Origin of the sequence: Rothia nasimurium (assembly GCF_928391935.1) — a bacterium.
GTDB classification, from domain to species: Bacteria; Actinomycetota; Actinomycetes; order Actinomycetales; family Micrococcaceae; genus Rothia; species Rothia nasimurium_D.
In genome coordinates, this window is the sequence record NZ_CAKMTD010000001.1 from 171,197 (window position 1) to 285,925 (window position 114,729).

100 protein-coding genes, 9 tRNA genes and 1 other RNA gene (2 of these 110 only partly in view) are annotated in these 114,729 nt (G+C 60.3%); 28 read left to right on the forward strand and 82 right to left on the reverse strand.

Annotated elements, in window-relative coordinates:
- From clpX to L7A15_RS00850, 9 genes are all read right to left on the reverse strand, one after another.
- Window positions 1–265, reverse strand: the beginning of a protein-coding gene (gene clpX / locus L7A15_RS00810; RefSeq protein ID WP_237201344.1) for an ATP-dependent Clp protease ATP-binding subunit ClpX. The gene continues 1,022 nt to the left of window position 1, outside the view; 265 of the gene's 1,287 nt are visible here — the first part of the coding sequence; its start codon is at window positions 263–265; the stop codon falls past the left edge of the window.
- 205 nt (window positions 266–470) lie between these two features.
- A complete protein-coding gene (locus L7A15_RS00815) occupies window positions 471–1,148 on the reverse strand; it encodes an ATP-dependent Clp protease proteolytic subunit (RefSeq protein ID WP_237201345.1) in 678 nt (225 codons plus the stop codon).
- A 30-nt stretch (window positions 1,149–1,178) separates the two neighbouring features.
- Window positions 1,179–1,802, reverse strand: coding sequence for an ATP-dependent Clp protease proteolytic subunit (locus L7A15_RS00820; protein WP_272878647.1), 624 nt, complete (start codon window positions 1,800–1,802; stop codon window positions 1,179–1,181).
- 236 nt (window positions 1,803–2,038) lie between these two features.
- Window positions 2,039–2,794: an ABC transporter ATP-binding protein gene (locus L7A15_RS00825; protein WP_237187859.1), complete on the reverse strand. Its 756-nt coding sequence runs from the start codon at window positions 2,792–2,794 to the stop codon at window positions 2,039–2,041.
- Window positions 2,791–3,870 (reverse strand): iron chelate uptake ABC transporter family permease subunit, encoded by a 1,080-nt coding sequence (locus L7A15_RS00830; protein WP_237207887.1) that lies wholly within the window; start codon window positions 3,868–3,870, stop codon window positions 2,791–2,793. Before L7A15_RS00830 ends, L7A15_RS00825 begins: the two co-directional genes overlap by 4 nt.
- Complete coding sequence (locus L7A15_RS00835; protein WP_237187857.1) at window positions 3,863–4,837, reverse strand: ABC transporter permease; 975 nt, start codon at window positions 4,835–4,837, stop codon at window positions 3,863–3,865. The genes L7A15_RS00830 and L7A15_RS00835 overlap by 8 nt, the downstream gene beginning before the upstream one ends.
- A 140-nt stretch (window positions 4,838–4,977) precedes the next feature.
- A complete protein-coding gene (locus L7A15_RS00840) occupies window positions 4,978–6,003 on the reverse strand; it encodes a siderophore ABC transporter substrate-binding protein (RefSeq protein WP_237187856.1) in 1,026 nt (341 codons plus the stop codon).
- Window positions 6,004–6,291: 288 nt separating this feature from the next.
- Window positions 6,292–7,590 carry a trigger factor gene (gene tig / locus L7A15_RS00845; RefSeq protein ID WP_237187855.1) on the reverse strand — a complete coding sequence of 433 codons (1,299 nt, stop codon included), beginning with the start codon at window positions 7,588–7,590 and terminating at the stop codon, window positions 6,292–6,294.
- A gap of 112 nt (window positions 7,591–7,702) precedes the next feature.
- Window positions 7,703–7,777, reverse strand: a tRNA-Pro gene (locus L7A15_RS00850).
- A 156-nt stretch (window positions 7,778–7,933) separates the two neighbouring features.
- On the opposite strand from L7A15_RS00850, the gene L7A15_RS00855 reads away from it, so the two are divergent.
- Window positions 7,934–8,004 (forward strand) — tRNA-Gly (locus L7A15_RS00855).
- A 5-nt stretch (window positions 8,005–8,009) separates the two neighbouring features.
- Window positions 8,010–8,080: transfer RNA gene (locus L7A15_RS00860), tRNA-Gly, on the forward strand.
- A 439-nt stretch (window positions 8,081–8,519) separates the two neighbouring features.
- On the opposite strand, the gene L7A15_RS00865 is transcribed toward L7A15_RS00860, so the two are convergent.
- The gene (locus tag L7A15_RS00865; protein ID WP_237207888.1) at window positions 8,520–9,245 is read right to left on the reverse strand and encodes an HAD family hydrolase; all 726 of its coding nucleotides are present in this window, start codon (window positions 9,243–9,245) and stop codon (window positions 8,520–8,522) included.
- Between the two features lie 155 nt (window positions 9,246–9,400).
- Here L7A15_RS00865 and L7A15_RS00870 point away from each other — a divergent pair, with 155 nt between their 5' ends.
- Window positions 9,401–10,084: a hypothetical protein gene (locus tag L7A15_RS00870; protein ID WP_237207889.1), complete on the forward strand. Its 684-nt coding sequence runs from the start codon at window positions 9,401–9,403 to the stop codon at window positions 10,082–10,084.
- Window positions 10,085–10,156: 72 nt separating this feature from the next.
- On the opposite strand, the gene L7A15_RS00875 is transcribed toward L7A15_RS00870, so the two are convergent.
- Window positions 10,157–11,035, reverse strand: coding sequence for an Fpg/Nei family DNA glycosylase (locus L7A15_RS00875; RefSeq protein WP_237187852.1), 879 nt, complete (start codon window positions 11,033–11,035; stop codon window positions 10,157–10,159).
- Window positions 11,035–11,532: a ribose-5-phosphate isomerase gene (locus tag L7A15_RS00880; RefSeq protein ID WP_237187851.1), complete on the reverse strand. Its 498-nt coding sequence runs from the start codon at window positions 11,530–11,532 to the stop codon at window positions 11,035–11,037. The genes L7A15_RS00875 and L7A15_RS00880 overlap by 1 nt, the downstream gene beginning before the upstream one ends.
- Before the next feature lie 208 nt (window positions 11,533–11,740).
- Between L7A15_RS00880 and pepN the strand changes: the two genes are divergently transcribed.
- Together pepN and L7A15_RS00890 are read left to right on the forward strand one after the other, a co-directional pair.
- Entirely contained in the window at window positions 11,741–14,278 is a 2,538-nt protein-coding gene (pepN, locus tag L7A15_RS00885) for an aminopeptidase N (protein ID WP_237207890.1), read from the forward strand.
- 55 nt (window positions 14,279–14,333) lie between these two features.
- On the forward strand, window positions 14,334–14,795 hold the full coding sequence (locus tag L7A15_RS00890) for a globin (protein ID WP_237201352.1): 462 nt from the start codon (window positions 14,334–14,336) through the stop codon (window positions 14,793–14,795).
- Between the two features lie 85 nt (window positions 14,796–14,880).
- On the opposite strand, the gene L7A15_RS00895 is transcribed toward L7A15_RS00890, so the two are convergent.
- Window positions 14,881–15,567 (reverse strand): hypothetical protein, encoded by a 687-nt coding sequence (locus L7A15_RS00895; RefSeq protein WP_237201353.1) that lies wholly within the window; start codon window positions 15,565–15,567, stop codon window positions 14,881–14,883.
- Window positions 15,568–15,643: 76 nt separating this feature from the next.
- Here L7A15_RS00895 and L7A15_RS00900 point away from each other — a divergent pair, with 76 nt between their 5' ends.
- Window positions 15,644–16,540: an acyl-CoA thioesterase gene (locus L7A15_RS00900; RefSeq protein ID WP_237207891.1), complete on the forward strand. Its 897-nt coding sequence runs from the start codon at window positions 15,644–15,646 to the stop codon at window positions 16,538–16,540.
- Between the two features lie 368 nt (window positions 16,541–16,908).
- Here L7A15_RS00900 and ettA read toward each other — a convergent pair whose 3' ends face one another.
- Window positions 16,909–18,588 (reverse strand): energy-dependent translational throttle protein EttA, encoded by a 1,680-nt coding sequence (gene ettA, locus L7A15_RS00905; protein ID WP_237187845.1) that lies wholly within the window; start codon window positions 18,586–18,588, stop codon window positions 16,909–16,911.
- A gap of 141 nt (window positions 18,589–18,729) precedes the next feature.
- On the reverse strand, window positions 18,730–19,293 hold the full coding sequence (locus L7A15_RS00910; RefSeq protein WP_237207892.1) for a single-stranded DNA-binding protein: 564 nt from the start codon (window positions 19,291–19,293) through the stop codon (window positions 18,730–18,732).
- A gap of 337 nt (window positions 19,294–19,630) precedes the next feature.
- Here L7A15_RS00910 and L7A15_RS00915 point away from each other — a divergent pair, with 337 nt between their 5' ends.
- Complete coding sequence (locus tag L7A15_RS00915; protein ID WP_237187843.1) at window positions 19,631–20,200, forward strand: DNA-3-methyladenine glycosylase I; 570 nt, start codon at window positions 19,631–19,633, stop codon at window positions 20,198–20,200.
- Here L7A15_RS00915 and L7A15_RS00920 read toward each other — a convergent pair.
- From L7A15_RS00920 to mptB, 3 genes are all read right to left on the reverse strand, one after another.
- Window positions 20,179–21,111: a class A beta-lactamase-related serine hydrolase gene (locus tag L7A15_RS00920; RefSeq protein ID WP_237207893.1), complete on the reverse strand. Its 933-nt coding sequence runs from the start codon at window positions 21,109–21,111 to the stop codon at window positions 20,179–20,181. The two genes, L7A15_RS00915 and L7A15_RS00920, sit on opposite strands and share 22 nt — an antisense overlap.
- 204 nt (window positions 21,112–21,315) lie before the next feature.
- Window positions 21,316–21,388: transfer RNA gene (locus L7A15_RS00925), tRNA-Arg, on the reverse strand.
- Between the two features lie 107 nt (window positions 21,389–21,495).
- A complete protein-coding gene (mptB, locus tag L7A15_RS00930) occupies window positions 21,496–23,070 on the reverse strand; it encodes a polyprenol phosphomannose-dependent alpha 1,6 mannosyltransferase MptB (protein ID WP_237207894.1) in 1,575 nt (524 codons plus the stop codon).
- Between the two features lie 127 nt (window positions 23,071–23,197).
- Between mptB and orn the strand changes: the two genes are divergently transcribed.
- The 3 genes from orn to def all read left to right on the forward strand — a co-directional run bounded on the left by orn (window position 23,198) and on the right by def (window position 24,763).
- On the forward strand, window positions 23,198–23,824 hold the full coding sequence (orn, locus tag L7A15_RS00935) for an oligoribonuclease (RefSeq protein ID WP_237187839.1): 627 nt from the start codon (window positions 23,198–23,200) through the stop codon (window positions 23,822–23,824).
- A 217-nt stretch (window positions 23,825–24,041) separates the two neighbouring features.
- Window positions 24,042–24,114: transfer RNA gene (locus L7A15_RS00940), tRNA-His, on the forward strand.
- 70 nt (window positions 24,115–24,184) lie between these two features.
- A complete protein-coding gene (gene def / locus L7A15_RS00945) occupies window positions 24,185–24,763 on the forward strand; it encodes a peptide deformylase (protein WP_237187837.1) in 579 nt (192 codons plus the stop codon).
- A 320-nt stretch (window positions 24,764–25,083) separates the two neighbouring features.
- Here the strand turns inward: def and rnpB are convergent.
- Window positions 25,084–25,441: RNase P RNA component class A (gene rnpB / locus L7A15_RS00950), an RNA gene on the reverse strand.
- A gap of 32 nt (window positions 25,442–25,473) precedes the next feature.
- On the opposite strand from rnpB, the gene L7A15_RS00955 reads away from it, so the two are divergent.
- Window positions 25,474–26,241 (forward strand): YaaA family protein, encoded by a 768-nt coding sequence (locus L7A15_RS00955; RefSeq protein WP_237187835.1) that lies wholly within the window; start codon window positions 25,474–25,476, stop codon window positions 26,239–26,241.
- A 5-nt stretch (window positions 26,242–26,246) separates the two neighbouring features.
- On the opposite strand, the gene L7A15_RS00960 is transcribed toward L7A15_RS00955, so the two are convergent.
- Entirely contained in the window at window positions 26,247–27,143 is an 897-nt protein-coding gene (locus L7A15_RS00960) for a Nif3-like dinuclear metal center hexameric protein (RefSeq protein WP_237187833.1), read from the reverse strand.
- Window positions 27,144–27,206: 63 nt separating this feature from the next.
- Between L7A15_RS00960 and msrA the strand changes: the two genes are divergently transcribed.
- The 3 genes from msrA to epsC all read left to right on the forward strand — a co-directional run bounded on the left by msrA (window position 27,207) and on the right by epsC (window position 29,484).
- On the forward strand, window positions 27,207–27,731 hold the full coding sequence (msrA, locus tag L7A15_RS00965) for a peptide-methionine (S)-S-oxide reductase MsrA (protein WP_237187831.1): 525 nt from the start codon (window positions 27,207–27,209) through the stop codon (window positions 27,729–27,731).
- 68 nt (window positions 27,732–27,799) lie between these two features.
- Entirely contained in the window at window positions 27,800–28,735 is a 936-nt protein-coding gene (gene cysK / locus L7A15_RS00970; protein WP_237187829.1) for a cysteine synthase A, read from the forward strand.
- Between the two features lie 164 nt (window positions 28,736–28,899).
- A complete protein-coding gene (gene epsC, locus L7A15_RS00975) occupies window positions 28,900–29,484 on the forward strand; it encodes a serine O-acetyltransferase EpsC (RefSeq protein ID WP_237187828.1) in 585 nt (194 codons plus the stop codon).
- A 74-nt stretch (window positions 29,485–29,558) separates the two neighbouring features.
- Here the strand turns inward: epsC and gndA are convergent, their stop codons facing one another.
- From gndA to L7A15_RS00995, 4 genes are all read right to left on the reverse strand, one after another.
- Window positions 29,559–31,037: an NADP-dependent phosphogluconate dehydrogenase gene (gndA, locus tag L7A15_RS00980; protein ID WP_237187827.1), complete on the reverse strand. Its 1,479-nt coding sequence runs from the start codon at window positions 31,035–31,037 to the stop codon at window positions 29,559–29,561.
- A gap of 99 nt (window positions 31,038–31,136) precedes the next feature.
- Window positions 31,137–31,319, reverse strand: a complete 183-nt coding sequence (locus L7A15_RS00985) for a hypothetical protein (protein WP_237187826.1) — start codon at window positions 31,317–31,319, stop codon at window positions 31,137–31,139.
- Window positions 31,320–31,459: 140 nt separating this feature from the next.
- Window positions 31,460–31,532: transfer RNA gene (locus L7A15_RS00990), tRNA-Val, on the reverse strand.
- A 243-nt stretch (window positions 31,533–31,775) separates the two neighbouring features.
- On the reverse strand, window positions 31,776–32,150 hold the full coding sequence (locus tag L7A15_RS00995) for a DUF3052 domain-containing protein (RefSeq protein WP_237187912.1): 375 nt from the start codon (window positions 32,148–32,150) through the stop codon (window positions 31,776–31,778).
- Between the two features lie 432 nt (window positions 32,151–32,582).
- Here L7A15_RS00995 and aceE point away from each other — a divergent pair, with 432 nt between their 5' ends.
- The 5 genes from aceE (at window position 32,583) to fabF (ending at window position 39,298) form a co-directional block, all read left to right on the forward strand.
- Window positions 32,583–35,294: a pyruvate dehydrogenase (acetyl-transferring), homodimeric type gene (gene aceE / locus L7A15_RS01000; protein WP_237187825.1), complete on the forward strand. Its 2,712-nt coding sequence runs from the start codon at window positions 32,583–32,585 to the stop codon at window positions 35,292–35,294.
- A gap of 219 nt (window positions 35,295–35,513) precedes the next feature.
- On the forward strand, window positions 35,514–36,413 hold the full coding sequence (locus L7A15_RS01005; RefSeq protein ID WP_237187824.1) for an ACP S-malonyltransferase: 900 nt from the start codon (window positions 35,514–35,516) through the stop codon (window positions 36,411–36,413).
- Between the two features lie 31 nt (window positions 36,414–36,444).
- On the forward strand, window positions 36,445–37,470 hold the full coding sequence (locus L7A15_RS01010) for a beta-ketoacyl-ACP synthase III (protein WP_237207895.1): 1,026 nt from the start codon (window positions 36,445–36,447) through the stop codon (window positions 37,468–37,470).
- Window positions 37,471–37,700: 230 nt separating this feature from the next.
- Window positions 37,701–37,940 (forward strand): acyl carrier protein, encoded by a 240-nt coding sequence (locus L7A15_RS01015; RefSeq protein WP_083091228.1) that lies wholly within the window; start codon window positions 37,701–37,703, stop codon window positions 37,938–37,940.
- Between the two features lie 86 nt (window positions 37,941–38,026).
- Window positions 38,027–39,298 (forward strand): beta-ketoacyl-ACP synthase II, encoded by a 1,272-nt coding sequence (gene fabF, locus L7A15_RS01020; RefSeq protein ID WP_237188153.1) that lies wholly within the window; start codon window positions 38,027–38,029, stop codon window positions 39,296–39,298.
- A gap of 56 nt (window positions 39,299–39,354) precedes the next feature.
- Here the strand turns inward: fabF and L7A15_RS01025 are convergent, their stop codons facing one another.
- From L7A15_RS01025 to ftsY, 30 genes are all read right to left on the reverse strand, one after another.
- The gene (locus L7A15_RS01025; RefSeq protein ID WP_237191672.1) at window positions 39,355–39,876 is read right to left on the reverse strand and encodes a DUF3145 family protein; all 522 of its coding nucleotides are present in this window, start codon (window positions 39,874–39,876) and stop codon (window positions 39,355–39,357) included.
- A 52-nt stretch (window positions 39,877–39,928) separates the two neighbouring features.
- Window positions 39,929–40,936 (reverse strand): tyrosine recombinase XerC, encoded by a 1,008-nt coding sequence (locus L7A15_RS01030; protein ID WP_272878652.1) that lies wholly within the window; start codon window positions 40,934–40,936, stop codon window positions 39,929–39,931.
- Between the two features lie 89 nt (window positions 40,937–41,025).
- The gene (gene dprA / locus L7A15_RS01035; RefSeq protein WP_237207896.1) at window positions 41,026–42,267 is read right to left on the reverse strand and encodes a DNA-processing protein DprA; all 1,242 of its coding nucleotides are present in this window, start codon (window positions 42,265–42,267) and stop codon (window positions 41,026–41,028) included.
- Window positions 42,264–43,814 (reverse strand): YifB family Mg chelatase-like AAA ATPase, encoded by a 1,551-nt coding sequence (locus L7A15_RS01040; RefSeq protein ID WP_237207897.1) that lies wholly within the window; start codon window positions 43,812–43,814, stop codon window positions 42,264–42,266. Before L7A15_RS01040 ends, dprA begins: the two co-directional genes overlap by 4 nt.
- Window positions 43,815–43,816: 2 nt before the next feature.
- Window positions 43,817–44,239 carry a YraN family protein gene (locus L7A15_RS01045; RefSeq protein ID WP_336603506.1) on the reverse strand — a complete coding sequence of 141 codons (423 nt, stop codon included), beginning with the start codon at window positions 44,237–44,239 and terminating at the stop codon, window positions 43,817–43,819.
- Window positions 44,240–44,489: 250 nt separating this feature from the next.
- Entirely contained in the window at window positions 44,490–44,828 is a 339-nt protein-coding gene (locus L7A15_RS01050; RefSeq protein WP_237188147.1) for a DUF2469 family protein, read from the reverse strand.
- On the reverse strand, window positions 44,821–45,600 hold the full coding sequence (locus L7A15_RS01055) for a ribonuclease HII (RefSeq protein ID WP_272878651.1): 780 nt from the start codon (window positions 45,598–45,600) through the stop codon (window positions 44,821–44,823). The genes L7A15_RS01050 and L7A15_RS01055 overlap by 8 nt, the downstream gene beginning before the upstream one ends.
- Window positions 45,600–46,331: a signal peptidase I gene (gene lepB, locus L7A15_RS01060; protein ID WP_237207898.1), complete on the reverse strand. Its 732-nt coding sequence runs from the start codon at window positions 46,329–46,331 to the stop codon at window positions 45,600–45,602. The genes L7A15_RS01055 and lepB (L7A15_RS01060) overlap by 1 nt, the downstream gene beginning before the upstream one ends.
- 83 nt (window positions 46,332–46,414) lie before the next feature.
- On the reverse strand, window positions 46,415–47,059 hold the full coding sequence (gene lepB / locus L7A15_RS01065; RefSeq protein ID WP_237201376.1) for a signal peptidase I: 645 nt from the start codon (window positions 47,057–47,059) through the stop codon (window positions 46,415–46,417).
- 23 nt (window positions 47,060–47,082) lie between these two features.
- The gene (gene rplS, locus L7A15_RS01070) at window positions 47,083–47,430 is read right to left on the reverse strand and encodes a 50S ribosomal protein L19 (protein WP_237207899.1); all 348 of its coding nucleotides are present in this window, start codon (window positions 47,428–47,430) and stop codon (window positions 47,083–47,085) included.
- Window positions 47,431–47,724: 294 nt separating this feature from the next.
- A complete protein-coding gene (trmD, locus tag L7A15_RS01075; protein WP_237207900.1) occupies window positions 47,725–48,540 on the reverse strand; it encodes a tRNA (guanosine(37)-N1)-methyltransferase TrmD in 816 nt (271 codons plus the stop codon).
- A 5-nt stretch (window positions 48,541–48,545) separates the two neighbouring features.
- The gene (rimM, locus tag L7A15_RS01080) at window positions 48,546–49,160 is read right to left on the reverse strand and encodes a ribosome maturation factor RimM (RefSeq protein WP_237212250.1); all 615 of its coding nucleotides are present in this window, start codon (window positions 49,158–49,160) and stop codon (window positions 48,546–48,548) included.
- 129 nt (window positions 49,161–49,289) lie between these two features.
- On the reverse strand, window positions 49,290–49,532 hold the full coding sequence (locus tag L7A15_RS01085; RefSeq protein ID WP_237188141.1) for an RNA-binding protein: 243 nt from the start codon (window positions 49,530–49,532) through the stop codon (window positions 49,290–49,292).
- Between the two features lie 2 nt (window positions 49,533–49,534).
- Window positions 49,535–49,972: a 30S ribosomal protein S16 gene (gene rpsP / locus L7A15_RS01090; RefSeq protein ID WP_237207902.1), complete on the reverse strand. Its 438-nt coding sequence runs from the start codon at window positions 49,970–49,972 to the stop codon at window positions 49,535–49,537.
- Between the two features lie 206 nt (window positions 49,973–50,178).
- Window positions 50,179–51,360: an ABC transporter permease gene (locus L7A15_RS01095; RefSeq protein ID WP_237188138.1), complete on the reverse strand. Its 1,182-nt coding sequence runs from the start codon at window positions 51,358–51,360 to the stop codon at window positions 50,179–50,181.
- Entirely contained in the window at window positions 51,357–52,274 is a 918-nt protein-coding gene (locus tag L7A15_RS01100) for an ABC transporter ATP-binding protein (protein ID WP_237188137.1), read from the reverse strand. The genes L7A15_RS01095 and L7A15_RS01100 overlap by 4 nt, the downstream gene beginning before the upstream one ends.
- 124 nt (window positions 52,275–52,398) lie before the next feature.
- The gene (locus L7A15_RS01105) at window positions 52,399–53,118 is read right to left on the reverse strand and encodes a response regulator transcription factor (protein WP_237188136.1); all 720 of its coding nucleotides are present in this window, start codon (window positions 53,116–53,118) and stop codon (window positions 52,399–52,401) included.
- Window positions 53,108–54,502 carry a sensor histidine kinase gene (locus L7A15_RS01110; protein ID WP_237188135.1) on the reverse strand — a complete coding sequence of 465 codons (1,395 nt, stop codon included), beginning with the start codon at window positions 54,500–54,502 and terminating at the stop codon, window positions 53,108–53,110. The genes L7A15_RS01105 and L7A15_RS01110 overlap by 11 nt, the downstream gene beginning before the upstream one ends.
- A 79-nt stretch (window positions 54,503–54,581) precedes the next feature.
- Complete coding sequence (locus tag L7A15_RS01115) at window positions 54,582–56,534, reverse strand: hypothetical protein (protein WP_237207903.1); 1,953 nt, start codon at window positions 56,532–56,534, stop codon at window positions 54,582–54,584.
- 35 nt (window positions 56,535–56,569) lie between these two features.
- Window positions 56,570–57,058 (reverse strand): NUDIX domain-containing protein, encoded by a 489-nt coding sequence (locus tag L7A15_RS01120; protein WP_237188133.1) that lies wholly within the window; start codon window positions 57,056–57,058, stop codon window positions 56,570–56,572.
- A gap of 169 nt (window positions 57,059–57,227) precedes the next feature.
- Window positions 57,228–58,802 carry a signal recognition particle protein gene (gene ffh / locus L7A15_RS01125; protein ID WP_237188132.1) on the reverse strand — a complete coding sequence of 525 codons (1,575 nt, stop codon included), beginning with the start codon at window positions 58,800–58,802 and terminating at the stop codon, window positions 57,228–57,230.
- 265 nt (window positions 58,803–59,067) lie between these two features.
- Window positions 59,068–60,786 carry an ABC transporter family substrate-binding protein gene (locus L7A15_RS01130; protein ID WP_237207904.1) on the reverse strand — a complete coding sequence of 573 codons (1,719 nt, stop codon included), beginning with the start codon at window positions 60,784–60,786 and terminating at the stop codon, window positions 59,068–59,070.
- A gap of 326 nt (window positions 60,787–61,112) precedes the next feature.
- Window positions 61,113–62,828: an ABC transporter family substrate-binding protein gene (locus L7A15_RS01135; protein WP_237207905.1), complete on the reverse strand. Its 1,716-nt coding sequence runs from the start codon at window positions 62,826–62,828 to the stop codon at window positions 61,113–61,115.
- Window positions 62,829–62,868: 40 nt separating this feature from the next.
- The gene (locus tag L7A15_RS01140) at window positions 62,869–64,968 is read right to left on the reverse strand and encodes an ABC transporter ATP-binding protein (protein ID WP_237207906.1); all 2,100 of its coding nucleotides are present in this window, start codon (window positions 64,966–64,968) and stop codon (window positions 62,869–62,871) included.
- Complete coding sequence (locus L7A15_RS01145; protein WP_237188128.1) at window positions 64,969–65,943, reverse strand: ABC transporter permease; 975 nt, start codon at window positions 65,941–65,943, stop codon at window positions 64,969–64,971. It lies immediately after the preceding gene.
- A complete protein-coding gene (locus L7A15_RS01150) occupies window positions 65,940–66,926 on the reverse strand; it encodes an ABC transporter permease (RefSeq protein ID WP_237188127.1) in 987 nt (328 codons plus the stop codon). The genes L7A15_RS01145 and L7A15_RS01150 overlap by 4 nt, the downstream gene beginning before the upstream one ends.
- 423 nt (window positions 66,927–67,349) lie before the next feature.
- Window positions 67,350–68,177 (reverse strand): exodeoxyribonuclease III, encoded by an 828-nt coding sequence (locus L7A15_RS01155; protein ID WP_237207907.1) that lies wholly within the window; start codon window positions 68,175–68,177, stop codon window positions 67,350–67,352.
- Window positions 68,178–68,312: 135 nt separating this feature from the next.
- Window positions 68,313–68,651, reverse strand: coding sequence for a P-II family nitrogen regulator (locus L7A15_RS01160; RefSeq protein ID WP_237201217.1), 339 nt, complete (start codon window positions 68,649–68,651; stop codon window positions 68,313–68,315).
- Between the two features lie 18 nt (window positions 68,652–68,669).
- The gene (locus tag L7A15_RS01165; RefSeq protein ID WP_237201216.1) at window positions 68,670–69,926 is read right to left on the reverse strand and encodes an ammonium transporter; all 1,257 of its coding nucleotides are present in this window, start codon (window positions 69,924–69,926) and stop codon (window positions 68,670–68,672) included.
- A gap of 382 nt (window positions 69,927–70,308) precedes the next feature.
- A complete protein-coding gene (gene ftsY / locus L7A15_RS01170) occupies window positions 70,309–71,412 on the reverse strand; it encodes a signal recognition particle-docking protein FtsY (RefSeq protein ID WP_237188123.1) in 1,104 nt (367 codons plus the stop codon).
- A 206-nt stretch (window positions 71,413–71,618) separates the two neighbouring features.
- Between ftsY and L7A15_RS01175 the strand changes: the two genes are divergently transcribed.
- Entirely contained in the window at window positions 71,619–72,998 is a 1,380-nt protein-coding gene (locus tag L7A15_RS01175; protein WP_237201214.1) for an MFS transporter, read from the forward strand.
- 80 nt (window positions 72,999–73,078) lie between these two features.
- Here L7A15_RS01175 and smc read toward each other — a convergent pair whose 3' ends face one another.
- Window positions 73,079–76,558, reverse strand: a complete 3,480-nt coding sequence (gene smc / locus L7A15_RS01180) for a chromosome segregation protein SMC (protein WP_237207908.1) — start codon at window positions 76,556–76,558, stop codon at window positions 73,079–73,081.
- A gap of 195 nt (window positions 76,559–76,753) precedes the next feature.
- Between smc and L7A15_RS01185 the strand changes: the two genes are divergently transcribed.
- Genes L7A15_RS01185 through L7A15_RS01195 form a run of 3 tightly spaced genes read left to right on the forward strand, consistent with a single transcriptional unit; the run spans window position 76,754 to window position 81,604 of the window.
- The gene (locus tag L7A15_RS01185; protein ID WP_237188120.1) at window positions 76,754–77,785 is read left to right on the forward strand and encodes a 3-oxoacyl-ACP synthase III; all 1,032 of its coding nucleotides are present in this window, start codon (window positions 76,754–76,756) and stop codon (window positions 77,783–77,785) included.
- 43 nt (window positions 77,786–77,828) lie between these two features.
- On the forward strand, window positions 77,829–80,546 hold the full coding sequence (locus L7A15_RS01190; protein WP_237207909.1) for an alpha/beta fold hydrolase: 2,718 nt from the start codon (window positions 77,829–77,831) through the stop codon (window positions 80,544–80,546).
- The gene (locus L7A15_RS01195) at window positions 80,540–81,604 is read left to right on the forward strand and encodes an NAD-dependent epimerase/dehydratase family protein (RefSeq protein ID WP_237207910.1); all 1,065 of its coding nucleotides are present in this window, start codon (window positions 80,540–80,542) and stop codon (window positions 81,602–81,604) included. The genes L7A15_RS01190 and L7A15_RS01195 overlap by 7 nt, the downstream gene beginning before the upstream one ends.
- Window positions 81,605–81,770: 166 nt before the next feature.
- Here the strand turns inward: L7A15_RS01195 and mutM are convergent, their stop codons facing one another.
- The 5 genes from mutM to coaD form a co-directional block, all read right to left on the reverse strand.
- Window positions 81,771–82,724: a bifunctional DNA-formamidopyrimidine glycosylase/DNA-(apurinic or apyrimidinic site) lyase gene (gene mutM / locus L7A15_RS01200; protein WP_237207911.1), complete on the reverse strand. Its 954-nt coding sequence runs from the start codon at window positions 82,722–82,724 to the stop codon at window positions 81,771–81,773.
- 85 nt (window positions 82,725–82,809) lie between these two features.
- Window positions 82,810–83,496: a ribonuclease III gene (rnc, locus tag L7A15_RS01205; RefSeq protein WP_237188116.1), complete on the reverse strand. Its 687-nt coding sequence runs from the start codon at window positions 83,494–83,496 to the stop codon at window positions 82,810–82,812.
- 11 nt (window positions 83,497–83,507) lie between these two features.
- Window positions 83,508–83,711 (reverse strand): 50S ribosomal protein L32, encoded by a 204-nt coding sequence (gene rpmF / locus L7A15_RS01210; RefSeq protein WP_135011069.1) that lies wholly within the window; start codon window positions 83,709–83,711, stop codon window positions 83,508–83,510.
- 33 nt (window positions 83,712–83,744) lie between these two features.
- Window positions 83,745–84,227, reverse strand: coding sequence for a YceD family protein (locus tag L7A15_RS01215; RefSeq protein ID WP_237188115.1), 483 nt, complete (start codon window positions 84,225–84,227; stop codon window positions 83,745–83,747).
- Between the two features lie 175 nt (window positions 84,228–84,402).
- Window positions 84,403–84,879 (reverse strand): pantetheine-phosphate adenylyltransferase, encoded by a 477-nt coding sequence (gene coaD / locus L7A15_RS01220; RefSeq protein ID WP_237207912.1) that lies wholly within the window; start codon window positions 84,877–84,879, stop codon window positions 84,403–84,405.
- A 148-nt stretch (window positions 84,880–85,027) separates the two neighbouring features.
- Here coaD and L7A15_RS01225 point away from each other — a divergent pair, with 148 nt between their 5' ends.
- On the forward strand, window positions 85,028–86,230 hold the full coding sequence (locus tag L7A15_RS01225) for an aminotransferase class I/II-fold pyridoxal phosphate-dependent enzyme (RefSeq protein WP_237207913.1): 1,203 nt from the start codon (window positions 85,028–85,030) through the stop codon (window positions 86,228–86,230).
- Between the two features lie 6 nt (window positions 86,231–86,236).
- Here the strand turns inward: L7A15_RS01225 and L7A15_RS01230 are convergent, their stop codons facing one another.
- Both L7A15_RS01230 and rsmD read right to left on the reverse strand, forming a co-directional pair.
- Window positions 86,237–86,854, reverse strand: a complete 618-nt coding sequence (locus L7A15_RS01230) for an LURP-one-related/scramblase family protein (protein ID WP_237207914.1) — start codon at window positions 86,852–86,854, stop codon at window positions 86,237–86,239.
- Between the two features lie 81 nt (window positions 86,855–86,935).
- The gene (rsmD, locus tag L7A15_RS01235) at window positions 86,936–87,496 is read right to left on the reverse strand and encodes a 16S rRNA (guanine(966)-N(2))-methyltransferase RsmD (RefSeq protein ID WP_237207915.1); all 561 of its coding nucleotides are present in this window, start codon (window positions 87,494–87,496) and stop codon (window positions 86,936–86,938) included.
- 305 nt (window positions 87,497–87,801) lie between these two features.
- Between rsmD and L7A15_RS01240 the strand changes: the two genes are divergently transcribed.
- Window positions 87,802–88,707 (forward strand): hypothetical protein, encoded by a 906-nt coding sequence (locus L7A15_RS01240; RefSeq protein ID WP_237207916.1) that lies wholly within the window; start codon window positions 87,802–87,804, stop codon window positions 88,705–88,707.
- 90 nt (window positions 88,708–88,797) lie between these two features.
- On the opposite strand, the gene L7A15_RS01245 is transcribed toward L7A15_RS01240, so the two are convergent.
- From L7A15_RS01245 to L7A15_RS01270, 4 genes are read right to left on the reverse strand one after another with little or no spacing between them, the layout of a single operon-like run.
- A complete protein-coding gene (locus L7A15_RS01245) occupies window positions 88,798–91,404 on the reverse strand; it encodes an ATP-dependent DNA helicase RecG (protein WP_336603507.1) in 2,607 nt (868 codons plus the stop codon).
- Window position 91,405: 1 nt separating this feature from the next.
- Window positions 91,406–92,377 (reverse strand): DAK2 domain-containing protein, encoded by a 972-nt coding sequence (locus L7A15_RS10650; RefSeq protein ID WP_272878653.1) that lies wholly within the window; start codon window positions 92,375–92,377, stop codon window positions 91,406–91,408.
- Window positions 92,358–93,428 carry a thiamine-phosphate kinase gene (gene thiL / locus L7A15_RS01265; RefSeq protein ID WP_237207917.1) on the reverse strand — a complete coding sequence of 357 codons (1,071 nt, stop codon included), beginning with the start codon at window positions 93,426–93,428 and terminating at the stop codon, window positions 92,358–92,360. The genes L7A15_RS10650 and thiL overlap by 20 nt, the downstream gene beginning before the upstream one ends.
- A 9-nt stretch (window positions 93,429–93,437) precedes the next feature.
- Window positions 93,438–94,268 carry a hypothetical protein gene (locus L7A15_RS01270; RefSeq protein ID WP_237207918.1) on the reverse strand — a complete coding sequence of 277 codons (831 nt, stop codon included), beginning with the start codon at window positions 94,266–94,268 and terminating at the stop codon, window positions 93,438–93,440.
- A 622-nt stretch (window positions 94,269–94,890) separates the two neighbouring features.
- Here L7A15_RS01270 and L7A15_RS01275 point away from each other — a divergent pair.
- Window positions 94,891–95,421 carry a DUF3515 domain-containing protein gene (locus L7A15_RS01275; RefSeq protein WP_237207919.1) on the forward strand — a complete coding sequence of 177 codons (531 nt, stop codon included), beginning with the start codon at window positions 94,891–94,893 and terminating at the stop codon, window positions 95,419–95,421.
- A gap of 85 nt (window positions 95,422–95,506) precedes the next feature.
- Here L7A15_RS01275 and L7A15_RS01280 read toward each other — a convergent pair whose 3' ends face one another.
- The 6 genes from L7A15_RS01280 to leuC form a co-directional block, all read right to left on the reverse strand.
- Window positions 95,507–96,637 (reverse strand): D-alanine--D-alanine ligase family protein, encoded by a 1,131-nt coding sequence (locus L7A15_RS01280; RefSeq protein WP_423817280.1) that lies wholly within the window; start codon window positions 96,635–96,637, stop codon window positions 95,507–95,509.
- Between the two features lie 51 nt (window positions 96,638–96,688).
- On the reverse strand, window positions 96,689–97,774 hold the full coding sequence (locus tag L7A15_RS01285) for an NAD(P)H-dependent glycerol-3-phosphate dehydrogenase (RefSeq protein WP_237207921.1): 1,086 nt from the start codon (window positions 97,772–97,774) through the stop codon (window positions 96,689–96,691).
- 44 nt (window positions 97,775–97,818) lie between these two features.
- A complete protein-coding gene (locus L7A15_RS01290) occupies window positions 97,819–98,592 on the reverse strand; it encodes a lysophospholipid acyltransferase family protein (protein WP_237207922.1) in 774 nt (257 codons plus the stop codon).
- Window positions 98,593–98,594: 2 nt separating this feature from the next.
- Window positions 98,595–99,917 (reverse strand): UDP-N-acetylglucosamine 1-carboxyvinyltransferase, encoded by a 1,323-nt coding sequence (murA, locus tag L7A15_RS01295; RefSeq protein WP_237188098.1) that lies wholly within the window; start codon window positions 99,915–99,917, stop codon window positions 98,595–98,597.
- A gap of 340 nt (window positions 99,918–100,257) precedes the next feature.
- Entirely contained in the window at window positions 100,258–100,851 is a 594-nt protein-coding gene (leuD, locus tag L7A15_RS01300) for a 3-isopropylmalate dehydratase small subunit (RefSeq protein ID WP_237188097.1), read from the reverse strand.
- A gap of 27 nt (window positions 100,852–100,878) precedes the next feature.
- The gene (gene leuC / locus L7A15_RS01305) at window positions 100,879–102,300 is read right to left on the reverse strand and encodes a 3-isopropylmalate dehydratase large subunit (RefSeq protein ID WP_237188096.1); all 1,422 of its coding nucleotides are present in this window, start codon (window positions 102,298–102,300) and stop codon (window positions 100,879–100,881) included.
- Between the two features lie 211 nt (window positions 102,301–102,511).
- On the opposite strand from leuC, the gene L7A15_RS01310 reads away from it, so the two are divergent.
- Complete coding sequence (locus L7A15_RS01310; RefSeq protein WP_237188095.1) at window positions 102,512–103,228, forward strand: IclR family transcriptional regulator; 717 nt, start codon at window positions 102,512–102,514, stop codon at window positions 103,226–103,228.
- Window positions 103,229–103,373: 145 nt separating this feature from the next.
- On the opposite strand, the gene L7A15_RS01315 is transcribed toward L7A15_RS01310, so the two are convergent.
- The 7 genes from L7A15_RS01315 to L7A15_RS01345 form a co-directional block, all read right to left on the reverse strand.
- Entirely contained in the window at window positions 103,374–105,089 is a 1,716-nt protein-coding gene (locus L7A15_RS01315) for a GTPase family protein (protein ID WP_237207924.1), read from the reverse strand.
- Entirely contained in the window at window positions 105,086–106,885 is a 1,800-nt protein-coding gene (locus tag L7A15_RS01320) for a dynamin family protein (RefSeq protein ID WP_237207925.1), read from the reverse strand. The genes L7A15_RS01315 and L7A15_RS01320 overlap by 4 nt, the downstream gene beginning before the upstream one ends.
- 93 nt (window positions 106,886–106,978) lie before the next feature.
- Window positions 106,979–107,051 (reverse strand) — tRNA-Glu (locus L7A15_RS01325).
- A gap of 199 nt (window positions 107,052–107,250) precedes the next feature.
- Window positions 107,251–107,323: transfer RNA gene (locus L7A15_RS01330), tRNA-Glu, on the reverse strand.
- Between the two features lie 25 nt (window positions 107,324–107,348).
- A tRNA-Gln gene (locus L7A15_RS01335) sits at window positions 107,349–107,420 on the reverse strand.
- A gap of 309 nt (window positions 107,421–107,729) precedes the next feature.
- Window positions 107,730–109,244 (reverse strand): glutamate--tRNA ligase, encoded by a 1,515-nt coding sequence (gltX, locus tag L7A15_RS01340; RefSeq protein WP_237207926.1) that lies wholly within the window; start codon window positions 109,242–109,244, stop codon window positions 107,730–107,732.
- 49 nt (window positions 109,245–109,293) lie between these two features.
- The gene (locus L7A15_RS01345; protein WP_237207927.1) at window positions 109,294–110,070 is read right to left on the reverse strand and encodes a fumarylacetoacetate hydrolase family protein; all 777 of its coding nucleotides are present in this window, start codon (window positions 110,068–110,070) and stop codon (window positions 109,294–109,296) included.
- Window positions 110,071–110,340: 270 nt separating this feature from the next.
- Between L7A15_RS01345 and L7A15_RS01350 the strand changes: the two genes are divergently transcribed.
- Entirely contained in the window at window positions 110,341–112,023 is a 1,683-nt protein-coding gene (locus tag L7A15_RS01350) for an ABC-F family ATP-binding cassette domain-containing protein (RefSeq protein WP_237201194.1), read from the forward strand.
- An 85-nt stretch (window positions 112,024–112,108) separates the two neighbouring features.
- On the opposite strand, the gene L7A15_RS01355 is transcribed toward L7A15_RS01350, so the two are convergent.
- The 3 genes from L7A15_RS01355 to L7A15_RS01365 all read right to left on the reverse strand — a co-directional run.
- Window positions 112,109–113,206: a branched-chain amino acid aminotransferase gene (locus tag L7A15_RS01355; RefSeq protein WP_237201193.1), complete on the reverse strand. Its 1,098-nt coding sequence runs from the start codon at window positions 113,204–113,206 to the stop codon at window positions 112,109–112,111.
- Between the two features lie 118 nt (window positions 113,207–113,324).
- On the reverse strand, window positions 113,325–114,383 hold the full coding sequence (locus L7A15_RS01360) for a 3-isopropylmalate dehydrogenase (RefSeq protein ID WP_237189412.1): 1,059 nt from the start codon (window positions 114,381–114,383) through the stop codon (window positions 113,325–113,327).
- 65 nt (window positions 114,384–114,448) lie between these two features.
- A protein-coding gene (locus L7A15_RS01365; RefSeq protein WP_237189411.1) for a hypothetical protein crosses the window boundary here: on the reverse strand, window positions 114,449–114,729 show its 3' portion. It continues 70 nt past the right edge of the window; only the last 281 of its 351 coding nucleotides appear in the window; its start codon lies beyond the right edge, outside the window; the stop codon is at window positions 114,449–114,451.

The window sequence follows — 114,729 nt, forward strand, 5'->3', positions numbered from 1 at the left end:
CGGAAAGGGCGCGTTTGGCGGCCTCCTGCCCGATGACGTATTCCTGTAGGTGGTCAAAAATCTCGCGGGGGGTAGGTAGTCTATCTTCGACCACTAGTTCTTTGACATCTGCGAGTTCTTCTTCGAGGATTTCGTTGCAGAGCTCTACGCATTCGTCGCAGATGTAAATGTTGATGGGGCCGGCAATGAGTTTTCGAACCTGCCGCTGGTTCTTCCCGCAAAATGAGCATTTGGGAAGAGTGGTGCTATCGCCTAGGCGAGCCATAGACCTTACCTTTCCTTGGGGTTCCTCGTACTAATCTACCGTGAATTTCTGGTTGTGCCCAAGATATGACGGGCGGCTGCCCCTGCATGGCTTTATGACCTCGTATGACGGGCGGCGGTGGGGACGCCAAGGCCCCACCAGGTGCTGTACCGGCTGGCGGTACTGCGGTGGGGCCGGGCGTTGAGGTTGGACTAGGTGCTGGGCCTTAGTCGTGCTTCTCGGCGGTGTTGAAGGCGGGCTTTACGGCCTTGCGGGATTCAAGTACCTGGTCAACGATGCCGTATTCGAGGGCGGCCTTGGCAGTGAGGATGTTATCGCGCTCGATGGACTTATCGACCTCTTCAAAGGTCTTGCCGGAGTGCAGAGCCAGGGTCTGGGCAGTCCATTCGCGCATGCGCATCACTTCGTTGGCGTGGATCTCGATGTCAGAAGCCTGGCCGCCCTGCTGGCCCGAGAGGGCGGGCTGGTGAATCAGCACGCGGGCGTTGGGAAGGGCAAGGCGCTTACCGGGGGTACCGGCTGCAAGCAGGACGGCGGCGGCTGAGGCGGCCTGGCCCAGGCAGACGGTCTGAATTTCGGGGCGGATGTACTGCATGGTGTCGTAGATTGCAGTCATTGCGGTGAAGGAGCCGCCGGGTGAGTTGATGTAGAGGGTGATGTCGCGGTCTGGGTCCTGGGATTCGAGTACCAGTAGCTGGGCCATGATGTCATCGGCGGAGGCGTCATCGACCTGAACGCCCAGGAAGATGATGCGGTCTTCAAAGAGCTTGGCGTAGGGGTCCTGGCGCTTGTAGCCGTAGGGGGTGCGCTCTTCGAAGTTGGGGAGCACGTAGCGGCTGGTGGGCATACCGGCAGGTGCGGTAGATGAAGGAAGGTGAATCATTCGTTTCTCCTGGAAAAGTTCTGTGCCGGTTTACTTATCGGTGGCGCTGGTGGCCGGGCCGATCTTGTCGAGAATCTTGTCGAAGAAGCCGTAGGCCAGGCCTTCTTCGGCGGTGAACCAGTTGTCGCGGTCGTTATCGCGCAGGATGGTTTCAACGGTCTGGCCGGTGCGCTCAGCGGTGATTTCACTCAGGCGCTTCTTCATGTCGAGAATCAGCTGGGCCTGGGTGCGGATGTCGGAGGCGGTGCCACCGATACCTCCGGAAGGCTGGTGCATGAGGATGCGGGCGTTGGGGGTGGCGTAGCGCTTGCCGGGGGCACCTGCGGTGAGCAGGAACTGGCCCATGGAGGCTGCCATGCCGGTGACAACGGTGACAACGTCGTTGGGGATCAACTGCATGGTGTCGTAGATAGCCATGCCCGCGGTGACGGAGCCACCGGGTGAGTTGATGTAGAGGTAGATATCTGCCTCGGGGTCTTCAGCTGAGAGCAGGAGCAGCTGGGAGCAGATGCGGTTGGCGTTGGAGTCGCGGACTTCAGAGCCAAGCCAGATGATGCGTTCCTTGAGCAGGCGGTTGTAGACGTAGTCGTCCTGGCTTCCCATGGGGGTTTCCATGGCAGGTGCCTGGTGAGCTTCCGGAAGGGTGAAGGACATGTATCCGCTCCTTATATCGGGGAGGCGCCGGTGGGGCGCCAAAAATTTACTTGATATTTAGGTTATCTCTTGAACCACCTCCCCCAGCTCCAAAATGCTATGAGTTCGCTGTTGGCATGTCAGTTGTGTAGGCCCTACCTACTCCATGCACAAGCTGCCAGGCCGGCGTCCTAACCATACAGGGTGAGGACGCCGGCCCGGCAGCTTAGCTACTTCCACCCGCTTGAGGAGGGCAGTTAGTGGTAGCAGGCGATTGGTCCATTGGGACCCTGGATGACCTGGACTGGGGTGTTGAATATTTCTGTCAGAAGGTCATCTTTCATGATGTCTTCCACTGTGCCGAAACGGGCAAGTTTGCCGTCCTTAATGGCGCAGATGTAGTCGGCATAGCGGGCAGCGAAGTTGATGTCATGGAGGACGACGATGATGGTGCGTCCCAGGGCCCGGGCAGCGTTGTGTAGATGCTGCATCATCTGGACGGAGTGAGAGATGTCGAGGTTATTGAGGGGCTCGTCCAGAAGGACATAGTCGGTCTCCTGGCAGAGCACCATGGCCACGTAGGCTCGCTGACGCTGGCCACCGGAGAGTTCATCCAGGTATCGGTTCTCTAAGTCGGTGAGGTTGAGAAAGTCGATATAGCGGCTAATAATCTCTTCATCTGCGGTGGTGAGTCGGCCACCGGTGTAGGGGAAGCGACCAAATCCAACCAGTTGGCGAACCGTTAGCTTCGTGACGAAATGGTTTTCCTGGCGGAGGATCGAAATGACCTTGGCGAGGTCTTTAGATTTTGAGGTGGCCACATTCATCTCACCGACGGTAATGGTTCCGGTGTCGATATCGAGCAGGCGACCAATCATGGTGAGGAGCGTTGATTTTCCTGCACCGTTAGGGCCGACGAGGGCGGTAATACCACCGGCAGGTAATTCTAGATCGACCGGGCCGATATTAGTTTCGCCGGAGTAGCTTTTTGCTACCTGTTGCAGGGTAATCACAGTTTGCCCTTTCGAAGAATGACGATGAGGAAGGTAAGACCGCCCACTAGCTCAATGATGATACCAACGACGCCTTGGGCCGAGAAGATATGGTTCATGATGAAGTATGAGGCAGCAAGAATGGTGAAGCTGAGGACCATGGACATGGGGAAGAGGAAGCGGTGGTCGTAGGTGTCAGCAAACTGGTAGGTCAAGGTTGCCACCAGAAATCCAAGGAAGGTCAGAGGACCAACCAGGGCGGTAGAGACCGCCATCATGACGGCAACGACGACCAGAACGATAATGGATTCACGCCGATGGTTGATTCCCAGGTTGGTTGCAGCTTGTGGGCCCAGGGAAAGGGCGTTGAGGGTTCGGGCCTTGGCAAAGAAGACGAGGACGCCCACGGCCACCAGTGGTAGGGCTATCGGGTAGTACTCCGGATCAGCGTTGTTCACTGAGGCGAAGAGACGGGCAGTGAGGATGTCGAATTCGCTGGGGGTCAGCATTCGTTGCATGAAGGTTGAGACAGACCCTAGTCCCCCACCGAGAACGACACCTACCAGGAGCATGACGTGCATGTTTGCCCGGCGTCCCGTCAGCAACCAGGTGTAGAGCAAGAGGGACAGGGCGACCATCATGACGAGCTGGAAGACGAAGGTATCGAGTGTACGAGCTGCGATGAGACCGGCTGCACCAGAAAAATAAATCGTCGCCGTGTGAATGGCTGCGTACAAGGCCTGGAACCCCAGGATTCCGGGGGTGATGATTCTGTTGTTGGTAACGGTCTGGAAGGCAACCGTCGCAATGGACTGGCAGATAGCTGCAACTATCATTGCGATTACCGCGTTTGATCGACGTTCGGCGACGAGCCACCATTTTTCTGTTCCGGTTTCAAAAGGGTTACCGTATGCGAGCAGGCCGAAGGTCGCCAGGGCTGCGGTACAGGATAGGGCGGCCAGGACGAGCCAGTAGGTGCGGGCTGCTTTCTGGGTGCTGAAGGAGCCAACACCTCGTTGCGCCCGGTCGGCTACTGGCTGCTTGGGCGAGGATGCTGGCACCCCATCGGGGGCGGTTTGTCGAGCAGGCTTAAGCACGGGGCCGTCCCTTCAGAATCAGGCCGATAAAGACGATGGCACCTACGATACCCAAAATAACGGACACCGGGATTTCAAAGGGGGCAATGATGAGTCGGCCAATGAGATCGCAGACGGTCACGACGGCAATACCTGCCAGGGCGACCCAGGGCAGGTTAGAGCGCAGGTCATCGCCACGGAACATACTGACCATGTTAGGCACAATCAAACCGATAAAGGGTAGAGCGCCGACCACGACAGTGACAACACCTGTAGAGATAGCAATGAGAGCTGTTCCAATAAAAACGATCTGAGCGTAGTTGAGGCCGACGTTGGTGGCGAAGTCCTGGCCAAGCCCTGCAACTGTCAGGCGGTCAGCGTACCAAAAGACCACAGCAACAACCGCAAGGACAATCCATAGGACCTCGTACTGTCCCTTAATGACGGACGTGAAGCTTCCTGCGAACCACACCCCAAGGTTCTGTAAAAGGTTAGTTTGTAGGGCAAAGAAGGTGGTAAATGCGGACACAACGGCGCCCAGCATCATTCCAACCAAGGGAACAATCAGGCTTGAGCGTAGGGACACCTTACGCAGGAACAGGAAGAACACCATACTGCCACCAAAGGCAAATAGTATTGCTGCTGCCATCTGTTGCAGGAGTGTTGCCGCTGGGAAAAAGTAAAGCATAAAGAGCAGGCCCAGGCTGGCCCACTCCGTCGTGCCAGTGGTGGTAGGCTCAACAAATTTGTTTTGGGTCAGCATCTGCATCACTAGCCCACACATAGCCATAGCCGCGCCAGCTAGGACGAGGGCAATGGTGCGGGGAATACGGGTGATAGCAAACATCTCTGCGCCGTCTGTCTGCCCGAAGATATCGTAAGCGCCCGTGAAGAGAGAGGCTGCCAGTAGTAGCAGGACCCCGAGCAGGCTCAGGAGAAATTTTCCGGTCAGAAGGGGGCTACGGGTTCGTACAGGGTAGAAGGACAAGTACCGCTTTTGGGTAGCGCAATGGGGGTCATTGTCCTGGGCAGGATTGTGTGTCTGAGGTGATGTCGTCATATAGGCCTCAAGGAGCCACCCCACGGTATGCGTGGTGTGGCTCCTTATCTTAGAGGTTGTGGGTAAATTTACTTCGCTGCTTCGAACTTATCAGCCAAGTCATTCAGAATCTCGGTGTAGGTAATGATTGACTCGTTGGTGTAGGTGTCTGCAGGTGCGTAGGCAATCTGGTTTTTGGTGATCGCGGTGACGTTGGTCAGGGCAGAGCTACCAGCGATGACGTCTGCTGCGGCCGGGGAACCCTCATCGGTGGTGGTACCGGCGTCGCGGTCAAGAACCAGGAGCCAGTCAGGGTTGGCCTGGGCGATTGCTTCAACGGAGATATCGTCACCCTGATGGTTATCGGAGGAACCCTCCACTTCGAGGGCAGGCTTGAGGCTCAGCATGTCGAAGATGGGGCCGTAGGTGCGGCCGATGGAGGGGGCGATGTAGCCGATTTCGCCACCGGAGACGTTGACGGCCATGACGGTTGAGGTGCCGTCGTAGGCGGCCTTAGCGCGGGCAAGGGCAGCGTCGAAGTCTGCAATGAGCTTCTCAGCCTCGGCCTGCTTGCCGAATACCTCGCCAAGAACGGTGACCTGACGCTTCAGCTCAGCGTCGAGAGGCTGGCCCTCACGGGGCTCCAGTTCCAGGATAGCTGCCTGAGGGTTCAGCTCCTTAATGGCATCGTAGTGCTGGGAGAAGCGCTGACCGTTGACAATCAGGTCCGGCTCTTCTGCTGCAAGGAGCTCCAGGTTGGGCTCGCGGTGGGTACCGATGTCGGTGATGGAGCTATCGTTCTTGTAGGTTTCGATGGTCGGGGGAATCAGGGCCAGGGGGGCCGCGACCAGGTCCACTCCCCAGTCTTCCAGAATCTCGAAGGAACGGTTATCGGTTGCTGCTACCTTCTGGACGGGCAGGGTAACGGTTACTTCGCCGTAGTTATCGGTCACGGTGACGGTGCCTGCACTCTGGCTTGCCGAGGCGGATGAGGAGGCTGATCCGCTAGCTGAGGATTCATTTGAGGCAGTGGTGGATGAGCCTGCACCACAAGCGGTAAGCGCCAGTGCTAGAACCGAAGTAGCTGCCAGGAGGGAGATACGGTTTGCCTTCACGGGGTGTCCTATATCTGTTGTGGGGGGTGTGTATGGTGACAAGCCTGATGTCTCTCTTAGGCTTGACTTACCTTACTTTAGTGAGTCTTACCTAACTATGCAAATATTAGGGCATGTTTTCATAGCTTAATTCAACTTTTCCCCTCATGTCCGCCCTGAACAACACCTCCTACACCTCCGTCTCCACCCCACACACAACCTGCACCCAAGCAACAAAAAGCCCCTGATGGCACATCAGCACCATCAGGGGCTCACCAAGACCTCTCAACAGTTGAGGGTCACTAATCCTTATTCAGCGTCAGCAGATTCGCCCAGGAAGGAAGACAGGTCAACAAGGTTACCGTCAGCGTCCTTAACCTCAGCCTGGGAGAGAACAGCTGCCAGCGCCTTGGAGCGACGAACCTCGCCCACAATCATGCCGGACTGGCCGGAGCCGTCAAGCATCTGGGCGAACTGGTTGGGATCCATACCGTACTGCTGGGACATGGTGATGATGTAATCAATCAACTCAGCCTGCTCAACGGACACTTCTTCCTTCTCAGCAATCGCATCAAGAATCATTTCATTCTTGAAGGCACGCTCGGTATTGGAGCGAACCTCTGCACGGTGCTCCTCAGTGTCGTGGTCTGCATCCTGACCGGGGGCATTGAAGTGCTGGTTCAGCTGGTCTTCAATGACCTTTTCAGGGACGGGAACCTCAACCAGCTCAACGAGGGCATCAAGAACCTTGTCGCGTGCTTCGGCGCCCTGTTCGGCTACCTTTGCTTCCGCGGCCTGCTTCTTGAGGTCTTCCTTGAGCTCAGCAATGGTATCGAACTCTGAAGCCAGCTGAGCGAAGTCGTCGTCAGCTTCGGGCAGTTCGCGTTCCTTCACAGCGGTGACCTCAACCTTAACGGTTGCCTCTTCACCAGCATGCTCGCCACCAGCCAGCTTGGTAACAAAGGTTGCATCCTCACCAGCAGACAGGCCGAGGACGGCTTCGTCGAGGCCGTCAAGCATGGTGCCTGAACCAACCTGGTAGGAAAGATCGTTAGCAGCGTCAATCTGCTCGCCATCAATCTCAGCAGCGATATTGATGGTAAGGAAGTCAGCATCAGCAGCAGGACGATCTACAGCCTTGAGAGTGCCAAAACGGCCACGCAGGTTATCCAGAGCCTTCTGCTCATCCTCTTCAGTTACCTCAACGTTAGCAACCTCAACCTTGATGCCAGAGTAGTCAGGCAGCTCAATCTCAGGGCGAACAGTAACTTCAATCTCAAGCTTGACATCAGCCTCGCGGTTACCCTCTTCAGGCTTAGCGATAATCTTCAGTTCAGGCTGAGCCAAGGGGGTCAGCTCATTTTCAGCCAGGGCCTGACCATAGTAGGAATTGAGGGCGTCATTGAGAGCGTTTTCGACAACAAAGTCGAAGCCTGCACGCTGCTCAATCAGAGCCTTAGGGGTCTTACCCTTACGGAAACCAGGAACTGAAATCTGGTTTGCCAGTGACTTGTAGGTTCGGTCAAGGTAGGTCTTGAATTCAGCGAAAGGAACCTCAACCTCAAGCTTAGCGAGGGTCGGGTTGATCTTCTCGACGGCAGTCTTCACGTCCGTTGATCTCCTGATTACTTGAAGGGACCGCACACCAAAACAAAGAATGCGGCAAACATATCGTTCTATAGAAAAACCCGCCGATTCCGGCGGGTCGCTCTATTTCACGTCGGGGTGACAGGATTCGAACCTGCGATCTCCTGCTCCCAAAGCAGGCGCGTTAGCCAAGCTACGCCACACCCCGTATGCACGGAAGGCAACAACCAGTTTAGCCGCAACTTCCCGTAATACCTAACTCTACCACCCCCAACACCCCAACAAACTCCAAACAATCCACCACAATTTGACACAACCACCAGAATCAGGTTTACTAGAACAGTCCTCACAAAGGGCAAACATCGGGGATGTAGCTTAATGGTAAAGCCTCAGTCTTCCAAACTGATTACGCGGGTTCGATTCCCGTCATCCCCTCTCACGCGGCTGTAGCTCAATGGTAGAGCGCACGCTTCCCAAGCCTGATACGCGGGTTCGATTCCCGTCAGCCGCTCGGTAAACGACCATCACCAGATGGTCGTTTCTTCTTTAACCCACGGGAATCGAACCCGCGGGCCCAGCCTCGCAGGCTCGGCTGATTCGGGGCCCTTTTTACTTCCTCGCACGCTCGGAAAAGGCCCCCTCATCCCGTCAGCCGCTCGGTAAACGACCATCACCAGATGGTCGTTTCTTCTTTAACCCACGGGAATCGAACCCGCGGGCCCAGCCTCGCACGCTCGGCTGATTCGGAGCCCTTTTTACTTCCTCGCACGCTCGGAAAAAGCCCCCTCATCCCATCACCTGCCCCAGAGAATCACGCCGAAAAGCTAAACCAGGAACACCAGAGCAAGCCTTCCCGCCGTCTTCCTCCCAAGGTTCACGGTATGAACTGCCCCCAAGGGCTATACCTCCACAAACCAGCAGGCACTGGCCAGCAGGAAAACCACCACGGTCTACTCAAACGTCAGCAGCTCAGACAAGCTGCTCACCTTGGCCGTCCCTTTCGGTAACTTCTGCTGCCGACGGTGCCGATTGACCCACACAGCCTGCAAACCCGCCCGCACCGGGCAGGCAACATCAGAAATATAGTTATCCCCCACATGCAAGGTATAGGACGGATTGATTTCCAACTCAGCACACACTATCCGAAAGAATTCCGGATCAGGCTTGCTCACCCCGAGCCGTCCAGACGTAAACAAAGGAAAATCCTCAAGGCCAAGAGCCTTCAATTTTTGACGCTCAATATCCTGGTGCCCATTACTAGCAACCACAATCTTGACGTGAGGGAAGGTTTCCTGCATCTCCGCTAGACAAGATTCAACCTCATCAAAAGGAAGCCAGGCCAAACATGTTTCCTTCTGAAAAGTATCAAGAAAAGAAAGGGCAACCTCAGAGCTCTGCTCCTCGCCCGTCAATAAATGCAACAGGCTTTGGGTTCGGTGCAACCGGTGCTCATCAAATTTCTGCTCACCCATCAAATACCGGTGAAAATCCTCGCGCTGAAGGTCAGCCCAGGCCTGGTAATACGGACGGGAATCAGCAATACCACCCTCAAAACCAAGCTCTTGAACGGCCCGGCTAAACCCAATAGCGGTAGAGGTTTCACTATCGAGTAAGGTGCCGTCCACATCAAGGAGCACGAGACTTACCCTATTGAGTAAGAGGTCAATATTATTCATGGTTTCCAACTGCAACCTTCACCAAACATCTACAGATACATAAGTCTAGATGCAGCACAGGTAACTGGCTATGCCTGGGGCAAGAGTCTCACTGTGAGGAACCGTTACTCCATGCACACGCCAGCAGGTAGGTCTTATCAACTAGGCTAATAGGTATGGAACACCTTCAGAAGACTTCCCGGGCTCTTGCTGTCCTAGCGCTTGCCACCCTCAGCCTCAGTGCCTGTTCGTCCAACACCACGACCTCACCTAGCCCGTCCGAAAGTTCCAGCCCAACGGCATCCCCCACACCAACCCCAGAACCCACCACACCTGAGCCCACCACGCCAGAGCCGACCGTCGAGGCACCTGCCCCGACCGAGCCCCCGATCACAGAAGAGGCAACGCCCACCCCGGCTCCCACCGTCCTCACTCCCCCTGTTAACGACGGTTTCACCATCGATCCCGCGTCACTCATGACAACAGAACTTGCCCAGGGAACGCCCGTTGACCCGGCTGCATTCGCCTTTGATAAGGCTGACCAGCCTTCGGTTGTTTTCCAGACCCCAGACCCCCAGGTTGCCTGCCTCATGCAGCCCTACGGCGTGTTCTGCATGACCGATGATTCAAAGAACTGGGTACTTCAATCGGTATCCATGGGGCCAACTGCTACCTCCCCTCGCTCAGTCCAGGCCCAAGGTCGGGCAGCCACCCACGACTGGTTCAAGACCAATACCCCCCTCCAGGAAGGCCAGTCCCTGAGCTGGATGGGTCTCACCTGCACCGTAACCGGACCTGTCACCGTTCAGTGCACCAACGGCATCACTACTTTTAATATGGCAGATCTCCCTGATCGTTAAACCCCAGCAACAAGGACGGCCCCCGGTTCAATACCGGGGGCCGTTATGTTCTGCAGGTATGCATGAGGACGCTTATAGCTGGCAGCCAGGGCACCAGTACAGTTTTCGTCCGGCTAGGTCTTCCACACAGATGGTTGCCCTGCACCGATTACATTCTTGCCCCTGGCGGTGGTACACATAGTTTGCGTGGTCGGGCCAGGCTTCTTCTTCGGGGATTCCTGGCCGATCATCTGGTTCTGTGGTGATGATGCGCCCTAGGCGCACTCCTATGGCCAGTAAGGCCTGGTTATCAGTCCACAGAGCTTCTAGTTCCTCCCGGGTGCATTCCTTGGCGGGGCGGAAGGGGTCAATACCGCATCGGTACAGGGATTCGGCTCGGTAAATATTGCCCACTCCAGAGAGGCAAGCCTGGTCCATCAGGACCACACCGATGGGGCGGCTAGTTTTGGCCGCCGCAGCGTAGAAGGCTGTCGGGTCGGCGTCCTCGTTCAGGGGATCCGGGCCCAGTTTGGCCCGCACTGCATTGACTTCCTCAGGTGTGAGGGTTCTACAGACGGTGGGGCCCACCAAATCTGCCCAGCCGTGATCTGATACCAGGCGGACGCGGGTGGTTGCCCGGGGTGCGGGAGGTTCGGCTGATAGCTCGGTGCTGTGGTCCTCTTTCTCACCCAGTTTGCGGGGAGCCCCAATGGAGGATGCCCCGGTAAAGTGCTCGTCGCCCCCAAAGGTGAAAGCCCCGTAGATTCCCAGGTGGACGTTGAGATAAAGGTCGTTAGAGAACCGGGCGAAGAGGTGTTTGCCGTGGGCGAAGGCGGAGTCGAAGACCATGCCGTCGAGGAGGGTGGCGCCGTCCGCAAATCTTCCCTGGGGGCTGGTGACCGTCAGCTGGGAACCGGCAAAAACGTCGGTGAGCTGACGGGCCAACCGGTGAATAGTGTGCCCTTCAGGCATTAGTCCTCGTAAGAGTCGATGTGCTTACCCGCGATTGCCCCGGTCTGCTCGTATTCGGCCATCTGGCCAATGCGGCGGGCGTGACGTTCCTCGTTGGTCCACTCGGTGGTGAGGAAGACCTTGATGATGTCGAGGGCTTCTTCCTTGGTGTGCTGGCGTCCACCTACCGCAATCACCTGGGCATTGTTATGTTCGCGGGCGAGGGCGGCGGTGTCGTGGTTCCAGGCGAGGGCGGCGCGGATTCCCTGGACCTTGTTCGCTGCCATCTGTTCCCCGTTGCCGGAGCCACCGAGCACAATACCCAGGGAGTCTAGGCCTGCTGCGCGGTCTGCACGGACGGCGAGCGCGGCGTTGATGCAGAAGCTGGGGTAGTCGTCCAGGGCGTCGTATTCGGCCGGGCCGTGGTCAACCATGTCGTAGCCTGCTTCAGTGAGCTTCTCGATGAGGTAGTGGCTGAGTTCTAGGCCTGCGTGGTCGGTGGCGATGTGGACGCGCACGTGAGCTCCTTCGCGGTATGAGGGCAGGTCAGGGGACCTGACACCAAAAGTTAGTTAGGTGAATCACGTTGGTGGGGCATAGAATGGGGTTCATATGCTGTGTGTGATTTCTTTCTTTCGATTGTAGTCACACCGGGAGGTCAAGGTGTAGTTCATTACCCTGCCTTTGGCCTGTTTGAGACCTAATAATTTGAGTGTAAGGACTTCCATGCCTGGAATGAATTTGACCCGCGCTGAGGCTGAGGCTCGTGCAGCTGTTATTCAGCGAGTAGATTCCTACAAGGTTGAGTTGGATCTGACCCGCGGTGAGCGTGTTTTTGGGTCCCGTACCGTGATTCATTTTGACGCGGTGGCTGGCCAGGAGACTTTTATTGACGCGATCACTGATGTGGTGCGTAGTATTGAGCTCAATGGGGTGCAGGTGCCGGTGGAGAACGCCGATGGTGTGCGTATTTCCTTGCCTGCTTTGGCTGAGAAGAATGTTCTGACGATTGACGCGGATATGCTCTACACCAATACGGGTGAGGGTTTGCACCGTTTTGTGGATCCGGTGGACGGTGAGGTTTACCTGTATTCCCAGTTTGAGGTTCCTGATTCCCGCCGGGTGTACCCGGTTTTTGAGCAGCCTGATTTGAAGGCTGAGTTTGAGTTTATTGTGACGGCTCCTGCCCATTGGGTGGTGGTGTCGAATCAGCCTGAGACGTCGGTTGAGGACGTTGAGGGTGGTAAGGTCTGGAGTTTTAAGCCGACTCCGCGGATTTCGTCCTATATTACGGCGATTATTGCTGGCCCCTATGAGTCTGTTCATTCTTCGTTGACGAATAGTGAGGGCCGTGAGGTGAAGCTGGGTTGCTATGCCCGTAAGTCTCTCATGGAGTTCTTGGACGCGGACGAGATTTTCCATATCACCCGTCAGGGTTTTGAGTTCTTTGAAGAGCAGTTTAAGACTCCCTACCCCTTTGAGAAGTACGACCAGCTTTTTGTGCCTGAGTTCAATGCAGGTGCGATGGAGAACGCTGGTGCGGTGACTTTCTTGGAGAACTACATCTTCCGGTCCAAGGTCACTGAGGCTATTGTTGAGCGTCGTGCTATTACTGTTCTGCACGAGCTGGCCCACATGTGGTTTGGTGACCTGGTGACCATGAAGTGGTGGAATGACCTGTGGCTGAATGAGTCTTTTGCGGAGTTCATGTCTACCCTGGCAGCTGCTGAGAACACCCGTTTTGCCCCCGAGGCCTGGGCGACCTTTGCAGCGTCTGAGAAGACCTGGGCCTACAACCAGGATCAGCTTTCTTCTACCCACCCCATTGTTGCCCCGATCCGTGATTTGCAGGACGTTCAGGTTAACTTTGATGGTATTACCTACGCCAAGGGCGCTTCTGTGCTGCGGCAGCTGGTGGCCTGGGTGGGGCAGGATAACTTCATGGCCGCCCTTAAGGTTTACTTCGATAAGCACGCCTATGGCAACACGGTGCTCGATGACCTGCTGGATGAGCTTGAGGCAACCAGCGGACGCGACGTACGAGCCTGGTCTAAGCTCTGGCTGGAGACTGCCGGGGTCAACACCTTGACCACTGAGGTGGAAGAGGCTGAGGACGGCACCATCACCCGCCTGGCCCTGCGCCAGACCTACGCTGAGGGGTATGAGACTCTTCGCCCCCACCGCCTGGTGATTGGTTTCTATAACCTTGACGGTGAGGTGCTGACCCGCACTGAGCGTCTTGAGATCGATGTGGACGGCGAAGTCACGGAGGTTCCGATGGCGGTGGGTGCCCAGCGTCCTGACCTGATCCTGGTCAATGACGAGGATTTGGCCTACGCCAAGATTCGTCTGGATGAGCGTTCCCGGGCTACCGCTGTTGCCCACCTGGGGGCCATTGACTCCTCTGTTGCCCGTGGCGTGGTCTGGGGCTCCCTGTGGGATACTGTGCGCGACGCAGAAATGCCTGCCCGCCAGTTTGTTGACCTGGTGCTGAACAATATTGGCGCTGAGACGAACTCGACGGCCGTCCGTACCCAGCTTCTAAACTTTGAGACCGTGCTGCGGGCCTACCTGAACCCGGCCCATGCTGAGGCTGTGCGGGCTGAGGCAGCTGACAAGATCTGGCAGCTGGCCCAGGCAGCTGAGGCCGGTTCTGACAACCAGTTCCAGCTGGTGGGTACCTTTGCCCGCCTGGCCCACACCGAGGCCCAGCTTGATACGGTTGCTGCCCTGCGCGATGGTTCAACCGCCCTGGAGGGCCTGGAGATTGACACCGACCTGCGCTGGAACCTGCTGGGCTCCCTGGCTGCGGGCGGTCGCGTCGCCGCCTCTGACATTGACGCTGCCCTGGCCGAGGACAACACCTCCAACGGCCAGCAGGCTGCCGCCACGGCCAAGGCTGCTATCCCCACCGCTGAAGCCAAGGCAGAAACCTGGCGGGCCGTCGTGGAGACTGGCGAGCTGTCTAACATCGTGCAGCGATCCGCCATTCTCGGTTTCTACCGCGGTGCCCCCGAGTTCTCAGAGCCCTACATTGACCGTTACTTCGAGGCTATCGAGGGGGTCTGGCGCGAGCGCTCCCACGAGATTTCAAGCCAGATCATTGGCGGGCTCTTCCCCCGCTTCTACACTCAGGATGTCCTGGACAAGGCCGAGGCCTACCTGGCTTCCCTGCCCGAGGACGCCGCAGCCCTCAAGCGTCAGGTAGCAGAAGGACGCGACTCCCTGGCTCGGGCGCTCAAGGTTCAGGCAGCAGACCGCTAGGGCCTGAGCTAGAAAGTAACTGCTGACGATCAGGGGCGGGAGTAGACTGGTGGGTATGAATCTACCCAATCCAGCCTTCCGCCCCTTATCTGCGCCCGGTGAGGCCAGCGTCCAGCCTTCTACTGAAAGTGGCGCTGTGGACGAGCGTTCTTTCTACTACCAGGTCGGTGGACGGCCGGTCTTTGAGAAGCTCTGCCGGGAGTTCTACTCCCGTGTGGCAGCTGACCCGGAATTTCGTGCCATGTACCCCGAGGAAGACCTGGGGCCGGCGGAGCGTCGGCTCTTCATGTTCTTAGAGCAATACTGGGGCGGGCCCAAGACCTACCAGGCAGAGCGCGGCCACCCGCGTCTGCGTATGCGTCATAACCCCTTCTACATTGGCCCCAAGGAGCGGGACACCTGGCTCAAGTACATGCGCGAAGCCATGGACACCCTAGAACTAGCCCCCCTGCACGACGCAGAAATGTGGGCTTATTTTGACCGGGCAGCCCACGCCATGCAGAACCGGGCCCACTAGGTTTTGCAACGAAAAAGCTGAGCCCCGCACCTGAATGGTGTGGGGCCTTGGCTGTTTAAACGGTTGTTTCTGCAGTGCCAGTATTTTAAGCTGCAGAGCGGATTAGGACGTGCCCTGCCCTGGCTGTGACCCGGGCCCACCGCCCGGAGGCAAACACAGGCATGGGCTCAGTTGCCCGGAGCGGCAGGAAGCCCAGAACTTCCAGGGCGAAAGCAGCCCCGGCAGGCAGGGAAACGGTAGTGTCCGGGGCAGACAGGGGGGAGGACCAAATCCGGGAGCGCACAGTGTGAACGACGGCATGGCCCGGGTTGGAAGGGAGGGCCCCGTCTACCGCGGCAATTCCCTCAGCGGCCGCTACCCGGGCATCGTCTGACAGGTAGAAGCCCTGTTTCTCCCAGCCCGTCCGGGGCGGGGCCACACCGGCCCAACTTGCCTGCACCGTCACAGGGGGCAAGGCCAAGCGCAGGTCACCCTCCTCAAGCCGTGCCAGCCGATCCAGCAGGGCAGCAGCCTCAACCACGGTATCAACCCGGGCAGGCTGGGCTAGGGACACAGCCCGCAAACCCAAGATGGTGGGGGTCGAATCCAGGACGTCACCAGGCACCAACACAGGCACATACACCCCGAGCACTCCCCCATCCGCCTGCAGCCTCACAGCAGCCTGCGGGTCAATGCTCTTAGCGCGGGTGAGAAAGGTCGCCAAGTCACGGGCCGTCGACAGGTTAGGCAGGTGCAGGTACTCAACCGGGTACTTAGGGGCTGTCACAGTCATGTGAACTATCTCTTTTCAGGTATCAAGGTCACTTCTCCTACCCCTAACCATAACCCAGATATGAGAAAGTGGAACCATGAGTGAGAATACGCAGCAGGATCTAACCCCCACCCAGAAGCTCCTGGCCATGCTCGATCTGCAGGCTGGCGGAGCGTCCGCCCACGAGCAAGTCTTTAGCGCCCTAACCCTAACCCGGGAATCGCCCCGAATCTTTGGCGGCCAAGTCCTAGCCCAGGCCCTCATAGCTGCAGCCCGGACGGTCGAGGGTAAGGTCCTGCACTCCCTCCACGGCTATTTCTTGAGGCCGGGAGACGTCGACGGGGATCTATCCTACGGGGCTGAGGTCCTCAACGAGGCCCGCTCCTTTGCCACCCGCCGGGTCCAGGCCTACCAGGGCGGCCAACCTATTTTCTCCTGTATCACCTCTTTTCAGGTGCCCTCCGCCGGGCTTGACCACGGCTCCCCCATGCCCCAGCATGTCACCCCTCCCGAGGACCTCCCCACCGCCGCCGACCTACTCGGGCACCTCCTGGTTCCCATTGCCCAAAAAGTAGCCTTCTCCCGGCCCTTCGACGTCCGCCATGTCAGCGACCCCGTCTACCTAGAACCAGGTCACGTAAAGGAACCAGTCAACATGGTCTGGTTCAAAACCTTTGAGCCCCTCCCCGACGACCCCGTCCTCCACCAGGCTGCAATCGCCTACGCCTCCGACTACACCCAGCTAGAACCGGTCCTCCGCAGGCACGGCAGAACCTGGCTGGAACCTGGAATGAAAGTAGCCTCCCTCGACCATGCCATCTGGTTCCACCGCCCTGCCAGGGCAGACGAATGGCTCCTGCTCGTCCAAGAATCTCCCAGCGCCCAAGACTCCCGCGGCCTCTCCGTCGGCAAAATCTTCACCCGCGACGGCACCCACGTAGCCACCGTAACCCAAGAAGCCATGATTAGGTTGCCCGAGTACCGCGATCAGTAAACAGGTAAAGAAAATCCCTCCCACCGGTGACGGTGGGAGGGATTTTTAGTAGGTGGAGAGCCTACCACGAGCCAGAACAAACGCTCGGCTCTATAGTGCATGCTTGCACCCGGCTAGACAAACGCATTCGCTCCGCTCATAGCTTCCGATTCGCTCGCCTCTTGCGTGCTCGCACGCTCGCACCCGGCTAGACAAACGCATTCGCTCCGCTCATAGCTTCCGATTCGCTCGCCTCTTGCGTGCTCGCACGCTCGCACCCGGCTAGCTCATCGTGTCAGCTTGCGGTGATGGAGCATGATTTTCCGAGCACGCGAGGAACCAAAAATCATGAGGAATCGTTCACCGCACTCAACCTGACTGAGTTTGATTTATCGTGTCAACTTGCGGTGAACTACACGGTGCGGCTTAGCTGCCTCGGGGCCGAGTCGCTCAACCTTGTTCTTCTCGTAGGACTCGAAGTTACCCTCGAACCAGTACCAGTTATCGGGGTTCTCGTCGGTGCCTTCCCAGGCCAGGATGTGGGTTGCGACGCGGTCGAGGAACCAGCGGTCGTGGGAGACGACAACGGCACAGCCGGGGAATTCCAACAGGGCGTTTTCGAGAGAGGCGAGTGTTTCGACGTCCAAGTCGTTAGTCGGTTCGTCAAGCAGCAGCAGGTTACCGCCCTGCTTGAGGGTGAGTGCCAGGTTAAGGCGGTTACGCTCACCACCGGAGAGCACGCCGGCCTTCTTCTGCTGGTCAGGGCCCTTGAAGCCGAAGGCGGAGACGTAGGCGCGGGAGGGCATTTCTACCTGGCCAACCTGGATGTAGTCCAGGCCGTCTGAGACAACTTCCCACAGGGACTTTTCGGGGTCGATGTTGGCGCGGTTCTGGTCAACGTAGGAAATCTTGACGGTTTCGCCTACCTTGAGGGAGCCGCCGTCCAGTGGTTCAAGGCCAACAATGGTCTTGAAGAGGGTGGACTTACCAACACCGTTGGGGCCGATCACACCAACGATACCGTTGCGGGGCAGGGAGAAGGAAAGACCGTTAATCAAGGAGCGGCCGTCGAAGCCCTTCTGCAGATTCTCTGCCTCAATAACGACGTTACCCAGGCGGGGTCCCGGAGGAATCTGAATTTCTTCGAAGTCCAGCTTACGGGTCTTTTCTGCCTCTGCAGCCATTTCCTCGTAGCGGGCCAGACGGGCCTTGGACTTAGCCTGGCGGCCCTTGGCGTTGGAGCGGACCCAGTCGAGTTCCTCTTCCAGGCGCTTGGCCAGCTTGGCGTCCTTCTTACCCTGAACTTCAAGGCGGGCACGCTTCTTGTCCAGGTAGGTGGAGTAGTTGCCCTCGTAGGGGTAGAGGTTGCCGCGGTCTACTTCTGCAATCCATTCTGCAACGTGATCGAGGAAGTAACGGTCGTGGGTAATAGCGATAACGGCACCCTCGTAGGACTGCAGGTGCTGTTCGAGCCAGAGGACGGATTCGGCGTCCAGGTGGTTGGTGGGTTCGTCCAGCAGGAGCAGGTCGGGCTTCTGGAGCAGGAGCTTACAGAGGGCTACGCGGCGGCGTTCACCACCGGAGAGGTGGGTGACGGGGGAATCGCCGGGAGGGCAGCGCAGAGCGTCCATGGCCTGTTCCAGCTGGGAGTCGATATCCCAGGCGTTGGCGGCGTCGATGGCTTCCTGCAGCTTGCCCATTTCTTCCATGAGCGCGTCGAAGTCGGCATCGGGCTGGGCCATCTCTTCAGAGATTTCGTTGTAGCGAACAATCTTTTCGTAGATTTCGCCAACACCCTCCTGGACGTTGCCCAGGACGGTCTTTTCTTCGTTCAGCGGGGGTTCCTGCATGAGGATACCGACGGTGTAGCCGTCGGAGAGTCGTGCTTCACCGTTGGAGGGGGTGTCGAGGCCCGCCATGATTTTCAGGATGGTTGACTTACCGGCACCGTTGGGGCCGACCATACCGATTTTTGCACCGGGGAAGAACGACATGGAAACGTCGTTGAGGATAACCTTGTCGCCCACAGTTTTGCGGGCTTTGGTCATGGTGTAAATAAATTCTGCCATGCGTTTAAGCCTACCTGGTTCTCAGACGGGTGTGGGGAAAGGATTTAGGAGCAGGGCAAAGAATTTGTGTGAGTTTGCCCTGCTCCTTGCCGGGCCCAAGCGTTCAGGCACTAGGATCTGTGACGTATCCGCCTGCCTGGCCTAGGACGTCATCGCGGCCACGGCTTCGTCCTCCCCCTCAACAAGTTCGTAACCTGCATGCTGAGTAGGCAGGGTTTCGTGAGAGCCTTCCGGCTCCTGCCCGGCCGGTACAGGTGCGTCCTGGTTCTTCACGAGGCCAGGCTGCCCACCGTTGACCTGCTCATTAAATTTCCTGTCGGTATCATCAATTTCAGGTTTGCGGTCGGTGATTCGGGAAAATCCTGCGATACCGTAGTTCAGGTCATGGCCAATTGCTGAAGCATCAATATCGATACTGGTTCCAGAGGTGCCGTCAGCTCGTTCAAACTGTTTGATCTTGAGGCGGCCAGTAACAAGGACTGGTTGGCCTACCTGCAGGCTACGGGCACCGTTATGAGCCAAGGCGCGAAAGGCATTGACGTTGTACCAGTTGGTATTGCCTTCCTTCCACATTCCGCTGGTTGCATCGAACCATCGCGGGGTAGAAGCTACCCGAAAGTTCGTCACCGGGATATTGCCACCGGGAAGATATTTTTGGGTTGGGGCTGTTGCGATAAAGCCTCGGATAGTGACGGTGTCAGACATGGGAATCTCCTGTCTCGTGGGGGTTATCAGGGTGATTCCATGGTGGTACTCGGCTGATCAGAAACAAAGACCGGACGGACCTGGGGAAAGACCTTCACTGTATTTTGCCTAGAAGAACGGTTGTGGCTTCAAAAAGTGGTGAAACTCCCCGGTGTGTTACAGGCCAGTTTCACTGACTTATCAACAGGTTTCGCATGCCCTGCAACTAGACAGCTAGGCTCAAGTGCCATGCCCTTGGTATTTTCGAAGGATTGCAGGTATTTCCACATCTTTCTTAATGGCAGTCCAGGAAATTTGGGGGGCATCAGCAGCTACACGATGTAGAAGGAAGGCCAGCATGACAGTAGATTCTTGCTTACCCCAGGTACAGCCAGCCTGGGTGCGAGGTGAAGCATCCCAGGAATATTGGGAGAACGAATGGCAGCGGGTTCCCCGTACCCAGGAGGCCCTTTTTGAGCACCTTTGCCTCTTGATTTTTCAAAATGGGTTGTGGTGGGAGGTCGTCCTGCGGAAAAGGGAGGAGCTGAGGGACGCCCTGGCAGGGTTTTGCCCCGAACAGCTTGCTGGTTTCACTGACCAGGACGTCGAAACTCTTGTGAGCGGGCAGGGAGGTATTCGGAACCGGGCCAAAATTGAGGCATGCGTCCACAATGCCCGGGTTATCCAGGAACGTGACCTGCACCTTCCTCATCTTATGGAGGAGGCTTTTCCTGTGCCCCTCCTACTGCCTGCAGGCTCTCCCCTGCCACGTACAGTTGCCCCCTGCCAATCCCTTGCCACCCGGGGACGGGAGTATGGACTTCGACGGGCCGGGGAGGTCGTCTGGTGTTCATTAGCCCAGGCTGCAGGGTATATCACCTGGGAAGGCACCCATCTGGCCGGGAACTACCCGGCCTTATCGAAGTAGGCTGTGATGGCCTGTGTAGCTACCTCATACCCGACTGTTTGATCTTCGAAGCCCTTTGAAAGGTAGGCGATGGAGTAGGTTGCCTGGTCTGTGCGCACCACCCCCACCGAATTGATGTGCCAGAGACCGGTATCTTCCTGGATCCAGCCGTTTTTAACAGATACATCGTAAATTACGCCCTGGGGAGACTCATGATTGTTGAGGGCCCCTACACCCCAGGTTTGCGACCAGTCTAGGGGGATAAGGCGTTCAAGGAGGAACTGGGCGTCCTCAGCGTTGACCCAGTCAACGGTATCGACAATTGCCCGCAAAATGTGCAGTTGGTCCTCGGCCCAGGTTTGGTTGTCCCCCCAGGTTTGCCCCATGGTGGTGTGAGTAAGTCCGAGTAGCTCATAGGTTTTGTTGACTGATTCAGCACTCTGGGTGGTGTCGAAGGCGTCGCCTGATCCTACACTCCGAAATATTTCGATGGTTGAAAGGTTATCTGAGTAGGTCAGTGACGCTTCAACGAGAGCTTTTTCGTCGTCTGTTAGGGGTCTTCCTTCAAACGCAGCCTTGCGGAGCAGGGTGAGGCAGATGGGGACTTTGACGATGGACGCTTCGTAGGTCCAGATGTCGCCCTTGTGGAGGAAGAGCTTGTCTGTGGTGTGGTTGTAGACTGCTAGGCTCAGGCTAATGCCGTGCTCTGCCTCGATGGCGTCAAGGACCTGGTTGACGTCTACATCCGCGGGTTCATTGGTGTGCTCGTCGCCTGCTGCGGTAATGTGCACTTGTTCTTTGGCTGGACCGCAGGCAGTGAGGGTGCCAAGGGCCAGGGTTGTTCCCAGCCCTGTCAGTAGGGTTCTGCGGGTGGGTAAGGACGTTTCTGCACGCGCTTCCCGGGTAGCTTGAGCGAGGCGGACGTTAGTCATACTCCCTAGTCTAAGCCTGAAATATTTGTTTTTCCTATGACAGCCTGATTCACATCGTAAACCCACGCTCCGAAGCTTCTTGCGTATTGATTCACAGCGCCGCGAGGCCTGCCGGGTGTCAGGTTGGTGGCCTACCCCCAGCTTTAAAGGGCCAACCGCCCCACAAGCATGAGTGTTTTTGCTTGTGAGACGGTTGTTTGTGAGCGCCCCAGGAGGGAGTCGAACCCCCGACCAAGAGATTAGAAGGCTCCTGCTCTATCCACTGAGCTACTGAGGCTGGTCGCTGTTTATCCTAATCTATTCCTGCGCTAAAAGTCATCTTCTGGGCCAGGAGGGAGTCGAACCCCCGTCCATGCAGCGGAATCCTTACCCCTGGCGGGCGTCCTAGATGCTGACCTCGTAGAGGGATGAGCGTTGGGCCCGGCGGAGGACTCGTCGAGTTGCCGGGTCGAAGCAAACAAGCCAGAAAGCGTAGGCCAAGCTCAAGACAGCTGCGATAAGGCGGCCCATGTTTTGGTCAAAGTTTTCGAGATAGGGCGACACTGCCAGCTGGTCAGACACCGCGTACATGACAAAGAACATGGTGGTGAGGAAATAAAAGTCCAGTTGCCAGTCGGTTCGAATGCCAGCGACCACGAGCAGGGGGATGAACCACAGCAGGTACCAGGACTGCAACATGGGCGAGAAGACCACAACCATAGCGATAGCCAGCCCGGTTCTGCGGATGAGGTCTTCGTCCTTCCCCCTGAACATGATCAGCACGGCAAGGCCCATACCAACCAGTTTCCCGGCTGAGTAGAAAGCGTCCCGGATTCCGTTTGCGAGGTCGTTGTCCCCGGTAATGGATACCAAAATCTGGTTTAGCTGGATTCCAAGGAACCCGATGGGGGTAAACCAAATGAACTGGCCGCCGGTCGTTGAGAGGGCCCCGATCCATCCGAAGCCCAGTTCAGTTGCCCAGCCCATGGCACCCATTATCCCCATAGAGATTCCAAGGGTCAGCGCCCAGTATAGGAACCTGCGGGGCCAGGACGCCCCGCGTCCAGCCCAAAATAAGCCGATAAAGGGAAGTGCCACCAGGGCAATGGGTTTCACCGCGATCGCCGCAGTCACCAGCACTATACCCAATAGGCCGCCCACCGTGTCCCGGCGGGCTGCAGCATGGTATGCCCCTGCCAGGATCAGGCCCGTCATCAGGGCGTCATTGTGGGAGGACGTTACAAAGGCCGCAATGAAGAGGGGGTTGGCAACCACAAGCCAATTAGCCCGAGCCCCGTTGATCCCATGAAGAGCAGCCAGCTTCGGCACATACCAGGCAATTAAGGCAACCCCCACTAGGGCAACGGCCCTAAAGAGATACAGGGCAGTATCCACAGAATCCCCAGCAAGCTGGGCCACCCACTTCTCAATCATCAAAAAGAGGGGGCCATAGGGTGGGGCAGATTCAGACCACATCTGATCGGCCCCGTACTGGAAGAAGTTATTGACTGAGGACACTCCGTACTCGTAGGGGTTGAGGCCAGAGGCCATCACCCGGCCTTGGGCGAAGTAGGAAAACACGTCCCGGCTGTAGAGGGGGAAGGCAAAAAGTTGAGGGATGATCCAGCAAATAGCTGCGACTGTTGCCCATTTTTTGGCGCGGTCGTTCCAAACCACCAGTTTCTGCACCATGCGCAACCATTCACGGCACATCATCATGGCACCCACCACCAGAAGAATAATGCAGGTGATAATGCCAGGGGCTGTGTACCGCAGGGGGATAATCCAGTCCACACGTCGGAAGGGGGAAGCGTCAGCAAGCCAACCTACCCCAAAGGAAGCGAACATGATGAGCAAGGAACCGATTGTCCCAAAAATCAGGGTTCGCAGGGGGCTACCCATAACGTAGGAGGAGGTGCGCGAATTGTAGTGGTGATGTGCCCGCTTGGCCGGTTCACCTGCCTGGGTTCTTGGACTCATACTGCTCCTGGTCGTGCGTCGTGGGTATACCTGATTCTACCGCCCGCCCAACCCCTGCTGAGGACGCCCTAGTTCAGGGGCTTGGGATATCACTGCACTGTAGGTGTTAAAGGGGTAGATTGGTTCTGTGTCTATTTCAAATGAACGAATTGTATGGATTGATTGTGAGATGACGGGCCTGTCCTTGGAAAAGGATGCCCTGATTGAGGTTGCTGCCTTGGTGACTGACGGGGATCTCAATATTTTGGGGGATGGTGTGGACGTCGTCATCAAGCCTGAGCCTGAGGCTCTGGAGCAGATGGATGATTTTGTGCGTAATATGCACACGGTCTCTGGTCTGCTGGACGACCTGGACCAGGGCATCACCATGGCTGAAGCCCAGCAGTTGGTTTTGGATTATGTGAAGCAGTGGGTCCCCGAGCCGCGCAAGGCTGTGCTGGGCGGTAATTCTGTGGGCACCGATAAGACTTTTTTGGTCCGCGATATGCCCGAACTCGTGGACTACCTGCATTACCGGGTGATTGACGTGTCCACTATCAAGGAACTGTCCCGCCGCTGGTTTGAAAAGGCTACCTACAATGCACCGGCCAAGACCGGCAACCATCGGGCCCTGGGTGACATCCAGGATTCTATTGACGAGTTGCGCTACTACCGTGGCACTGTTTTTGTACCCTCCCCTGGCCCTGATAGCTCAGAGTGCCAGAAGGTGGCCCGGCAGGTTGCTGAAACCCGGCAGGTCATCAACCCTGCTTAGCCATGTTGGGGCGGACGGGGGCCCGTCCGCTCCCCTGGCAAGGCAAGACTCCAGAGCCAACGGAGGTGTCCTGGTTATCTGACAACCCCGGAAGCTATAGTGAGTACCGTCACGCCTATTTGGACAGATTCGATTTGCACGCTGTCCAAGATGCGTGTAAGGTATTACCTGTTGCCAAAACGAACGGGCTTCTTGCTTGGTTAGTTTTGAACACATGGTGGTCGTAGCTCAGTTGGCAGAGCGCCTGGTTGTGGTCCAGGAGGTCGCGGGTTCAACCCCCGTCGATCACCCCGAGTGAAAGGGTCGCTACGGTTTTTATCGTAGCGGCCCTTTTGTTTACCCCGCCTGAGAGGTTTTGTCATGACTGTTTTGCCCATTGTTATTCACGGTAACCCTGTTTTGCACCGCCCGGCTGCCCCGGTGACGTCCTTTGATGATGAGCTGCGTAAGCTCATTGATGATATGTACGAGACCCAGGAGGTCTCGAATGGTGTGGGCCTGGCCGCCCCCCAGGTGGGTGTGGGCCTGCGTCTGTTTACTTATAAGTTTGAGAATGAGGACGGTGTTCCCCCGCTGGGTGTGGTGGTGAATCCCGTCCTGACTCTGGGAAAGATTTCTACTGCTGACCCTGACCCCTACGATGAGGTTGAGGGTTGCCTGTCCTTCCCCGGTTATTCTTTCCCGCTGAAGCGTGCTGACTGGGTGACTGTGAATGGGTTTGATGGTGGGGGGAACCCGCTGAAGTTTGAGGCGACCGGCTGGTTTGCCCGCGTCATGCAGCATGAGACTGATCACCTGGACGGCAAGCTCTATGTGAATCGGCTGAACGCCAAGTACAGCAAGAAGTACAAGAAGGTTGTCAAGGCTGAGGGCTGGACTGCTGAGGGAAATACCTGGATGCCGGGTGTCGACCCTGACCCCTTTGGTCACGGGGAGTAATCAACGAGCCGGGGTCGAGTTGAGGCCTGGAAAGACGCGCCGAACGCCGACGTGGATCGGGGCTGGCGGTGAATTGCTGAGCGAGCTCTGCGAGCCAGCAAGAGCGGCTGTCGGCAAGGCGCGTCTGGAAGGCCGAAAGCGTCATCTAGAGCAAAGCCTGATGAGAGAACGGGACGCCCTGTAAGCTTGGGACGAAGCGCATTTTTCCGAGCGAGCGAGGAAAACAAAAATGCGCTGAATCGGTGAGCGCTAGCGAACCGCAGAACCCGGCGTGCGCCACATAATCTAAAAGAACGGGACGCCCGATAAGGTCTAGCGAAAGAACGGGACGCCCTGTAAGCCGGGTTCTGTACCTACCCAAGGGTAGGCGGCAATCATCCATCTAGGCCCGCAGTTGCCTGGGGGCTCAAGCAGCCTACCCGGGCGCTTCACCGCACTAGTTACTGATGCGCCCTGTTTGGCCTTGCTCCGGGTGGGGTTTACCGAGCTACCGTAGTCGCCTGCGGTACTGGTGAGCTTTTACCTCACCTTTTCACCCTTACCCCGTGGTGGGGCGGTTTGTTTTCTGTGGCACTGGCCTGCAAGTTACCTTGAGTCGATGTTATCGACCACCCTGTGCTGTGGAGCCCGGACTTTCCTCGAAGCGTTTGTGCGCTGCGCGATTGCCTGGGCGTCCCGTTCTGGGGTTCTACTTTACTACACTGGTGGGTATGTTGATTTTGTTTCCGCCGTCTGAGGGTAAGACTCCTGCCACATCTGGTTTTGGGGTTGAGTTGGGTGATTTGTTGGCTCCTGAGTTGTCGGGGGCTCGTGAGGCTGTGGTGGATGAGTTGGTGCGGGTGAGTGGTTTGCCCGACGCGGGGCAGCTGTTGAAGGTGGGTTCGTCTTTGCTGGGTGAGGTTGAGCGGAATACTCGGTTGTGGTCGGAGCCTGCGGCTCCTGCTTCTGAGGTGTATTCGGGGGTTTTGTTTGAGGCTTTTGGGTATGGTTCGTTGGGTCCGGACGCGCGGGAGCGGGCTGATAGGGCTGTTGTGGTGATTTCTGCGGCGTGGGGCGCGGTGGGTCTTACTGATTTGATTCCGGCTTACCGGCTGTCGATGGGTACGAAGCTGGGTGAGATTGGGGATTTGGCTAAGTTTTGGAAGGGGGAGCTCAAGCGCCCCATGGATGAGTTGGCCGGGGATCAGCTGGTGGTGGATGGCCGGTCTGCCGCCTATGCCAAGGCCTGGACGCCTGACCCGCAGCGTCATCTGCTGGTTCGGGTGGAGAGGGTGGCAGCTGATGGGAGCCGTAAGGTGGTTTCGCATATGGCCAAGCACTACCGGGGGCTGCTGGGCCGTTACCTGGTGCAGGAGAATCTGACCGGGATTGAGGACGCAGGTGAGCTGGCTGAGGCGCTTGCCCCCAATTTTGAGGTGGAGTTGCTCTCCCCCACCGAGAAGAAGCCGGGTACCCTGACTCTTCTGGTGAGGGAGTAGGGCACCTAGCGGGTGGAGGCTGAGCCTGCGACCTGCCCGGTGGAGACAGTGAAGTCCCAGGGGTCGGTGTTGAGGGTTGAGACGTAGGTGTCGATAGCAAAGCCCCGCTCGGCCAGTTTTTCGGTGAGGAGGCGGGCGGCGCCGTCCATCCACAGCCATTCGCTGGCGTAGTGGGAGCAGTCGATGAGGGCCGGGGTGCCGCCGCTGATGAGGGCCTGTTCGCGGGCTTCTGAAGCCGGGTGGTGGCGTAGGTCGGCGGTTATGTAAACGTCCGCCCCCGAGGCGCGGACGTCGCCAAAGAGGGAATCGCCTGCCCCTGTGCAGAGGGCAATTTTTTGAACCATCTGATCGGGCCGACCTGCAATACGCAGGCCGCCTGCGGTTGCGGGCAGGAAGTCAGCTATTTTTTCGGCCAGTTCCTTGAGGGTGATGGGGGCAGGTAGGCTACCGACGCGGCCTATGCCGACGCGGACGTCCTGCCCCTCGATCTGGACGGTGGTTTCGCCGGTGAGAATGTCGGTGTCGGTCAGCCCCAGTTTGGCCATGAAAACCTCGTTGGTGCCGTGGGGTGCTGAGTCGACGTTAGTGTGGGCCCCGAGCAGGCCGCAGCCGGCCTCTATGAGGGTGTGCACGATTTCGCCCTTGTAGTCGGTGTCGGGCAGAAAGGACGCCCCGCGCAACAGCAGGGGATGGTGGGTAATGAGCAGCCCAGCGCCTTGTTCTGCGGCCTCGCGGGCTGTGGCGACGGTGGCGTCCACGGCAAAACCGACGCGGGTAACAGTCTGGGTGGAGCGGCCCACAACCAGGCCAGCGGCGTCCCACTTCTCGGCAAGAGCGGGCGGGAAAATATCGTGGAAGGCCCGGGTGACATCGTTGAGGGTGGGGGTTGAAAGTTGAGTCATGCCCCTATTCTTTCACGAGCACCCGACTGGGAATAAGTGCCCGGGCTGGGTCGTTACAGGAGTATGCAAAGTTTTGTTGTAGGCGGCGGGTGCTTCTGGTGCATTGACGCCGTGTATCGTCAGTTTGAAGGTATTACTGCCAGTATCTGTGGCTACACCGGTGGGCACGTTGAGAACCCCACCTACCGGGAGGTCTGTTCAGGAACCACCGGGCATGTTGAGGTGGTCAAGGTGGAGTTTGATGAGGCTGTCATTCCCGCCGAAACCGTGCTCGATATTTTCTTTACCTCCCACGACCCCACTAGCTGGGATAGACAGGGGGCGGACGCCGGCCCCCAGTACCGCTCGGCCCTCTACTACGAGAACGAAGAGCAAAAGGCCCTCTTCGAGGCAGCCATTCAGCGGGCCTCCCACCTGTGGGAGCAGCCCATCGTCACCGTGGTAGAGCCCCTGGGTACTTTCTATGAGGCCGAGGACTACCACCAGAACTACTACGCCCTCAACCCCTACCAGGGCTACTGTATGGCGGTCATCAACCCCAAGCTGGCCAAGACCAGGCAACATTACGCCAGGTTTCTTAAGGTTTAAAGTCCTTTCTTCTCTCCCCTAGACTAGAGAGCAACCGAATTACTTTCCCCTGAAATTGAAGGAGAGCTATGAGCCCCCTCTACAACAACATCACCGAGGTCGTCGGCCGCACCCCCATCGTCCGCCTCAACCGCCTGGATGCTGACCTGCCCGGCAACGTCGCAGTCAAGCTGGAATTCTACAACCCCGCCAACTCCGTCAAGGACCGTATCGGTGTAGCTATCATCGACGCTGCTGAAAAGTCCGGTGCCCTCAAGCCCGGCGGCACCATCGTTGAGGGTACCTCCGGTAACACCGGTATCGCCCTGGCCATGGTGGGCGCTGCCCGCGGCTACAAGGTCATTCTGACCATGCCCGAAACCATGAGCAACGAGCGACGCGTCATGTTACGCGCCTACGGGGCAGAGATTGTGCTGACCCCCGGTTCTGAGGGCATGCGCGGCGCTGTTGAAAAGGCCAAGGAAATCGTAGCCTCCACCGAGAACGCTATCCTGGCCTCCCAGTTCTCCAACGATGCCAACCCCGAAATCCACTACAAGACCACCGGCCCCGAGGTCTGGGAAGCCACCGAAGGCAAAATCGACATCTTCGTCGCTGGCGTAGGCACCGGCGGCACCGTCTCCGGTACCGGCAAGTACCTCAAGGAACAGAACCCCAACATCAAGGTCGTAGCTGTTGAGCCCAAGGACTCCCCCCTGCTGACCGAGGGCAAGGCTGGCCCCCACAAGATTCAGGGCCTGGGCGCAAACTTCGTCCCCGACACCCTCAACCGCGACATCTACGATGCCGTCACCGACGTCGCCATTGATGACGCCGTTGCCACCGCCCGTAAGCTGGGCACCGACGAGGGTATCCTGGGCGGTATCTCCTCCGGTGCAGCCGTCTGGGCCGCTCTGGAAGAAGCCAAGAAGAGCGAGAACGCTGGCAAGCTGATTGTTGCCGTTGTTCCCGACTTCGGTGAGCGCTACATCTCCACCCTGCTCTACGAAGACATTCGCGGCTAGTCACTCGACGCACCACACCCAACGGGCACCCCGCACAGGTTGCGGGGTGCCCGTCTCATGAAGTGAATCTTTGCGAGGCGGTAGCTAGGGCCGGGAATAGACCTGGCCCTAGAATCGTTATGAGCAGGTAAGCCGAGCTATAACCAGAAGAAAGGGGCCTACCTTTGAACTTTCGTGACCGCTTGCGGGAGGATATCGAAACCGTCCGCGCCCACGATCCAGCGGCCCGAGGCGATCTAGAGATCCTGATCAACTACTCAGGTATGCACGCCGTCTGGGTCCACCGCCTGGCCCACCGGCTCTGGCAGAAGGATTCCACCAAGACCCTGGCTAGGACGCTGAGCCAGTTTGCCCGCTTTTTAACCGGGGTTGAGATCCACCCGGGGGCCACCATTGGCCGTCGTTTCTTTATCGATCACGGTATGGGTGTTGTGATTGGTGAAACTGCCGAAATTGGTGATGACGTCATGCTCTATCACGGGGTGACCCTGGGGGGCCGTTCCCTGGAGAAGGGTAAACGCCACCCCACCATTGGCGACCGGGTGACGATTGGGGCCGGGGCCAAGGTCCTAGGCCCGGTTCATATCGGGGCTGATTCTGCGATTGGTGGCAATTCTGTGGTGGTTCATGACCACCCTGAGGACTCCATTATCACAGGTATTCCGGCGCGGTCCCGTCCTCGCACCCCCGAGAACAAGAAACCGCTGGTCGACGCCGTCGAGTACGTCGACCCGACCATGTGGATCTAGTTTCTCTTGGGACTCACAACAGAAAGGACCGGCTCACACGAGCCGGTCCTTTCTCTTTTCACCTGGTGGTGATGTTAGTGGGTGTGGGAGTCCTCAGCGTTGATTTCGCTGCGGTCGCCGCTCCACTCGGTGTGCCACATGCCCTCTGAGTCGATACGACCGTAGGTGTGGGCACCGAAGAAGTCACGCTGGCCCTGAATCAGGGCAGCGGGCAGGCGCTTGCGGCGCAGGCCGTCGTAGTAGCTCAGGGAGGAGGCAAAGACGGGGACGGGCACGCCCTCGGCGGTTGCCTTGGCGACGACGCGACGCCAGGAGGGTACGAGCTCTTCCATCAGCTTCTTGAAACCGGGGGCCAGCAGCATGTTGGCGGGGGTCTCGTTCTTGTAAGCGTTCATGATTTCGCCCAGCAATTCTGCACGGATAATGCAGCCTGCGCGCCAGAGACCTGCGATGACGTCGAGCTTGAGGTCCCAGCCGTACTCGTCGCCTGCCTTGGCCAGCATGTCCAGGCCCTGGGCGTAGGAGACTAGCTTGGAGGCAAAGAGGGCCTTGCGGACGTCCTCGATGAACTCTTCGTCGCCGTTGGCAACAGCGGTGGTGGCGATCAGACCAGCAGGCAGTTCAGCCTGGGCCTGGGCGCGGGCTTCGGGGTTGCCGGAGGAGAGGGCGCGGGCAAAGACAGACTCAGCAATGCCGGAAACAGGGGCGCCGAGGTCCAGGGCGGCCTGGACGGTCCAGCGGCCGGTACCCTTCTGGCCGGCCTCATCGACGATCACGTCAACCAGGGGCTTGCCGGTCTTAGCATCGACCTGGGCCAGGACCTCAGCGGTGATTTCGATCAGGTAGGAATTGAGGTCGGTGGTGTTCCACTGCTTGAAGATTTCTGCCTGTTCGGCAGGCTCTACCCCGGCAACAGTGCGGAGCAGGTCGTAAGCTTCACCAATGACCTGCATGTCGGCGTACTCGATACCGTTGTGGACCATCTTGACGAAGTGACCAGCGCCATCGGTTGAAATCCAGGCGCAGCAGGGGTCGCCGTTAGGGGCCTTAGCGGAGATTTTTTCGAGCAGGGGGCCGAGAGATTCGTAGGACTTAGCGGAGCCACCGGGCATGATGGAGGGGCCGTTCAGGGCGCCCTCTTCACCGCCGGAGACACCGATACCGACGAAGTGCAGGCCCTTTTCGGCCAGGGCACGCTCGCGGCGGATGGTGTCGGGGAAGTGGGAGTTACCGCCGTCGATGATGACGTCGCCTTCATCGAGCAGGGGTTCGAGCTGTTCAATGACGGCGTCGACGGGGCCGCCTGCCTTCACCATAATCAGGATGCGGCGGGGAGCTTCGAGAGAGTCGACCAGTTCCTGCAGGGTCTCGGTACGGATGAAGTCGCCTTCATCGCCGTGGGCCTCAAGCAGGGCATCGGTCTTTTCAACGGAACGGTTGTGCAGGGCTACGGTGTAGCCGTTACGGGCCAGGTTGCGGGCTAGGTTAGCGCCCATGACGGCCAGGCCGGTGACACCAATCTGTGCCTTGCGGGCAGTATTGTTTTCAGTCATGCCTTAAAGACTACGCTGATTGCCTTGGTTTACGCTCCTTGAGCACCAGAGACGCCCTAATCTCTCATATTCTGGGAAGCCCAGTATCAGGTGTTGGGCTTATTCGTAGGTGTCAGTGAAGAGAACCCAGAGGGCCGCAGCCCCAATCACCCCAGCCAGGACGGCAAAAATAGACCACATAGTCACATAGGTTCCCTGGGTGATGAAGAAGATAGAGATGAGGAACCAGGTGACAGAAAGAAAAACAGCAGTGAAGTTTCGGGGTTTGAAGTTCTTATTCATGGGAGCTTTCACCAAATCATGTGAGGGGTAGGACGCCTGCGCCCCACCTACCCATTGTAGGGGCAGGTCAGCTGTAGTTGGGCAGACTGGGCAGCTTTGATACACGAAAAAGCCCCACACCGAAGTGTGGGGCTCCTTTGTGGGTCCTACCGGGATCGAACCGATGACATCCACGGTGTAAACGTGGCGCTCTACCAGCTGAGCTAAAGACCCAAGTGTTTTCCGCGTTATCTCTCGCGGCAACAGGTAATACTTTACGCACTCTGAAACCGGTGTGCAAATCAGAAAAGCACAAAGAGGGCCGCTTTCTGACTGTTTACACCAAACATGCGCCAGAAAATATCACCCTGACTAGGCCATATATTTTTTAGAAAATTTTCTAACTTTTTCCACCCCTCCCCCAGATAGACCGGACCCCGCACCGGCAAGCCGGGGCGGGGTCCGTCCTTACATACCTTATTTACCCTGCTTCATCACCAGGCGGAAAGCCGCCCAGTCCCGTGACAGGGCCTCAGAGGTCGTCACATGTAAACCTGCCAAAGGGGCAGCCTCCTGAATCTCAACAGGGGGCACATGCCCCTCCCTGCCGTTCTTCGGAGTCAAAAGCCAAATCACTCCCCCGTCGTCCAGGGTAGCCAGGACGTCAACGAGACCATCAACCAGGTCCCCGTCATCTGACCGCCACCACAAGAGAACAGCATCAACGACGTCTTGATCGTCCTCATCTAGAAGCTCAGAGCCAATCCAATCCTCAAGAGAATCGCGAAACTCAAAATCTACATCGTCGTCGTAACCAAATTCCTGCACCAGGCTGTCAGCAACAAGCCCCATGAGGGCTCCAACGTTTTTCTCGGTGGCACCGGTGGCGCTCACGCACGTCCTCCAAAATCTCTAGGAAACAAGAGGGTGAACACATCACCCAAAACCACCACCCACCACAGCAGGCAGTAGATCCACTACCTACTGAACACGCAAACCGGCACCAAATCAACAGAACACGGGCAAAAAGACCCCCAAAATTTCACCAACAGACAAAGGACGAACAAGTGACGGCTATTTCACACCCCCAAACCCCGTCCTGACTAACCATCAGCGGGCTGTTATGTGACAACATAGAGGGTGAGTTGTCTGACGCAGCCCCACCCCGGCAGCCCAGACAAAAAACAAGATTCGCTGAACCACCCCACTGGGCGGGCCAGCGACAAAACCCCTACAACATAGAGAGGTTGACTAGTGGGACCCTCAGAAACGAACGATCACGTTTTGAGCGCACTGACCAACAGCTTCACCGACATCGACCCCGAAGAGACCAGCGAATGGATTGAATCCTTCGATGACCTCGTCGAGGCCCACGGAACCGAACGTGCGCAGTTCATCGTCCGCTCCCTCATGCAGCGGGCAGGTCAGAAGTCCATCACCGTCCCGATGGTGACCACCACTGACTACGTCAACACCATCCCCGTCGACCAGGAACCCGAATACCCTGGCGACGAGCAGATTGAACGTCGTTACCGCGCCATGCTCCGTTGGAACGCAGCCATCATGGTTCAACGCGCCCAGAAGGCAACCATCGGTGTAGGCGGCCACATTTCTTCCTACGCAGGTGTCGCTACCCTCTACGAGGTAGGCTTCAACCACTTCTTCCGCGGCCGCAACCACCCCGGTGGCGGCGACCAGATCTTCTTCCAGGGCCACTCATCCCCCGGCAACTACGCCCGTGCCTTCCTTGAAGGCCGCATCACCGAAGAGCAGCTCGACGGTTTCCGCCAGGAAAAGACCAAGGAAGGCAACCACCTGCCCTCCTACCCCCACCCCCGCAACCTGCCCGACTTCTGGCAGTTCCCCACCGTCTCCATGGGTCTTGGCCCCCTGAACGCCATCCACCAGGCCCAGTTCAACAAGTACCTGCACAACCGCGGTATCAAGGACACCTCCCAGCAGCACGTCTGGGCCTTCCTGGGCGACGGCGAAATGGACGAGCCCGAGTCACGCGGTGCCCTGCAGCTGGCTGCCAACGACAAGCTCGATAACCTGACCTTCGTCGTCAACTGCAACCTGCAGCGTCTGGACGGCCCTGTTCGCGGTAACGGCAAGATTGTTCAGGAACTCGAAGCTTTCTTCCGTGGCGCAGGCTGGAACGTCATCAAGGTCCTCTGGGGCCGCGAATGGGACGCCCTGCTTGAAAAGGACAAGTCCGGCGAGCTCGTCCGCATCATGAACGAAACCCGCGATGGCGACTACCAGACCTACAAGGCTGAGTCCGGCGGCTTCATCCGCGAACACTTCTTCGGCCAGACCCCCGAAACCAAGGAACTCGTCGCCGACATGACCGACGACGAAATCTGGGCTATGAAGCGCGGTGCCCACGACTACCAGAAGGTCTACGCCGCATTCAAGGCCGCCATGGAACACAAGGGCCAGCCCACCGTCGTCCTGGCACAGTCCGTCAAGGGCTACGGCCTGGGCGCCAGCTTCGAGGCTCGCAACGCGACCCACCAGATGAAGAAGCTGTCCATGGACGACCTCAAGCAGTTCCGCGACCACCTGCGGATCCCTATCTCCGACGAGGAGCTGGAGAAGGACCTCTACAACCCGCCCTACTACCACCCCGGCAAGGACTCCGAGGAATACAAGTACCTCATGGCCCGCCGCGAGGCCCTGGGCGGCTTCGTCCCCTCCCGCAAGAACGTCCAGCCCGAAATCACCCTGCCCTCTGACAAGGCCTACAAGGGCGCCTTCAAGGGCACCGGCAAGCAGATGGCTGCAACCACCATGACCTTTGTGCGCCTGCTCAAGGACCTCATGCGTGAAAAGGACTTCGGCCACCGCATCGTGCCCATCATCCCCGATGAGGCCCGTACCTTCGGTATGGACTCCTACTTCCCCACCGCCAAGATTTACAACCCCAACGGCCAGAACTACCTGGCAGTTGACCGTGAACTGATGCTGGCCTACAAGGAATCCCCCGAGGGCAAGATCATTCACGTCGGTATCAACGAGGCCGGTGGTACTGCCGCCTTCACTGCTGTAGGTTCCTCCTACGACACCCACGGCGAGCCCATGATCCCGGTCTACATCTTCTACTCCATGTTCGGCTTCCAGCGCACCGGCGACGCCTTCTGGGCTGCCGGTGACCAGCTGACCCGTGGCTTCATCATGGGTGCAACCGCTGGCCGCACCACCCTAACCGGTGAGGGCCTGCAGCACGCTGACGGCCACTCCCCGATCCTGGCTGGTACCAACCCCGCAGTGATCCACTACGATCCCGCTTTCGGCTACGAAATCGGCCACATCGTCAAGCGCGGTATCGAGCACATGTACGGCACCAAGGACGAAGACCACAACGTGATGTACTACATCACCGTCTACAACGAGCCGATCCAGCACCCTGCTGAGCCCGAAAACCTGGACGTTGACGGCCTGCTCGGTGGTATCTACCGCTTCAGCGAGGCAAAGAACGACGGCCCCCGCGCCCAGATTCTTGCCTCCGGTGTGGCTGTTCCCTGGGCTGAAAAGGCCCAGCAGATCCTGGCCGAGGACTGGGGCGTATCCGCCGACGTCTGGTCCGTCACCTCCTGGACCAACCTGCGTCGCGACGGCCTGGCCGCCGAGCGTGAACTGCTCAACGACCCGACCGCTGCCCCCCGCACCCCCTTCGTTGCCAAGCAGCTCGAAGGCGCAACCGGCCCCATCGTTGCCGTGTCTGACTACCAGACCGACCTCATGGACGGTATCCGCCAGTTCGTTCCCAACGAATTTGCAACCCTGGGTGCTGACGGCTTCGGCTTCTCAGACACCCGCGCCGGTGCCCGCCGCTTCTTCAAGATCGACGCCGAATCCATCGTCGTCCGTACCCTGCAGATGCTGGCCAAGCGCGGTGAAGTCCCCGCAGACGCCCCCGCCAAGGCATTTGAGAAGTACGATCTCAACAACATCAATGCAGGTACCTCCGGTACCGCAGGTGGCGACGCCTAGGCCCTAGCCCCACTGATGTGACCAGCAGCCCCCGAGTATATTTCTCGGGGGCTGCTTGCCTACCCGGGCCAGTCTTTTCTGTGAGTTTGCCTGGCATTGTCTCACCGGTGCGGTGGATTGCTCCTGAGAAGACTTTCAGGAGTAGGATATTTATTTGAAAGAAAAGCTGGTATCTTTCAAGTTCCGGCTGATAACTGATTTTTAGAGGCGGTAGAACGCGTGAAAGCACTGGTATGCCCCGGGCAGGGTTCCCAAAAGCCCGGTTTCCTCACTGAATGGTTGGAGCTGGACGGAGTAGCAGAACGCCTGCGCCGTCTCTCAGAGGCCGTAGACCTGGACCTGATTCACTACGGCACTGAGGCCGATGAAGAAACCATCAAAGATACCGCAATCGCCCAGCCCCTGATTGTGGCAGCCGGACTAGTCACCGGTCGCCTAGCCCAGAAAGCCCTCCAGGGTCAGGAGCTAGTGTATGCCGGGCACTCCGTGGGTGAAATCACCGCCTCAGCCCTCGCCGGGGTACTCAGCGAAGAAGAAGCCATGAAGTTCATCAAGGTACGAGCCACCGGCATGGCCCAGGCTGCAGCCGCCGTACCAACCGGCATGACCGCCGTGCTAGGCGGAGTTGAGGACGAGGTCCGCGCAGCTATTGCCTCAGCAGGTTTAACTGCTGCCAACTCCAACGGAGCCGGGCAAATTGTAGCCGCTGGCTCCCTCGAAGCCCTTGCTGCATTTGCAGAAAATCCCCCTGCCAAGACCCGGGTTATCCCCCTCAAGGTAGCCGGTGCTTTCCATACCGACTACATGGCCGACGCCCAAGGCCCCCTGGCCGACTACGCCGCAGGTATCAAGGCAGGCGAGCCAACTGCCACCCTCCTGTCAAACTTTGACGGCAAGCCCGTCACCACCGGCCAGGCAGCCCTCGACTCCCTGGTAGCCCAGGTGACCCGCCCCGTCCGCTGGGATCTTTGCATGGCAACCCTCGGTGAACTGGCCGTAGACCAGATCATTGAAGTAGCCCCGGCTGGAACCCTGGTTGGCCTCGCCAAGCGCGGACTCAAGGGAGTACCCGGCACCGCCATCTCCTCCCCCGCTGACCTCGACACCCTCCAGGCCTAAACAGCCCAAGCCCCGAGAAAGGTTTTCCACTGTGACTACCCTCAAGCAGGTAGAAATCAACCGCTACTCCCGCATTCTGGGCTACGGCGCAGCCCGCCCAGATCTTCTGGTGACCAACGACGATATCGCTGGGCCTATTGACTCCTCTGACGAATGGATTGTCCAGCGCACCGGCATTAAAACCCGTCACCGGGCTTCAGAAAAAATTTCGGTCACTGATCTTGCCGTGGGCGCCGCCCAGGACGCCCTGGCTGCTGCAGGCGTCCAGGGGGAAGACCTTGACGCCGTCATCGTCGCAACCATCTCCCACCCCTACGCCACCCCCGCCCTGGCGACCCTCGTCGCCGAAGCGGTCGGCTCCAAGGCCCCGGCCTACGATATTTCTGCCGCCTGCGCCGGTTTCTGCTATGGCATTGCCCAGGCTGACGCCCTGGTCCGCTCCGGTACCGCCCAGAAGGTCCTGGTCATTGGTGTAGAGAAGCTCTCAGACTTCATCGACAACACCGAACGCACTATCTCCTTCCTCCTAGGCGACGGCGCAGGCGCGGCTGTTGTCGGTGTTTCTGACGAGCCGGGTATTGGCCCCACTGTTTGGGGCTCGGACGGCGAGCGCTGGGGGGCTGTGGGCATGACCCACTCCCTGCTTGAAATCCGTAACCGTGACTTTGTGGCCAACCCGGTGCAGGAGGGTGAGAAGCTCTGGCCAACCCTGCGCCAGGACGGCCAGACTGTTTTCCGCTGGGCTGTGTGGGAGATGGCCAAGGTGGCCCAGCAGGCCCTGGACGCTGCCGGGGTCACTGCGGAGGATCTGGGTGCCTTGGTGACCCATCAGGCGAATATGCGGATTATCGATCAGATGGTCAAGACCCTGAAGCTGCCTGAGTCTGTGCTGGTGGCCCGTGATATTGAGTGTGCTGGTAATACCTCAGCGGCTTCGGTGCCCCTGGCAGCCCACCAGTTGCTGCAAGATCACCCGGAGCTGTCAGGTCAGCTTGCCCTCCAGATCGGTTTTGGTGCTGGCCTGGCCTATGCGGCTCAGGTGGTTCGCCTCCCCTAAGTGGCAGCTTGTAGGCCTGTCACCAGCCTCAATTATTTTGATAAATGTAAGATTTATTTCAAAATTTTGGGGCGTCAGAACTACAGTTAGCCCAAATGAGCGTCTACACTCATGTGTGGAGGCTAATGCTCCTCGCGAGCTATGAAAATTTTAGCCCTGTCCAGGTTTGATAGCCGGGGCAGTAGACAGATAGCGGCTTTTGTCGCTCTACCCGTAATAAAGGAGCCAAGATGGCAGATCAGAACGAGATCCTCGCAGGTCTTGCAGAAATCGTAAACGAAGAGACTGGCGTTGAGGTTGAGGATGTTCAGCTGGACAAGTCTTTCACTGAAGACCTGGACATCGATTCCATCTCTATGATGACCATCGTTGTCAACGCTGAAGAGAAGTTCGGTGTCACCATCCCCGACGAAGAGGTCAAGAACCTCAAGACCGTCGGCGATGCAGTTAACTTCATTGCTAACGCCTAAAGAGCGTTGAAAAAGGTTGGGCACGCACTGGTTCGTGTCCAACCTCCTTTTTTCTTTCACCCCCTCAGTATTCATGAAGGATTAAGATGACTCGAAAAGTTGTGGTCACCGGCTTAGGTGCTATTACCCCGATTGGTGCGGATGTTCCGACCACCTGGCAGAATGCTCTGGCTGGTGTTTCTGGTATCAGCACTATTGATGAGCCCTGGGTCAGCGAGTATGACCTTCCGGTTTCTATCGCGGGTCAGGTTGCCCAGGATGCGGTTGAAACTGGCCGCATCACTAAGGTTGAGGCGAAGCGTCTTGATCCTTCTGGTCAGCTTGCCCTGGTGGCTGCTCGTGAGGCCTGGGAGGACGCCGGTTTTAGCGGGCCTGATGCTGAGGCCGCTGAGGAATGTGACCCGTTGCGTACTGCGGTTGCTTTTGGCACTGGTATTGGTGGCGTGTGGACCCTCCTGGATGCCTGGGATACCCTGCGGGAGAAGGGGCCGCGTCGTATGTTGCCGATGACGGTTCCTATGCTCATGCCCAACTCTAATGCGGCGGCTGTTTCGATGAACCTGAAGGCCCGTGGTTCTGCCCAGACTGTGGTGTCTGCCTGTGCTTCGTCTACTGAGGCTCTTGAACTGGGCTTGATGTTGATTCGTTCGGGTAAGGCTGATGTGGTGATTGCTGGTGGTTCTGAGGCCGCTATTCATCCGATGACTATTGGGGCTTTTGCGAAGATGCAGGCCCTTTCTACCCGCAATGATGACCCGCAGGGTGCTTCCCGTCCGTATGATACGGGCCGTGATGGCTTTGTGATGGGTGAGGGCGGTGCTGCCTTGATTCTTGAGTCTGAGGAGCATGCTCGTGCTCGCGGTGCCCGTATTTATGCTGAGCTTGCTGGCACCGGTGTTTCAGCTGATGCCCACCACATTACGGCCCCGGATCCGGCGGCCCTGGGTGCTACCCGGGCCCTGCGGGAGGCCCTGGCTGATGGCGGTATTGCCCCTGAGCAGGTGGTGCATGTGAATGCCCATGCGACCTCTACCCCTGTGGGTGATATTCCTGAGTCCTTGGCCCTGCGTGAGGTCTTTGGTGAGCATACGAGCAAGGTTGCTGTGTCGGCTACGAAGTCTATGACCGGTCACTTGCTGGGTGGGGCTGGTGCCCTTGAGGCTGTATTGACCGTCCTTGCCCTGCACCACCGGAAGGCACCCTGCACCATTAACCTGGTGGATAAGGACCCTGAGATTGACTTGGATGTTGTCACGGAGGCCCGTGACCTGCCCGCTGGGGAGATTGCAGCGGTCTCTAACTCCTTCGGTTTTGGCGGCCATAATGCTGTTGCTGCTTTCAAGAGCGTTGAAAGCTAAGTAAATTCTTGTGTTAAGTAAAACCTCCTTCCCCTGTGGTGGGGAAGGAGGTTTTCTTATGCGGTAGATGCCCGCCGGACGATTGCGTTGGGTTGGCTTGCAAAGGCCTGCCGGTAGGGCTCTAGTTGTTCGTCCCAGGGCTCCCCTAGGGCTAATGAGAACTGACGGTAGAGTTCGCTGTAGTCCCCGGCTGCTTGTTCAAAGGCATATTTGATGCGGTCTTCGGTCACAGTGAAGTTGCCCTGGCGGTCTACGGGGACTGTGCAGATGCCGAGGATAGGGGTGTGCATGATTCGCAGGGCGTCGCTGCCCTGTGTTGCCCGTTCGGTGATTTCGAAGTAGGTGGATCCCACCGGCCGGAGGGCTGATGCTAGACGGGCTGCAGTGCCTGGTGCGCCTTCCCAAATGAGGGTGGTACACAGGTGACCTGGTAGGTGGGGCTGGGGTTTCCAGGTGAGGTTGGCCCCCTGGCCTAGAACTGAGTCCAGTGCCCATTCGAGATGGCGTGTGAGGGCTGCGGGTGAAGCGTGCAGGAAGATGTACCCACTGGTTTGTTCTGGGGTTTGGTGCGGGGACAAGGGCTGCAGGGCTTCTTTCATAGTGGTTCTATTCTACGGTGGTGGCTGGTGTTTAGGCTCTGGGGTGGGCCCGATGGTAGGCGGCAGCTAGGCGTTCTACGGAGACGTGTGTGTAGACCTGGGTGGTGGCGAGAGAGCTGTGGCCTAGAAATTCTTGGACGGCTCGGATGTCTGCCCCTCCATCGACCATGTGAGTCGCTGCGGTATGGCGGAAGACGTGGGCCCCTGTTGCCGTGGTGTCGTGCAGGGTTGAGAGCAGAAGGGTGAGGTCGTGTCGGATTTGGCGGGGGTTTGCTCGTTTGCCTCTTGGGCCAATGAGGAGGGCGTGCTGGGGGGCTGGTGCTTGGCCTGTTTCTGGGTGGGCGGGTTGGAGCCACTGGGGTCGTCCCTTGCTGACCCAGCGGTTGAGGGCTTTGAGGGCGGGCTGGCCCAGGGGTATGATGCGTTCCTTGTTTCCTTTACCGATGACCCGGACGGTAAGGTTGGTTCTGTCGATGCTGGTGAGGTCTAGGTTGCATAGTTCTGAGATTCGGAGCCCCGTTGCGTAGAGCACTTCGAGTGTCGCATTGAGTCGGAGCAGCCTGGGGTTGGTGGGGTCCTCAGTGAGTGCCTTGATGAGGGTTGTGTTGAGTTGGTGGATGTGGGCCTGGCTCAGGACGTCCGGCAGATGCTTTTCTTTTTTGGGGGTGGTGAGCTTGAGAGCCGGGTTCTGGGAAATCAGTTCTTCGTCTTCAGCCCAGGCAAAGAAGGTGCGTAAGGACGACGTCCGCCGGGCTATTGAGGACCGGGCGGCTTGTTGCCGGTGGTGTTGGGCCAGCCAGGCCCGGAGTAGCTCAAGTGTGATCTGGGAGAGGTGGGTGATGCCCCTCCGTCGGGCGAAGCCAAAGAAGTCGTTGAGATCTGATTGGTAGGACCGAATTGTCTCTGGGGAGCGGTGCAATTCATAGGTGAGGTACCTACGGTAGGACTCCAGGGCCAGGGCCAGTTCCCTGTCTTCTGTAATATCGGAGGGGCCGATTTTGAGGGTGGTTGGGTTTTCTCCGGCCTCTTGTGCCTTCAATTGCTTCTCCTCCCCTCCCGGCGACGTGTGTAGGCCACCTGATGCGGTGTGAAGCCCTTTGCTGTACGTGTTGTTTCATTCTATCGGGTCTAGGTGAGGCTGGCCTTTGTCTTTTTCCACCCCTGATCTATGTTCTCTGCCAAACTCAGGCTTCGAAGTTGTGATAGGGCCATCATGACGGTACGAGCTGGCACCGATGAGTCAGCAGCGATAGCGTCAACGGTTGCGCTTGATCGTACAGGAAGGCAGTCCCACACCCGCCGCTGGATTTCTGTGAGGGTATCAATCATGTCCTGGTGTCCTCCTGCTGTCGTTTCGAAGAGGCTCAGTTCGGCAGGTTCTGATAGGTTGAGCCCTCCTGCTGTGATGTGCTTGGCGTCTGTTATCAGTTGAGCCAGGCCGTCGCGGATGAGCCGGTGGCAGCCTTCAGAGCTGGGTGAGAAAATGGGGCCGGGGACAGCGTACAGGGTTCTTCCCATCTCTACGGCGTGATGGGCAGTATTGAGAGCCCCGCTGCGCCACCGAGCTTCGACGACCACGGTACTGTGGGCTAGGGCGGCTATCATTCTGTTACGGTCCAGGAACCTGTAGCGGGTAGGATTTTGCCCCAAGGGCACCTCGCTGAGTATCAGACCTTGGTCAATGATTTCTCTCAGGATGTGCTCGTTGCTTTTGGGGTAGAGCCGGTCAAGGCCTCCTGCCATGAACGCGAGGGTTGGGACTGCCGCCGTCCCGAGGGCCAATGCAGCCTTGTGGGCTGTCGCATCTATTCCAAATGCTCCACCAGAAATGACGGTCGTTCCAGCCTGGGCAAGATCACCTGCTATCTGACCTGTTGCTGAGTTGCCGTAGGCAGTCATGTCCCTCGATCCTACGATGGACACACACTTGGAATAGTCCAGCGAGCTCAAACGGCGCCGGTCTCCCCTACCCCACAGGGCGAAGGGGGTTTTCTCCGCCAGGTCGTTGAGGGCAGCAGGCCAGTCCGGGTCTTCTGGTACTACCAGCCAAGCCTTTACTGCCCTTGCCAGGGCGAGATCCTGGTCAGATGTGATACCTCCCCTCCGATGTTGCCATCGGTCTCGGCGGTCCATGACCCCCTGGTGGAGATTCCGTCGAAGGCCTGGGAGCTCTACCTGGGCTGAGTCCAGAGCATCATTCAAGACTGATGCCGTCAAGGGAACCCGGCCGGTTAGGTAGTTGGCAGTTTCCAGGGGCCCAAAAAGCTGGATAAGGGCTGCAGTCACAGGATCCTGGGGATCAGAAATTCGCAGAATCTCTGCCCTGGCTCGGCGGATAGGTTCAAGGTCTGGAGTGGGCTGGGAAGTCATGCGGAGATACTTTCTGTGCTGAGGTTTCTGAAGTACAGGGCCAAATCGAGGTGATCCTTGCCGGGGGTTGGCTTTCCGTCTAAATCGGCCAAGGTCCATGCTGTTCGAAGAACCCGGTCGAAGCCCCGTGCTGTCAGCGTTCCCCGGTCAAGAGCGTCCGAAAGGGAGGCTGTAAGCGAACCATCGAGTTTGAGGGGGCCGCGCAGGATCTTTCCATTGGTTTCGGAGTTGGTGAGTAAACCGAACGGGGCTAACCGCTGGCGTTGAGCCTCCCTGGCCTGAACAACTCTTGCGCGAATGGAGGACGACGACTCGTTGGTTCCACTTGCTGCAAGCTCTGAGGCTGTTACCTTTGGGACGGCAAGCTGAAGGTCAATTCGGTCAAGAAGGGGCCCCGATAATTTTCCAAAGTAGGCCCGACGTTCCCGCGCAGAGCAGGTACACGATAAGCCTCTACCTGTGTTATTTCCGCAGGGACAGGGATTAGCAGCCAGAATCAGCTGGAACCGAGCCGGATACGTGGCGGAGGAAGCTGACCGGTCGATGACGATTTCACCGCTCTCTAGGGGCTGCCGGAGGGAATCTAGGACGGTTCGTTTAAACTCAGGTGCTTCGTCAAGAAAGAGCACTCCTCGGTGGGCTTTCGACACGCAACCAGGTTTGGGGATCCCGCTTCCCCCTCCCAGAATGGCCGGAGAGGTCGCCGTGTGGTGGGGGGCCTCAAAGGGAGGGACCCTCATCAGTTCCTTGCGTGGGGCACCCGCTGCGCACAGGGAATGGATTGCTGTTACCTCCATGGCCGATTCGGTATCAAGCTGCGGCAATATGCTAGTAAGACGCTCAGCCAACATAGTTTTCCCGGAACCAGGTGGACCATTCAGGAGCAGGTGATGTCCGCCAGCTGCGGCTATTTCAAGTGCAAGTCTCCCCTCCTGCTGGCCTGATACATCAGCCATATCCGGGGAGACCAGGCTGTTGCCGCCTTCAGGTGATTCGGCCGGTGGACGGTGACGGGTTGGCCTACGGAGTTTGTCTGGCTCCTTGGCCCCGAGCGCAGCAAAAACTTCTGCCAGGCACGAAACCCCGGTGACGTCAGCACCGACCACAAGCTTGGCTTCTTCTGCGTTACCTCGCGGTACAACGATACTGGTGTAGCCGGCGTCCACGGCGGCTTTAACGGCAGGCAAAATACCTGCAATTTCCCGGACGCTGCCGTCCAACCCGGTCTCGCCCAAAAACACGGTGGTGCCCGAGGGCTTCAGCTCACCGTCCGCTTGGAGGGCAGCTACAACCATTGCGAGGTCAAAGGCTGTTCCCCTTTTCGGCAGGGTACTGGGTGAAAGGTTGACGGTCAGCTTTTGCTGAGGCAGGCCAATACCTGTGTTCTTTGCAGCCGATCGTATTCGGTCTTTTGCTTCCTGGAGGGAATGATCAGGAAGACCGAGCAGCACAAAGCCGGGTAAGGCTGCAGAGATATCTGCCTCAACTTCAATCACATGGCCAGAAACACCCACCAGGGCAACAGAATAGGTTCGGGCAAAACCCATCGCTAGACCACCGCCTTCCGGTGCTCAAAGGTGAAGTGATCCGGTGTTCCCCAGATAGCAACAGCGTCGATACGCAGGCCCCTGTAATCCCCGGTATTTTCTGAACACCAGGCATAGGCAAGTTCACGAAGCTTCTGGCCCTTGTCCCGGGTAATCGATTCAAAAGGGTGGCCAAAACCTTCACCGGTTCTGGTTTTCACCTCAACGAAGACCAGGTTGAGGTCCTGATCAACCATCACGCAGTCAATTTCCCCCCTCAGCCTCAACCCATCAGGGCCGGGCTGGGGCCTCCAGTTTTTATGGAGCAGGGTAAATCCTTGGTCTTGCAAAATACTGCAGGCTAGGGTTTCGCCCCAGCGGCCAACCGAACTGGAGCTGGAGGACAAGCCGTACTGTGGGCCCGAATAAGACATGGTTTCTCCCATCGAAAAGCACTAATCTGTGCCCTCATCATGGCCAAAGGTATATCCGCACTCCAAAAACAAAACAGCCTGTGAATAACCCTCCACCACTCTTATCCCACGCCAGAACCCCATTCTTTACCCCAAGACCCCATAAATGGTGAACCAGAACCGAACTATGACGCCCCACCCACCCCTGGGCTGGTCAGCTACTCGCTGCATACAAAAACCGCCCCGGGGAAAATCCCCGAGGCGGCGTCCGTCCTCAACGCATCTAAGAATTCGCAGGCGGATCAAAATCGTTCATGGTAGGAACAACGAAGTCTTCAGCAGCGGTTCGTTCCTCAACGTTGACATCCTTGACGGAAAACACCCGCACATTCTTCACGAAGCGGGAGGACCTGAAGATATCCCACACCCAAACGTCCTGCATTTCAACTTCAAAATAGAGGGCACCGGAGTCAGTACGCGGGGTTACCTTCACCTGGTTAGCCAGGTAGAACCGGCGGTCAGTTTCCACAATATACGTAAATAGCTCAGCTACCCGCTTATACTCCTCGTACAGGGCAAGCTGGGCACCTGACTCATAATTATCGAGGTCTTCACTAGACAAGGTCATCCTCCAAACGGGCCGTGTAGGCCTGCTGTATTTGTTCTGCTGTAGCTGGTAATGACCAGCTCAAACGGTGATAGGGGCTTGGCCCCCGGTCTGTAATGGCCGCCCGGTGGGCAGCTGACCCGTATCCCTTGTTTTTGCCCCACTCATAGGCTGGATTCAGCTCATGGAGACGGTCCATCTCAGCGTCGCGATCAACTTTAGCAACCACGGAAGCAGCCGCAATTGATGCGCACCGGTAGTCACCCTTGATTTCCATCTGGACAGGACCAAACCACCCCGCAGGGCTCCCAGTCTCTGCCCAGGCCTCCTGCACCAGGGTCTCATACAGGGTTGTTGCCGGATCCTGGTCAGCAAAAAGGGTAGCCTCCGGCGGAGTCAACCAATCATGCTTGCCATCGAGCAGGACGGCGTCCGGAAAAATCCCCTGGGCCGCCACCTGGGCAAGGGCCCGCTGACCAGCTAACCGGAGGGCCATGGTTATACCCAGTGAATCAATCTCAGCTGGACTAGAACTTCCAACAGCCGTGGGAACCCACGACCGAATCTGCGGAACCATGGCCAACCGTTTCTTTTCAGTCAAGGCCTTTGAATCAATCAGGCCCTCAACCTCCAGCTGGGTTTCTGGTGTCACCACCGCAACGCCAACCGTCGCAGGCCCAGCCAGCGGGCCCCGGCCCACCTCATCCATCCCGGCTAGGAGGGAGAACCCACGAGCGAAAAGGGCCGTTTCTACGCTGAAATCAGCACTCACTAGCTGGGCTGGCATTACTGTTCAGCGTCCGGGATACCGGCAAAGACGTCATCAGGCTGGTGCACAAAGGTGAAGCTATCCAAAGGCCAGGCCACCACAAAGACTTCGCCCACCACGTCAGCGTCGTTGATGAACTCAGTACCTGTTTCAATGTGGTAGCGGGAGTCAGCAGAATTTGCACGGTTATCGCCCATGACAAAGTAGGAATTCTGGGGAACAATCACATCAAAAGCTAACTCAGTGGGAAGGACGCCGGGCTTCAGGTAGGTTTCATCCAGCTCAACCCCGTTGACCAGGATCCGGCCGTCAGCCGTACCCACGACGTGGTCACCGCCCACACCAATCACACGCTTGACCAAGTAGTTCGAGGAGCTATCGGGCATTACCCCCACAAAAGACAGCACGTCCTGAACGGGGTTGGTATTAGCAGATACCGGCATCCACCCCTTAGTGTCCTTGAAAACCACAATATCGCCGCGTTCAGCCTCCCCAAAGAGGGAGCCTGCGATATTCACAAAAACGCGGTCGTTAATCTGAAGGGTGTCTTCCATCGAACTCGACGGAATGTAAAAACCACGGACCACAAACGTCTTCAGCAGGAAGGCAATCAGAACTGCATACAAGAGAATGAGGGCATATTCTTTGACGATGCCATTCTCGCGGCGGCGCTTACCACCACGGGGCTTTTCTTGCTCCTGGGCGTCGTCGGTGCTGGTCTCTACGGGTTCGTGATTCTGCTGCTCCATAGCGGCCTTTCAGGTGGTTGGTCTCTAAGTCTCTAGTTTAGTGTGATTGTCTGCGCAAAGCCTGGGGACGCGGCCCATCTAGCTTACTCTGCCGGGGACAGCGGCCACAGGGTCATCACAGGTGAGCCGATGATTCGATCTGTGCGGATCATTCCTCCCCCAGGGGCACCCAAGAGGGCCCGGGAATCGACGGAATCAGATCGATGATCACCCATAACCCACATACGCCCAGCCGGCACCTTCACTGAAAATTCTTGCTCACTGGGGGCATCTCCCGGAAAAAGGTAGGGCTCTTCAAGCCTTTGGCCGTTGACCAGCAGGTACCCTTGGGCGTCACAGCATTCGACGGTATCCCCCTCGAGGCCGATGACCCGCTTGATATAGGTGGTCTCTGACCCTCTCAGGCCCAGCCACTGCCCTGCCGTCCCCACCGGGTCTCGAACCCAAGGGCTACCGGACTGGTAGGGGGAAAATGAGCCCATGCCGTCGAAGACGACCAGGCTCCCCCGCTGGGGCTCAGTCTGCATCTTGGACACCAGAATACGGTCCCCTGGGTTGTAGGTTGGGCTCATGGAGCCAGAGGGAATGTAGTACACATCCACCCAGAAGGCGCGTACCAACACCAGGACGCTCAAGGCCAGGGTGGTGGCAACTGCGACAAGGCGCCAGCCCTGTAGAAAGGGTTGGCGCCTTGCCTCAGAAGAGTCGGCGTTTACGCCAGTCTCCATAAATCTGATGAAACCTAAATGGCTTAGGCTTCGCGCTTCTCGCGGATACGAGCAGCCTTGCCGTGGCGGTCGCGCATGTAGTAGAGCTTTGCACGGCGGACGTCACCGCGGGTGACAACCTCGATCTTTTCGATGACGGGTGAGTGTACGGGGAAGGTACGCTCTACACCAACGCCGAAGGAAACCTTGCGGACGGTGAAGGTTTCGCGGACGCCAGCGCCCTGACGGCCAACAACGAAGCCCTTGAAGACCTGGACACGGCTGCGGTTACCTTCAACAATGTTGACGTGGACGTTCAGGGTGTCGCCGGGGCCGAACTCGGGGATGTCGTTGCGAAGTGACTTGTTGTCAATGAAGTCAAGAGTCTGCATTGAGTTTCTCCGTGAATATCTCTGCCGCAGGTCAAACATATTCGTGTTTCGCGTAGGCAGTGTCTGAGGGCTTCTCACGAAGCCAGACCGGTGCTGTCTACGAGTAAGTTTGTCTCACCGGAACCATCTTTAGGTACCGGTGGTCCGTGTTGTTGCTGGTCGCTCTTCCCCCTGCGGCAGGGGCGTGCCCAACACGAACACAAAGAAAAATTATCCCACAGAAAACCCGCCTGCACCAGAGGTGCGGCGGCGGGCGTCCTGAACTTAAATGTGAGCTTACCTACTTTAGGTGAGCTACTCTGCTAATTCGCTCTGGGCTGCCGCCTGGCGGGCAGCTTTTTGCTCGGTGTGCAGCTCCTGTAGGAGCTTGCGGTCTTTCTTATCCCAGCTTTCAGCGGGGTAGGCCTTGACCATGTCGGGACGGCGGGTAAAGGTGCGTTTGATTTGTTCGTCGCGGCGCCAGCGGGCAATGGCCCCGTGGTTGCCAGAAAGAAGGACGGACGGCACCTCCTGGTCGCGCCAGGTGGCTGGCTTGGTGTAGACCGGGTATTCCAGCAGGCCACCGGTATGGGACTCTTCGGCCAGGGACTCGGGGTTGCCCATCGCGCCGGGAATCAGGCGGGTAATGGCCTCAATCATGACCATCACGGCCACCTCGCCCCCGTAGAGCACGTAGTCACCGATAGATACTGGCATCACCCTGAACTCGGTTTCGGCCCAGTCCAGCACGCGCTCGTCGATGCCTTCGTAGCGGGCCGGGGCAAAGACAATATGCTCCTCTTCGGCCAGGTCATAGGCCAGCTGCTGGTTAAAGACGGTGCCAGCCGGTGAGGGCACAATCAGTAGGGGCTTGCTCCCGTCTGCCCGTGCGGACGCCGGTGAGGCAGCCAGGGCCTGGTCCAGGGCAAGGCCCCAGGGTTCGGGTTTCATGACCATGCCCGCTCCCCCGCCGTAGGGGGTATCGTCAACGGTTTTATGCCGGTCAAAGGCGAAGTCCCGCAGGTTGGTCAGGTGCAGGTCAACCTTGCCTGATTCGCGGGCCTTGCCCATGAGGGATAGTTCGAGGGGGGCCAGGTATTCGGGGAAGATGGTGATGACATCAAAGCGCATGGGGTTTAGCCCTGCTCACTCTCGGGGTCAGTTTCGTCATCTTCATCGCTGTTGAGTTTAAGCAGGCCGGCGGGCGGGTTGATGATAATGTAGCCCTCCTCGGTATCGATCGCCGGGACGAGCTCTTCCACGAAGGGAATCATAACTTCTTCACCGTCTGCGGTGTTTTCCAGCACCAGGAGGTCCTGGGTGGGCATGGTCTGCAGGCCGGTGACGATGGCAATGGGCTCTTCGGGTAGGTAGCCGTCCTTAATCTCGGAAGCTAGGTAGACCGGCAGGTCAAGGAGCTCATGCTCATAGTAGCCCTCGTCATCGCTCTCGGTTTCTGCTTCGCTAGCGGAATCAAAGGTGAGGCGGGTGTCGCGGAGTTCTTCGGCCTGGTTGCGGTTGGTGACTTCTTCGAAGGCTACGACCAGGATTTTCTTGTTCCAGCGGGATTTTTTGACGGTGAGGGTGCCGGCAGGGGCGATTGAACCTGCGGGGCTTGCGGGGTTGAAGTTTTCGATGTCGAGTACGGATCCGGGAGCGAAGCGTTCTTCGGGGGCGTCGGTGAAGAGCTGGACGGTGACTTCGCCGCGGATGCCGTGGGGTTTGCCGATGCGGGCAACTAGAACCTGCATGGGTTCTCCTTGGGGTGGTGACGTGTGGGGCTTGGGTCTAACTTTACCGGGTTTTGCGGACGCCGGTGGGAAGATACAAGATGGCCCCTACAGCTCGTAAGCGGTAGGGGCCTCTTGAGAAGTATTCAGTTAGCGTCGCTTGTCCGTGTCAATGACGTCTACGCGCACATGGTCGCCGTCATTGATGGCATTGACCACGGTGCGGATTGACTTAGCGGTGCGGCCAGAACGGCCAATCACGCGACCCAGGTCAGCTGGGTTAACACGGACTTCCAGAGTCTCCCCGCGGCGGCCCGGCTTTGAGCGGACTACCACGTCGTCCGGGTTATCGACAATACCCCGAACGAGGTGTTCGAGAGCGTCTGCCAACATGATTACTCAGCTGCTTCCTCAGAAGCTGCTTCTTTAGCAGCCTCTTCGGCGGGAGCTTCTGCAGCTTCTTCAGCCTTGTCCTCGCCCTTGGGGGTGATTGCCTCGGGAAGGATGACGGAACCCTTTTCGGGAACAACGAACTCGGGCTTTGCGTCAACGGGCTTTACGGTTGACTCAGCCTTTTCGCCCTTGGCAGCAGCCAGGTCGCCGGTCAGCTTCAGCAGAGCAGCTACCTGCTCGGTGGGCTGGGCGCCAACTGACAGCCAGTACTGGGCACGCTCTGAGTTGATCTCGATGCGTGAGGGGTTCTCGGTCGGGTGGTAAATGCCGATTTCCTCGATAGCCTTACCGTCACGCTTGGTGCGTGAGTCAGCTACTACAACACGGTAGCGGGGATCGCGGATTTTACCGAAACGCTTCAGACGAATTTTAACAGCCACTGTAGTGGTTTCTCCTGTTTTCTATAACTGTTCGAGGTCAGGCGTCAGCTCGTGGGGCGGGCGTCGTCAAGACCTCTGCGGACACAATTTCTCCCGGATGAGAGGGGCCGGGAAAAATCGAGTACCCGTCAAGTATGCCAGCTTGGCCCCGCTTAATCTAGGGTTACGCCCCGTGCAGTCAGCGTGTTGTGAGCAAGCTGACCGTTTTATTTCTTAAGAGCCTGCTTCCAGCTCACCGAGGTGCCGCCGCGCATGATGTTGGCGCGGTAGATACGGGCGCCGAGACGGGTAAGAAGGAGGGCTGTGGCCAGGGTGAGGGTCAGGGCGAGCATCGGCTCCCACACGGCGACGTCCTCCAGCAGCAGACGGCGGGGCATGGCAATGGAAGACAGGACAGGAACGAAAGAGACGACCTTGAGCCAGGTTCCGGAGGCATAGATACCGGCGAAGAGGGCTGCGATGAGCACCATGGTGATGGGGTTGGAGAGGTTGGTGATGTCCTCGGTGCGGGCGGCCATGGCGCCGACGGCTGCCCAGATGGTGGCGATAGCTGCGAAGCCAACGACGTAGAACAGGGCGAACCAGCCTGCTGAGGGCAGGATCCAGCCGAATTCTGAGGCGCTCCCGGTGATTTGCATGCCGATGAGGCCGGCGACTGCGTAGATGGCTACTTGCAAGATGGCGAGCACGATATTGCCCACGATTTTTCCGGCCAGGAGCTGGCTGAGGGGGATGGCGGTGGCGATGATTTCGACGATACGGTTTTGTTTTTCTTCGACCACGGAGTTGGCGATGGCTACGCCGAAGAGCACGGTGGTCATGTAGAAAATCATGGCGAAGACCATGGCGATAAGGAAGGCCAGCCCTGCATTGCTGTTGCCGGAGAGGACGCTGGTGGTCACCTGGGTTCCTGCGGCCAGGGCTTCGAGGTCAACGCCTGCGGCAGCTGCGTTTTCGGCTGTAACGGTGGAGGTGATAACGGCGCTCAGTTCAGTGACCAGGCTGTTGTCGGGGGAAGAGTCAAAGACGAGTTCCCAGCCCTGGTCTGTGGGGGCGAGGTAGGCGTCCGCGTCCCCGTCGGCAACGAGGGTGCGGGCGGCGTCCGCGCTGTCGACCTGGGTGGCGGTGTAGCTGGTGTTCTCGTCGCTGCTGGCTTCAGCGGACGCGATGAAGGAGGTGGCTCGGTCGTCGCTGGTGGCTACGGTGTAATCGGTTGACCCCGAGCTCATAAAGTAAGGGATGAGGATTGCTGCCAGGATGATGACGAGGGAGAAGATGGTTCCGCCGATGAAGGATTTGTCGCGCAGCTTGACCATGATTTCGCGGGTTGCGACGATTTGCCAGGCGTTTTTGGGGGCGGTACTGGGGCGGGTGGGTGCGGTGTTCATTGGCCGGTGACCTTTCGGTAGATGTCGCCGAGGGTGGGGAGCTGGCGGGAGAACTCGTGCATGTCGTGGTGAAGTCCTGCGCTCAGGATTTGGTGGCGGACGCTGGCCAGGTCAGCGCCGGGGGCCAGTTCGAGGACGGCGTCGGTGCCGGAGACGTCGAGGACGTTGATCCCAGCCAGATCGCGGAGCCAGGCGGCGTCCGCCCCGCCCCGGTAAATGTAGCGGGGGGTACCTGATTCACGCAGTTCGGTGGCGTTGCCGCTGGCGCGGACGGTTCCGCCGTGCAGAATAACGACGCGGTCGCAGAGACGGTCAACCAGGTCTAGCTGGTGGGATGAGAAAAGGATGGGGACCCCGCCCCGCATGAGCTCGCGCATCATGGAGACCATGGTGTCTACGGCTTTAGGGTCAAGGCCAGAGAAGGGTTCGTCAAGAATCAGGGCGGTGGGCTGGTGCAGGATAGAGGCTACGATCTGCACCCGCTGCTGGTTGCCGAGGGAGAGGGATTCGAGCTTGTCGTTCAGCCGCTCCCCCAGCCCCAGTTCGGTGAGGTGGTCGGTAGCGATGGTGCGGGCGGTGCTGGCGCTCATACCGCGCAGCTGGCCCAGGTAGACGAGCTGGGCAAGGATAGCCTGTTTGGGGTAGAGGCCGCGTTCTTCGGGCATGTAGCCAAAACCCGCGCGGTCTGCGGCGGTAATGGGACGGCCGCCGTAGAGTACCTGCCCTTCGGTGGGTTCGAGCAGGCCCATGATCATGCGCATGGTGGTGGTTTTACCTGCGCCGTTAGCGCCGAGGAAGCCGGTCATAGAGCCGGGTTGAACGGTAAAACTCACCTTTTCTACAGCGGTGGTGGCACCGGGGCCGCTGCCGTAGACCTTGGTGAGGTCACGCACTTCTATGGTTCGGTCAGTCATGGGGCACTTCCTTTGGGTAGCTTGTACCTCAAGTCTAGGAAGGCTGTGAGCATAACAACTCCCCCGCCGGGTGGAGCCGGGCGGGGGAGATTGTGGGCGGACGCTGAGAAGCTGGGTTGAGAATCTAGGCTAACCCAACCCGGTGGGCAAAGATCACGGCACCGACGCGGTCGCGGCTGTGGGTCTTGGCCAGAATATTAGAGACGTGGGTCTTGACGGTCGCTGCCCCGAGGAAGAGTTTTTCAGCAATCTCTGCGTTGGTCAGGCCCTGGGCGAGAAGCTCTAAGGTTTCCTTCTCGCGCGGGGTCAGGGCCCCCAAGGCGAAGGCGTCCTCGGGGCTCAGCTCCTGGGCGGAGCGTACTCCCCCGCTCTTGACCGCCCCTGAGCTACCTGCCTGGGCGGCGGCGTCCTGCCCCTTGGCCTGTTCCACAAAGCGGGCAATCAGGGGCACGGTCATTTCGGGCGAGAGCAGGGCCAGACCGCCAGCAACCTTACGGATAGCTTCAACCAGGTCATCGGCGTCCGATGTTTTGAGCAGGAAGCCGCTGGCCCCAGCCTTGAGGGCGGAGAAAAGGTAGTCCTCGCGGTCAAAGGTAGTCAGTATCAGGACGGCAGTGCCCGGCAGGGCCTCGGTGATGGCGGCGGTGGCGGTGATTCCGTCCATGACGGGCATTTGGACATCCATCAGCACCACGTCAGGGCGGAGGGCAGTGGCCAGGTCCAGGGCTTCAGCCCCGTTGCGGGCCTGGCCCACCACCTCAATATCGTCCTCCATCGAGAGAATCAGGGAGAAGCCGGAACGGACCATATCTTGGTCGTCTGCGAGTAGAACCTTAAGCGTCATGGGGTCTTCCTAGGGTTGAAGTGTCATTGTCGTCGTCGAGATCGATGGGGAACCTCACCTGGACTTTCCAGCCGGGAGCACCCCGCCGGTGCCCCACCCAGGAGGTGCCGCCCAGGGCTGCTGCCCGTTCCCGGATACCTTGCAGGCCGTACCCCTGGCTACCGGGGCCAGGGATAAACTCCTGTCCCTCTGCCCCCTGGCTACTGGTGCCCTGGCCGTCGTCCGTCACTTCCAGTTCAGCCCAGTGGTGGCCAGGCTTCCCGCCGGTGCGAAGGGCGACGGTAGCCGTGCGGGCAGCAGAGTGTTTCCGCACGTTGGTCAGGGCCTCCTGGGCCATGCGATAAATCGACAGCTGGGTTCCCTGCTGGAGGCCGGTGAGCCTCAAAAGATCGCGCTCACTCACCGTCACCTGGGTCTCCACCCCAGCCTTACCCACCTGTTGGGCCAATTCAAAAATAGAGTCAATCTGGGGCTCCTTCGCGGGCCCGGCCCCCTGTTCGGCCTCCCCCGGGGCTCTTAGCACCCGAATCAGGTTCTTCATTTCCGTGACGGAGGACCGGGCTAGTTTTTCGATATTAGCCAGAGGCTCGGCGGCCAGCTCCGGCCTCTTGGTCAGGGCCCGGCGGGCAGCTGCCGCCTGAACCCCCATAGAGGTGACATGGTGACCTACCGAGTCGTGGAGCTCCCGGGCAATCCGCAGCCGGTCCCGGGTCACCGCGTCCTGGGCCATCTGCTCAGCCTGCACCTCAAGCTGGAGGGCCTGGGAGGCCAGCACCGTCCGCTGGTAGGCCTGGTTCCAGGACGTGCGGCCCATGATGGCAGCGCACCCAAAGTAGAAAATGTTGGTCACCACGTTCATCACAAAGAAGGCAGTAGCCTGGTCAAAAATCCCGCCACTGTATTCTTCCACCCCGCTCAGCTGCATCACGGAGTCAGTAGTCACCCAGTACACAACCAGGCTCACCGCAGAGAAGAGGCAGACCAGGGCATAGGTTACCCAGGTCAGATACCGGTTCTTCCCCCAGGCGATACCAGCATAGAGCACAGCAAAATACGACAGCTGATAGGTCAGGGTGACTCCCGCCAGCTCCGAGACAAAACTCAGGGAGAAAAAGAGCAGGGTGGCCAGCACCATCATGGTCAGAGGAAAGCGACGCCGCCAAATCAGGGGCACGGTCATGGCACCGGCCACCAGATAGGACTTGACGATATCGTCGGTGGCGCTGCCGAAAAAGCCCCCGGAATGGTAGGTGGCATTCAGCAGCAGGGTAACGCCCAGAACAATGAGCCACCCCACCAGATCCTTGCGTAAGGACGCCGGTGGTGGGGTGGGCCTCTCCCAGTCGGGGTCTATCTGTGAAAAGGAAAAACGCTGAGTTGGCACCCCCTCAATGTACCCCAGCCGCCCCTGCTTGTATTCCCCCGGGCGGCTGAGTTACACCAAGAATTAGCAGGTGCTCGGCCTAGTCTGTGCCGAAGAAACGGCCTAACTGCTTCTTCGCTCCGGCACTCACCCTATGACTCATTTTCTGCCCCAGGGCACGGACCCGGCCCACTCCCCGAGGGGAGGACGGTTCATCGTCCCCCGCCTCTGAAGGCCGAGGGGCTGACATTTGGGCCCGGAGTTCCTGGGTGATTGACAGGGGACGGTGGTAGGCTACCGGGCCCTGAATAGGATCGCCCGGCTTCTCCTGGGACTGGATTTTCTGATAGAACCGGGCCAGGGCCAACTCAGCAGCCCCCGTCGCCCCCAGGGTAGCGGCAGCCACCATAGCGGCGGTACCCGATTTCCCGGTGGCCAACCGCCGAGCTGCCCACAGGGCCAAGGCCCCGGAGGCACCCAGCTGGGCGGCACCGTCCGCAGCAATCAACCAGGGGCGTTTCCGGATTTCCCGGCTCAGACTTGAGAGGGTATCTTCCCCATTCGGGTAGGCTCCCAGGCTCTCCTTAAGCCGCCCTAAACCACCGGTTTCTGGCTCAAAACGCTGGTACCCGGCAAAGGACTCCATCTCGATTTTCCTGTTGATTACCTGCAAGATCTCCTGCGGGAGGTCCAGGGCCTGGAGGGCTGATTCGAGGGCATCCACGCTGTAGGTATCGCGCACATAATTCTCAAACCGGTTGGCCGCCTGCTCCCCCAGCCCGTAAAGCCAGATCAACTGTTCCAGGTCCTCCCCGGTGCGTTGGGTCTGACGGGGTTCGGGCAGGACGCCGGGCAGCATCCACAGTTCGTCCCCAGCCTCAGAGTTGGAGGGGAAGATAGGGCCAAGCTGCTTGGCTTCCGGGGCCCAGCTGAAGGTCAAGATCGTACCGACCAGGCTGGTATCTGGGGTACCCATCACCCGGTTCATCCAATCGGTGACGCTACCCGGCTCCGGCCCGGTGTTATCAGCCGGCAGAATAAAGGTCAGATTCTGGGACCACAGGGTCTGCTCGACCACAATGGCAGAGACGTTCATGACCTCAAGCAGGTGGGCCAGGGTTGCCGGGTCTGCACTCACCAGGGACCAGCCCCGATCAGCCGGGGCTGCCTCAACAGGCCCGTGCATCAAATCCTCGTGCAGGTAGGCGGGGATATCAGTCATGGGTAGCTCCACCAGGGCGGCACTAACCCCCTGGGGGTCGAGCGTCATGCTGTCGGTTCCCTGGGAGAAGGTAGCCAGGTGCTCAAAGGCGGGCCCATCAACGGCCATGCGCTCGCCCAGGCCAGGCAGGTAGTCAGTCATTTCAGCAAGGACGTCCTCCAGGGGGCGGCCCAGGCTCAGGTTGCCCTGCCGGTCAGTGGTGACTGCTGTGAGACTCTCCGGTCGGCCCGGGCCTAGGTCCCACTGGCAGAGCAGGTAAACCTGGGCGCGTCCCTCCTGGGTCTCGTAGACGCTGACCTCCTGCATACTGGACAGGAGGACGGGCAGGTCGGTGGTCAGATCCCATCCCAGTTGGCCGGTTTCGTCGTGGTCGCTGGCGGACGGCCCGGGGTCAGCTTCTTCGGCTGTCTCGGGGCTGACGGTTGCGTCAGAATGTCCCTGCTCAGCTTCAAGTTCCTCGTGCCCGACCTCCACAATTTTCTGGATCAGGTCGTCAAACTTTTGGGGGTCAGCTGCAAGCTCTTCAACCTGGCTGAGGTCATCGGCGGTGTACTCTGCCCGGTTCTTGCTGGCCTGCTCCCGGATAGCCCCGATGAGCTCATCCAGTTGCTGGCGAATCTGCTGTTCGAGGTCAGCCGGTTCAGCGGTAGAAGGGCTGGGGGTTCCGTCGTCTGGGCGGCTCTCCCCCATCAGGGCACGATAATGCCCCGGGACCAGCTGGGCCCACCCCTCAGTCTGCCCGTCCATGGCAATACGGAGCCGCACCCAGTGAAGGTTTTGGAGCGGGACGGGGCCCAGTGGGGTGGCAGGTTCAAACGGGGAATCTGTCATACCTTTTGTCCTTGACGATGATGAATGGTAAAGGGCTAGATGTCCTGGCTTGAGAACTCGTAGACGGCCCCGGTCTCCAGGGCCCGGTAGGCTTCGCGCAGGCGGTGGGCGTGCCGGGGCCCAAAATAGCGGTCGAGATCAGCTGGGGCAACCCACTCGTAGGAGGTTAATTCTTCCTCTTGGAGGGTTATCTCAGCCCCTGCAGGCAGCACCCCAGCGTCGTAAATGTAGTAGGTGGAATCGCCCCACAGCCCCATCTGCAAGCCGTGGAAAATCACCAGCAGCCGCCCAGGTTCAAGCTCAAGGCCCACCTCTTCAGCTACCTCCCGGAAGCAACCCGGCTGCGGGGCTTCGCCAGCTTCAACGGTTCCACCCGGGATAGTCCAGCCGTCCTTATAGTTGGGTTTGACCACCAACATGTGCCCGTCCTCGTTCCGAATGAGGGCTCCCGCAGCGAGGCGACGGGTCGGCAGGGTCGCAATAAAGGCTTTCAGCTCTTCTTCTGGCAGGTAGGAATCGACCACGGTTGGGCTCCTTATTCGCAGGTGGTATTACACCCAATGTACCGCGCCAACCCGCCGACCCCCAAGGCCGTGGGGCCCCTGAACTCTCTCAGCAGAACTGCCCCTGCCTGCCCTGCTTAACAGGGGCGGGGGTAGGACGCTGCCCTACCCCCGTCTCACGTTTTAGGTATTACTTGAGGAACTTCTCGAAGCCCTTAGGCAAGTTGAGGTCCTCAGGCTTGATGTCCTGAGTCTGCTGACCAAAGGCCGACCCCAGAGCGGCCTGCTGCTTAGCTGCTGCTGCCTGCTCCTGCTGGGCGCGCTTGGCCGGGTTGCCGGAGCGGGCCTTGCCCTTAGCTTTACCCTTGCCCTTGTTCTTGCGGGCGGCTCCACCGGCAGCTGCCATACCGGGCATCTGCATACCACCGGGCATACCGGCCATATTGCCGCTGGCTAGCTTCTTCATCATCTTCTGGGCCTGGGCAAACCGCTCCATGAGCATGTTGACCTCAGAGACGGTGACACCTGCACCCTTGGCGATACGGGCACGACGGGATCCGTTAATAATCTTGGGAGCCACGCGCTCGTGCGGGGTCATGGAGCGCACAATCGCCTCGACGCGGTCGATTTCCTTCTCGTCGAAGTTCTCCAGCTGCTGACGGATCTGGGCTGCACCCGGCATCATCATGAGCAGCTTCTTCATGGATCCCATCTTGCGGATCTGCTGCATCTGGGCCAGGAAGTCATCGAAGGTGAAGTCTTCCTGGTCAACGAACTTCTTGGCCATGCGGTCAGCTTCGGCCTTGTCCCAGGTCTGCTCGGCCTGCTCAATGAGGGTGAGCACGTCACCCATGTCGAGAATACGGCTGGCCATGCGGTCGGGGTGGAACTGCTCAAAGTCGGTGACGTTTTCACCGGTTGAGGCAAACATGATGGGCTTGCCGGTCACTGAGGCAACCGACAGGGCAGCACCACCGCGGGCGTCGCCGTCCAGCTTGGACAGCACAACGCCGGTAAAGTCGACGCCCTCGTTGAAGGCGTTGGCGGTGTTGACGGCGTCCTGGCCGATCATGGCGTCAATGACGAAGAGAACCTCGTTGGGTTCAATGGCGTCGCGGATGTTGCGGGCCTGCTGCATGAGCTCGGCGTCAACACCCAGGCGGCCTGCGGTATCAACAATGACCACATCGTGCAGCTTGGCGCGGGCCTCGGCCACACCGTCGCGGGCTACCTGGACGGGATCGCCGGTGGGAACGTCGAACTCACTGGTGACACCGGGGTGGGGGGCGTAGACGGGCACGCCAGCGCGTTCACCGACCACCTTGAGCTGGTTGACAGCGTTGGGGCGCTGCAGGTCAGAGGCCACCAGTATGGGGGTGTGTCCCTGCTTTTTGAGCCAGTGGGATAGCTTACCGGCCAGGGTGGTCTTACCGGCACCCTGCAGACCGGCCAGCATGATGATGGTGGGGCCAGACTTTGCCATGTTGATGCGGCGGGTCTGACCACCCAGGATGTTGACTAGCTCTTCGTTGACGATCTTGACGATCTGCTGGGAGGGGTTGAGGGCTTCAGAGACTTCAGCACCCAGGGCACGTTCTTTGATGTGGGCGGTGAACTCGCGGACGACCGGGACGGCGACGTCGGCGTCCAGCAGGGCCCGGCGGATTTCGCGAACTGTTGCGTCAATGTCTGCTTCGGTCAGCTTGCCTTTGCCGCGCAGGTTTTTGAAGGTTGCTGTCAACCGGTCTGAGAGTGAATTGAACACGGGGTCTGCACTACTTTCGTGGCTGGATGGCGTCACGGGCTCCAGGAGCCCGCCCGTACATTAGAGAATCAGCTATTAAGAATAACGTATAGCAGGCCACCTGGGGGTGCTTTCGGGCCGACTGAGCGCCTAGCTGAATTCTAGGCCCCGCCCCCAAATGACCAGGGGCGCCTGTTCTCCCCGGGTTGGGGTGAACAGGCGCCCGTCTCGGTGCCTACCAGAAGACCGCTAGTAGCCACCAAGCATGAAGGGCCCGGCTACCGGACTAGCTCTTCATCCAGCCGACGTTGATGTAGACGTCGGGGTTAGCGTAGGGGCGGGCAAAGAGGAAGGCACCGTAGTTAGCAAGCTTGGTCTTGCAGAACACGATTTCGGGGCCGTTGAAGATGGGGGCCATGGTTGCAACCTCTGCCATGTGCTTCTTCTCAATCTCGTTGGACAGGGCGTTGCGTTCTTCCATGGATTCGATGGTGCGGAGGCGGTCTACCATCTCATCGATCTCGGGGGTGCCAATGCCGTTGTAGGTTGAGGAGTGGTAGAAGTACTCAGCCGCGCCGGAGGCGTCCTCACCCAGAATGCCGTAGCCAGAGACGGTGACGTCGTATTCCTTGTTACCGATCACGGTTGAGTAGTTGGCGTCAGGCTGGTTGTCGATGGTGCATTCGATACCGGCGGCCTTCATCTGCTGTACCAGGGTCTGGGCGGTGGCTGCTGCTACGGAGTCGTCACCGAAGGTGGTGACGGCGAACTTGGCCTTGCCGGTGGAGCTTTCCATGTAGTCGCCGTTCTGGGTGTAGCCGGCGTCGGTCAGAATCTTCTTGGCTACCTCTGCCCCGGTTTCGGTCGGGTAGTTGTCCTGGTAGTCGGTGGCGAAGGGCATGAGCATCATGGAGCCGGGGAGTGATTCGGTCCAGTTCAGGCCGTTGAAGCGGACGGCCGCAATGCCCTGGCGATCAACAGCGGCGAAGATGGCGCGACGCAGGGCAGTGTCGGTCAGGCGCTCAGGGTTGATCATGAGGCCACCGGCGTAGAGGTTCTGGCCTCGGCGGGGCTCGGTGTCAGCCACGCCTGAGACATCGTTGTAGGCGGTGAGGGTGGAGGCTGAGACGGCGTCAATTTCGCCGTTGCGGAAGGCAGCGCGGGCTGCTGAGGTTTCCATCTGGCGGAAGGTAATGCGCTCCAGCAGGGGCTTGACGCCCCACCAGTTCTCGTTGGGGACGACGGTAAGTACCTTCTGGGCGGAATCCCAATTTTCGACCTTGTAGGGGCCAGAGAGGTAGTCGTTGTTGATGGTGTCCAGCAGGCCCTCGTTGAAAATGGCGGCGTCTTCCATGGCGGGGTGCACCAGGCCGGTGCCGAAGAGGCCCTCGATCGGGAAGTAGGGTTCGCTCATGGTGACCTTGACGCTGAAGGGGTCACCGTCTTCTTCGATGGAGGCAATGTGAACGTAGGCGCCGGAGTCTACGATGTCGTAGCCCTCAGTGGTCAGGGTCTTGTGGGTGACCTGCAGGGCCTTGATGTCAATGGGGGTGCCGTCGTTGAACTTGGCGTTGGGGTTGAGCTTGATGGAGATGGTCTGGACGCCGTCGGTGAGGCTAGCCTCGTAGGCAGTGCAGTAGTCGGGGTTGACGCTGTATTCGCCCAGGGCGTTGGTGCGCCAGAGGCCGCTGACGGTTGCGGTGTTAACGGCAGCCATGACGTTGAGGTTGCTGGTGGTGTAGCCGGTTGCGGTGGCTACGTTGAAGTTGGGGCCCAGGGTAGGGACGGCAAGGGTAAGGGTGCCCCCTGCCTGCAGGGTGGTGCGGTCCTGCTCGTTGATGGCAACAAGCTGGGAGATATCCCCGCCAGCGGCAACGGCTGAGGCGGACGCGGCGCTGGAAGTTCCGGCGGTTCCTCCGCCACAGGCGGCCAGGAGGCCGGTTGCCCCTGCCAGGCCGGTTACGAGGAAGAAAGAACGACGGTTGAGGTTCATACGAGAGGACATAATGCCACCCTTCAATAAGCAAAACTTAATGTTCGCCACACCTTTTTGTGTGATTGAGAAAACTCTAGCAGGTAATTTTCAGCACAAAAACCGGTTTTCTGCACTTTTGGGCACTTTTCCCTCCCCGTAACACAACAATTTCTGCCTTCAATAATTCAGCAAACCTAAATATTTATACCTGGCTGGCAATAACCAGCAGGCACCTGTTCTTTTTCAATATACCTGTACCCCCTCTTCCAGCAGGAAGAGGGGGTACAGGGAGGGTACTGGTTCCTCACGGGGAGGAACCAGCCTGCATAATCAGGCAGCTGGCGTCAGGGTGCCCCTTATGCCTTCACCCAGCCAACGCGTGACCAGGAGTTGGGGTTGCTGCGGGGGCTACCGAACATGGCGGCACCGTAGTTAGCCAGGGCAGTCTTGCAGTAGAAGATCTCCGGGCCGTTGAAGACGGTGCCCAGGGTGGCAAACTCAGCCATGAACTTCTTTTCGATTTCGTTGCACTTGGCGTTACGCTCGGCGTCGTCCTCGATCTTTTCCATCTCAGCAATCATGGCGTCGATTTCGGCGTTACCTGCGGCCCCATCCAGGTTGGAGGAGTGGTAGAACTGGCGGGTTGAGGTAGTGGCGTCAGAGCCGACGGTGAAACCTGAGAAGGTCATGTCGTACTCGCGGTTGCCCACGATGGAGGCGAAGTTGGCGTCGGGCTGCTGGTCGATGGAGCATTCGATACCGATGGTCTTCATCTGCTGGACCATGGTCTGGGCCAGGGCAGCTGCACCGGGGTCGTCGCCGAAGTTGGTGACCTTGAAGCTGGCGTTGACGCCGTCCTTGGCGTAGAAGTCACCGCTCTTGGTGTAGCCTGCCTCTTCCAGGATCTTCTGGGCTGCTTCAACACCGCGGTCTGCCGGGAAGTTGTCCTGGTAGTACTCAGATACGGGCAGAAGCAGCATGGAGCCGGGGGTTTCCTCAGTCCAGTTCAGACCCTGGAAACGGACGTCGGCCAGGGCCTTGCGGTCGGTACCGGCAAAGATGGCGCGGCGCAGGGCTGCGTCCTGAATACGGGCAGGGTTGAGGTTGAGGCCGCCGGAGAAGAGACGCAGGGAGCGACGGGGCTCGGCGTTAGCGGTGCCCTCAACGTCCTTGTAGGCTGCCAGGGTGCGGGCGCTAACCACGTCGATTTCACCGTTGCGGAAAGCCGCGCGGGCAGCGGAAGCTTCCATCTGGCGGAAGGTAATACGTTCCAGCAGGGGCTTGTCGCCCAGCCAGTTCTCGTTGGGGACTACGGAGTAGCGCTTTTCGGAGGAGTTCCATTCTTCCAGCTTGAAGGGGCCGATACCGTAGTCGGGGTTGGGGTTATCGGTCCAGCCCTCGTTGAAGACGGCAGGATCAGCCATAGCCGGGTGCAGGACGCTACCGAAGAGGCTGGTTGCCGGGTAGTAGGGTTCACGCATGGTGACCTTGACGCTGAAGGGGTCACCGTCTTCCTCGATGGATTCGACGTACTCGTACATGCCGGAGGTGACGATGTTGTACTCGCCCTCGGTGGACTTGAAGACGTTCCAGGAGGTTCGCAGGGCCTCAATGTCGATGGGGGTGCCGTCGTTGAACTTGGCCTCGGGGTTGAGCTTGATGGAGATGGTCTGTACCCCATCGACGGTTTGGGATTCGTAGCTCTTACAGAAGACGGGGTTGATTTCTTCCTTGCCGTCAAAGTTGCTGAGCCAGAGGCCGGTTGCCATGTTGGCGTGGGTGGTTGAGAGCACCAGGGCGCTGTCTGCAGAGTTGCCGTTCTGGGAGTTGATATTGAAGTCGGGGCCGATGGAGGATACGGGCAGGGTGAAAGTACCACCGGTCTGCAGGTTGGCAACGTCCTGCTCGTTGATTTCTACCTTGATCTCGTCACCGGCTGCGCCCATGCTGGCGGAAGCTGCGCTGGTGGTGTTACCGGTTGAGCCGCCGCAGGCGGACAGCAGGCCGAGGGCGCCCAGGGCTCCGGTGCCCAGAAGCAGGGTTCGGCGGTTCAGCACGATCTTGCTGGTCATAGTTCTTCTCCTTATGGGTAAGGTGGGTTATGCAGGGTGTCTAGTGGGACACCAGATCTGCCTGGGTGTGCGTCTCTACCGCGTGGTCCGGGTAGTGGCAGGCGTACAGGTGATCTTCCCCGCCGGAGCGTAGCTCAGGCTTGTTCTCTGCACAGTTTTTCTTTTTATCTTCGGGTAGAAGCTTGTAGATGGGGCAGCGGCTTGAGAAGCCACAGCCCACCGGGGCGTTGACCGGGGTGGGGAGGTCACCTTCCAGGACGATTCGCTGGCGGGTGGCTTCTACTTCCGGGTCAGGCACGGGGATTGCTGACAGCAGGGCCCGGGTGTAGGGGTGGATGGGCCGGTCAAAGACTTCGTCGACGTCCCCGATTTCAATAATTTTACCCAGGTACATGACGGCTACGCGGTCAGAGGCGTGACGGACGACGGCGAGGTCGTGGGCCACCATCAGGTAGCTGAGGCCCAGGTCGGCGCGGAGTTTTTCCAGGAGGTTGATGACGCCGGCCTGGACGGAGACGTCCAGGGCTGAGACGGGTTCGTCCAGGGCAACCAGCTTGGGGTTCACGGCCAGGGCGCGGGCAATACCAATGCGCTGGCGCTGGCCGCCTGAGAACTGGTTGGGGAAGCGGTTGACGTGGTCAGGTTGCAGGCCAACGGTCTTCATGAGTTCCAGGACCCGGCGCTTGATGTCGGGCTTGGACCAGCCCTGGTTGATCAGGGGCTCGGCCAGGATCTCGTAGACAGTGAAGCGGGGGTCGAGGGCCCCGGTGGGATCCTGGAAGACCATCTGCTGGTTCTTGCGGAGCTCAATCAGGTCTTTGCCCTTGAGGCCCTGCTTGTTGGAGACACCGGCGATGGTGATTTCTCCGTCGGTTGAGTTGGAGAACTCCATGATTTCGAGCAGGGTGGTGGTTTTACCGCAGCCTGATTCACCGACGATGGAGAAGCACTCCCCCTCGCGGATATCGAAGCTGACCCCGTCGACAGCCTTGACGGTGCCTACCCGGCGCTTGATGAGGGCGCCCTTCATGAGGGGGAAGTGCTTCTTGACGTCCTTGAGTTCCAGGACGGGCTTGCGCTGGCTGCGGGGCATAGCGTCGAGGGCCGAGGTGGGAATCTCAGGGACGGGGAACATCTGTTCGGGACGTTCTGAGAGGTACTTTTCTGAATAGTGGCAGGCAGCCCGGTGAAGCTCGTGGGCACCGGGTACCTGGAGGAGTTCGGGTTCCTGCTGGCGGCAGGCGTCGGTGACGACGGGGCAGCGGTCAGCGAAGGAGCACCCGACGACCGGCTTGAGCAGGTTGGGCGGGGTGCCCTCAATGGGAACCAGGGAGACTTTTTCCTTGCGGTCGACGCGGGGTACTGCCCCGAGCAGGCCGATGGTGTAGGGCATGGCAGGCTGGGCGTAGAGGTCTTTGGCGGGTGACTGTTCTACGGCCTTACCGGCGTACATGACCATGATGTCGTCGGCCATGCCGGCGACGATACCCAGGTCGTGGGTGATCATGATGGTTGCTGCCCCGGTTTCCTCTTGGGCCTTTTGCATGACTTCCAGCACCTGGGCCTGGATGGTGACGTCCAGGGCGGTGGTGGGTTCGTCGGCAATCAGGACGCGCGGGTCGTTGGCGATAGCCATGGCGATCATGACGCGCTGGCGCATACCGCCGGAAAACTCGTGGGGGAAGGAGCGGAGGCGGGCCTCGGGTGAGGGAATACCGACCAGGGTCAGCAGCTCAATAGAGCGGGCCTTGATGGCGGCGGCGCTCATGTTCTTGTTGTGGACCTTGAGGACCTCAGCCAGCTGATGGCCAATGGTGAAGACCGGGGTGAGGGAGGAAAGGGGATCCTGGAAAACCATGGAGATTTCCTTGCCCCGGTAATCGCACATCTGCTTGTCGCTCAGGCCCAGAAGTTCCTGGCCCTTGTACTGGATGGAGCCGGTGATGTCTGCGGTGGTGGGGTGCAGGCCCATGATAGCCATGGAGGCTACCGATTTACCGGAGCCTGATTCGCCCACGATACCGAGGGTTTTGCCCGGGTACAGGTCGAAGTTAATACCGCGCACCGCGTGGACAATACCGTTTTCGGTATTGAACTTGACGTTGAGGTCTTTGACGCTCAGAACTGGTGTAGTGCTCATTTACTTCTTCTTTTTCTTAACTTTACCGACGGACAGGGAGGTGGGGTCGAAGGCGTCGCGGAGGCCGTCATTCATCAGGGAGAGGGGCCCTACCAGGAGGAAGAAGAACAGCAGGGGGATCCAGAACATCCAGGGGAGGGTGTTGACCTGGCTGGAGGCCTGTGAGATGAGGGAGCCGAGGGAGAAGTTGGGGTATTTCACGCCGATACCGATAAAGGTGTAGGACACCTCTGCCAGGATGGCGTTGGTGATACCGCGGGTGAACTCCAGCACCAGCAGGGAGCCGATGTTGGGCACCAGGTGGCGCCACACGATCTTGAGGGGGTGGACGCCCATGTAGCGGGCGGCCTTGACGAAGTCGCGGGAGATTAGGGACATGGCCATGGCGCGGATGACGCGGGCGGTGTACATCCAGTTGAAGATCAGCAGGACGATGGTCAGCAGGAGCCAGCCGGGCAGGTTCTCCCGGAGGGACTCGCCGCCAGCGCCGTTGATGACGATGGCAACAATCAGAATGTTGGGGGCCATCATCATGCTTTCGAGGATGAAGAGCATGGTCTTATCAACCTTGCCCCCGAAGTAGGCCATGACGCACCCGTAGAAGGCAGCGAAGAGGACGGAGATGGCACCGACGATCAGGCCGATGAGGACGGAGGTGCGGACGGCCTCGACCATCTGGGCGTAGAGATCGGTTCCGGCGCTGGTGGTGCCGAACCAGTGGACGGCGCTGGGGCCGGTGGACATGTAGAGGGGGTCGATGGTGGTGGTGTCCCACTTGGCGAAGATACCGCCGAAGAAGCCGAAGAGGATCACCAGGATGAAGATGGCAAGACCGGCTACCGCTGCCCGGTTACGCATGAAGCGGCGGAAGATGATTTTGCTCTTACTAATGACCTCAAAGTCAGCCTGAGCAGGATCAACCCTGGTGATGATACCGGTGAGGTTGTCGTGGTCAATGGAGGGGGTGTTACTCATGAGATCCTCACTCGGGGATCGACGATGGTGGTGGCAATGTCAGCGATAATTGCGCCGACTGCGAAGATGAAGGAGCCGTAGGCCATGGTTGCTACTGCGGCGTTGACGTCCTGGGCGCCGATGGCCTGGATGGACCAAAGGCCGATGCCCGGCCAGGCAAAAATTGCTTCGGCGAAGAAGCCACCGGCAAAGATTGCGGGGATGGTGAAGGCGATGGACTGGACGACGGGGATGAAGGAGACGCGCAGGGCGTGGCGGCGAATCGCCTGGTTGCGGGTTAGGCCCTTGGCGCGGGCCGTCCTCACGAAGTCTGCGTTGACGCTGTCGAGCAGGTACTGGCGCTGGGCAATCTGGTAGCCACCCCAGCTGAAGATGGTGATACAGAAGGTGGGCACGATGTAGTGGGCTGCCAAATCAACCCAGTATTCGAAGCTGCCCGGTGTGAGGCCTGGCGAGGAGATACCGGTGACGAAGAAGACCCGCTCCCCTGCCATGGTGTTGATAGCAACGGCCCCGAGCTGCACCAGGAAGTAGGCCACAGGGGCGGGCAGGATGTAGACCAGGTAGGAGTAGCCGGTGATGACACGGTCTGAGAACTTGTACTGGCGGGCTGCTGAGTAGACACCCAGGGCAACGCCGATGACCAGGCTGAGGAGGATCGCTGCGATGTAAAGGCGGGTGGAAACCCAGACGCGCTGGCCGAATTCAGCATTGACGAAGGCGCCGTTGGGGCTGCGGCCCCAGTCCCAGTGGAAGAGGACGTTGGTAAGCCACTGAACGTAGCGGTCCCAGGCGCTCATAGTGGGGTCGAGGTTCAGGGAGGCGAAGTTCCGTTGAATCTGCTCCGGGGTGGGGCGGGGGATTCGTTCCTGTTCCAGGAGGGCAGGGTTGAGGGTCGTGACCGCCAGGAAGTAACCGCCGGTGGTGGTCAGGAAGATCATGACCAGGTAGGTCACACATCGCCTGAGCAAGTACTTAAACATGGTCCCAAACTTTCAGTTCTCTGTTCAATGCCTCTGTCTCTGCCGGGGTGGGTCACCCCTGTCTCTGTGAAATCTGGCATAAACTTTGTATCTTCATGAGTATATGAAGTTACCCAGGTCACGCCAAATCAGACATGGGGTCAGGGAGGCTTCCGGGAGGGCTTCAGGCGTTACAACTGCGCCCCCTCCCCTATTGAGACTAGCGCCATTCCCTTGGCTTTTTTCAAACATTCTGGCTTTGACCTGCATAAATAACACAGATTTTACATGGCGTCCCTAATCTAAGCTCTTTAGAAATCCTAATGAAAAAAGGTGGCCCCACCCCGTCCTTTCCGTTCCCACCTGGTGAATGGGTTCAGGAAGGACGGAAGCGGGGCCGAGCACTAGGAAGGTTAGAAGGGAGGCTGCGCTCCCCTATCCCGGCTAGAGGTCGATCTCCAGCAGGATCGGGGTGTGGTCCTGACGGGGGCCAGAATCAATCATCTCGGAGGCCAGCACCTTGTCAGCAACCCGGTTAGAGACGAGCCAGTAGTCGATTCTCCAGCCGGTGTTATTGATCTTGGAGGTACGCGAGCGCTGGGCCCACCAGGTGTAGGCCCCGGTGACGTCCCCGTGCTGGTGGCGGAAGGTGTCGGTGAAACCCTGGGCGAGGAGGTGGGTGAATCCCTCGCGTTCTTCGTCGGTGAAGCCGGGTGAGCGGCGGTTGGAAGTAGGGTTGGCGAGGTCGATTTCGGTGTGGGCGACGTTGAAGTCGCCGGTGGCTAGGACGGGTTTCTGGGCGTCGAGGGTGGCCAGGTAGTCGGCGTAGAGGCGGTCCCAGATTTGGCGTTCGGGCAGGCGGCGCAGGCCGTCGGAGGCGTTGGGGGTGTAGACCTGGGTGACGTAGAAGTCCTCGAATTCGAGGGTGATCATGCGGCCTTCGGAGTCCATGGTGCTGGGGGCTTCGAGGCGGGGGTAGGTGATGGTGGGGGTCAGGCCCTCGCGGTAGAGGAACATGGTTCCGGCGTAGCCCTTGCGGGCCGGTTCGTCGGACGATACCCAGGCTACCTGGTAGCCGGGGAAGTAGCCGGAGAGGGCTTCAAGGTGCTTGTTGGTGGGGCCCTTGGCGGAGAGTTTGGTTTCTTGTAGGGCGATGACGTCGGCCTCGAGGGTGGAGAGGGTGGCGAAGACGTCGCGGGAGAGCAGGGCGCGGGCTGATTCGCTGGTGAGGGCTGCGTTGAGGGAATCTACGTTCCATGACACTAGTTTCATACCACCAGTCTACCGGCCGACCCTCCCCTGCCCCGGTGGCTCGTGTGTGTGCTGGCGGTGGGGACGGGCCTGCCCCACCATGACCGTGCATGGTGGGGCAGGCCCGTCCTTGGCTTTGTATTCCAGTGTGAGGGTTTAGATGGCGGAGACTCCGCGTTCGCCGGTGCGGACCCGGACGACCTCCTCGACCCCGGTGACCCAGATCTTGCCGTCCCCGGCGCTGCCGGTATTGGCGGTGGCAATGATCAGGTCGATGATGTCCCCGGCCCGGTCGGTATCGGCCAGGATTTCAAGGCGGAGCTTGGAGATCATCTGCACCGAGTATTCCTTACCCCGGTAAATCTCAATGTGCCCCTTCTGGCGGCCGTAGCCCTGGGCCTCTGAGACGGTCATGCCGTCCACCCCGTAGCTTTCAAGGGCCTCACGGATCTCTTCGAACTTTTCAGGCTGAATCAGCGCTGTAATCAGCTTCATGGTCGCGTCCTTTCCCGGTTATTTCTGTGCGAAGGCACCTGAGGTACCTGATGACATGGAGTAGGCGGTTTCAGCGTGCTGGGCCAGGTCAATACCCTGGACCTCCTGCTTTTCGGTGACACGGAAGCCGATGGTGCGGTGGATCGGAATCACGATGATGAGGGTGACAACCGCGCAGTAGACCATGGAGATGATGGTTGCGACCGACTGGGTGATCAGCAGGCCCAGGCCGCCGCCGTAGAAGAGGCCAGCGGTGCCGGTTTCGGGGGTGGCGATGAAGCCCAGGGCCAGGGTACCGATGATACCGGAGACCAGGTGGACGCCGACAACGTCCAGGGAGTCGTCGTAGCCGAAGCGGTACTTGAGCCCAACAGCCCAGCCGGAGGCGATACCTGAGATGAAGCCCAGGGCCAGGGCGCCGACGGGGCTGACGTTGGCACAGGCCGGGGTGATAGCGACCAGGCCAGAGACAAGACCCGAGGCAGCGCCCAAGGATGTGACGTGGCCGTCGCGGACGCGCTCCAGCAGACTCCAGCCCAGCATGGCAGCTGCCGGGGCGGCCAGGGTATTGACCCAGATCAGACCGGCCTGGGCCCCGTCAGAGGCGGCACCGACGTTGAAACCGAACCAGCCGAACCAGAGAATGGCAGCGCCCAGCATGACCAGGGGCAGGGAGTGGGGACGCTGGTTGGGGTCAGTACCGAACCCCTTGCGGGCCCCCAGCACCAGGGCCAGAATCAGGCCGGCCACACCGGCATTGATGTGAATAACCAGGCCACCGGCGAAGTCAATGGCCTCACCGAAAATTGCACCAATGGCTCCCTCTTCCCCGAAGAGGCCCCCGCCCCAGACCATAAAGGCAAGGGGGCAGTAAACCAGGGTCAGCCAGAGGGGAACGAAAATGCACCAGGCCCCGAAGCGGGCGCGGTCTGCAATAGACCCAGAAATAATAGCCAGGGCGATAATGGCGAAGGTGGAGCTAAAGGCCACTGCCAGCATATCGGTGCCCCCGGCAGCCAGGGTAGCTGACAGACCAAAATCGTTGAAGGGCGATCCGACGATATCGGGAATCAGGGCGTCCCCACCGCTCATGCTGTAACCCCACAGGATCCAGCAGACCCCCACCAGACCCATTGAGATGATCGACATCATCATCATATTCAGTGCAGACTTTGCTCGTGTCATACCGCTGTAGAACAGCGCAAGCCCTGGTGTCATAAAGAGAACAAGTGCCGCGGCAACCACGGTCCAAACATCACTAGCGGTCAGTTCCATAACCCGGTACCCCTTTCGTAAACCCTGTTGTTTGAGTCTTATGTGTCCAAGGGAAACGCTCCTGCGCCCCTTTTCATGTGTTGTGACACCCTCATTGTTCTCCCCTCCTGTTTCAGGGGCTTGTGGCTCGGGTTACTGCCCGGTTACAGGCTCCCCTCCCCTGTTGCAGGCAGGAAAACCCCGGTTACGGCCATGTTTCGAATGTAAATTTAAACCGACCCCTGGGCGTCCTACCCCTTGAATCTTCAGGGGAAATTCCAGGCAGAGGGCTGGTTAAAAGACAGTGACCGCCCCGAAAGGCGGTCACTGAGTCTGTAGGGCAGCTAGTTCTTCTCACTGCTGATGTATCAGGGAGGGAAGCTAGGTGCTCAGCCGGGTTGGATTAGTCCAGCAGGGCGTCCACAAAGGCGGCAGGCTCAAAGGGCGCCAGATCGTCCGGGCCCTCACCCAGGCCAATCAGCTTGACGGGAACACCCAGTTCCTCCTGGATGGCAACCACAATGCCACCCTTAGCTGAGCCGTCCAGCTTAGTCAGCACAATGCCGGTAATCTGCACAACCTCAGAAAAGACCTTGGCCTGAATCATGCCGTTCTGGCCGGTGGTTGCGTCAATGACCAGGAGCACCTCGGTGACCGGGGCTTCCTTCTCGACCACGCGCTTAATCTTGCCCAGCTGATCCATGAGGCCCGCCTTGTTCTGCAGGCGGCCAGCGGTATCAATCATGACGGTATCAACCCCGCGGGCCTTACCCTCACGGATAGCCTCAAAGGCCACGGACGCAGGGTCGGCCCCGTCCTTCTCTGAACGGACGGTATCAACCCCGACGCGATCGCCCCAGGTCTGGAGCTGGTCAGCGGCAGCCGCACGGAAGGTATCAGCAGCACCGAGCAGAAGGTTCTTCTCTTCAGCCACCATGACGCGGGCCAGCTTGCCCACGGTCGTGGTCTTACCGACGCCATTGACGCCAACAACCAAAACGACGCCGGGGTTCTCCCCCTCGCCGTCCAGGGCCAGGGAACGGTCTGTGTCTTCCCCAACAATCTTCAGAAGTTCCTCACGCAACATCTGCTTAACCGCAGCCGGGTTCTCGGTTCCTTCAACCCTCACCCGCTGCTGCAGGGCCTCCACCAGGCGAGTGGTGGGCTCTGACCCCAAATCTGCCAGGAGCAGGGTTTCTTCAACCTCGTCCCAGACGTCCTGGTCAATCTTGTCGCGAGTCAGTAGAGCAAGAAGGCCCTTACCCAGGACGTTGTTGGAGCGGGCCAGACGGGCACGCAGGCGTACCAGGCGCCCCTGGGCCGAAGCTGGCTTCTCAATACTGGTAACCGGCTCCCCCGGCGACTCTTGGGGCTGGTCATCAGAGTCACGGGTTGCCTCGTAGCCACCCTTGGGGGCCTTGGGTCCCCGCAGGAGCACCACCAGCACACCGGCTAAAATCAGCACACCGAGCAGGATATACACAATAAAAGTCAGAGAATCATTCACCCCTCTAGCTTGCCATATTCTCCCCAGACCTGACAGCCCCGAAGACTCCTGGGAGACTGCCGACGCTGGCCGTCCTGCCCCCCCCTCATCCCGCCACATCTCCATATATGCAGTTCTGCACCCAGCCTCTCACCGACCCCAGCTTCTGTGAGCTAAGATACGGTACAGAAGAAAAACCCGACGAAAGCCCACCACCTACCCGCCCCATGAGCAAACATATCCCCACCCCCTCCATGGACACCGGAGCGATCCCCATCATCCCCGAATCCGTCCGCCAGGAACACCGCAGGCAAGAAACCAGCGCCCCCTCCCCCCACTCCCCAACCCAGGCCCCGGTCAAGGTACCCACCCAAATCAAGGTACTCATCGCCGCCTCCTTCCTCATCGCCCTGGGCTACGGCCTCGTCGCCCCCGTCCTACCCGGCTTCGCCCGCAGCTTCGACGTCGGAGCCATGGCCGCCACCTTCGTCGTCTCAGCCTTCGCCCTCTCCCGCCTTGCCTTCGCCCCAGCCTCCGGCAAACTCATCACCCGCTTCGGCGAACGCAAAATCTACGCAGCCGGCCTGATCATCGTCGGCCTCGGCTCCATTGGCGCTGGCCTCTCCATCAACTACCCCATGCTCATCGCCTCCCGAATCGTCGGAGGCACCGGCTCAGTCATGTTCACCGTCGCCGCCATGGGAATCCTTGTCCGCAACTCCCCACCCACCATCCGCGGAAAAGTCTCAGGCTACTACGCCACCTCCTTCCTCCTGGGCAACATCCTGGGCCCAGTCCTCGGGGCCGCCGCCTCCTCCCTCGGCATGAGGGCACCCTTCTTCGCCTACGCCACCCTGCTCCTTCTCGCAGCAATCGTCATCTTCACCCAACTCAAAGACGAACCCCAGGAGGTCAACCTCAACACCCAGGGAATCGCCGTCCCCAAGCCCGAACTCACCCTCAAAGAGGCCCTCTCCTTCACCAACTTCCGATCAGCCCTCTTCACCAACCTGGCCGTCGGCTGGTCTATTTTCGGCCTGCAATCTGGCGTTGTCCCCCTTGCCGCCGTCGCCCTCCTGGCAGCCAGCCATGCCGGGGAACCCGGCTACGATCCCGCTGTAGCTGGCGCCAAGCTCGCTGGATTCACCCTAGCCACCTACGCCGTGGGCAACGCCCTCATGCAAATCTACTCCGGCAAAATGGGCGACCGCATAGGCCGCCGCCCCATGGTCTTCTCCGGCCTCCTCCTGGCCGGAATCGTCACCATCCTCTTCGGCACCATCACCAACGCCGGAGTCTTCGTGGCAGCCGCCGTCCTCCTGGGCATCTCATCGGCCCTGCTCGGCCCCTCCCTGCAGGCAGCCGTCTCTGACGTTGTCGGCAACAAACGCTCCGGCGGCCAGCCCCTGGCCTACTACCAAATGGTCTCCGATATTGGCCTCATCGTTGGCCCCCTCGTGGCTGGCCTCATCGTCGATGCCGCCGGTTTCTTCCCCGCCTTTGCCGTTGCCGGTGCCCTCCTGCTGATTGCCGCCCTCGGCTGGATTCCCGGCATACAACCCAAGTTCCCTGCCGACGTCGCCGACGAAGGCTATACCGGCAGGTAAAGCTAACCCACAACAACAGGGCCCCGACCATACCCGGTCGGGGCCCTTCTATTCCCTATAGCTTGCCAGATTTCGAGGCGCTAAGACTGCCCCATGCGGTGCGACAGGACGGTCGACACCCCATCCCGCATAGAAATACCGTAGAGGGTATCAGCCTCAGCCATGGTGCGCTGGTGGTGGGTAATCATCAGCAGCTGGGACTTCTGCCGCAACTGCCCCAAAACCTCCAAGAGACGGCCCAGGTTGCGGTCATCCAAGGCAGCCTCCACCTCGTCCAGGACGTAGAAGGGGGCAGGCCGGGCCATAAACACGGCCAACAGCAGGGCCAGGGACGCCAGGGTGCGCTCGCCGCCAGAGAGCAGGGACAGGCGGGTTACTTTCTTCCCGGCCGGTTTGACCTGGATATCGATGCCGCTGGCGTCCCGGTCGTTGGGGTCAGACAGGACGAGCTGCCCCTGCCCGCCCGGGAAGAGGGTGGCAAAAATACTGGTGAAGTGTTCCTGCACGTCAGCAAAGGCCGAGTCAAAGGACGTTTCAATGTGGCTACTGACCTCTTTCATCACAGCTTGCACGTCGGAGCGGCTTGCCTTGATGTCCTGGATCTGCTGGGTGAGGTAGGCGTGGCGTTCTTCCAGGGCCTTGTATTCTTCCAGGGCCAGGGGGTTGGTGACGCCCAGGCGGGCCAGTTCGGCCTCGTCCTGCCGGAGTTTGGCTTCGAGATGCGGGCGGTCTTCTTCCGTGACCTGGCGGGACGCCATGAGGTCAGCTAGCTCTACGTGGAATTCCTCGACAGCCCGTGCCTCCAGGGCCTCCCAGCGGGATTCGACGCGGGCCCGGCGGGTGGCCGAGTCAGCGTAGAGGGTGAGCGATGCTGCCAGGCTGGTTTGGGCGTTCTGAAGGTCCTGCCGGGTGTCAGCAAGGTCCTGTTCCAAGGTTTCACGCTGGGCCTGGGCCTTCTGGAGGGAGGTACGGGCAGCTACCAGCAGGGGCTCCACCGCCTGCTGGTAGGCCTCTGTTTTGAGCAGCAGGGCGCGGGCCTTTTCTGCCCTATGGCGGGCTTCTTCTCGCGCTTCAGCCAGGCTGCGGTCCGCCTCCTTCAGAGCCTCAAGGGCGGCTGCCGCCTGGGTGAGGCGGGCCCGGCCCTCCTGGGCCTTTTCCTGGGCAAAGGTATAGGTGGCCTCGGCGACGGTTGAGGCGGCGGTAGCCTCCTGGAGCTGCTGGGCGGTTGAGTGGACGGCTTTACCCAGGGCGGCCAGATCATACTGGGGGGCTTCAGCCCGCAGTTTCTCTAGGGCGTCTACGGCTTGCTCTAGGTTTTCCCGGGCCTGGGTTAGGGCTTGCTGGGCCCGGCGGGTAGCCTCCGCCAGTCGCTGTTCTTCGGCGGTGGAGCCGTCCTCCCTGCCGGTGAGGCTAGCCAACTCGGCTTTTTCTGTTGCCCAGGACGCGGCGAGTGTTCCGATAGCGCGGGCTAATTCCTGTTCCCGCGACCGGGCCTGCTCCCGGGCGGCCTGAGCCTCTTCAAAGTCAGTGCCAGCCTGCTGGGAAGCTGCCCGGGCCAGGTCAAGATCGGTGCGGGCCTGGGCTAGTTGGCTGTGCAGGGAGGCAGCGTCAGCTGCCCCGGCTAGGTGGAGCTGGGAGACTGCGGTCAGGACGGCCCCCTGGCGGGTCACGGCCTGGGCCCGGGGCCAGGTGTCCAGGAGCCGCTGGGCGCTAGATAAATCCTCACAGAAGAGGGTCTGGGGGAAGAGGTAGGTGAGGGAATCCATGACCCCTTGGGGGGCCTGGACGACCTGGGGCAGGGCCAGATAACCTTCAAGGTCAGCTATATCCTGAGGTAGTTTTTCCAGATCATTGAGGTGATTAGCCCGATGGGCAGGGAGAAGGGTTGAGACTTCCTCCAAAGAGGCACCCGGCTTTTCCACCACCAGGGCCCTGAGGGCAGGGCCAAGGAGGGCCCCGACGGCCCTCTCCCATCCAGTTTCAATTTCAAGTAGAGCTATAAGCTCCTGGGCCCCCTGCTCCAGTGCTAATTCCCTGGCGCTGACATCGTCCCCTAGGGCCTGGCCGTCGTGTGCCCAGGCTGATTCTAGGGCCTCAACCCGAGCCTGAAGTGACTCAACCTTAACTTCAGCTTGATGAAGGTTGGCCCGGGTCTGCTCAACCAGTGATCCAGCCTGCTGGCGAACCTCCCGAGCAGACTTCTCCTGTTCTCTCAGCTCTGCGAGTTCAGCCTCGCTCCGCCCTAGGTTCTCTTGACGCCGGGCCAGTTCCCCGGCCCGCTGGCTCCGGGCGAGGGTGTGTTCTTCCTGCTCCTGGGCCCGACGGGCGGCCTCCTCTTGGGCCCGTTCAAAGACGGCCCGGGCAGATGCCAGGGTCTGGGTAGCTGCTGCCAGCTCCTCCCGGTGGGCCTGGCTTTTAGCCTCAGCCTCAGCCAGGGCCTCCTGGGCCAGAGTATGACGGGCCTGGGCGTCCTGGAGTTCCTGGGCTGCCCGCGTCCGGGTAGCTTCTGCCCCTACTTCTTGCTCTTCTGCTGCACGCAGGGTTTCCTGCTCGACCTCAAGAGCCTCCTTGGCCCGACGGTAGCGGTCTTCTGCCCCTGAGTCGTCCGGGCCGGTGGTAGCCTGACTCGCCCTTTCCTGGGCGACCAGCCCCAGGGCCTGAACTCGCTGAATCAGGGCCTGGAGGCCTTCGGCATCCTGGGTGACTGCAGCCAGATTCTGACGCACCTGGGCTTCCTGGTCGGTGAGGTCCTTGAGCCGGTCCTGGGCCTTCTTCCCACGCTCCTCAGCCCGGACCCTAGCCTCGGCAGCCCCCTGGCCAGCAGTCTCTTCATCAGCCCGTTCTGCGGCTACCGCCTGGGCGTCCAGCGCCAGCAGGTCTGCGCTGAGGGTGCGGACGCGGGCGGCCACCTCGGTAGCCACCCGGGCGGCTTCTGCCTGCTCCCGGCGTCCTTCCAGCTGGTCAGCCAGTTCTGAGGCCAGATCTTCAAGCCGATCAAGGTGGGAGGTCAGGTCTTCCAGTTTGCCTGCAGTCTTGCTTTGGCGCTTGCGGTGCTTGAGCAAGCCGGCTGCCTGTTCGATGAGCTCCCGGCGGTCAGCAGCCGTGCCGTGCAGAATCCGGTCCACCTGCCCCTGCCCTACCAGGGTGTAGAGCTCCCGCCCCACCCCGGTATCAGCCAGGAGCTCCTGAATATCAGCCAGACGGGCAGGCTCCCCATTGATGTCATACTCAGAACCGCCCGCAGAAAACATGGTGCGGGTCAGCTTAATCTCAGCGTGAGGCAGGGGCAGGGAACCGTCCGAATTATCAATGACCAGCTCAACCTTGGCCCGCCCAAGCGCCCCCCGGGACCCACCTCCAGAAAAAATCACATCCTTCATGGCGGCCCCGCGCAGGGCCTTTGCCCCCTGGGCACCCATCACCCAGGCTAGGGCGTCCACCACGTTGGACTTACCCGACCCGTTCGGCCCCACCAGCACATTCAAGCCGGGTTCAAACTCAAAAACGGTTGCCGAAGCAAAGGACTTAAAGCCCCTCACAGTCAGGGATTTCAGATACATAGTGGGTCACCCGTTCAGCACATAGCAGAGGAAAAATGCCAGCCCCCATGTTACAGCAGGGTAGTCGGAGCCAGAGATGTGAGAATTCCCCACCCCACGACGTGACCTGCCCCCTAGACAGCGGGCTTATGATAGATGGGTGTGCCGAGTAGGCCAGCACACGGTTCCCACCCAGCACTAGGCTAGAAGAGTAGATTGACCGCTAATTCAGATATTCGTCACCAGAACGCCTCCCTTTTGTCTGTTACCCGGGTCCTCCCGCCGGAGGTCGTGACCAGTACATACTTTGATGAGCAGCTCGCTGCCACCTATAAGCGTCTCCGCATGCCCAAGGGCCTCCTGGAGCGCCTAGCCGGCATTCGTGAACGCCGTTCCTGGGGCGAATCCATGCATTTTGAGGACGGCGCCGTGGAGGCCGCTGAGCAGGCAATCGCCCAGGCTGGCATCAGCAAGGACCAGATCGGCCTGCTGATCAATACCTCAGTAACCCGCGACAACTTTGAACCTGCTGTTTCGGTAGGTATTCATGACCGCCTAGGCCTTCCCCGCCATGCCTTGAATTTTGACATCACGAATGCCTGCCTGGGCTTTGTGAACGGTCTGACTGTCGCTGCGTCCATGATTGATGCCGGGGCGATTGATTATGCCCTGATTGTCGATGGTGAGGACCCCTCCCCCTGGCATGCCACCGCCTTGCGGATGCTCAACAAGGCAGATTCCACCCGTGAGGACGTCCTGGCCCAGTTTGCCACCCTCACCTTGGGTTCTGGCGCTGCAGCAGCTGTCATTGGGCGCAGCGACCTTCACCCTGAGGGCCACAAGATTGTTGGTTCTGTCTCCCGGGCCGGCACCGAGCACCGCAACCTCTGTATTGGTGGTGAAGCTGACCAGGGCATGAGCACGGACGCTGCTGGTTTGCTGGAGCACGGCCTGCAGCTGGTTGCTGAAGCCTGGGAAGAAGCCCACGCCCAGGGCTGGGACTGGCGTGACATGAAATCTTATGTGACCCACCAGATTTCTAACGCCCACACTGACGCCATTATCAAGGCTGTTGGTATTGATCGGAAACGCATTCCCATGACGTTCCCTGTCTGGGGTAACGTTGCGGCAGCTGCCCTCCCCATGACCCTGGCTGAGGATTCTGTGAACTATTCTGCCGGTGACCGGATCCTGTGTATGGGGGTTGGTTCTGGCTTGAACACAGCCCTGATGGAAATTATCTGGTAGCCCCCGTCTGCCCGTCTCGTTACCTAGTCTGTGAAGTAGAGAAATGACGATTCCCCAGCTCACCCCCGTTCCCGCCAGCTGGCCCGGAGTTGACCCGGCCTGGTCCCAGACCATCACTATTCCGTCCACGGCCCGCCTTGAACAGCCCGGAACCACCCGAACCTGGCATTATCTCGATAATGGTCCTTCCCTTGAGGCTGAAGGACGCACCCCGGTGGGCACTGTTCTGGCTGTCCACGGTAACCCCACCTGGTCCTACCTGTGGCGGACGGTGATTGGTGCAGCAAGCGCAGCTGACCAGCCCTGGCGGGTTGTAGCAGTGGATCAGCTTGAGATGGGTTATTCAGAACGAACTGGTCTTACCCGAACGCTTTCGGACCGGGTCCAAGACTTGGGGGATTTCACTGCTGCCCTGGGTCTCGACTCCACTGACAAGCCTCTTGTGATTTTGGCTCATGACTGGGGTGGTCTGGTGTCTCTGGGCTGGGCCCTCAACCACCAGGATGTTCTTTCGGGCATTATGCTGACCAATACCGCAGTCTTCCACGACGCAGCCGAGAAGATTCCGGTTGCCCTCCAGGCGGCCCTCAACCCGGCCCTCCATTCGTGGGCGACCAAGGGTTCCACTGCCTTTATTGATGTGACCTTGGGCCTGGCCCAGAAGCCCCTGGGTGAGGGCGTCAAAGAAGCCTATAAGCTGCCCTACTCCACCTCGGCCCACCGCATCGGTGTGCGAAACTTCGTGGCTGACATCCCGGCGACGGAGTCAGCCCCCAGTTATGCCCAGATGTTCCGTACGGCTGAGGGTATTAGGGATCTCAAGGTTCCAGCCCTCATGCTGTGGGGCACCAAGGACCCGGTCTTCCAGCGCCGTTACATGGCTGACCTAGCTGAACGTCTTCCCCAGGCCGACATTCACCGTTTTGAGGCCGCCAGCCATCTGGTGGCTGAGGACGAGGATATTGCCACCCCCATTCTGACCTGGCTGACCGAGCGTTTCACGGACGCCCCCGTCCAGCAGGAACTACACCGGGAGGCCCGTTCCACCCTGGCCCCCTGGGGTAGCGGCTACCGGCCCATGACCGCCGAACTGGCTGACCGGGCACAGGACACCAGCCTGGCTGTGGTTGATATGGCACCCGGCACGGACGGAAGCGGGGTAGCTGCCCAGCTCACCTGGGCTGAGCTTGCCCGGGAGGTCGATCGGGTCGCAGCTGGCCTCCACCGCCTCGGCGTTGCCCCCGGTGACCGCGTTAACCTCCTGGTTCCCCCGGGGATTCGCCTCACCACCCTGATTTACGCCTGCCTCAAGCTGGGGGCCGTCATTGTGGTTGCTGATACTGGGCTGGGCCTGAAGGGTCTGACCCGGGCTCTCAAGGGCGCCCGTCCTACCTGGCTCATCGGTATCCCCCAGGCCCTAACTGCAGCTAAGGCCCTGGGCTGGCCCGGCACCCGCCTGGCAGCTACCCGCCTCCACCCCACCCTCGCCAAGAGCCTGGGCGTGGTCGGCTCCATTGACGATTTCACCGCCCCCGAGATTTTTGCGATTGCCGAGCCCGACGCGGACGCAGACGCCGCCGTCCTCTACACCTCCGGCTCCACCGGCCCGGCCAAGGGCGTGGTCTACACCCACCGCCAGCTCGCCGCCATGCGCGACGCCATTGCCGGAACCTACAAGCTCACGGCAGGCACCGGCCTCGTTGCGGGTTTCGCCCCCTTTGCCCTGTTAGGCCCGGCCCTGGGTGCCACCAGCGTCACCCCCGCCATGGACGTCACCAAACCCAAAACCCTCACCGCCTCAGCCCTAGCCGCTGCAGCCCAGGCCATTGAGGCCACCACTATCTTTGCCTCCCCGGCGGCCCTCATGAACGTCCTGGCTACCGCCGATAGCCTCACAGACTCCCAGCGCACCGCCCTGGGCCGGGTCACGACCGTCCTTTCTGCCGGGGCCCCCATTACCTCCCCCCTCCTGGCCCGTTTGCAGGCCCTCCTGCCGGCTGCCTCCCTGCATACCCCCTACGGAATGACCGAGGCCCTGCCCACCACAGACGTCAGCTTTGGGCAGATTCAGGACGCCGAGCAGGACGCTGCCGCCGGGCTTGAGGGAGCCGGGGGCGGGGTCTGTGTAGGCTGGCCCGTCCAGGGGGCAGACATCCGTATCGCCCCACTCGACGACCAGGGCAAGCCCGGTTCTGCCACCACCGGCGAGCCCGGTATCACCGGTGAAATCCTGGTTGCGGCCCCGCATATCAAGGACCGCTACGACACCCTCTGGGTCACTGAACAGCTCTCCACCTCGGTGCCCGGCTGGCACCGCACCGGCGACGTCGGCCACCTGGACGCCCAAGGACGCCTCTGGGTCGAGGGCCGCCTAGCCCATGTGCTCGTCACCCCCGCCGGGGTCTTGACTCCCGTTGCCCTGGAGCAGTCTGCCGAAAAGGTGAGCGAGGTCAGGCGGGCAGCTGCCGTTCCCGTCGGCCCGGCAGGCACCTCAGCCGTCGTCATCATCGCCGAGGTCGGCACCCAGTTCCGGGGTAAACGCACCCGCAACGGACTGGCCCCCGATGACCTCACCGCCCGAATCCGGCAGCAGGTAGCTGAAGATACCGGGGTGGATGTCTCCTCCGTCTTGATAGTGGCTGAGCACCCCACGGACGTGCGCCATAACTCCAAAATTGATCGCCCAGTCCTGGCGACCTGGGCCGGTAAGGTCCTCTCAGGTAAGCCAGCCCGCCTGGGCCGGGGGGTTGTGGCATGGTAGTCTCCCTTCGCCCCCTGACCCCCGAGTTGTGCCAGGCTGACCGGGGCGAAACCGTCCTCGTCACCGGAGCCTCCGGTCTGCTGGGCCGCGAGGTCGTCTTTGCCCTGCTGCGGGCCGGTTACTCGGTCAGGGCTTTCCAACGCGGGGATTCCGGTATTGCAGCGGCCCTCCCGGCCCACCTAGCCTCCCGCTTCGGGCAGGTCCAGGGCTCTATCACCGACCCAGAGGCCGTCCGCACCGCCCTGACCGGGGTGGACGGAATCATCCACCTGGCAGCCAAGGTATCTGTTGTTGGCCAGTGGGAGGACTACCGGCAGGTCAATATTGAGGGCACCCGCACCCTCCTGGACGCCGCCCGGCAGCTTGGAATCAGCAAGTTCCTGCATACCTCCTCCCCCTCAGCTGCCCACACCGGGTCCTCCATCATCGGCGAAGGTAACCCGGCGGCCTCCCCCGACCATGCCCGCGGCAACTACGCCCGCTCCAAGGCAGAATCAGAACGACTGGCCCTGGGCTACAACAGGGCTGACTTCCAGGTTGGGGTCCTCCGCCCCCACCTGGTCTGGGGGCCGGGCGATACCCAGCTGGTTGAGCGCGTCCTGGAACGCGCCGCCGCAGGGCGCCTGCCCCTGCTCAACCACGGCACCGCCCTGATTGACTCCCTCTACATTGACAATGCCGCCGACGCCTTTGTGCGCGGCTACCAGCGCCTACCCCAGATAGCGGGTACCCCCCTGGTCGTCACCAACGGCCAGCCCCGCCCTATTGCTGAGGTGATTTCCGGTATGTGCCGGGCCTGCGGGGTTACTCCCCCCTCGGCTTCCCTGCCTGCTCCGGTGGCGTACGGGCTGGGCCTTGCCCTGGAAAAAATCTGGGCCCGCCTCGCCCCGGGTGAGATTCCCCCGCTCACGTCCTTTTTGGCTGAGCAGCTGTCTACAGCCCACTGGTTCGACCAGCGCCAGACCCAAGCCCTCCTGGACTGGGCACCAGCAGTCTCCCTCGAAGAGGGCTACACCCGGCTGGGCGACTTCTACGGAACCAGGTTCAGCCGCGCCTAGCCTGGGTCCCGGGCCCTCTCTACCGGCTGTTCCTCCTACCCATTTTCCTTTATATGGGTGACGTGCGCCGCTAATACTCAAGCTACAGCGATACAGGCTTGCACGCCCAGGGAAGGAGCTCTGCCTAGCTATGTCTACAGTAGCTGCCGGGGTTTCTACTTCTTGACTAGAGTCCACGCGGCTTTCGTTGACAATGAGGGCACCGGTAGGAGCTCCTTCCACCGAAGGGTTCTCGAATGATGAGGGAGGTGCGCCCTGCCGTGAGACACCTGGGGCAGGGGCGCCCTGCCTGCCCATAGGCTTGGAGGGAGCGGTCGAAGTAGCCTGATTCTCCATTGACGTTGACGTAGAGGGCGTCGAAGCTGGTTCCACCTTCTGCCAGGGCGTCGCGCATGACCTCGCGGGCGGCGTCGATCAGGGCGCGGGCGGTGGGGGCTGGAATGGTTTTAGCTGGTTTGGCGTAGTGCAGTTTGGCTCGCCAGAGGGCTTCGTCGGCGTAAATGTTCCCCACCCCGGAGATGGCGCCCTGGTCTAGGAGGAGCTTTTTAATACCGGTGGAAGTCCCTAGCATGGTGCGTCTGAGGGTCTTGTAGTCGAAGTAGGGGTCGAGCGGGTCGCGGGCGATGTGGGCGATGGCTTGCGGGATGTAGGGTAGGCCCAGGGAGGACGCCCCGGCCCCCGGTTGGGGGCTGCCGTCGGCTCCCAGCACCGGCACGAGCGGGCTAACAAACATGCCCCCGAAAATTCGCTGGTCTACGAAACGGAGCTCCAGGGGGCTAGGCTCTCCCCGCTCATTGCTCGCCCCTTCCAGGTGAAAGACTATTTTCTGGTGCCGCTCCACCGGCAGGCCGGGGTCCTTGAGCAAAACCTGCCCGCTCATACCCAGATGTATGACCAGGGCAAGGTCCTCTACCCCCGCAAAGTGTAGCCACAGGTATTTGCCCCGTCGGGCGACGTCCAGCACCGTCAAGCCAGAGAGCAGGGCCTGAAAGTTTACGGGGCCAGCTTCATGGCGGCGCAGGGAACGGCCGTCCTTCACCTCTACACCAGTGATCCGGGCACCAAGAATGTGGTCAGCCAGGCCCCGCCGGACCACTTCAACCTCGGGCAGTTCAGGCAATCTTCCTCCCACCTATAGAAAAAACCGGGGCTACCCTACCATCATAGGCAGGTAGCCCCGGTGATCAGGGTCGTATGCACTGGGCCTAGCCCTGGGAAATTTTATGGAAGGCTTCTTCAGCGGCCATACGCTCAGCTTCTTTCTTGCTGGTACCCTTGCCAGTACCCACGACTTTTCCAGCCAAGAGAAGTTTGGCCGTGAAACGACGGGCGTGGTCTGGGCCAGTGCCTTCCACCTGATAGACAGGTTCACCTGTGCCCTGGGCTGCTGCGTACTCCTGGATCTCAGTCTTCCAGTCGCGTCCCGTGTTCAAGGTCTTGGTATCGTCCAGCATGGACGCCATATGATGGAGCACCAGCTCGTGGGCCTTAGCCGGGCCATGAGCGATATACACGGCACCGTAGACAGCCTCCATAGTGTCTGCAAGGATTGAATCCTTATCAGCACCGCCGGTCTTCTTCTCCCCCTTACCCAAACGAATACAGGGCCCCAGCTTCAAACGACGGGCGAGATCAGCCAGGGTACGGGTAGAAACCACCACATGGTGTCGCTTCACCAGCTCCCCTTCCTGCAGGTCAGGGAACTTTTTGTACAGTTCTGAGGCAACAGCCAAAGACAGCACAGAGTCACCCAAGAACTCTAGGCGCTCATTATGCGGGATTCCACCATTTTCGAAAGAGAAGGAACGATGAGTCATTGCAAGCTGAAACGTCTCGGCATCGATATCGATGCCGAGACGTTTCAGAAACTCTTGTGATGCAGAGTTAGTCATAACGCTAGAAATTAGGCGTCAGCTACCTTGCGGCCCTTGTACTCGTAGAAGAGTTCGTTGCCGGCTGAGTCAGTCACGAGCTTTGCCTGGTGGGGCAGGGAGTAGGTGACGCGACCGTTTTCAACGGTCTTAACCAGCTGGGGCACTGAAGCCTTCCACTGTGAGCGACGGGCACGGGTGTTAGCACGGGACATTTTCCGCTTGGGAACAGCCACAGCTATCTCTTTTCTCTTGTTGCTTTATAAGTTTTATTGGTCGTTCGCATCGAGCAACGCTGACAGCGCATTCCATCGGGGGTCGATGACCTCGTGATGGTGCTCAGGGTCCTCCTCCAGACGTGCACCACATTCGGAGCACAAGCCTTCGCAGGAGTCACTGCAAACAGGTTGGAACGGCAGTTGAAGAATCACTGCGTCCCGCAGCGCCGGTTCGAGATCAATTTCGTCGTTCTCTACGGCGTACTGCTCATCTACTTCATCTTCGGGGCCACCCTCAGGTGCCTTCTCGAAAACAAAAAGCTCTTGAACATCGGCTGTAACATCGAAGTCAACCGGGTCGAGGCAGAGGCTGCATTCACCAGAAACGGTGACAGTTGCAGTACCAGTTACCAAGATACCATCTGAAACGGACTCTAGGCGAACATTGAGGTCAATGTCGCTGCCTTCTTCCGCTTCGATCAGAGCGTTGCCAAAATCGCTTGGCGCTGGCAGAACTTCTTCAAGGGTCTCCATAGCGCCCGGGCGATGAGCTAGATCTCGAACCGAGATCGTAAGGGGCGATGAATCTTTTCGTGAAATGACGAACTCCCTATCAAATGTTTTAAACCAAGTACCTAGTGTATGTGGCGAGTAGGTGAAGTAGCAAGTGATTTAAGCCTCCTGCCCTGTTTGCCTGACCACACTTGCACTAGTTCTCAGGATACAGGGCCCGCTGCACCGCCCGAGGTACGAAAGCCCGGACGTCGCCACCGTAACCCGCAACTTCCTTCACAATCGTTGACGAAATGTGGTTGTACTTGGGATCCCCTGCAATGAAGCAGGTCTCAACCCCGGCGATATGCCGGTTCATGGAAGCCATGGGGGCCTCATATTCAAAGTCAGCCGTATTACGCAAGCCCTTGACAATCAGCACAGAGCCCTGCTCCCGCACAAAATGGGCCAGCAGCTCCCCCTCCGGCAGCACAATAGCGTTCACGCCGTCAAAGAGGGCGAAGGTCTCTTCGACCATAGCCACCCGCTCTTCAAGAGTGAAACGATATTTTTTTGAGGAGTTATGGGAAATTGCCACCAGCACGTTGCCGTAGATTTTTGCGGCGCGGGTGATGATTTCAACGTGACCGTTATGGATGGGGTCAAAGGATCCAGGGCAGATGACCAATTGCATGTCTCTAGGCTACCGTACAGGTTGCCCCCAAGACACATAAGGTCATGCAAGGGCTCGCTGCGGCCACCAGCCTGTATTCTGGGCTGACACGATATTGGCTTTTCCTCCACGCACCAGAGTTCGGCGGGGAGGGGACGAAAGGACGGGCGTGCAGCGAGTTTTCGAACGGGTTGGTCAGGCAGCGGGCCTCATCGCAACTGATGGGTCATTCACCTCCACGATTTTTGAAGAAATGTCAGCCCTGGCTAACCAGCACGGAGCCCTGAACCTTGGGCAGGGCTTCCCTGATACAGACGGCCCTGCTGCCATGCTGGATGCAGCTGCCCAGGCACTCGCCACCGGAGTCAACCAGTACGCCACCATTGCCGGCATCCCGGCCCTGCGTCAGGCTGTCGCCACCCACCAGGTACGCTTCTACGGCCTAGATCTTGACCCCGATACCCAGGTGACGGTCACTGCCGGAGCTTCAGAGGCCCTGGCCGCCAGCATCGCAGCCCTAGTAGAACCGGGTGAGGAGGTCGTTCTCTTTGAACCCTACTACGACCTCTACCCTGCCGTGGCCGCCCTGGCGGGGGCCCGCGTCCGCACCGTGCCCCTGGTGCCACCCACCTTTGAACCGGATTTAGACGCCCTGGAAGCGGCCTTCTCTGAACGCACGGCCCTGGTCGTCGTCAATGACCCCCACAACCCCACCGGGGCGGTTTTCTCACAGGAAGCCAAGCAGAAGATTGTGGACCTGGCAACCCGTTATGGGGCTGTTATTTTGGCTGATGAGGTCTACGAGCACATGGTCTACTCGGGCCCCTACCAGCCTATCCAGGCCCTGCCCGGTGCAGCTGAGCGCACCCTGGCTGTCTCTGCAATTTCTAAGACCCATTCAGCCACCGGCTGGCGGGTGGGCTGGGTGACCGGCCCGGCTGATTTAGTGGCTGCCGTCCGTCTCGTCAAGGGATACCTGACGCACAGTGCGGCCGCTCCCCTACAGGCTGCAGCTGCTGTCGGGGTTGGCCTCGGCGATTCTTTTTACGAGGGCCTGCACCGGCAGTACGCCCACCAGCGGCAGGTGCTTCTCGACGGCCTGGCGGGCACTCCCTGGCAGCCTGTGGCACCAGACGGCACCTTCTTCGCCGTAGCTGACGTGCGGCAGGTGATGCAGGAGCACGGTTTTGAGTCAGCCCGTCACCTCTGCCAGGCCCTGCCCGAATCAGCCGGGGTTGCCCTGATTCCTTTGTCGGCTTTCGTCACCGACGGCTACCGGCCGGCAGTTGATTCGTGGGTGCGGTTTGCTTTTTGCAAGCGTCCGGAGGTTTTGCAGGAGGCAACTACCCGTCTGCGGGCATTTAGCGGCTAATCGGCCCTAGTTGCGGGCGTCCTTGGCCCTGATAAGGTCAAGGGCAACCAGACCTCCCAGCATGGCCAGGCGCACGGGCTCGGGGGCGCCGGGGTCGAAGTTCACCCCGTAGCGGCTCTTACCGCGCAGCCCTGCCACCAGGCCGCCCCATTCGCGGGCAACGCGGGCAGCTACATGGCCGTTGGCCGTGATGTTGAAGTCGTACTCGAAGAGGCTGCCTTCTAGCTCCAGGGTGAGCCCCGGCAGCTCGATGGTGAGGCGCTTACGCATGAAAGAGAATTGCTTGTGTACGCGGGCGAAAAGGGAACCATCGGGGTTCAGCAGTTCGTAGCGGTCCAGGCCAAAGTCAAAGGGATCAACAATTTTTAGAAGAAGGTTCCCACTACCGTCCACCAAATCAAAGGTGCGGCTGCCCTTGAGCAACCTACCTGCGGTTGAGCCAGTGGTAAGAACCCGGCCGAGCAGGCGCCCGTCCGCGCCCAGGAAGGCAAAGTCGTTACTCAGAAAGCTCCTGGTCTGCTGAACCGTCAGGGTGTTTTCGCTCAGCAGGGGCGTGGACGCTCCCTGGCTTGCTTCTGGGGTCGGCTGGGGCTGATTACCTGGGCTGCTGATGTTCTCACTCATACTTCCACCCTAACACCGGCCAACCCCGTGGTTGATTGTAAGTCCCTCCGTGCGTCCGAAGGCTGTATAGCCCCGGGGGCTTTAGGCGGCTGGCTCCACATAGTAGAGCACGGTTTCGCCGTACTTTTTCTCGGCAAACTTTTCCAGCCCCTCTGGCCAGGCGGGCTCCTCGGTACGGGAGGCCCGCTCCACCACTACCACGGCCCCCTCCAGCAACCGGGAAGTGAGCATGCCCAGCAGGACTTCAAGGTCTTCGTTGGTCACTGAATAGGGCGGGTCGATGAAGACAAGATCCCAGGGCCCAGATGCGTGGCCCAGGTAGGTTTTGGCGGCCATCTTATGGACGCGGGCCGTACCCCCGGCTGTTTTACTCACGGCTGCAACATTTTTTTCGATGACGGCGACGGCCTTGGGATAGTGGTCCACCAGGTCCACCTGGGCTGCCCCGCGGGATAGGGCTTCGCACCCCAGGGCGCCTGAGCCGCCGAAAAGGTCAAGGACGCGAGCGCCGTCCAGCACCCCGTAGGTATCAAGGCGGGAGAAGAGGGCTTCTTTGACCCGGTCGGTGGTGGGGCGGGTGTTGTCGCCAGGCACGTTGGCTAGGCGTAGCCCTCCTGCAGATCCTGAGATGATGCGGCTCATGGGGTCTCTTTCTGTCAGAGGGGGAATAGGGGTGGCCAGGTGCGGACGGCCCCGCCCGGGCATTTCCCTATATTTTACGCCGATAGCCCTGCAGATGCTTTCCCAAGCCATGCCCAGGTTGGTGATGTTCTCCTCGGCTTGTCTCTCACCAACTTCCAGAAAACTATTGCCCAAATCACATTTTCTTCCTAGACTTTCACCTCAGACGGGCTCTTTTGCCTGTCCCCCCCTGCCCCTGTACCGGCCTCTTGGTGAGGTGCGATACGAGCAGTACCCCCTTACCCTTTCTCGAAGAGGAGAAAACGATGGCTGATACGTCATACACTTCGAAGCTAGCCTCCGGCGTGGCTACCGCAGCTCTGGTAGCGGCAGGTGCGTTCGCTCTGGCTCCCGCTCATGCAGTTGAGGTCCCGGCCCCCACCCCGACGGCTGCAGCCACGGCGCCTGCGGCCGACCCCACTCCCGTGCCCACGGCAGAGGCTCCGTCAACTACCATTTCAGGTGCCTTCCACACTGGGGCTGGACACCCGATTGTATTTGGCAAGGTTGTCTTCCCTGCTGATGCGGCCCAGCCAGCAGGTGCTGTTGTGAGTGCAGATGGCCTGAGCCTGACCGTCCCCGGTGAAGGTGTCTGGACCCTTGTGAGCTCAGCTGGTTTCACCTTTACCCCGGAAGCTACCTTCCAGGGAACCCCGCAGCCGGTTATCTTCAGCGGTACCGGTATCAGTGGGGCTGTAAAGACCGTAAACTACACCCTGACCGTTACCGGTTTAATCGCTGAAGTGACTCCGGCTGAACCTACCGTTGCTCCTGCCGAACCGACCGTCGCCCCGGCTGAACCGACTGCCGTACCTTCTGAGCCGACCGCCGCCCCTGCTGAACCCACCGTCACCCCGGTTGAAACTGCTCAGCCTGTTGACGCCCCAGCCCCCGGTGGGACTCCGGCCCCCGGCCAGGAAACCCCCGGTGACCCGGGAACTGGCACCGAGGTAAAGGCTGAAGCCAAGGACGGCGCTTTCGTCCTCTCCACCGAGCAGAAGCCCGCTGAAGAAAAGAAGGCTGAAGAGAAGAAGGCTGACCCCAAGCCTGAGGCCAAGGAGGAAGAGACGAAGGAACTTGCTAAGACCGGTGCCTCTCCCCTGCTCCTGGCAGGTTGTGGTGCTGCCCTTCTGGTGGCAGGCTTCTTTGCCCTCCGCCGCCGCTCAGCATAAGTCCTCCCTACCTGGTTCTGAGATTTATCGACAAGGCCCCCACCCCTTCACAGGGTGGGGGCCTTGCCCGCTCAGGGCGAGGGGAAGGGTCTAGCCTCTGCCGAGGAAGGCTTCGCGGTCAGCGTCGAGGGCCCGGTCGATGGTTCTGGCCAGGTCGGGGTGCTTGGCGAGGGTTGGGTCAGCCTCAATCACGCCGAAGGCGTCCTCGCGTGCCCGCTCAATAAGCTTGGCATCGGTCAGGGCACGCAGCAGCTTGAGGGTGGACTTCTTACCAGACTGGGCAGCGCCCAGGATATCTCCCTCCCGGCGTTGCTCTAGGTCGACTCGGGATAGTTCGAAGCCATCGGTGGTTGAGGCAACGGCTTGGAGTCGCTCCCGGCTGACGCCATCCGCCGGCTGCTTGGTGACGAGGAGGCAGGTGCCAGGTAAGGTGCCTCGGCCGATCCGACCTCGCAGCTGGTGGAGACCAGAAATGCCGAATCGGTCAGCATCCATAATGACCATGAGGGTGGCATTGGGGACGTTCACCCCCACCTCAATCACAGTGGTTGAGACCAGCAGGTCGATGGTTCCGGCTGAAAATTCAGTCATGACCCGGTTCTTTTCTGCTGTGTCCATGCGACCGTGCAGGCCGGCGATACGCACCCCGGCCAGGGCGGGTTCGTCCTCAAGCTCTTCGAGCATGCTTTCCACTGATGCCAGAGCCCCCCGGGCGCTTTCTGCCGTCGCCGCCTCGGACCCGAACGGGCTAGCTAGGCCCACCCCAAAGAGGGTTTGACCTGATTCGGTGTCCTGGGTGCCCTCAGCCCCACCAATTTTGGGCACGACAACATAGACTTGGTGGCCTGCGTCGATTTCTTCGCGGGCGCGGGCCCAAATGCGGTCGGCCCAGCTAGGGTGCTCTGCTAGGGGGACAACGTGGGTTGTGATTTTCTGACGCCCGGCCGGTAGCTGGTCGAGTACGGAGGTATCGAGGTCCCCGAAGACGGTCATGGCGACGGTGCGGGGAATGGGGGTTGCTGTCATGACCAGGCGGTGGGGAAGGGCGTCGTCGGGCCCGCGCAGGGCGTCACGCTGTTCGACGCCGAAGCGGTGCTGTTCGTCCACAACAACGAGCCCGAGGTCTGCGAAGGAGACGGCGTCGGCGAGGAGGGCGTGGGTGCCGATGACGATGTCGGCTGCACCTAAGCTGATGGCCAAAAGGGCCTCTTTCTTGGCCCTGGTTTTGAGGGAGGCGGTGAGGAGGATAACCCTGACCTTGTCTTTTGCCTGGCTTGTAGGCAGAGGGGCATCGAGCGGGGCTGTTTCGAGAAGGTCCCCCAGGATCTCGCAGATTGACCTGTAGTGCTGTTCCGCGAGAACTTCTGTGGGGGCCAGGAGGGCCGATTGGGCCCCATTGTCAGCGACCTGCAGCATGGCGCGTAGGGCAACCACTGTTTTGCCGGAGCCCACATCGCCCTGGAGTAGGCGGTTCATGGGGCTCTGGGAGGCTAGGTCGTTCCGGATTTCGTCCCCGACTGCCTTTTGTCCGTCGGTTAGTTCGTAGGGCAGGAGGCCCAGCAGGGCGTCGGCGAACCCCCCGGCCTTGGCTGGGCGGGCGACGGTGTGGTGGGCTGCTCGGGCAGCCCGGATCCGGGCGAGCGCAGCCTGGAGCACAAAGGCTTCTCGGTAGCGTAGGGAGTGGTGGGCTGCCCTCCAGGTTTCTTCGGTGTCTGGGGTGTGGACTGCCCTGTAGGTCCATTCGAGGGAGGGTATTTTTCGGCTGCGTCGGACGGTGTATGGGACGGGGTCTTCGAGTTCTTTGAGCGGTATCCGGTCGAGGAGGGTTTCGAGGGCTGAGGCTACCCTGTCGGTGGTGAATTTTGGGCTGGCCTTGTAGACGGGGATGGGTGCGGTTGCCTTGGCTTGGGCGCGGGCTATTGCCTGGGTGCTGGCGTCGGGGTCGAGGGGGGCGTCTTTCCCTGAGATGACGGCGTAGTGGGGGTTGGTGAGGGTGGGGGCGCCCCTGTAGTTTCCTACCTTGCCTGAGAACATGACCTGGTCTCCTTCATGGAGGTCGCGGGCTGCTGTCCAGGCGTTGAAGAAGCTGAGGGTCATGGTGGAGGGGTCCCCAACGAGGGCGTAGGACTCGGTTCCGTACCCGCCGAAGGCTGAGGGTGGGAGGAGCCCTGGGTGGGGCGCGGTGTCGGCGGAGTGCCAGGTGTGGTGGCCGGGCTGGTGGTGGGCGAGTCCCTGGATGCGGGGGTTGCTGTATCCGGCCTGGTAGGTGGCGGGTTCTGCGGCTCCCCGGTAGGCGTTGGGGTTGGGACGCTGGATGTGGGGAGGGCTGGACCTTGGGGTGTCGGTGTCACTGAGTTGGTCGGTGATGGTGACCTCAGTGATGGATCCTCTGCGGGAGGCCATGTTCCGGGTGGTTACCCTGAGGACCTTGGCGATGATGGTCGCTTCGCTTCCTTCGACCAGTGAGGAGAAGGGGGTGAGTTCGCCGCGTGCCAGGTATTTGCGGGGGTAGTGTTCGAGGGCCTGTCCCACGGTTTCTAGTTTGAGGTGGGTTTTGAAGGCCTTGGCTGTGGTGCTGCCCAGGTAGTCGGCCAGGGGCTTGTTTTCTATTCTGTCTTCGCTGGCGTAGCGGGCTAGGGCCTCTTGGGCTTCTGGGGCAAGAGGTGGGGTGGTTTTTTTCGGGGTTCGTCCTGCCACCTTATTCCTCTGTTTCGTGGGTGTGGTGGGAGTCGGTGAGTGGGCTGATGCGGACGTCCTGGGGTTGCCCTGCTGCCTGGAGGATGGTCAGGGCGTCACTAGCCTGGGGTACGTGGACGTGTACGGCCCAGAGTGCTTCGTTTCCGGCTTCGATTTGGGCGATCGACACGGAATCGCCCACGGCGTCCAGGGCGCTTCGGAGCTGGGCTGCCTCGAGCACGGGTAGGTGGATTGAGCACATGATTTCGACCTGGTAGGGCTCCTGGTGGGCAGACCGGCGGGGGGCCAGCCTGCTGGTGGTGGGGGTGGACGCCCCTGCCCCGGCCAGGAGGTCCTTGATGGTCTGGGGCGGTTGGGTGCCCAGGATTTCTGTTGCCAGGGCCAGGAGAATGAGGTGGAATCCGAGGGCACCTGAGTCTACCCAGCCGTTGTGGGCGTGGCTGGCCTGGGCGGTAGCCCGTAGGGCAGTTTCAGATGCTTCAAGGAGCTGTGAGATGTAAAGGCCCCAGTCGTCACTAGGTTCCTGGTGGCCAACCTGGTCGATGAGGGTGAGCATGGTCCCTTCAGCAGGGTGGCTCAGGGCGGTACGGGCCTCTGTTGCAGCCTGCTTCAAAGCACCAGCCAGGATAGTAGGAGTCAGGGAGGTGGCCTCTGGTGCAGGACCCGGGGCCAGGGCGTCCTGCCCCTCCTCAGCCAGGTAGGAGGCAAAGCCGAGCAGCCACACGGACAGGAGGGTGCCGGAGTTCCCTCGGGCCCCCCGCAAGGCAGCTCGGGCAGCTAGGGTCAGGGTTGGTTCATCAGCCATACCTGCGGTATCAGCGGCCCGGCCCAGGGTGGCTACCATGTTCGAGCCAGTGTCTGCATCGGCTACAGGGAAAACGTTGATTCGATTGAGCAGGGCCCGGTGTTCAATCAGCTGGGTGCGGGCCTGCAGCAACCAGCGCAGCCACCATTCAGTGTGTATCTGGCTCAAAATGGTCCCAGCCTTTCCCCTGGTAAATCCTGCCGTCCACGGTGACCCCGTCGCCGGTTCCTACCTCACCAATTCTAGTGAAACCGGCAGGAATTTGCCCGGCCGGGCAGGTGGCAAGCAGGGCGTGGTCCTCCCCGCCTGTGAGAACCCAGCGCAGGGCCAGGGCGTCCGCGTCCTTACCCTGGGCAAGAACCTGAGCCGCCGGCAAAACCCGCTGGACCCAGGGCGCCAAAGCCTCTGAATCGAGGGAAATACTGACGCCCGAGGCCTCCGCAATCCGGCCAGCGTCTCGCACCAGCCCATCAGATACATCAAGCATAGAGTTGAGCTGGTTACCGTGCGAGGCCCCCAGTTGCAGGGGGGAAACGGGTCTCTGCTGGGCAGAAAGACAAGCTTCAGTTGCTGGGCACACCCGATAGGGTTCAGGGTGATCAAGCAAGGCAAGACCGGCAGCGGCTGTGCCCAGGGATCCTGCAACCACCAGGACGTCCCCTGCCTGCGCCCCAGACCGGGAGACAGGGTCAGCAGTCAGGCCGACGGAGGTCACCGTCACCGAAATCTCAGACCCAGTCCCCACATCACCCCCAGCAATCGTGCAGGTAGCAGCCCCCTGGGCCCGGGCCGACTCAGTGATCCCCCGGGCAAAATCAGTGACCCAGTCAACCTCGGTGTCGGGAGGCAGGGTCAGGGACACTAAAAGGGTCACCGGAATCGCCCCCATGGCTGCAATATCCGCCAGGTTTTGGGTAGCAGCCTTCCACCCAACGTCATACCCACCCGTCCTGTAGCCGCTGGGCCATATCCGGCGGAAGTCCTGGTTCTCCGTCTGGGTATCGGTGCTCATCACAGTGAGGCCAGACCGCAGGTCGATTGCAGCGGCATCATCACCTGGGCCAATGACCAGCTGGCCAGCCCCAGCCGTCGTACCTGAGTCTAAGGAGACCGCTCGCAGGGCCTGGGCACGAATCCTTTCTGCCTGGTCGTTATGCGCCTGAAGCAGGGGCATAAAGGAGGAGAGGAGTTGCCCCTCACTCATGTTAGATACAAGCATGTTGATGTCCTACACCTTGATCGAGCGGCTTCGCCACATGAAATGGGCAAACACTAGGCCCAGGCCTATTCCAGCCAGGGACGAAAAAATCAGGAGAGGCTTGACTCCACCCATGATGGCAAGGCCCCGCTGGAAAACGTTTCCCTGGCCTGCCAACTGGCCACCCGCTTCCTGTTCCTCAGCCCCCATCACACCAGCAGCCTGGTTAGAGTTAACTGCGCTGCCCTGTGAGCGGTTCTGGCTAGTGGAATTCAGAAAACCTTCAACCCATTCTGGGGTCCCATCAAAGACCTGCTGGGATTCAGCGAGCCGCCCCAGGGAGGAATTGGTGACCGGGCTTCGGTCTGAGTCAGAAGATTCGGAGTCCCCTTCTGATGTTTCAGCACGCGCGACGACGCCAGACAATTCGTTCCCCCGTCGGCTGGTTGAAGAATCTGCTAGCTCTGGGTCCGCCTCCCCTATCACCTGCTGCCCCGGCCTTGTGTCAGGCTGGGGGCCGGACGGGGCCCCCTGCCCGGGAGCCTGGGCGTCAGGACTACCCGGGGCAGTTGGATCCCCGTACCCAGCCACGGCCCCAATGATGAGGTCATCGTTTTCATCAGGCTGGGTAGGCTGCCCTCCCCCGCCCTGCCCAGGAAGGGTAGGGGCGGCGGTGGGAACCGGGTCAGGAACAGGCCCCTGCCCGCTCGTGGGCAGGGGTGACGGTTCGGCTGTCGGCTCTGGGGTAGGGTCAGGAACAACCTCGGGGCTAGGTACCGGCGTCGGCTCAACCGTGGGAACCGGCTCCTCCGGGACAACCCCTGGGTCGGTAGGATCAGCTGTGGGGCCTGGGCTAGGCACCTCATCTGGCGTAGGTTCGGAGCTGACGTCGATCGTTGGTTCAGCGGTAGGGCTAGGATCTGATGGTGAGGTTGGAGAGTCAGAAGTCCCGGGTGAAGGTTCATTGGACGTCTCTGCAGTAGGTTCGGACGTCGGCTCCCCTGTGGGTCCTTCCGTAGGCTCCCCTGTGGGGTCAGCAGTCGGCTCCCCTGTCGGGTCTGCACTGGGTGCCTGTGAAGGCTCAACTGTGGCGTCGCTAGTCGGGTCGGGCGACCTCTCAACTTCCGTCGGCTCAACCGTTACCCCCTCAGAAGCGGTAGGGCTCATCCCACCGGTGGCAAGAACGAGGGGGGCAGCCCCAGCTATACTTCCCTGGGAAAGTACAACACCAGGCAGGCAAGCTGCACCTGCAACAAGAACCCCCACCATGAGGCTCTGCCTATTGATAGCCGGCATAGGTGCCAGTCCTCCTCCCTGAGCAGACAGGCTAGGCCCCAGGGCACAGTCATGAGATAAACGTACAGAAAAGAGCACCGTGCCCGGCCTAGCGTTTCACCAGCTTACCGAATAAGCAGGGCCCCGACCAGCTCCTCGACCGGACCCTGCCCGCCTTTCAGCCTCCTTTTAGGGTTACAATGGGCAGGTGAAACCAGCCAGCACAAAGCTCCTGCCCGCCTTCCTAGGCGTCTTGGCCATGACGGCCTGCGGACCGGGCGCCGTCAACCTTGAACCTGCCCCCGACGCCGCCAACCCCCTCTGCGCCTACGCTATGGTTGCCATGCCAGGCACCGTCAGCGGACTAGACCGGCGCGAAACAACAGCCCAGGCCACCACAGCCTGGGGGGATCCCAGCGCCGTGATCCTCAAATGCGGGGTTGACCTAGGCAACGCCCCGGTAGCCGACGCCTGCGTCTCAGTCAACGGGGTGGACTGGATCATCAAACCAGCCGATGAAGAACGAGCAGCAGAGGCACAGCAAACAGCCACCGGCACCTGGGTTGCCAACACCTTCGGACGCACCCCGGCCGTCCAAATCACCTTCGATGCCGACGCAGTCTCATCCTCAACCGTCCTAGCAGAAGTGTCCTCAGCCGTCGCCCAAATCCCCCAGCAAACAGCCTGCACCAACCTGGACGACACCCTCACCAACCTTGAAGGAGGTAGCGGCTCCTAGACCGGCCCCTCCCCCGTCCACCGGGATGGACACAAAAAATCCCCGCTCCTTACGAAAAGAGCGGGGATTCTGTTGTATCAGGAACCTAACGCAGGCCCAGGGGACGTTCCAAGGCCAGGGTAATCAGCTCATCAATCAGCTGGGAATAGGGCAGGCCTGTGTTCTCCCACATGGTCTTATACATAGAAATGGGGGTAAAGCCAGGCATAGTATTCACTTCGTTAATCACCAGGCGGCCGTCCTCGGTGTAGAAGAAGTCAGCCCGGCACAGGCCCTCACCGTCAACAGCCAAGAAAGCCTCCACAGCCAGCTGCCGCATGCGGTCAGACACCTCAGCAGGAAGATCAGCTGGGCAACGGGTCTCAGCAGAGGTCTTAGACACATACTTGGCCTCAAAATCATAGAAACCATGCTCTTCATCGACCACCACAATCTCACCCGGGTAAGAGGCCCGAGGCAGCTCCGAACGGTGGCCATCTAGCACGGCGCACTCGATCTCGCGGCCTACAATTCCCGCCTCAATCACGAGCTTGGGATCAAAGCGATGGGCCTCAGCAATCGCCGCATCCAGCTGGTCCGCCGAATCAACCTTGGTAATACCGAAGGACGAACCTGCACGGGCAGGCTTCACAAAGACGGGGAAGCCCAGGGACTCAATGCGCTGACGGGCTGATGCCTGGTCCAGGACCCACTGGCGATGGGTCACCACCTCGTAGGGGCCGACTTCCAGGCCAGCAGCCTCAAAGGCAACCTTCATAAAATGCTTGTCCATGCCCACAGCAGAAGAGGCGACGCCACAGCCCACGTACTTGAGGTCTGCCATTTCAAGCAGGCCCTGCACCGTGCCGTCCTCACCGAAGGGACCGTGGAGCAGGGGGAAGACCACATCAATCGCCGGGCCCAGCTCAACCTTGGTTTCGTCTGCGCTGTCGATCAGGCGCAACCTATTATCACCACCGCCGAGGGGCAAAAAGACCTGCTTACCTTCGGCCGGAAAATCTGCCAAGGCCTGGGCGTCGAGCAGGGCAGTCAGGGTAGCTTCATCGGTCAGGTACCAGCGGCCGTCCCGGGTGATGCCGATGGTGACCACATTGTATTTTTCATGGTCAATGGCGCCCAGAACGCCTCGCGCCGTGATGAGGGAGATGGAGTGTTCGGACGAACGCCCTCCACAGAGCAGGGCTACGGTCGGCTTGGCGGTAGTTTGTTTCATCATCCTTGTGGGGTCTTGCTGTTTGGGGCCGGATCGCGGCCAAAACGGGAGGGTTTATTCGTGTTTGTGGTCTTCTGACTTGAGGGACCTGCCCAGCAGGGCGGGTGCCAGCTCTTCAACCGAGAGGGTGCCGTTCAGGACGGCGACGACAGCCTCGGTAATTGGCATCTCAATACCGACCCGATGGGCTAGTTCAGCTACCACGGGGGCTGACTTGATGGATTCTGCCGTCTGGGTCATGACGGTGTGCAGCTGGTCAGGCGCGACTCCTTCGGCCAGGAGCCGACCGGCGGTGTGGTTGCGGGACAGCGGCGACGAGCAGGTGGCGATGAGGTCCCCCATGCCAGCTAGGCCGCTCATGGTGTCACGCTTACCCCCCAGGGCTAGGGCCAGGCGGGTCGTTTCGGCCAGGCCCCGGGTCATCACCGAGGCCTTGGAATTGTCCCCGTACTGCTTGCCTTCGCACATGCCCACGCAGAGGGCAATAATGTTTTTCACGAGCCCGCCAATTTCTACGCCCACAATATCCGTATTGGTATAGGGACGGAAATATCCTGCTGCACACAGGGAAGCTACCTGCTGGGCGACGTCCTCGGTGAGGGCTGCCACGACGCTGGTGGTGGGCTGTTCGACAATAATTTCCTTGGCCAGGTTGGGGCCAGACAGCACCGTCACCCGTCCTGAAACTGCTTCTACTGTCTCTGGGCTTGCTCCACTTGCGATCAGGTGATCCTGGAGCACTTCAATGATGACCTCGCTCATCCGCATCCCGGTCCCCATCTCCAGGCCCTTGGCTAGGGAAACCAGTATCGCTGACTGGTCTAGCAAGTGGGCCATCTGCTGGAGTTGAGTTCGCAATACCTGAGCTGGGATAGCCAGTACCACACAGGTGGCTCCACCGAGGGCTTCCTCAAGATGAGAGGTCATGGTGAGATTATCCGGCAGCTGAATCCCAGGGAAATAGGCCTCGTTCCTGCGGGTTTCCTGCATGGCCGCCATGGTGTCAGGGTTACGGCCCCAGAGGATAACCTGCCGGTCGCTACCGGTAGCTGAGGCGGCGTCCGCAAGAATCTTAGCGAAGGTGGTGCCCCAGCTACCAGCGCCGAGGACGGCAACCTTCGGGTGATGAGAAACTGTCACTGAACCTCCCGGTGGATCGAGCAGTTGAACGTGCAGAAATTACGTTACTGGTCAGGTGCTTGACGGAGGTTAAGCACTGCGTTCCAGCGTCCAGCAGGTGCCTTTTCGCCCCGAAGGCCTTCTAGCAGATGGGTGACCTCATCGAGCATGCGGTTGGTGACGGCAGCCAGGTCCTCAGAGGTAGGTTTCTCCCCATGATCGGGGGTAGCTACCAGGTCTGAGAAATCCAGGGGTTCACCGACCACAATCTTGACGGACTTCCGTTTGAAGCTGAAGCGGGGCTTACCGTCGGTAGGCCAGAATTCCTGGTCCCCCCAGTGGGCTACCGGGTAGACCGGTGCACCGGTCTGCAGGGCAAGGCGGGCAGCTCCGGTCTTCCCCGTCATAGGCCACTGGTCAGGGTCGGATGTCAGCGTCCCCTCAGGGAAAATGATGACCGCTCCCCCGCCCTCCAGGACGGACCGGGCGACGTCAAGCGACTGCCCCGCCCGGGCTGAACCACGGGCTACCGGAATATGGGCGCACTGTCGCATGAGCCAGCCCAGCAGGGGAACCCTAAAAAGGGACTCCTTGGCCAGGAACCTGGGCAGGACCCCCTCCAGGAAGAGGGGGTAGGCCACCGTGATGGGGTCGACAACCGTCAGGTGGTTAGATACGACGATGAAGCCGCCCTCGCGGGGTAGTTTCTCCCGGCCGATGATGGTGGTTTTCATCGGCAGGTTATAGAGCGGACGGAGCAGGGTGCCCGCCAGGCGGTACACCCGGTCCCCGCTCGTCGTCGGCCTAATATCTGCGAGTGACCTACCCTGTGCGCTCATGGTTAGGCAGTGACCTCGAAGTTGGCGCCCAGGTTGGTGAGCTTATCCACGAAGTGCTCGTAGCCACGGGAGATCACGGAGACACCGGTGACGTTGGAGGTGCCTTCAGCGGTCAGGGCGGCAATGATGTGGGAGAAGCCACCGCGCAGGTCGGGCACGTTGATGTCAGCCCCGCGCAGGGGGGTCTTGCCGGTGATGATGGCTGAGTGCATGAAGTTCTGGTGGCTGAAGCGGCAGACGGTCGGGCCCAGGCAGTCCTTGTGGAGCTGGACGGTCGCGCCCATCCGCACCAGGGCGTCGGTGAAGCCGAAACGGTTCTCGTAGACCGTCTCGTGGACGACAGAGACGCCCTTAGCCTGGGTCATGGCGACAACCAGGGGCTGCTGCCAGTCGGTCATGAAGCCGGGGTGGACGTTGGTTTCAACGAAGAGGGGGTTGAGGTCGCCACCGGGGTGGTAGAAGCGGATACCCTCGTCGGTGATGTCCAGGCCGCCACCCAGCTTGCGGTAGACGTTGATGAAGGTGGAGAGGTCCTTCTGGTTTGCATTACGCACAAAGATGTCGCCGCCGGTTGCCAGGGCTGCGGAGGCCCAGGAGGCTGACTCGTTGCGGTCGGGCATGGCAACGTGGTTGTAGCCGGTGAGTTCGTCGACGCCCTCGATGATGATCTGGCGGTCGGTTTCAACGGTGATGATGGCACCCATCTTCTGCAGGATCGCGATCAGATCCATGATTTCAGGTTCGATGGCTGCGCCCTTGAGTTCGGTCTTGCCCTTGGCGCGGGAGGCGGCTAGCAGGACCTGCTCGGTGGCCCCGACGGAGGGGTAGGGCAGGGTGATGGTGTTACCCACGAGGCCACCGGCCGGGGCCTTCATGGAGATACCGGTGGGCAGCTTTTCAACCTTAGCGCCGAACTTTTCCAGCACGCGCAGGTGGAAGTCGATGGGACGGTCACCAATCTTGCAGCCGCCCAGGTCGGGAATAAAGGCTTCCCCGATGGCGTGCAGGAGGGGGCCGCAGAGCAGAATCGGAATACGGGAGTCGCCAGCGTGTACCTCGATGTCGGTGTGGTTGGCTACGGAAACCTTGGAGGGATCCATGCGGAGCACCCCAGCTTCCATATCGTAGTCAACGGAAACACCGTGGAGTTCAACCAAGTCGGTGACGACCTGGACGTCCTTAATCTGAGGTACGTTGCGGAGCACAGAAGGGCCTGATCCAAGGAGTGCGGCCACCATGGCCTTAGGAACCAGGTTTTTTGCACCACGGACGTTTACTTCGCCCTTTAGGGGGGTGCCACCTTCAATACGCAGTGCGCTGACCATGTATATCCAATCTCAATATGATGTATTGCCTTACCGGGTTATTTTACCCGGCTAGACACTCTCCCCGAACACCGGTCTCCTGCCGGGCTTGACCCGGAGGAAATGCCCTACCTCATGCACAGGCGAGGGCAGAGGGTAGGACCTGCCAGATGGGTTCAGAGAGGAAAAATTATCTGGTAAATAACTCTACCCCACTCATGCGCTCAGGCTGCTGTAGGCTTCGTGTTCTTAGCCATATCCAGCCCTGGGGCTGCCCCTCCCCTTTTTACCCTGAAGGACGCCCCTGCGGCGGGCAGGAGCGTCCTTGGGGGTTATGCGGGTGTTGGGCCCGGGGGTAGACCTAGAGCTGCTGGGTGCGAGGCAGCCAGGCGGGGCGCTTGGCCTCGTAGGCGGTGATGGCCTCTTCGTGCTGCAGGGTCAGGCCGATGTCGTCCAGGCCCTCCATGAGACGCCAGCGAACGTAGTCATCAATCTGGAAGGGCACGGTCAAAGCGCCGACGGTGACGGTCTTGTCTTCCAGGTCAACGGTGATTTCGGTGCCGGGTTCGGCCTCTAGCTGCTTCCAGATCAGTTCGATGTTGTCCTGGTCTACCTGGGCGGCAACCAGGCCCTGCTTGCCGGAGTTGCCGCGGAAAATATCAGCGAAACGGGCTGAGATAACGACGCGGAAGCCGTAGTCCTTGAGGGCCCAGACGGCGTGTTCGCGGGAGGAGCCGGTGCCGAAATCGGGGCCGGCAACCAGGACGGTGCCCTGCTTGTAGGGTTCCTGGTTGAGGATGAAGTTTTCGTCCTTACGCCAGCCGGCGAAGAGGGCGTCGTCGAAGCCGGTCTTGGTGACACGCTTGAGGTAGACGGCGGGGATAATCTGGTCGGTGTCGACGTTGGAGGCGCGTAGGGGCACCCCAATGCCGGTGTGCTTTTTAATGGGTTCCATGAGAAATCCTTGTGGTGGGTGGGGTGCTTACAGGTCTGCCGGGGACGAGAGGGTGCCGCGGATGGCGGTAGCGGCGGCAACCAGCGGGGATACCAGGTGGGTGCGGCCGCCCTTGCCCTGGCGTCCTTCAAAGTTGCGGTTGGAGGTTGAGGCGCAGCGTTCGCCGGGGGCCAGCTGGTCGGGGTTCATACCCAGGCACATGGAGCAGCCAGCAAAACGCCAGTCGGCACCGAAGTCCTTGAAGATCTGGTCCAGGCCTTCTTCTTCAGCCTGGGCGCGGACCTTCTGGGAGCCGGGAACGACCATCATGCGCACGCCCTCGGCCATCTTCTGGCCCTTGACGATCTCGGCGGCGGCCCGCAGGTCTTCGATTCGGGAGTTGGTGCAGGAGCCCAGGAAGACGACGTCCACGGGGATGTCCTTCATGGGGGTACCTGCGGTCAGGTCCATGTATTCCAGGGCGCGGGCGGCTGCCTTCTGCTCGTTTTCGTCTTCGAAGTCCTCGGGGAAGGGCACGGCCTGGGAGAGGGGGACGCCCTGACCCGGGTTGGTGCCCCAGGTGACGAAGGGTTCGAGCTCGTCGGCGTTAATGAAGACCTCACGGTCGAAGGTTGCGCCTTCGTCGGTGGGCAGGGTCTTCCAGTATTCGACGGCGGCATCCCAGTTCTCACCGGTCGGTGCGTGGGGGCGGCCCTTGACGTATTCAAAGGTGGTTTCGTCGGGGGCAACCATACCCGCGCGGGCACCTGCTTCGATAGACATGTTGCAGATGGTCATGCGTCCCTCCATGGAGAGGGATCGGATAGCCGAGCCACGGTATTCCAGCACATAGCCCTGGCCGCCACCGGTACCGATTTCGGCGATAACAGCCAGGATGATGTCCTTGGCTGTAACGCCGGGCTTGAGGGTGCCCTCGACGTTGATGGCCATGGTCTTGAAGGGGGCCAGGGGCAGGGTCTGGGTGGCCATGACGTGCTCGACCTCTGAGGTACCAATACCGAAGGCCAGGGCGCCGAAAGCGCCGTGGGTTGAGGTGTGGGAGTCACCGCAGACCACAGTCATGCCGGGCATGGTCAGGCCCAGCTGGGGGCCGACGACGTGAACAATGCCCTGTTCCTTATCGCCCAGGGAGTGAATACGGACGCCAAATTCCTCCGCGTTGCGACGCAGGGTTTCAATCTGGGTGCGGGAGGTCAGATCGGCGATGGTGGAGAAGATGTTCTCGGTGGGGGTGTTGTGGTCCTCGGTGGCGATGGTCAAATCCAGGCGACGCAGGGGGCGTCCTTCCAGGCGCAGGCCCTCAAAGGCCTGGGGTGAGGTGACTTCGTGGACCAGGTGCAGGTCGATGTAGAGCAGGTCGGGCTTGCCATCGACGCCAGGCACAACGGTGTGCGCGTCCCAGACCTTTTCAGCCAGTGTTCGCGGGGTATGGTCGGTAATACCAGCCATTGAGTCCTCCATAGATTTCTAGTGATGCTTTAACCAGTGTGACGCCCCCGGGTAAATCTTTCCAATAAATGAACTTGCATATCAGAATATGAGAAGTCATTATAGTAGGAGGACACAATCCAGAATGCTCTGATCTTTCATACCCGAAAGGCCCCCGCGAACCGCACCCACCGGCCCCTGTAGGCCCCACCACCAGGCGAAAGTTTTCACCATGCAAGATACCCGCAGCTCAGGCGTCGGCGTCCTCGACAAAGCCGCGCACATCCTTGACTGCCTCGAAGCTGGGCCCGCCACCCTCTCCCAGCTCGTCGAAGCCACCGGCCTCGCCCGCCCGACCGCCCACCGACTCGCCGTCGCCCTCACCCACCACCGGCTCGTCGCCCGTGACGTTCAGGGCCGCTTCATGCTCGGACCCCGCCTGGGCGAACTCTCTAGCGCAGCCGGCGAAGACCGCCTCATCGCTGCTGCCGGCCCCGTCCTCAACAACCTGCGCAATGCAACCGGTGAGTCCTCCCAGATTTTCCGACGCCAGGGTGACTGGCGGGTTTGTGTTGCATCAGCTGAACGTCCTATCGGCCTGCGTGACACCATTCCGGTGGGCACCCAGCTGTCCATGAAGGCCGGTTCAGCAGCCCAGGTCCTCACCGCCTGGGAGGACCATGCCCGCCTGGTCGAGGGGCTGCATAATGCCCGTTTCTCAGCCACCATGCTTGCTGCTGTCCGCCGCCGGGGCTGGGCCCAGTCCGTCGGCGAGCGTGAGCGCGGCACCGCCTCAGTCTCAGCGCCGGTGCGCTCCCCCTCGGGCAAGGTCATTGCGGCGGTTTCCATTTCGGGCCCGATTGAGCGCCTGACCCGCCAGCCTGGCCGTCTGCATGCCGAAGTGGTGTGTGAGGCCGCTGCGGCCCTGACCGAGGCCCTGCGTAGCTAAGCCCCTCCCGCCTTTGGACCAGCTTTACCCCACAGGTAGGTAGTTAGACCCTGGTTTTTGAGCTGAAACTGGTCCAAATCTGGTCGTGCGACAAAAATCCCCACCGAGGACGTCCTCGGTGGGGATTTCTGTATGCCCAGCTGACCTAGCGGGCCTGGTGCAGGGCCTGGCGGTAGTCCTGGAGGCGGGCCAATTCGTCCTGGACGGGGGCGGTGACGCAACGGGCTGCAACCTCGGCCAGGTTGGTTTCAAGCTGGCGGCGGATGTTTTTGGCATACCAGCGGTGGCCCAGCGCGGCTAAACCCCGGCCCAGGGCGGCGGTGAGAATACCAAGCAGGACGCCGGTGGCCACCAGGAGGGTGGGCACGGGCAGGGGGAAGCCCTCGATGGTGGGCGGCTCAGGCAGGACGATCTGGAAGTAGCCTGCTAGAGCCAGGCCGGTGAGCCAGAGCAGGCCAACCAGGGCGGCGGTGAGGGCCGTCCACTGCAGGGCGTTGAGCAGGTGCCACCACCAGCGTTTTTTGTCGGCCTGGTAGTGGACGCTTGCTGCGGCCCGCTCGATTTCAGAGGGCAAGGACTCTTCGTAGGTTCGGGCTGCCTCTCTGATGGAGTGGCTCCAGGGCTCCCCCACCCCGGCTGAAGTGGCGGCGGCGAAGGACCGCAGGGAGGTGGACAGGACGGCTTTCTGGGCGGGGCCCAGGGGCGGGAGGGAGGACTTGGAAATAGGCGCCCCGTCGTGTTCCTTGTGCAGGCCCAGGCGTTTGAGGGGGTCGCGTTTGATTTTGAGGAGCCAGCGGGTTGCAATCCAGCCGGTGGACGAGGCCGCGTGCAGCTTGTAGGAGTCGGCGGCGGCTTTGACCAGGGCTTCTGCGCCCGAGGCGGCGTAGAAGCCGTCTTCTAGGGCTGTGGTGGCGGGCGCGGTGATACCGGCTGGCTCTCCCCCGCCGTCCTGGCTGGCCAGGCTGGAATGGACGCCTGCCAGGTCGGCTTCGATCCTGGCCAGGGCGGCACTCTTGGCGACGGCGACCTGGCCCAGGACCTCGCGCAGGCGCGGGATTTGGTAGCCGGTGCGGGCGGAGACGCCCAGGGGGTCGGCCAGGAGGGTTGAGGTCAGCCCGTCTTGGGCCAGCAGGGCCTTGAGGGAGTCGAGTACTGCCGGTACTTCAGCCTCATCGAGTCGGTCTACCTGGTTGAGGACGGCCAGAGTGACGGCCCCGTGGGAGGCCAGGGGCTGAATAAAGTCCTGGTGGATGACGGCGTCGGCGTACTTTTGGGGGTCCATGACCCAGACCAGCACATCCACGCACTCGGCCATTTTTTCAACAATGGCCCGGTTGGATGCCTCCACCGAGTCGAAGTCGGGTAGGTCCAGCAGAATCAGCCCGCCGCTGGCCTGCTCGGTCTTACCGGCTCCTACAGAGCGGCGGATTTTGTTCCACATGCCCACGCTGACGGGAACTTCGGCCCGGTTGAGGGCTTCTGTGGCCTGGGCGGGGTCTTCGTCCATGTAGGTGCGGTTGGTGACGCCCAGCCAGTCCAGCAGGGGTTCTGCCCCTTCTTTGCCCCAGATTGCGGCTTGAGCGGTGGAGGTGGTGGGGCGGCGGGCCGCGCTCTTGGCGATGTCTTTACCGACGACCGCGTTGAAGAGGGTGGACTTGCCTGAGCCGGTGGCCCCGAAGAAGCCGATGACGGTGTGCTCGGCAGACAGTTCCCGGCGGGCAGCTGCCCGTTCTAGGACGGCCTGGGCCGCCTGGGCGATCTCCGGGTCGATTCGGCCCTGTCCCAGGCTGAGGGCGGTTTCGAGGGCCTCGACGCGCAGGGCGAGGGCGGTGGTGGCTGTGGTTTTCTCTGCGGTGCTCACTGGGTGCTTTCGGTGGTGGACGGGGCAGGGGTGCTCGGGGCAGGTGAGGCGGCTCCTTGGATGAGATCCTGGCCTGCCTGGGTGAGGAGGTCCGCTGCCCGGGTCAGGGCCTCGGGGCTGGGGGCCTGACCGTCCAGAGCGTTCTCGAGGCGGGTGATAAAGCGAGCCTGCTGGCTGTCGAGCAGTTCGCCCATGCGGGTTTCAAGGCGGGTGCGGGCCCCGGCAGCCATGCGGCGTACGGCGTCCTCACCAAAAATTGCTTCGAGCAGTTTCTGCCCTACGACGCCTGAGCCACCGGCGATCCCTACCTCAAGGCCGGTGAGGCCCCCAGTCATGGAGAAGACGGCCACCATGAGAATCAGGGCGGTTGCGTTCACTCCCAGGGACAGGAAGCGGGCCTTCTGGCGTTTTCCTGCACCTTCAGCGGCGATGATGTCCATGACGTCCTGCTGCCAGGCGCGAATCGACTCGGCGACGTCTTCAGAGAAGTTCTCCCCCAGGGCGGCTAGGTCGTCTCCTGCTAGCAGGGCCCGGCCGGTCTTGTCGTCCAGCCAGCGGCGCTGGGCGGTTTCAGCGGCGGCAGCGGCCTCTTCCATGATGATGGAGTGCAGGCCGACCTCAAGGGCCTGTTCCACCTCGACGGCGCGGGTGGGCGGGGTTCCCCGGAAGAAGCCGGCGACCCGGTCTCGGACCTTGCCGATGGTGGTTTCAACCTGGCGGAAGAACTCGCCGGTGCCGACGAAGTCCTGCCAGCGGGTCAGCACCTCTCCCCTCAGCATGTGCCCGTCCTGGGTGGCCTCAGTGAGTCTGCTCATGGCCTGGGTGAAGGCGGTGGTGACGTCGGCGCGGAGGCGGGTTTCTGCCTCCTGCTGGTCCCGGGCGGCGTCTGCCAGTTGGCCGGCCTGGAGGGCTACAGCCCTTACAGCCCCTTCTAGGGTGCGGCGGGCGATGTCGGAGCGGGCGTCCGCGTCGGCTCCCAGGGAGCGCAGCCAGAAAATCAGGGGGGTGAGGGCTACGGAGGGCAGCAGGCCACGTTCGTCCCTCTCCTGCTCGGTGACCGAGTGGATCAGAGCCGGGGTGATACCGGCTTCAGTGAGCATGCGGGTCAGGTCTGCCTCGATTTCGTCCTCGGCTCCCTCGGGGACCCGGTTGAGCACCACAGCGATAGTGATGTCGCGGGCAGCAGCCTGGCGCAGGATTTCCCAGGGCACGGCGTCGGCGTAACGGTTGGCGGTGGTGACAAAAAGCCAGAGGTCAGCTGCGCGTAGGAGCTGCTGGGCCAGGCGGCGGTTTTCGTCAGAGACTGAGTCAAAGTCAGGGGCGTCGATCAGGGCGATACCGGCGGGCAGGGATTCGACGGGCACGGTGACCAGCTCGTCCTGGCCGCTGTGGGGGTTGGCCCCGGGCAGGGCCTCACCGGGGGCGACAGGCACCCTCACCAGGTTGGGCAGGATCCGCTCGGGCGCAAAGGCCGCTTCATCTTCGGGGCGGTGCAGGAGGACGGGCTGGCGGGTGGTGGGTCGAATCGCGCCGGAGCGGGTCACCGGCTCCCCCATCAGGGTGTTGACCAGGGTGGATTTACCGGCGCCGGTGGAGCCTCCCACGACGACGGTCAGCGGGGCGTCTAGGGTGGCCAGCTTGGGCAGGATGTAGTCGTCCAGCTGGGTGACGGTGGTACGGGCTAGATGCTGGGCGGTTTCAGCACTACCGGTTGAGAGGGGGAAATGGGCGGACGCGAGCGTGGTGCGGGCCTCGCGCACGGCGGCCAGGGTGTGAGTGATGGTTTCTTGATACACGCTTCTATTCTTCCACGCAGGGGTTAGCCAGGGGGTATGAGGCATACGAAAAAGTCCCCTACTTCTGTGTGAAGTAGGGGACTTATTAGCCTGTGACCCCAACCGGATTTGAACCGGTGTTGCCGCCGTGAGAGGGCGGAGTACTAGGCCGCTATACGATGGGGCCGAAACTCTTTCGAGCTGCTGCCGTTTCCGACAACAGATAAAACTATACACGCCCTTTTTACCCACATGCAAGCCGGGAGGGTGTAATCTGCACTACCCTTGGCACTCCCCCTAGTCACTGCTTTGGGCACCAATGGGGCCGAGTGTGACCGGGCATAGAAAAATCCCCCGCTTCATTCGAAGCGAGGGATTTTAGCCTGTGACCCCAACCGGATTTGAACCGGTGTTGCCGCCGTGAGAGGGCGGAGTACTAGGCCGCTATACGATGGGGCCGTAACATCTTGAATCAAGATGCTCGCTGGGATACCAGGACTCGAACCTAGAATGACGGTACCAGAAACCGTAGTGTTGCCAATTACACCATATCCCATTATTATGTGCTCCGGCTTGATTTCCTTTCGGAAGTCATCGCCGCAACGAGTAATAACTCTATACGAGCTTTTGAGGGCATGCAACTCGAAATCCATAGAGCTGGCTCACATTCACCCCGGAAAGCCCGCGTTTACCCTTATTTCTAGCGGTTTTTGGCCCCAAAATTTTTGTAAAAATTCCTGAAAAAGCCTCTGCGGGCGTCCTGCTCCCCCACTTTCCGCCCTCCCAGCTCTCCCATAAAGCACCGCCCCGCTCCCCCAAGACCTGGGGAAACGGGGCGGCACGTGAGCTAAACCTCGAAAAATTTTTATGCCAGGGAAGCGCGGAGCTTCTTCAGGCGGGCCAGGGAGGAATCCTTGCCCAGAATCTCCATGGACTCGAAGAGCGGCGGTGAGATGCGCTGGCCGCTCATGGCGGTGCGCACCGGGCCGAAGGCCAGGCGGGGCTTGATCTCAAGACCATCGACGATAGCTTCGCGCAGGGCAGCTTCGATGGTGGCGGCGGTGAAATCGGTCAGGCCCTCAACGGCAGTGATCGCCGCGTCGAGAACTGCCGGTGCTGACTCCTTGAGCTGCTTGGCGGCGTCCTCAGCGACCTCAATATCTTCGTCGGCGGTGAAGAGGAAGCCCAGCAGGCCGGGGGCCTCGCCCAGAAGCTGCATGCGCTCCTGAACCAAAGGGGCGGCCTCGGTCAGAATGGCCTGCTCACGCTCGGTCAAGGCCTCAAAGCTCTCAGCGGAAACCAGCTCGGCCTTGTGCAGGAAGGGAACCAGGCGGTTACGGAAGTCCTCAGCCTCCAGCATACGGATGTGGGTGCCGTTGATAGCCTCTGCCTTCTTGACGTCAAAACGCGCGGGGTTGGCCAGTACGTCCTTGATGTCGAAGGCGGCAACCATCTGGTCCATGGTGAAGATGTCTTCGTCGTGGGAGAGGGACCAGCCCAGCAGGGAGAGGTAGTTGAGTAGGCCTTCCTTGATGAAGCCGGCGTCCAGCAGGTTGTAGAGGCTGGACTCGGGGTCACGCTTGGAGAGCTTCTTGTTGCCCTGGCCCATGACGTAGGGCAGGTGGCCAAACTCGGGAATGAAGCTGGTGACGCCCACCTCAACCAGGGCCCGGTAGAGGGCAATCTGACGGGGGGTGGATGACAGCAGGTCCTCGCCGCGCAGCACGTGGGTGATACCCATGAGGGCGTCGTCAACGGGGTTGACCAGGGTGTAGAGGGGCTTGCCGTTGGCGCGGACGACCACGAAGTCGGGCACGGAACCGGCCTTGAAGGTGATCTCACCGCGCACCAGGTCGTTGAAGGTGATATCTTCATCGGGCATACGCAGGCGCAGCACGGGGGTGCGGCCCTCGGCCCGGTAGGCGGCCTTCTGCTCCTCGGTCAGGTCACGGTCAAAGTTGTCATAGCCCAGCTTGGGATCCTGGCCCTTGGCCTTGTGGCGCTCTTCAACCTCTTCGGGGGTGGAGAAGTCCTCGTAAATGAAGCCACCGGCCTTGAGCTTTTCGACCACGTCAGCGTATATATCCATGCGCTCTGACTGGCGGTAGGGCTCGTGGGGGCCGCCGACGCCGACGCCCTCGTCCCAGTTAATGCCCAGCCACTGCAGGGATTCGAGCACCTGGTTGAAGGATTCTTCGGAGTCTCGGGCGGCGTCAGTGTCCTCGATACGGAAGACCATGGTGCCGCCGGTGTGCTTGGCGTAGGCCCAGTTGAAGAGGGCGGTGCGAACCATGCCGACGTGCGGGGTGCCGGTGGGTGAGGGGCAGAAGCGGACGCGGGTTTCGCTGGGATCGTTGAGTTTCAGAGCGTAATCACTCATGGATGTGAGCACATCCCTTTCTAGTTAAAAGCTGTTCGTAGGTTCTAGTTTACTCGGCGCGGACGGTGTTGATCAGGGAGCCGATGCCCTCTACCTCAATCTCAACCTCGTTACCTGCGCTCAGGCGTCCTACCCCGGCGGGGGTACCGGTGAGGATCACGTCACCGGGCAGCAGGGTGAAGTATTCACTGGCGGCGGCGACGAGTTCGGCCACGGAGAAGACCATGTCGGCGGTGGTGCCGTCCTGCTTGAGGTCGCCATCCACCCAGGTTTGGATACTCAGGTCGTCGGTATCGAGTTCGGTTTCGATCCAGGGCCCAAGGGGGCAGGCACCGTCGAAGCCCTTGGCGCGGGCCCACTGGATGTCAGTTTTTTGGGCGTCACGGGCGGTCAGGTCGTTGGCGACGGTGAAGCCGTAGATAACTTCGGGCACGCGGTCCAGGGGCACGGACTTGGCGATACGGCCGATGACGACGGCGAGCTCACCTTCGAAGGAGACGTTGTCTGACCATTCGGGCAGGGCGATGGGGTCGCCGGGGCCGATGACGGACGTGTTGGGCTTGAAGAAGAACTGGGGGGTGGTGGGGGTTTCGTTGCCCAGCTCGGAGGCGTGGTCGCGCCAGTTGCGGGCCACGCCAATGACCTTGGAGCGGGGGATGATGGGGGCCAGCAGGCGGACGTCGTTGATGGGGTACCGCTTGTCGGTGGGGTTGATGCCGGTGTAGAAGGGGTCGCCGGAGAGAACGGTGATGGTCTCTTCGCCGGGCTCACCTTCAACCAGGCCAAAGTGCAGGGTATCGTCTACGGTAAATCGGGCAATGCGCATGGTTACTAGCCTACCGGACTCCCCGCCCCCGCCCCAGAATGGACCATTTAAATCGGAAAAACCCACCTGGCTGGTGGTCTTTTCTGACTCAGATGGTACCTACCGTAGTGGTTGACAGCCTCCACCCCGCTCCCCTACAATAATCACCAGTTCTTGTTCCCTACGGAAGGCATTCCAGTGGATTTTTCAGCGGCTCTCTAGACCACGCTGAAACCCCTCACCGCGGTTTTCAGCACCTCACCTCTTTGACGCTGAATGGATCGCACCCTCATGCCTATTTCCGTATCTGAACCCCACCTTTCTTTTAACAGCCTCAGCCTGATTTGGCCCGACGGCACCCCTTGTTTTGAAAACCTCACCGGCGCTGTCAGTGCCCCGGTCACAGCCCTTATTGGCGATAACGGCTCCGGCAAATCAACCCTGCTCAAGCTCCTGGCAGGCACCCTAGAACCAACGAGTGGCAGTATCGCCCGGCCCGGTACCGTCGCCTATCTGCCCCAGGATTTAGGGCTCACCCCGCAGACCACCATCGCCGACCTCTTCGCTATCACCGACGTCCTCGACGCCCTCACCGCGCTAGAAGCCGGCGACTACTCCGAAGATCTCTACGACCGGATCGGTGATAACTGGGATGCCGCCGAGCAAGCCCAGGCTGCCCTGGCCGCGTCCGGCTTCTCCCCCGCCCTAGCCGCTACCGACGCCCGCGCCCTCATGCGGCGCACCGTCGGCACGCTCTCGGGTGGCGAGGCCGTCACCGCAGCCCTCACGGCGCTGGTTGCCTCACGCCCCGGCGTCCTGCTGCTCGATGAACCCACCAACAACCTCGACGCTGACGCCCGCGCCACCCTCTACCGGCTCCTAGACAGTCTGCCTTGCCCCGTGCTCGTGGTCAGCCACGACCGCGACCTGCTAGAGCGGGTCGATGAAGTGCTGGAACTCAGGCAGGGAGCCCTGCGCTCTTTCACCGGCAACTACAGCGCCTACCGGCAGGCTATCGACAGCGAGCAGGACGCCGCCGCCCGCCACCTGCGCGAAGCCAAGCAGGTTGAGCGGCAGGAAAAGCGGGAGCGCATCGAGGCAGAAACCAAGCTGGCCCGCGCGGCCCGGGCTGGGGCGACCGCCCAGGCTAACCGGCGGGGCTCACGGATGTCGATGGGGCTGGCCGCCTCCTCAGCCCAGCGGTCGGCCGCTAAGGTTCGGCAGACCCACCAGGGTAGGTTAGATGCCGCTACTGCCACCCGCCAGGCCCGGGAGCGGGATATCCGCGAGGACCAGCCCATTTACCTTGACCTGCCCGGCACCCGTGTACCAGCAAGTAAGCGGGTCTTGGAACTCACCCTGCGGCAGGCTGATAGGCAGGACGCCGGCACCCAGCCCGGTGCCCAGGAGCAGGCGGGCGACGGGGCGGCTGCTATTACTCCTCTGCCTGAGCGGCTGATTGTCCAGGGCCCAGAGCGCCTACAGCTAGCCGGGTCTAACGGGTCGGGTAAGAGCACCCTGCTGAGGGCCATCATGGGTGATTCTCAGGCTGCTGAAACCGCCCGCTACGCCTGCGACTACCGGGTAGCGAACACCGGCTACCTGCCCCAGCGACTGACACTCCCCCAGGACCAGAGCATGCTGCAGCTGGTCATGGCAGCCAACCCGACGCTGACCGAACAGCAGGTCCGCGATGATCTGGCCCGGCTGCTCTTCCGCCGGGAACGGGTGCACCTGCCCGTGGGGGTTCTCTCCGGTGGCGAACGCTTCCGGGTGGCCCTGGCAACCGTCCTTTTGGCCAGTCCGGCACCCCAGCTGCTAATTCTGGACGAGCCCACCAACAACCTCGATATGGCCTCGGTGGACTGGCTGGTGCAGGCGTTAGCCTCCTACGAGGGTGCGCTCCTGGTCGTCAGCCACGACGAAGCCTTCTGCGCGCAACTGGGCCTGACGGGCGTCCTGACCTTGCCCTAGCCCAACTAGAAAAGACCAGAAAATCGGAAAAACCCACCTGGCTGGTGGGTTTTTCCGATTTAGGTGGTACCTACTCAATAAGGGGCTAGACCAGCTTGACGTTCCAGCCCAGGCGGTCCTCGACCTTACCGGTCTGAATGCCTACCAGCTCCTCGCGCAGGGCCATGGTGACCTCGCCGCCGTCCGCGCCAGAAGCCGAAGGAATCTCAAAATCAGCGGCCTTGAGCTTACCCACGGGGGTAATGACGGCAGCGGTACCGCAGGCAAAAATCTCGGTGATCTCGCCTGAAGCTACGCCCTCGCGCCACTCGCTCAGGGTAATCTTGCGTTCCTCAACAGTGTGGCCACGGTCCTGGGCCAGCTTAATAATGGACTTACGGGTCACACCACGCAAGATCGTGCCGGTCAGTTCGGGGGTGACAATGCGGCCGTCCTTGAAAACGAAGAAGACGTTCATGCCGCCCAGCTCTTCAATGGCGTCATCGCGGTTGGGGTCCTTGAAGATGACCTGCTTGCAGCCCTGGGCCTCACCCTCCAACTGGGCAGCCAGAGAAGCCGCGTAGTTGCCGCCGCACTTAGCTTCGCCAGTGCCGCCGACGCCAGCGCGGGCGTAGGTGGTCGACAGCCAGATATCGACGGGCTTGGGGGTGCCGAAGTAGTTACCGGCGGGGGACGCAATGATGAAGAAGGAGACCTCGTGCGCCGGGCGAATACCCAAGAAAGCCTCGGTGGCAATCATGAAGGGTCGCAGGTAGAGGGATTCACCCTCACCGGAGGGAACCCAGTCAGCGTCAATAGTCACCAGCTGGCGGATCGCCTCAACGAAGAGCTCTTCGGGCAGGTTAGGCAGCACCAGGCGGTCAGCTGACTTGTTCAGTCGAGAAGCGTTTTCTTCGGGACGGAAGGTGGTGATGGACCCGTCCGCCTGACGGTAGGCCTTGATGCCCTCGAAGATTTCCTGGCCGTAGTGGAAGACGGACGCCGCGGGGTCCAGGCTCAGGGGGCCGTAGGGCAGAACCTGGGCGTTGGTCCATTCGCCGCCGTCGGTGTGGGTGCCGCGCCAGTCGATGCGCACCATGTGGTCGGTGAAGTAGTTGCCGAAGCCGGGGTTGGCCAGGATTTCGGCGCGGCGCTCGGCGCTGGCGGGGTTGGGGTTGCGGTTGATGGTGAATTCGAGTGACATGGGTGTCCTTCGCTTCTGTGAATCTTGGGGTCGTCTTCTAGAGTACCCCAGCCTGATGTTTTATGTTATCTAGCTAACTTAAGAACCCCAACGGGAGGGCCGGTGGGGTTCTTGGGTTTTAGCCGAGCTGGGCTAGGATTGCGTCGCCGATTTCGTCGGTGGCGCGGGTTGCCCCGGGGTTGGCTGCGAGGTCGGCTTCGACGGCCTGCTCAATGCGGGCGGCGGTTGCTTCATGGCCCAGGTGGCGCAGGAGCATGGCAGCGGCCAGGACGGTGGCGGTCGGGTTGGCCTTATTCTGCCCGGCGATGTCGGGGGCTGAGCCGTGGACGGGTTCGAACATTGAGGGGTAGGTGCCGTCGGCGTTGATGTTGCCGCAGGCGGCGTAGCCGATTCCGCCGGTGATGGCGCCTGCCTGGTCGGTGAGGATGTCGCCGAAGAGGTTATCGGTGACGATTACATCGAAGCGGGCGGGGTCGGTGGTGAAGAAGATGGTGGCTGCGTCGATGTGCAGGTAGTCGGTGGTGACCTGGGGGTATTCTTCGGCGACCTTGTTGAAGATACGGGTGTAGAGGGCACCGGCGTTGACGAGCACGTTGGTCTTGTGGATCAGGGTCAGCTTTTTCTTCTCGCGGCTGGCTGCCAGGTTGAAGGCGTAGCGGATGAGGCGCTCAATGCCGTAGGCGGTGTTGACGGAGACTTCGGTGGCGATTTCGGCGTCGGTTCCGGCGCGGAGCACGCCGCCGTTACCGGCGTAGGGGCCTTCGGTGCCTTCGCGGACGACGACGAAGTCGATGTCCCCAGGGTTGGTCAGGGGTGAGACAGCGCCGGGGAAGAGGCGGGAGGGGCGCAGGTTGATGTAGTGGTCGAAGGAGAAACGGAGGTTGAGCAGGATTTCTCGTTCGATGAGGCCGCTGGGGACGGCGGTGGAGCGGGGGTCTGCTCCGACGGCGCCGAAGAGGATGGCGTCGTGCTGGGCCAGGGCGGTTTTTGTCTCTTCGGTGAGGGTCTGACCGGTTGCGAGCCAGTGTTCGGCGCCGAGGGGGTATTCGGTGGAGGTGACGGTAATCTGGTCAAGTTCGGCGGCGCGGGTGAGGACGCGGTGGGCTTGGGCTACTACTTCGGGGCCGATGCCGTCGCCGGGGATGACGGCCAGGTTGATGGAGCTGTTTTCAGTCATAGTTTAAGGCTAGTCCTGCGAGCACAGCTTTGCCCATATTTTGACTGGTGGTTTCATATATTGATCTAGGGTGTGAGGTGGTCGGCAGCTGGCAGGGCCGCTACCGGCTTATTGCCTGTGGGAGCTACTTCTAGAGTGGTGAGCCTGCCACCAGCCAGATGGGCGAGGACGAGCGCCTCCCCGCCCTGGGTACTTGCGGCTAGGTAGGTGCGGGGTAGGTCCTGGTCGATGGGATCGCCCGGGTAAAGCAGGTTGTAGGTGAGGCAGGTGCCGCAGTCGCAGGTCTGCTCTATCTGAGCTTCTTCAAGGGCAGCAATCGCAGTCTCACGTTCTACTCTACTGAGCT

What these genes read in the sequence shown, in the direction of transcription:
- L7A15_RS00815 (WP_237201345.1), bottom strand. Translation starts at nt 1,148, where the DNA reads ATGATTCACCTTCCTTCATCTACCGCACCTGCCGGTATGCCCACCAGC.
- L7A15_RS00820 (WP_272878647.1), bottom strand. Translation starts at nt 1,802, where the DNA reads ATGTCCTTCACCCTTCCGGAAGCTCACCAGGCACCTGCCATGGAAACC.
- L7A15_RS00865 (WP_237207888.1), bottom strand. Translation starts at nt 9,245, where the DNA reads ATGAATAATATTGACCTCTTACTCAATAGGGTAAGTCTCGTGCTCCTT.
- L7A15_RS00870 (WP_237207889.1), top strand. Translation starts at nt 9,401, where the DNA reads ATGGAACACCTTCAGAAGACTTCCCGGGCTCTTGCTGTCCTAGCGCTT.
- L7A15_RS00875 (WP_237187852.1), bottom strand. Translation starts at nt 11,035, where the DNA reads ATGCCTGAAGGGCACACTATTCACCGGTTGGCCCGTCAGCTCACCGAC.
- pepN (WP_237207890.1), top strand. Translation starts at nt 11,741, where the DNA reads ATGCCTGGAATGAATTTGACCCGCGCTGAGGCTGAGGCTCGTGCAGCT.
- L7A15_RS00890 (WP_237201352.1), top strand. Translation starts at nt 14,334, where the DNA reads ATGAATCTACCCAATCCAGCCTTCCGCCCCTTATCTGCGCCCGGTGAG.
- L7A15_RS00895 (WP_237201353.1), bottom strand. Translation starts at nt 15,567, where the DNA reads ATGACTGTGACAGCCCCTAAGTACCCGGTTGAGTACCTGCACCTGCCT.
- L7A15_RS00900 (WP_237207891.1), top strand. Translation starts at nt 15,644, where the DNA reads ATGAGTGAGAATACGCAGCAGGATCTAACCCCCACCCAGAAGCTCCTG.
- ettA (WP_237187845.1), bottom strand. Translation starts at nt 18,588, where the DNA reads ATGGCAGAATTTATTTACACCATGACCAAAGCCCGCAAAACTGTGGGC.
- L7A15_RS00910 (WP_237207892.1), bottom strand. Translation starts at nt 19,293, where the DNA reads ATGTCTGACACCGTCACTATCCGAGGCTTTATCGCAACAGCCCCAACC.
- L7A15_RS00915 (WP_237187843.1), top strand. Translation starts at nt 19,631, where the DNA reads ATGACAGTAGATTCTTGCTTACCCCAGGTACAGCCAGCCTGGGTGCGA.
- L7A15_RS00920 (WP_237207893.1), bottom strand. Translation starts at nt 21,111, where the DNA reads ATGACTAACGTCCGCCTCGCTCAAGCTACCCGGGAAGCGCGTGCAGAA.
- mptB (WP_237207894.1), bottom strand. Translation starts at nt 23,070, where the DNA reads ATGAGTCCAAGAACCCAGGCAGGTGAACCGGCCAAGCGGGCACATCAC.
- def (WP_237187837.1), top strand. Translation starts at nt 24,185, where the DNA reads ATGACTGTTTTGCCCATTGTTATTCACGGTAACCCTGTTTTGCACCGC.
- L7A15_RS00955 (WP_237187835.1), top strand. Translation starts at nt 25,474, where the DNA reads ATGTTGATTTTGTTTCCGCCGTCTGAGGGTAAGACTCCTGCCACATCT.
- L7A15_RS00960 (WP_237187833.1), bottom strand. Translation starts at nt 27,143, where the DNA reads ATGACTCAACTTTCAACCCCCACCCTCAACGATGTCACCCGGGCCTTC.
- msrA (WP_237187831.1), top strand. Translation starts at nt 27,207, where the DNA reads ATGCAAAGTTTTGTTGTAGGCGGCGGGTGCTTCTGGTGCATTGACGCC.
- cysK (WP_237187829.1), top strand. Translation starts at nt 27,800, where the DNA reads ATGAGCCCCCTCTACAACAACATCACCGAGGTCGTCGGCCGCACCCCC.
- gndA (WP_237187827.1), bottom strand. Translation starts at nt 31,037, where the DNA reads ATGACTGAAAACAATACTGCCCGCAAGGCACAGATTGGTGTCACCGGC.
- L7A15_RS00985 (WP_237187826.1), bottom strand. Translation starts at nt 31,319, where the DNA reads ATGAATAAGAACTTCAAACCCCGAAACTTCACTGCTGTTTTTCTTTCT.
- L7A15_RS00995 (WP_237187912.1), bottom strand. Translation starts at nt 32,150, where the DNA reads ATGGGGCTTGTTGCTGACAGCCTGGTGCAGGAATTTGGTTACGACGAC.
- L7A15_RS01015 (WP_083091228.1), top strand. Translation starts at nt 37,701, where the DNA reads ATGGCAGATCAGAACGAGATCCTCGCAGGTCTTGCAGAAATCGTAAAC.
- fabF (WP_237188153.1), top strand. Translation starts at nt 38,027, where the DNA reads ATGACTCGAAAAGTTGTGGTCACCGGCTTAGGTGCTATTACCCCGATT.
- dprA (WP_237207896.1), bottom strand. Translation starts at nt 42,267, where the DNA reads ATGACTTCCCAGCCCACTCCAGACCTTGAACCTATCCGCCGAGCCAGG.
- L7A15_RS01040 (WP_237207897.1), bottom strand. Translation starts at nt 43,814, where the DNA reads ATGGGTTTTGCCCGAACCTATTCTGTTGCCCTGGTGGGTGTTTCTGGC.
- L7A15_RS01045 (WP_336603506.1), bottom strand. Translation starts at nt 44,239, where the DNA reads ATGGGAGAAACCATGTCTTATTCGGGCCCACAGTACGGCTTGTCCTCC.
- L7A15_RS01055 (WP_272878651.1), bottom strand. Translation starts at nt 45,600, where the DNA reads ATGCCAGCCCAGCTAGTGAGTGCTGATTTCAGCGTAGAAACGGCCCTT.
- lepB (WP_237207898.1), bottom strand. Translation starts at nt 46,331, where the DNA reads ATGGAGCAGCAGAATCACGAACCCGTAGAGACCAGCACCGACGACGCC.
- lepB (WP_237201376.1), bottom strand. Translation starts at nt 47,059, where the DNA reads ATGGAGACTGGCGTAAACGCCGACTCTTCTGAGGCAAGGCGCCAACCC.
- rplS (WP_237207899.1), bottom strand. Translation starts at nt 47,430, where the DNA reads ATGCAGACTCTTGACTTCATTGACAACAAGTCACTTCGCAACGACATC.
- trmD (WP_237207900.1), bottom strand. Translation starts at nt 48,540, where the DNA reads ATGCGCTTTGATGTCATCACCATCTTCCCCGAATACCTGGCCCCCCTC.
- rimM (WP_237212250.1), bottom strand. Translation starts at nt 49,160, where the DNA reads ATGCAGGTTCTAGTTGCCCGCATCGGCAAACCCCACGGCATCCGCGGC.
- L7A15_RS01085 (WP_237188141.1), bottom strand. Translation starts at nt 49,532, where the DNA reads ATGTTGGCAGACGCTCTCGAACACCTCGTTCGGGGTATTGTCGATAAC.
- L7A15_RS01095 (WP_237188138.1), bottom strand. Translation starts at nt 51,360, where the DNA reads ATGAACACCGCACCCACCCGCCCCAGTACCGCCCCCAAAAACGCCTGG.
- L7A15_RS01100 (WP_237188137.1), bottom strand. Translation starts at nt 52,274, where the DNA reads ATGACTGACCGAACCATAGAAGTGCGTGACCTCACCAAGGTCTACGGC.
- L7A15_RS01105 (WP_237188136.1), bottom strand. Translation starts at nt 53,118, where the DNA reads ATGACGCTTAAGGTTCTACTCGCAGACGACCAAGATATGGTCCGTTCC.
- L7A15_RS01115 (WP_237207903.1), bottom strand. Translation starts at nt 56,534, where the DNA reads ATGACAGATTCCCCGTTTGAACCTGCCACCCCACTGGGCCCCGTCCCG.
- L7A15_RS01130 (WP_237207904.1), bottom strand. Translation starts at nt 60,786, where the DNA reads ATGTCCTCTCGTATGAACCTCAACCGTCGTTCTTTCTTCCTCGTAACC.
- L7A15_RS01135 (WP_237207905.1), bottom strand. Translation starts at nt 62,828, where the DNA reads ATGACCAGCAAGATCGTGCTGAACCGCCGAACCCTGCTTCTGGGCACC.
- L7A15_RS01140 (WP_237207906.1), bottom strand. Translation starts at nt 64,968, where the DNA reads ATGAGCACTACACCAGTTCTGAGCGTCAAAGACCTCAACGTCAAGTTC.
- L7A15_RS01145 (WP_237188128.1), bottom strand. Translation starts at nt 65,943, where the DNA reads ATGAGTAACACCCCCTCCATTGACCACGACAACCTCACCGGTATCATC.
- L7A15_RS01150 (WP_237188127.1), bottom strand. Translation starts at nt 66,926, where the DNA reads ATGTTTAAGTACTTGCTCAGGCGATGTGTGACCTACCTGGTCATGATC.
- L7A15_RS01155 (WP_237207907.1), bottom strand. Translation starts at nt 68,177, where the DNA reads ATGAAACTAGTGTCATGGAACGTAGATTCCCTCAACGCAGCCCTCACC.
- L7A15_RS01160 (WP_237201217.1), bottom strand. Translation starts at nt 68,651, where the DNA reads ATGAAGCTGATTACAGCGCTGATTCAGCCTGAAAAGTTCGAAGAGATC.
- L7A15_RS01165 (WP_237201216.1), bottom strand. Translation starts at nt 69,926, where the DNA reads ATGGAACTGACCGCTAGTGATGTTTGGACCGTGGTTGCCGCGGCACTT.
- L7A15_RS01175 (WP_237201214.1), top strand. Translation starts at nt 71,619, where the DNA reads ATGAGCAAACATATCCCCACCCCCTCCATGGACACCGGAGCGATCCCC.
- smc (WP_237207908.1), bottom strand. Translation starts at nt 76,558, where the DNA reads ATGTATCTGAAATCCCTGACTGTGAGGGGCTTTAAGTCCTTTGCTTCG.
- L7A15_RS01190 (WP_237207909.1), top strand. Translation starts at nt 77,829, where the DNA reads ATGACGATTCCCCAGCTCACCCCCGTTCCCGCCAGCTGGCCCGGAGTT.
- L7A15_RS01195 (WP_237207910.1), top strand. Translation starts at nt 80,540, where the DNA reads ATGGTAGTCTCCCTTCGCCCCCTGACCCCCGAGTTGTGCCAGGCTGAC.
- rnc (WP_237188116.1), bottom strand. Translation starts at nt 83,496, where the DNA reads ATGACTAACTCTGCATCACAAGAGTTTCTGAAACGTCTCGGCATCGAT.
- L7A15_RS01215 (WP_237188115.1), bottom strand. Translation starts at nt 84,227, where the DNA reads ATGGAGACCCTTGAAGAAGTTCTGCCAGCGCCAAGCGATTTTGGCAAC.
- coaD (WP_237207912.1), bottom strand. Translation starts at nt 84,879, where the DNA reads ATGCAATTGGTCATCTGCCCTGGATCCTTTGACCCCATCCATAACGGT.
- L7A15_RS01230 (WP_237207914.1), bottom strand. Translation starts at nt 86,854, where the DNA reads ATGAGTGAGAACATCAGCAGCCCAGGTAATCAGCCCCAGCCGACCCCA.
- rsmD (WP_237207915.1), bottom strand. Translation starts at nt 87,496, where the DNA reads ATGAGCCGCATCATCTCAGGATCTGCAGGAGGGCTACGCCTAGCCAAC.
- L7A15_RS01240 (WP_237207916.1), top strand. Translation starts at nt 87,802, where the DNA reads ATGGCTGATACGTCATACACTTCGAAGCTAGCCTCCGGCGTGGCTACC.
- thiL (WP_237207917.1), bottom strand. Translation starts at nt 93,428, where the DNA reads ATGCTTGTATCTAACATGAGTGAGGGGCAACTCCTCTCCTCCTTTATG.
- L7A15_RS01280 (WP_423817280.1), bottom strand. Translation starts at nt 96,637, where the DNA reads ATGATGAAACAAACTACCGCCAAGCCGACCGTAGCCCTGCTCTGTGGA.
- L7A15_RS01290 (WP_237207922.1), bottom strand. Translation starts at nt 98,592, where the DNA reads ATGAGCGCACAGGGTAGGTCACTCGCAGATATTAGGCCGACGACGAGC.
- murA (WP_237188098.1), bottom strand. Translation starts at nt 99,917, where the DNA reads ATGGTCAGCGCACTGCGTATTGAAGGTGGCACCCCCCTAAAGGGCGAA.
- leuD (WP_237188097.1), bottom strand. Translation starts at nt 100,851, where the DNA reads ATGGAACCCATTAAAAAGCACACCGGCATTGGGGTGCCCCTACGCGCC.
- leuC (WP_237188096.1), bottom strand. Translation starts at nt 102,300, where the DNA reads ATGGCTGGTATTACCGACCATACCCCGCGAACACTGGCTGAAAAGGTC.
- L7A15_RS01310 (WP_237188095.1), top strand. Translation starts at nt 102,512, where the DNA reads ATGCAAGATACCCGCAGCTCAGGCGTCGGCGTCCTCGACAAAGCCGCG.
- gltX (WP_237207926.1), bottom strand. Translation starts at nt 109,244, where the DNA reads ATGAGTGATTACGCTCTGAAACTCAACGATCCCAGCGAAACCCGCGTC.
- L7A15_RS01345 (WP_237207927.1), bottom strand. Translation starts at nt 110,070, where the DNA reads ATGCGCATTGCCCGATTTACCGTAGACGATACCCTGCACTTTGGCCTG.
- L7A15_RS01350 (WP_237201194.1), top strand. Translation starts at nt 110,341, where the DNA reads ATGCCTATTTCCGTATCTGAACCCCACCTTTCTTTTAACAGCCTCAGC.
- L7A15_RS01355 (WP_237201193.1), bottom strand. Translation starts at nt 113,206, where the DNA reads ATGTCACTCGAATTCACCATCAACCGCAACCCCAACCCCGCCAGCGCC.
- L7A15_RS01360 (WP_237189412.1), bottom strand. Translation starts at nt 114,383, where the DNA reads ATGACTGAAAACAGCTCCATCAACCTGGCCGTCATCCCCGGCGACGGC.